The sequence below is a fragment of the Bacillus glycinifermentans genome, assembly GCF_001042475.2.
Lineage (GTDB): Bacteria > Bacillota > Bacilli > Bacillales > Bacillaceae > Bacillus > Bacillus glycinifermentans.
This window is the reverse complement of the sequence record NZ_LECW02000004.1, coordinates 1-114,212: the sequence shown is the minus strand read 5'-3', so window position 1 is coordinate 114,212 and position 114,212 is coordinate 1. Positions and strand designations below refer to the sequence as shown.

Genomic DNA, 114,212 nt, shown 5'->3' with positions numbered 1-114,212 from the left:
GAAGACGCGCTCAACGAATACACCCGGCTTGATGCCGATCAGTTTGAGCCATTGGACACATCTTATTTTCAACATGTGACATTCAGTGAGCAAACGGAAAGCCACTCGGTCACCCTGCAAGTGAATAAGGACATTTCCGGAATCTCCACGGACGATTTCGAGCTGATGAAAGAAGTGATCAATGAAACCTTTAAATGGGGTTCCTGCGACACTGTTCAGTTTGTCTCAAACGGCGAACCGGGCGTTACTATTGATTCATACGGACTTCTTATGGATCTGTCAATCGAGCAGAAGACCAAAAGGGGCTATTTCCTATATGAAGATTCTGACGGTGAGCAGTTTCTTGTGCCGTCACGCGAATCGTATCAAAGTATAAATGAAGCGATCAGCCAGATGCAGCACGGAGAAAGCGGCTCTCATATCAAATCCATTTTATCGGGCGACCGTGCGATTCAGGCTGTTGAAGAAAACGGAAAAGAGCTGATCATTCGTTTTGCACCGTCTGCGGACATTCAAAATCAATCCGATGATATTTTAATGCTGGAAGGCCTGCTCCTGACGGCAAAAGATTTCGGCTATACAAAAGTAAAATTTACGAATGCGAACACCGATAAGATCGGCAGCTATGATTTGACAAAACCGATTCCCGTTCCATACGCGCCGAACCCGATTACGATAAAAGGCTGAAAAAGAGACTCTGATGAGGAGTCTCTTTTTTGATGAATAAAATGTATAAAATACCGTCATTTGGAATTATACTAAGCTGTCGTAAAAGAAAGCTAAAACAGCCGGCACCATCAGAGGAGGATTCAGAACACTTGAAACCGTTCAGATACCTATTTTGCATATTACTGATCACATGGTCTTGCATCGCGGTTCCGTCTGCATCGGCAACTAAAAGCAGTTGGACCGAACCGATTAAAGGGGAAATAACGGATAAGTTCGGCACAAGGGGCGGCAAACACAAGGGACTCGACATCGCGGCTCCTGAGGGAGAAATGGTGGTAGCTGCCGCAGATGGAGCCGTAAGTAAATCGTATGTATCGAACTCATACGGCCAAGTCATTTTCATCAAACATGACAACGGGTATGAAACCGTCTATGCCCATTTGAACAAACGGCTAAAGAAAAAGGGTGACCGCGTGAAAAAAGGAGAGGAAATCGGAATCATCGGAAATACCGGAATATCGACGGGAACGCATCTTCACTTTGAAATCCATCAAGGCGCTTGGACTGAGAATAAGAAAAACGCGATGAACCCGCTGACCGTATACAGCGAGGAGGCGTTCCGTCCGAGTTCGGTTCATGTACACAAAGGAAGCGCTGAGACAAAAAGAGAGATCACCGTGCGAAAAGGGGACACGCTATGGAAGATCAGCCGGGAAAACGGGTTATCCGTCGGGAAAATGATTGAGATGAACGGCCTTGCAAACCCGAATATTTACGCCGGTCAGATGTTGCGTCTCGACGAAAGCCGGGAAAAGCAGCGCACTTATATTGTTCAAAAAGGTGATACGCTTTACCGCATTGCCGAAAAAATGGGCGTGACCGCCGGAGCAATTCAAGAGTGGAACGGACTGAAAGGGGAGACCATCTACCCGCAGCAGCCGCTCCTCATCAGGGTGGACCGTTCCTCGTAAAAAAACGGAACCCTGATTGCTTCAGGGCTCCGCCGGCTGCTACGGCAGGTCGATGACCTTAACCGATACGATATCGTCGATGTTTTTCAGTTCGTTTAAAATATCGTCTTCAAGATGGCGGTCGAATGAAAGCATCATGATCGCTTCGCCGCCTTTTTCTTTCCGTCCCACCTGCATTGTCGCAATATTGATGTTATGATCGCCGAGAATCCGGCCGACATGACCGATCATCCCCGGCTTATCCTGATGATGAATGTAGACAAGGTGACCGTTTGGATAGAAATCGATATCAAATCCGTTTAAAGCGACGATGCGTCCGCCAAAGTGCGGAATGTACGTTGCAGTTAAAGCAAACGTCGAACGATCGCCTGTTACTTTCACTGAAATGCAATTTTCATAACCGGATTCATTGGAAGAAATCTTTTCGCTGAAGCTGATCCCGCGCTCTTTCGCGACGGTTCCGGCGTTGACCTCATTGACCGTTGCAGCAACGCGCGGTTTCAGGAATCCGGCCAAAAGGCTTTTTGTAATAAATGATGTTTCTAGCTTTGCAATGGATCCTTCATAATGGATGGCCACATCTTTCACAGGCTCATTCATGCATTGGGATACAAGGTTTCCGATCGTATTGGCAAATTGATGGTACGGCTGGATCTTTTGGAAAGAGTCCTTTGTCATGGCCGGAAGGTTGATCGCTGACATTACAGGGTTTCCTTGCGCATACTGCAGAACTTCTTCCGATACTTGCGCCGCTACATTCAGCTGGGCTTCTTTTGTCGAAGCTCCCAGATGCGGAGTGGCAATCACGTTCGGGTGATCGATCAATTTGGAATCCACAGGAGGCTCGACTTCAAAAACGTCAAGCGCCGCCCCTCTGACATGGCCGCTTTCAAGCGCTTCAAGAAGGGCCGCTTCATCGATGATCCCGCCTCTTGCGCAGTTGACGAGACGGACGCCTTTTTTCGTTTTTGCGATCGTTTCCTTGTTTAAGAGGCCTTTTGTTTCTTTCGTCAGCGGTGTGTGAACTGTGATGATATCCGCGCAGGCGAGCACCTCTTCAAAGCTGTTGGCATTGACTCCGAGTTTGTCCGCTCTTTCCTGGGTCAGAAACGGATCATATACGCGGACCGTCATTCCGAACGCTTTGGCGCGGCTCGCAATTTCGCTTCCGATCCGTCCCATTCCGACGATGCCGAGCGTTTTTCCGTAAAGCTCTGACCCGACAAAAGCTGAACGGTTCCATTCGCGCGATTTGACGGAGATGTTCGCCTGCGGAATATGCCTCATTAGTGCAGAGAACATTGCAAATGTATGTTCCGCCGTTGAGATGGTGTTTCCGTTTGGCGCGTTCACCACAATTACGCCGTGCTTCGTCGCTTCGTCAATGTCAATGTTGTCAACGCCTACTCCCGCTCTCGCGACGATTTTCAATGAGGTCATCTTTTTAAACAGCTCTTCCGTTACCTTTGTTGCGCTTCTTACCAGAAGAGCATCAAAAGTATGCAGCTCGTCTTCCGCTTCCGCGACATTTTTTTGAACAATTTCAATAAAATCTGCTTCCATTAATGGTGCAAGTCCATCGCTTGACATTTTATCTGAGACCAATACTCGAAACATGTAAGATTTCCTCCTAAATAAACGTCATAAATATCTGATAATTTACCATATTACGAGAATGGTGTCAATGAGTTTCAAGCGTAAAAGACGAAAATTAAAAATGAAAAAAGTGTGAATGTGCGGATTTTAGACGGTGTGCTGGTAATGCACGCTGCTGATGAAAGAGACTTGAGCTTTCATCTGTACATTTTTTCACAACTACACTATAATAATATCGAAAATAAAATTTTATATGATCAATCTTCGGGGCAGGGTGAAATTCCCTACCGGCGGTGATGAGTTGTTTGCTCTAAGCCCGCGAGCCTTATTGAGGCAGGATTCGGTGAGATTCCGAAGCCGACAGTATAGTCTGGATGGGAGAAGATGGAGGTTCCTGCGTTTTGAAATACACATTTCGAAACGTTTATTTGACCTGTCTGTAAACGGCCCCGCTTTTGCAAAAAGCGGGTTTTTTGTTTGCGGACGGGGGCTAGAACCATTCCTCTTTTCGTGAGATGTGATCGAAAAGGAGAAAGAGACAAATGAAGCACAACAGAGTAAGACGTCTAGTGTCCATCAGTATGCTGAGCAGTATTGCATTCGTATTAATGATGCTGAGCTTTCCGATTTTGGGGGCGTATCCGTATTTAAAAATCGATTTCAGCGATATCCCGGCATTGCTTGCTGTCATATTATACGGCCCTGGCGCCGGAATTGCCGTTGAGGCGATTAAAAACGTGCTGAACTACTTCATTGCGGGAAGCGCATCAGGCGTACCGATCGATCAGACAGCGAACTTTGTCGCCGGAACGCTGTTTATACTGCCGGCCGCTTTTATGCTGAAAAAAACGAACTCTGCCAAAGGGTTTGCAGCTGCTCTTGTTCTGGGTACGATTTTAATGGCCGCCCTGATGAGCATCTTGAATTATGTTCTGTTTATCCCTGCATACACTTGGTTCTTACATGCTCCAGCATTATCAGGGGGCGCACTGAAAACGACGATTATAGCAGGCATTCTGCCGTTTAATCTCATTAAAGGCCTTGTCGTGACATTGGTGTCCACACCGATTTTCCTTCAGCTGAGACCTTGGCTGAAAGAAAATGTACAGGTGGCAAGACAGCATTAATTAATACAACAAAAGCCCGGCATTCGCCGGGCTTTTTCATGAACATATCCGGCCGGAGACACTCTCGCCGGATATTGCTTTTTCTATTCGTGCTTCAGCGGGTCGCCTTCAAACGGCTCATCCGCAACTTTAATCGAGTCAGTAGGACAGCCTTCAAATGCGTCCATCATGTCTTCTTCCAGGACATCAGGCACTTCTACGACGCCTTGGTTGTCATCGAGCGTGACATACGCGATTCCTTCATCATCATAGTCATAAATATCAGGAGCCGCTGCACCGCAAGCGCCGCATGCGATACACGTATCTTTGTCTACAATTGTATATTTTGGCATAAATAAAAAACCTCCCAGATGGTTCTTCGTTGGAACAAATGGTTTTAACCCTCTATCGGTCCGATATGAAACCTATTCCCATTCCTTATTGTAATGGTGTTAATCCTACATTTCAACTTAAAAATATTGAGAATGCTTATCACACAAGGGTTCTACTGCTAACATGCCCCTTTTAGATGACTTTAAACGTCGATTTCTCTGCAAAATCTGTTAAAATAATAAGAAGAAAAATATCGAATGTTGTCCTAAAAGAATGTAGGTGATGCTATGTCGGTTCATTTTTTTGACGCCGTTGTGCTGGACATTCTCACATCAATGCGGGGAGAACGGTCGCCGAGCGCCGTATATCATTTATTAAAAGGGAAAAGGTCATCACAGACGATTCAGGACGCCGGTTTATTTGCCGTCTCAAAGTATTTCGGCTTTTGTTCGTCCCTTTCCCGAGATCGGTTGAATGGCAGTTTTCAAAAATTGCTGCGGGAATCTTTCATTACCGAAAAACACGAGACGGGCGCTTTTGCCGTCACTGAAAGAGGAGAAAAGGAACTGGAACGCTGCTTCCGCATCCATCCCTGGCCCCGGCATTTTCACGGCGCCTATTATCAGGCGGCTGCAAATATCATGTGGCAAAGGATGTCCCTTTTGATTCAAGTGCTGTCAAACAGACGGTATCGGGAGCGGTTTTATTTGCCGATCACAAAAGATTACCAGATTCAAAATTGGGTCAGGCGGTACTTAAGAAACCGGAATGCCGATGAGTTGGCAGCGCATTTTCATACGGAATTGAAGGAAAAGCTGTCAGCGTTAGATGACGACCGGCAGGCCGCCGTCTTTGTACATTCCCTGACATCGGCTGCCAAGATCGGCTTTACGTGTAAACAGCTTGCGGAAAAGATGCGTGAGGATGAATGGTACATATATACTCTGTTTTGGGATGTTCTGCACTATTTTATTCAATCCGTTCAAAAGGGTGAAAGCCCGCTTTTTGAAACGCTGATCAAAGACATACCATTTAAAGACGGGCTCACGCAGTCGACAAGGAAAACGCTGTTTCTCATCAAAGAAGGAAAATCGATTGAGCGGATCGCGGAAATCCGAAAATTAAAAACGGCAACGATCGAGGATCACATCGTCGAAATCGCGATTCACGATCCGGCTTTTTCAATTGAAACATACGTGCCGGAAGAGGAACAAAGAATCATTGCAGATTATGCAAAACGCAATCAAACGAATAAAATCAGGCAAATTAAAGAAGGGCTCGGGGGCAGATACAGCTATTTTAAAATCCGTCTCGCCCTGTCGAAAACGGTGACGCGGCATGGATAAGCTTCATGAGGCTCTCCGCCGCCATTTCGGCTACACCTCTTTTAAAAAAGGACAGGAAGAAATCGTGAAAAGCGTGCTTGAAGGGCAGGATACGGTTGCGATGCTTCCGACCGGGGGAGGAAAATCGCTGTGCTACCAGCTTCCCGGGCTATTGACGGACGGAACGGTGTTGATCGTTTCCCCCCTCCTTTCTTTAATGGAAGATCAGGTGCAGCAATTGAAAATGCGGGGAGAGAAAAGGGCGGCTGCCTATAACAGCGCCTTAACCCATCAGGAAAAAGAATACATTTTAAAACAGCTTCACAGGCTTAAATTTCTTTATATATCGCCGGAAGCTCTCCAGTCTGAGCAGATGGTAAGGCGGCTGCAAACGATGAAAATCAGCCTTTTCGTCGTCGACGAAGCCCACTGTATCTCGCAGTGGGGGCATGATTTCAGGCCTGATTATTCGAAGCTCGGAGACATCAAAAAAAAGCTTGGCAGCCCCGTCACACTGGCGCTTACAGCGACGGCGACGGAAGAGACGTTAAAGGACATCTCGCGCATGCTCGGGCTGAACGAAGTCCGCTATCTCATTCATTCGGTCGATCGGCCGAACATCGCTCTTCATCTCGAGGAGGTCCAGGATACCGCCGGAAAAAACGAAAGGCTGATTGAACTTGTCCGCAAGCTTCAAGGCCCCGGCCTCGTCTATTGTCCGACAAGAAAATGGGCCGAAGAACTGGCCGGAAAGATCGCCGAAGAGACGAGGATGAGAACGGAGTTTTACCACGGCGGAATGGACGCTGGCGACAGAATGCTGATTCAGCAGCAGTTTATCCGCAATCAGCTTGACATCGTCTGCTGCACAAACGCGTTTGGCATGGGAGTTGATAAGCCTGATGTCAGATATGTGATCCATGTCAACCTTCCGCAAACGATCGAAGCATACATGCAGGAAATCGGGCGCGCGGGCCGGGATGGGAAACAGAGCGTCAGCATCCTGCTGAAGGCTCCGGGAGATAGGGGAATCCAGGAACAGCTCATTCAGACAGAAGCTCTCACCAGACAGACAATCGACTTTTTATACGAAAAACTTGCCGATGTCCGGGACGAACGCGGCGCAAGGGAAAGCCTTGAGCAATCCGGCTTAACGGAAACACAGGCCCGGCATTTCTCCCATTTGTTTTTCAAATTTCGCCATTTGGGGAATAAGGCGAGAGAGCTTATTTATCAGGAAATGGACTTTAGAAGACAGCAAAAACTAAACAAAATGGCAGGCTTCGCACAGATCACAGAAAGCAAAGGGTGCTTTCGGGAAGGGCTGCTTTCTTATTTTAATGAAACCTTAAGCGCCGGAAAAAGCGGTAACACGGCATGCTGCACGCACTGCGGATTAAATCTTGAAGATTATGAAACTAAAGGAGATCATCCATTTATGAACCAACTAACAGCATGGGAAGAGGAATTGGATACGATATTTGCTGCCAGCCGTGATCGGATATGCTGAAAAAGCAGACAGAAATCATCAGCCGGCTGTCAGACAGGGAAATGTTGAGACAGCTTTATTTTTCCCAGCTTCTGATGCTTTGTACGGCGGTCTTGACGGGCGTCTTTTTGTTCGATGATATCAATGATTTTTTCTCGCTGTGGAACGTACGCGACATCAGAATTCTCACTTTCGGCGTGCCGCTTGCTGTTTTCGTCATTGCCGTTGACCTTGCAGTGATGAAATGGGTTCCCGAGCATATGTATGACGATGAAGGGATAAATCAAAAGCTTTTTCGAAGCCGTTCATACTTTCATATTGTCGTGCTCACCCTTTTCATCGCGTTCACTGAAGAAATATTGTTCAGAGGGATCGTCCAGACTCATCTCGGCATTTGGGCGGCAAGCATCATTTTTGCGCTTTTGCATTTTCGTTATTTGCGAAAATGGCTGCTCTTTGTCATGGTTGTTCTGATCAGCTTTTTGCTCGGGATCAGCTTTTTAAAGACGGATAATTTATTCGTCCCTGTCACGGCGCATTTCCTGATCGATGCTGCAAGTGCGTTTCAGATTCGTTTTCAACACGTAAGGAGGAGATTACATGGCGGAGATGTCGAGGATAGAGAGAAAGAAGATGGAGCGGGAAAAGGCTCAGGCTGAACTTGCCCTAAAAGCGCAAGAAGAGCCGCAATTCCCCGAAGAAGAGCTCCCCTCCAGACAGTCTTATCGTGAAAAAAAGAAAAACGGGAAAAAAAAGAATAAACAAAGGAATCCTTTATTTACCTCGCTTGCAGTCATATTTTTATTCATTCCAATCATCGTCTTCCTGGTGTTCATGTACATGATGAATCAAAGCGATACGAATCCTGACCAATATGACGATGTATTTTATGAAAAATCGAAAGATACAAGCTTTCTAGATGACCAGGCGGCTGATCAACTGGCGGACTCAACAGATCAAGCCGCCGCTCTTCAGGAGGAAAAGGCTGATCAAACAGAGGGAAAAGCTGATGACCAGCCAAAAAAAGAAGCGGCTGAAGAGCGGCCAAAAGACGAGAAAAAAACTGAGGACAAGCCGTCAAAAGTAGAAAAAAAAGTTCATAAACCTGCTGCAGCAGAGAAAAAAGCCGGGGAGAAGACCGCAATAGAAAAGAAAAATGTCGTAAAAGCGCCGGTTCAAAAGGCGCCCGAACCGAAAAAGGTGATTCAGCATACCGTTGGAGAAAAGGAGACCCTTTACAGAATCTCCATGAAATATTATAAAGACCGGTCGGGCGAGGAAAAAATCCGCAGTTATAATCAGTTGTCCGGCAATAACGTGTATGCGGGACAGGTGCTGAAAATTCCTTTTTATTAAGGCCCCCTGCATGAATGCGCCGACCCGTTCATATATATTGTACAAACAAATCGGACAAGGTGTGAGGAATGTGGGAAGCGCGCTTGATCAGCTGGACCGTTTTACCGATGAACCTACAAAGCAAATGCTCCGCGGCTTAATCAAAAGAAAAGAAAAGTATGAAAACTATCGAAAGCAATCGCTTAAGTGGCTCGTGGCAGCCGCGGTTTGCGCCGTATCGTTCTGCCTGTTCGCAGTTGGAAAAGGGCTTGGCCGAAACGGCATCCTTGCCGAATTGCTGAACGATTCCATTTACCTGTTTTGGATATTGGCAGCCGCTTTCGCATACAGTACGGCACATTATTTTAAAAAGAAGGAAGAGAAAGCGGAAGGGGATTTTCATAAACTGAGGTGTGAGATTATTCAGAAAAGCACCGATTTATGGCCTCAGCCCGAGGAATGGAAATCGAGGGAAACGGTCTTTAAAGTGATGAAACAGCACTATGATATCAATTTGTATTTTGAAAGCAAATAAAAAAGGGCTGACGTTTTCTTTTGTGAAGAGAAACGTCTTTTTTTATCAGGCGTCTTATATAAGAAAGAAAACAAGAATGGGGTATTCATATGATCTTTTTCGTCAGTTTCATTTCCGTTGTTTTCGTCTGCTTATCCGCTTTGATCTGGAAAATGTCAGCCATCGCCAAAGAAGACCGTGTAATGCACGCAGGTTTTTCGCTCGGGCGCTTGCGCGGAAAAGATCCGCTTAACGTCTTTTTTATTTCTGACATCCACAGACGCACGGTCAGCAGGGAAATCATTCAAAAGGTGAAGGAGCACGGCGTGCATCTCGTCGTGATTGGAGGAGATCTGGCAGAGCGGGGCGTTCCGTTCGCGAGGATTGAAGAAAATATCAAAAGGCTGACAAGTTTGGGAAAAACGTTTTTTGTGTGGGGAAACAACGATTACGAGATCAATCAGGCAAGGCTTGTTCGCCTGTTCAAAACATACGGTGTGACCGCTTTGCGCAATGAATCGGCTGTTTTCAACCACCGCGGGCAGATCGTGAATGTTTGCGGCGTGGATGACCTCAGGATCGGATTTGCCGACTTGCCGGAGGCGGTGCGGAATATTCATCCCGGCGCTCCGACTCTTTTAGTGTCACACAATCCTGGAATACACCATCAAATACATGAGGAGGACCGGATTGACATCATACTCAGCGGCCATACGCACGGAGGCCAGATTCGCATCGGCCGATTCGGACTATATAAAGAAGGCGGGACGGGAACTATTCATAGGACCCGCTATCTGATCAGCAACGGCTATGGAACGACAAGGCTTCCTTTGAGGCTCGGAGCTAGGCCGGAAACACATCTTATCAAACTGGCTCCAGTGCAGACAGACGGTTGCGGATAGGCGCCTGATCGGCTTTTTTTCCGAAAAGACGGCATAGTGCTTGTCTTCCGCTGAAACACGGTGTAAACTGGTATCAAAATTAAGAACCTATAACTCATCATCTCCATATAATAAGATAAATGATGTGTGCAAGAAGAGGCAGGAGGGAACGTTATGCGGCTTGAGCGTCTAAATTATAATAAGATTAAAATCTTTCTGACACTTGACGATCTGACAGACCGGGGGCTGACTAAAGAAGACCTTTGGAAAGACTCATTTAAAGTTCAGCAGCTGTTTAAAGACATGATGAACGAAGCGAATACAGAGCTCGGGTTTGAAGCAAATGGCCCAATTGCTGTTGAAGTGTATTCTCTTCAAGCACAAGGAATGGTCATCATTGTCACGAAAAACCAGGAAGCGGATGAAGACGATAATGAGTATGATGAGGATTATATAGAAATGCAGGTCAAGCTTGGCGAAAGTGTTGACATTATATATGAATTTCAAACGTTTGAACATCTGATTGAGCTGTCCAAAAATCTCGACAGGATCGGAATCCAGGGCGGGACGGTCTATCATTATGAAGGCCGGTATTTTTTGAGCCTCGATGATTTCGATTCCCATTCCGTTGACGGCGTGATCTCGATTTTGGCCGAGTACGGTAATCCGACGACCTTAACGATCTACAGACTTCAGGAGTACGGGAAGAAAATCATGGACAACAACGCCGTTCAGACCATTCAGACGTACTTTAAATAATTGGATGTCAAAAGATGTGCTGCTGTGTTAAACAGCAGTTTTTTTTGTCGAAAATAAGAATGTACAAAAATGATTTTTCTCGAATATTTTTTATGAAAACGGGCTGTTTGTCCTTTGCATGATTAGTGCAAGGGTGTATACTATTCTCTGAAAGGACAACATGCCAGAAAGACTTTAGGAGGTTAACTTATCATGGTAGCCGATCAAAACACCGGTCATACTGAGGAAAATGCACACGATGTTTTAAAATCAACGCAAACGGTGATACATAAGGCGCTTGAAAAATTGGGGTATCCAGAAGAAGTGTATGAATTATTAAAAGAACCGATTCGTTTTTTAACGGTTAAAATTCCGGTTCGCATGGATGATGGATCAGTGAAAATTTTTACGGGGTACCGTGCGCAGCACAATGATGCAGTAGGACCGACAAAAGGAGGCATCCGCTTTCATCCGGGAGTCACTGAAAAAGAAGTTAAAGCGCTTTCTATTTGGATGAGTCTGAAATGCGGGATCATTGACCTTCCATATGGAGGCGGAAAGGGCGGGATCATCTGTGATCCGCGGGATATGTCCTTTCCTGAACTTGAACGTTTAAGCAGAGGCTACGTCAGGGCGATCAGCCAAATTGTCGGACCGACAAAAGACGTGCCGGCTCCCGATGTATTTACCAATTCTCAAATTATGGCATGGATGATGGACGAATATTCAAGAATCGACGAATTCAATTCTCCGGGTTTCATTACCGGAAAACCGCTCGTTTTAGGTGGTTCTCACGGCAGAGAATCTGCGACAGCAAAAGGGGTTACGATTTGTATTAAAGAAGCGGCGAAAAAGAAAAACATCGATATTAAGGGGGCTTCTGTCGTTGTGCAGGGGTTCGGAAATGCGGGAAGCTATCTTGCGAAATTCATGCATGACGCAGGTGCAAAAGTTGTCGGCATTTCTGATGCATACGGCGGCTTATATGACCCTGAGGGTCTTGACATCGATTATTTGTTGGACCGCCGCGACAGCTTCGGAACCGTCACAAAGCTCTTCAATGACACGATTACAAATCAGGAGCTGCTTGAACTTGATTGTGACATTTTGGTGCCGGCCGCGATCGAAAACCAGATTACAGAAGAAAACGCGCATAACATAAAAGCGAAAATCGTCGTGGAAGCCGCCAACGGCCCGACGACTCTTGAAGCGACGCAAATTCTTTCTGACCGCGGTATTCTCCTCGTTCCGGATGTGCTGGCAAGCGCCGGCGGTGTAACGGTATCCTACTTCGAATGGGTACAGAACAATCAGGGCTTCTACTGGACTGAGGAAGAAGTCGAAGAAAGACTGGAAAAAATGATGGTCAAATCGTTTAACAACATTTACGAAATGGCGCAAAACCGCAGAATCGACATGAGGCTTGCCGCCTACATGGTGGGCGTCCGCAAAATGGCGGAGGCATCCCGATTCAGAGGCTGGATCTAAGCCCAACCATTTGCAACAACGCAAAAAATCTCCTATCATAAAATAGGAGATTTTTTTGATTTGCCGGACATGACAGGAGTTGAACGGAACATGAAAGAAGAAAAAGTGATCATTATCGGCGGGGGCCCCTGCGGGCTTTCAGCGGCCATCGCGATGCAGCAAATCGGAATAGAGCCCCTCGTTATTGAAAAGGGAAATATTGTGGACAGCATTTACCGTTATCCTACGCATCAAACCTTTTTCAGCTCCAGCGAAAAGCTGGAGATCGGAGATGTTGCATTTATTACCGAAAACCGCAAACCGGTCAGAAATCAGGCCCTGTCCTATTACAGGGAAGTTGCCAAACGGAAAAATATAAGAGTCAATGCTTTCGAAAAAGTTCATTCCGTAACAAAAACGGAAGATAACCGGTTTTTAGTCGAGACGTCGAAGGATGCGTATTTGGCCTCGTTTTGCATCGTGGCGACGGGATACTACGATAACCCGAACTATATGAACGTGCCGGGTGAAGATCTGCCTAAGGTTTTTCATTATTTTAAAGAAGCTCATCCTTATTTTGATAAAGACGTTGCAGTCATCGGCGGAAAAAATTCAAGCGTTGACGCGGCAATGGAGCTGGTCAAAGCCGGTGCGCGCGTGACCGTTTTATACAGGGGAACGGAATACTCCTCAAGCATAAAGCCGTGGATTCTTCCCGAATTCGTATCCCTTGTCAATCACGGGAAAATACGGATGGAGTTTCGCGCGGCCGTCAAGGAAATTACAGAGGATCAGCTGACTTTTACCATTGATTCAAAAGAAGAAATCACCATTAAAAACGATTTTGTGTTTGCGATGACGGGCTATCATCCGGATCACAGTTTTCTAAAGAAAATGGGGATTCAGATTGATGCGGAATCAGGCCGTCCGTTTTTCAACGAAGAAACGATGGAAACGAATGAAAAAGGCATTTTCATCGCCGGCGTCATCGCTGCCGGAAACAATGCAAACGAAATTTTTATCGAAAACGGGCGCTTCCACGGCGGTCTGATCGCCGCAGAAATCGCCAAACGGATATAAAAAGGAAGAGAGCATATTCTATATTTAGATGTGCTCTCTCTTTTTTTGCAGCAGCACAGATTATGACGCAAAGGGGCATCCGAAGATGAAACATAAAGTCGCTCTTATTACGACAGGCGGAACGATCGCAAGCCGGAAAACCGAAAGCGGGAGGCTTGCGGCAGGCGCCATAAGCGGGACGGAGCTGGCCCGGATATGCAAGCTTCCGGAAGATGTACAAGTTGACGTATATCCGGCATTGCAGCTTCCGAGCATGCACATTACATTTCACGACCTGCTGAAGCTGAAAATCACGATAGAAAAGGCTTTCGAAGACGAAACGTATGACGGAGCCGTCGTCACGCACGGAACGGACTCGCTTGAAGAAACCGCCTACTTTCTCGATTTAACGATCAGCGATGACCGTCCGGTCGTCGTCACCGGCTCGCAGCGGCCGCCGGAAGAGCAGGGCAGCGACGCATATACGAATATCAGGCATGCTGTTTATACGGCATGCAGTCAGGATATAAAAGGAGCCGGAACGGTTGTCGTTTTCAATGAACGGATTTTCAATGCACGCTATGTCAAAAAGGTTCATGCGTCAAACCTTCAAGGCTTCGACGTATTCGGATTCGGATACTTTGGGATCATTGACAATGACAAAGTGTACGTCTATCAGAAACCGCTAAGGCGGGACGTCCATCGTCTAAAAAAAACTCTCCCTGTCGTCGACATCGTGAAAAGCTATCTTGACGCGGACGGGAAATTCATACGTGCTGCCGCTCAAGAAGGTGCTGCCGGAATCGTCCTTGAAGGCGTCGGAAGGGGACAGGTCACCCCGGAAATGGTGGCTGATATAGAGGCTGCTTTAAACAAGGGCATTCATATCGTGATCACGACGAGCGCGGAGGAAGGAGAAGTCTATACGACATACGACTATGTCGGCAGCAGCTATGATCTGGTGAAAAAAGGCGTTATTCTCGGAAAAGATTACGATAGCAAAAAAGCGAGAATAAAATTGGCGGTTCTTTTGGCCAGCTATGACAGCGGCATTAAAGACAAGTTTTGTTATTAACCGCTGAATCCTTATCGATTTCAAAACATTGTGAATCATGGTAGGATAGAATGAGAAGAAAAGGAAAGAGGTTTCTCATGTTCGGAATTATCTCCGCAGGCGTCGCTCCCGGAATCGCATTGCTGATGTATTTCTACTTAAAGGAAAAGTACGAAACAGAGCCTATTCATATGGTCATACGCCTTTTTATAGTAGGGGTTTTGCTCGTCTTTCCGACGATGTTTATCCAGTATGTTTTGGAAAAAGAAAACATTTCTGAGAGCAATTTTGTTATTTCATTTTTATCTTCCGGATTTTTGGAAGAATTTTTAAAATGGTTTTTGCTCATGTTCAGCGTCTACCAGCATGCCAATTTTGATGAACATTATGATGGAATCATGTACGGGACAAGCCTTTCGCTCGGGTTTGCCACATTGGAAAACATTCTGTACTTAATCGGAAACGGCGTCGAACACGCGTTCATGCGAGCGCTGCTTCCTGTATCAAGCCATGCCTTATTCGGCGTTATTATGGGGTTTTATATCGGCAAAGCCCGTTTTTCAAAAAGGAAGAAGCAGGCCGAGTGGCTTTGTCTGTCGCTTTTTATACCTGCCGCGCTTCACGGTCTCTATGACTACATCCTGCTGGCCCTCAGAAATTGGATTTATTTTATGCTTCCCTTTATGGCGTTTCTCTGGTGGTTCGGCCTCAGAAAAGCAAAAAAAGCACGTTCCGTCAATGTCGGAGAGCGTCCGCTCGATCTCTAAGCCGCCTGATAGAGGCGGCTTTTTTATTTTGCAAAACAAACAGTATCACCAGATTTTAATGGTGCTGAAACAGAAAGGAAAGCGTGTATAAAATCTGCCTCTCTACAAAAGATATGGATACAAAAATGCTGGAGGAGGCTTAAACATGAAGTCGAAAGGTTCTTTTTGTTTGAATGTCATTTTTTGTACGATGATGGCAGTAAGTCTTTCACTTCCATTCAGTCAAAAAAGCTCCGCCTTTACTGAACAGGTTATACAGCGGGGGGCGACAGGGGATGATGTGATCGAACTTCAGGCAAGGCTTCAATATAACGGCTATTATAATGGCAAAATCGACGGTGTGTACGGATGGGCGACTTACTGGGCTGTCCGGAATTTTCAGGACCGGTTTGGATTAAAGGAAACAGACGGTCTTGTCGGACCGAAAACAAAACAACATTTAGTCAATACGACAAAATACTACAGCGCTTATGTGCATGAACAGATTAGAAAAGGGAATAAGTTTACGCATTACGGTAGCATTCCGCTGAAATACCAGACGAAGCCTTCGAAAGAGGTGCAGCAGCAGGCGAGAAAAAGAGCGGAGGCCAGACAGCGCCAGCAGGCGGCGCCGAAGCAGTATGCGGCGCAAAAACAGCAGCAGAAGCAGGCGGCACCGGCGCCGAAGCAGGCAGCGCCAAAGCAGCAGAAAAAACAAGCGGCTCCGAAAAAATACGATGCCGCTGCGGCCAACATGCCGGGGGGTTTTTCAAGCAATGACATCAACCTGTTGGCAAAGGCGGTTTACGGCGAGGCCCGCGGTGAGCCGTACGACGGCCAGGTTGCGGTTGCGGCTGTTATTTTAAACAGGATCAACAGTCCGATTTTCCCGGATTCGGTTGCGGGCGTTATTTTCGAGCCGCTTGCCTTCACTTCCGTAGCCGACGGACAGATCTATATGACGCCGGATAAAACCGCGAAAAAAGCCGTGTTGGATGCCATCAATGGATGGGACCCTTCAGAAAATGCCTTATACTATTTCAACCCTGACACGGCCACAAGTCCGTGGATATGGGGAAGACCGCAAATTAAACGGATAGGCAAACACATTTTCTGTGAATAAAAGCGAGGTGTTATAAATGATCAGAGGAATTTTAATCGCCATTTTAGGAGTCGCCATCGTCGGAACGAGCTACTGGGGCTATAAAGAACACCAGGAGAAAGACGCTGTTCTGTTACATGCCGAAAACAATTATCAGCGGGCATTCCACGATTTAACGTATCAGGTGGACAAGCTCCACGATCAAATCGGCAGCACGCTTGCCATGAACAGCAAAAAAACCCTTTCCCCTGCATTGGCGGAAGTCTGGAGAACGACGTCTGAAGCGCACAACAACGTCAGCCAGCTTCCCCTTACATTAATGCCGTTTAACAAAACGGAAGATTTTTTGGCGAGCGTAGGGGATTTCAGCTATAAAACAGCGGTACGCGACCTTGATAAAGAGCCGCTGAATAAAAAAGAATACGCATCTTTAAACAAGCTTTATGAAAAATCGAAAGATATCCAGGACGAACTGCGCAGTGTCCAGCATAAGATCATGGGCAATAATTTGAGGTGGATGGACGTTGAGCTTGCGCTTGCATCAGGCCAAAAACAAAGCGACAACACGATTATTGACGGCTTCAAAACGGTGGAAAAAACCGCAAACGGGTTCTCAGAATCCGATTTTGGCCCGGCAACGATGACAAACGTGAAAAAAGAAGAACAAGGGTACAACCATTTAAAAGGGAATAAAATAACCCAAGCCGAGGCGAAAAAGATTGCGCAAAAGTTTGCACCGGATAAAAACTATAACATTAAAGTAGCGAAAAGCGGCAAGAGGACGAACAAGGACGTCTACACGGTCAGCATGCAGGATCCCGACCAAAAATCCGATATTTATATGGACATCACCGCAAAAGGCGGATATCCTGTTTACCTGATTCAAAACAAAAAAATCAAAGATCAAAAAATCAGTTTGAACGATGCATCAAACCGCGCGCTTCAATTTTTGAAAAAGAACGGCTATGAGACACGCGATCTCAAAATGGATGAAAGCTCGCAATACGACGGTGTCGGCGTTTTTTCATTCGTTCCCGTTCAAAACGGCGTGTGGCTCTATCCTGACAGCATCCGCATGAAGGTCGCACTCGACGACGGGGAAATCGTCGGTTTTTCCGCGAAGGATTTTCTGACTGCCCACAGAAAAAGGAATCTTCCGAAACCGAAATTAACGCCGGAAAAAGCGAAAGCGAAGCTGAATTCGAATGTAAAGGTTCAGGAAACGCGCCTTGCCCTGATTACAAATGAAGCTTCCCAGGAAGTCCTGTGCTACGAATTTCTCGGGACGATCGAAAACGACACATTCCGCATGTTCCTCAATGCGAATGACGGCACTGAAGAAAAAATCGAAAAGATGAAAAATGTAGAACCGATATATAAAAGTTTGTAAAAACGAAAGGAAAAGGCGGTCAGGTGCCTTTTCCTTTTTGGCATTCGGAATAATTAGCCCTGAACATTTCCATACTGAAGGTATGGAGGCCCGTTAACGGCCCTGCGATATTCGATGGAGGAATTCTATGAAAACATTTGAGCGTTTATTATTAAAACTGCTCATCGTTCAAGGCGTTGTTCTATTATCCGTACAGCTTCTTTTTCATTTTTCACAGGCTGAACCGTATTTGTCGAAGGTTGTGCAGTATGAAGGCGTAAATAAAACGAATATCGGCGAATGGATCGAGACATTTAAGCCGTAAATCGTATGAAAATCTCCCCTTTTTCGCTTAGAACATGATACAATCCTATAAGGAGTACCAGAGAGCAAGGAGAGGAATTATGGAAAAGAAATTATGTATCGCAATCGACGGTCCAGCCGCAGCCGGAAAAAGCACCGTGGCAAAAATCGTGGCCCGCAAAAAGTCTTATGTTTACATCGACACCGGCGCCATGTACCGGGCCATTACGTATTTGGCGCTGCAAAAAGGCGTGGATCTGAATGATGAGGCAGCCTTGACAGAGCTGCTCCAAAAATCGGCAATCGATCTTACGGTTTCCGAAGATGGGGCGCAGAAGGTATATATTGCGGGCGAGGATGTAACTGAAGCGATCCGGACGGACGAAGTCAGCAACCAGGTTTCCATTGTCGCCAAGCACAGAGGAATCCGCGAAGAGATGACGAAAAGGCAGCAGCAGCTTGCCGAAAAAGGCGGAGTCGTCATGGACGGCCGTGATATCGGAACCCACGTCCTCCCTGATGCAGAGGTGAAAATTTTCCTGCTGGCATCAGTCGAAGAACGGGCAAAACGCCGCTTTGAAGAAAACGTCAAAAAGGGGTACAATGTGAATTATGAAACGCTTGCAGAGGAGATCCGGCGGCGCGATAAACTCGATTCCGAGCGGGAGATTTCCCCGCTGAAAAAAGCGGATGACGCGCTCGAAATCGACACGACTTCATTGTCCATCGATGAAGTGGCCGGGAAAATCCTGCAAATTGTAGACAAAAAGGCTCAAAAATAAAAAAATCGGGCAAATTATTTTTTGTCCGCATGTTTTGACTTGACAAACACATGCTTTTATTAGAAGTTAGTAATAATAAATCATTTTATAGAACATTCAAAATATCCATTTTTGAATGGTTCTTTAATACATATTCGGCTGTCCGGATTGATGTGACATTCAGTTCGGTATAACCGTTTTACAAAAGCTGTGCAGGTTTGGACCAAGGAGGTTATTGAAATGACAGAGGAAATGAATCAAATTGATGTTCAAGTACCAGAGGTTGGAGATGTGGTGAAGGGAATTGTGACAAAAGTTGAGGACAAGCATGTTGACGTTGACATTCCCAACTGCAAACAAACCGGCATTATTCCAATCAGTGAATTATCAAGTCTTCATGTTGAAAAAGCATCAGATGTCGTCAAGGTAGACGATGAGCTTGAATTAAAGGTAACAAAAGTGGAAGACGACGCTTTGATTTTATCTAAACGTGCTGTTGATGCAGACCGCGCTTGGGAAGACCTAGAGAAAAAGTTTGAGTCAAAAGAAGTTTTTGAAGCCGAAGTAAAAGACGTCGTCAAAGGCGGTCTTGTCGTTGATATAGGCGTGCGCGGGTTTATTCCTGCATCACTTGTCGAAGCGCATTTTGTGGAAGACTTTACGGATTATAAAGGAAAGACCCTTTCGCTGATCGTCGTTGAGCTTGACAGAGATAAAAACCGCGTGATTTTGTCACACCGTGCGGTTGTTGAAAAAGAACAGTCAGAAAAGAAACAGGAATTCCTGCAAACGCTTGAAGCAGGGCAGGTTCTTGAAGGAAAGGTTCAGCGCCTGACAGACTTCGGTGCTTTCGTTGACATCGGCGGCATTGACGGACTTGTTCATATTTCCCAGCTTTCACATTCCCATGTTGAAAAGCCGTCAGACGTCGTTGAAGAAGGACAGGAAGTAAAAGTGAAAGTGCTCTCCGTCGACCGCGACAACGAACGGATTTCGCTGTCCATTAAAGAAACGCTTCCCGGACCATGGGCCAATATCGGTGAAAAAGTGAAGCCGGGAGACATTCTTGACGGAAAAGTTCAGCGCTTGGTAAGCTTCGGGGCATTCGTAGAAGTGCTTCCTGGCGTTGAAGGACTCGTTCATATTTCCCAAATTTCAAATAAACACATCGGAACGCCTCACGAAGTGCTTGAAGAGGGTCAAGACGTGAAAGTCAAAGTTCTTGACGTCAATGAAGCGGAAGAGCGGATTTCTTTAAGCATGAAAGAGCTCGAAGAAAACGACAAGGCAGAGCAGGAAGACTACCGCCAATACCAGGCGAAGGAAGAGTCTTCAGGCTTCCAGCTCGGAGAAATTTTCGGAGATAAGCTGAATAAACTAAAATAAATTGGTGATGATGGTGACGCGAGCAGAGAGAAAAAAAGCACACATTGAACACGCCCTGTCCACGGGACAAAAGCGCCTGACAGGGTTCGATGATATCACGTTTGTTCACGTCAGCCTTCCGGAAACGGCATTGTCACAAATTGATACTGCAACAAAAATAGGCGAACTGTTCTTAAGTTCGCCTATTTTTATCAATGCGATGACAGGCGGAGGAGGACAGACTACGCTTGAGATCAACAGAGCGCTGGCTAGAGCCGCTGCAGAAACGAACATACCGGTTGCTGTCGGATCGCAAATGTCCGCTTTGAAAGACCCCGGCGAACGGCCTTCTTATGAGGTTGTCAGAAAGGAAAACCAGAAGGGCCTCGTTTTCGCCAATTTAGGAAGCGAAGCGACGGTAGAACAGGCGCAAAGAGCAGTAGATATGATCGAAGCGGACATGCTTCAGATTCATCTCAATGTCATTCAGGAAATCGTGATGCCGGAAGGTGACCGCAGCTTTTCCGGACGACTGCGCCGAATTGAGGAGATTTGCAGCACTGTCGGCGTCCCCGTGTCTGTAAAGGAAGTCGGATTCGGGATGAGCAGGGAAACAGCCGCCAAGCTGTTTGAGGCGGGGGCTGCTGCGGTTGATGTCGGCGGCTACGGCGGAACGAATTTTTCTGAAATCGAAAATTTGCGCAGGGATAAAGCGGTTGATTTTTTTAACCAATGGGGCATATCAACGGCTGCCAGCATTGCAGAGGTGAGTTCCGCTTTTCAGAACCGGGCGGTGATCGCCTCAGGAGGAATTCAAAACGCCCTTGACCTTGCAAAATCGATCGCCTTAGGAGCTTCGGCGGCCGGAATGGCCGGATATTTCCTTAAAGTGCTGACATCGTCCGGCGAGGATGCTTTAGTTAAAGAAATCGCCGGCCTCATAAAGGATCTCAAAAGAATCATGACGGTATTGGGCTGCCGAACGATAGAAGAGCTAAAAAAATCCCCTCTCGTTTTAAAAGGGGATACGTATCATTGGCTGAAAGCAAGGGGAATCGACCCTTCAACCTACAGCATGCGTTAAGCCGTGTACCGTGAGACTTTGTAAAACTCCTCCATGCGCTGACAAGAGGCAAAGCAGCGTACGGAGGAGTTTTTTTGTTTATCGGAACCCCATAAGGAATCTGCCCGTCATCACGGGCGGATCAAACCTTTTTGCCCAGGCGGTTTATCTTTAGGACGTCGGCCGTTTATGGATTTCGCCTGCGTGCTTCTTCTGCGCTTTCAAGAGCGGCAGCCCCATTATGGCTGATGGACTGATCGCGGTCAGATTCGGTGCGCCTTTGTTTCTTCAATTTCTTTTCCTGCCTGTCTTTTCCCAACGTATGACCCTCCTTAACGATGTTTAAAATGTCTTTCATCCCCCCATACTAAACATGGAGGATGAAATGATGGAAGAATTCTATTATTATTGGTCGATGTGGTTTTTGTGGGTTTTGACCACTTTTATTCTTGAGAAAAACAAAACCCGTTTTTTTACCTCGGCATTTATTTTGCTCAACATCATTTTAAGTATGTATCATGTGCGGCTCGTCTTGTTTTTTAATGCCGCCTATTTGCTGTTTTACGCCGGTGCTTATATGCTCGGCGGGTATGCGGCGATCCATAAAAACATGAGGTGCTTGCTTTTGCATCTTTCAATGGTGTTTGCTTACGGATTTTTGTTTCTTTTTGCATTATATGATCCTGTTTGGTTTATCCTAAAGCCTGAGTGGTTGATCATCATCCTGTTTGTGATCATGACCGCGGCATTTGAAAAAAGCTTCGTGAACCGCCTGGCGCTGTTTGTGCTCGGAATGTGCCAGGGAGAGCTGCTGTATTCGCTCATCATCAGGAAGCTTTATGATGGCATGGTTGTCGGAGGATATTCGTGGCTTTCAATGTGTTCGGCGGGCATTGTTTTGCTTTACGGCGTCTCCCAGTACGAACGTCTCGTCCATCAGATTCACCAAAAATGGAAGCGATTGAACAAAGGAGCAACAAAAATGTCATGAGTCAATTTACCTATCCGATCATCCTCGGTATTATCGCCGGGATTGTCGTCAGAGTGTATATGCTGAGGACGGATTACCGCCAATATCCGACTTATCTTCACGGGAAAACGATACATATTGCCCAGGCGATGATCGCTGCTGCAATCGGAGCGGTCATCATTCCGTCCATTTTAAAATCGGATTATACAGCCATTACGTTTTTGACGCTGGCTGCGACCCAATTCCGGGATGTCCGCAATATGGAAAGGGAAACCTTGACACAGCTCGACGGCTATGAGCTTGTATCAAGAGGGAGCACGTACATAGAAGGGATTGCGATCGCTTTTGAAAGCAGGAATTACATCGTCATTTTTACATCGCTTCTGACGACTTTGGCATACATCCTTTTTAAATCCGTATGGGCCGGGCTTGGGACGGCGCTCATCTGTATTATCATCGGCCGAATCTTGATGTCAGGAAGTTTTATTAAGCATATTGCAGACATTGAACATAAACCGTTGCACTTTGACGGCCAGGGGCTTTATGTAGACGATATTTACATTATGAACATCGGGATTCCCGAAAAGCAAAAGCTCATTTTGGAGCACGGAATGGGCTTTGTCCTGAAACCGAAAAATTTTAATTCAGCCGTCACCCTCGCAAATCTCGGACAGCGGCAGGCTATCTTGTTTGATGTGTCAAATGTGCTCGGGGTGTACCGCGATTCAGGCGAGCCGTCCCTTACGCCTTTGGCAAAAAGGGATTTAAATGACGGACGGGTTGCGATTTTCGTTCTTCCTGCCATTAAGGATAAAAAGACGGCCATCAGGGTGATCGGGGACGTTCCGACGCTGGAAAACGCGATACGCCTCCCGATGGAGTTTATAAAAGAAAAGCATGGTAAGGTGATCCGATGAGCGATTCGATTTCACTTCAAAACTATATTTTGGCGGTCGTCACGACAAGGAAGGACCGCGTCATTGGCGGAACAGCCGTGTTTTATTGCGATGATGCCGAAGAAATGAACAAGTATGCCAAAAATCTCGAAGCCATTCTAGACGGAATCGCTCACGGGATAGGAGATGACCTCTTTTTGATTGTGAAACATTTTTAATTAGAGTTGTGATCTCTTTAGAAATTGATATAATATATGAGTTAAGCCCTTCTGTATAAGAAAAGAAGGGTTTCTTTCTTCACGATGAATATTGAAAAGAATGCTTTGAAGAGACTTGAAAGGAAGGGTACTATGGGAAAACCTGTCGTAGCCATAGTTGGAAGGCCCAATGTTGGGAAGTCCACAATCTTTAACAGGATTGCGGGTGAAAGAATTTCGATTGTGGAAGATACACCCGGTGTGACCCGGGATCGGATATACAGCTCGGCCGAATGGCTGAACCATGACTTTAATCTGATTGATACCGGCGGAATCGAAGTCGGAGATGAGCCGTTTTTGGCGCAGATTCGCCACCAGGCTGAAATCGCCATCGAGGAAGCCGATGTGATTATTTTTATGACAAACGGACGCGAGGGTGTCACGGCGGCCGATGAGGAGGTGGCCAAGATTTTATACCGGACAAAAAAACCGGTCGTTCTGGCGGTCAATAAAGTCGATAACCCGGAAATGAGAGCGAACATTTACGATTTTTACTCGCTCGGCTTTGGCGAGCCGTATCCGATTTCCGGTACGCACGGTCTCGGTCTCGGCGATTTGCTTGACGCTGTCAGCGAGCATTTTAAAAACTTGCCTGAGACGAAATACGATGATGAAGTGATTCAATTTTGCCTGATCGGACGGCCGAACGTCGGCAAATCGTCGCTTGTCAACGCCATGCTTGGGGAAGAGCGCGTCATCGTAAGCAATATTGCCGGAACGACGCGGGACGCCGTTGACACGAAATTTACGTACAATCAGCGCGAATTCGTCATCGTGGACACCGCCGGAATGAGGAAAAAAGGAAAGGTATATGAGTCAACAGAAAAATACAGCGTTCTCAGGGCGTTAAAGGCGATCGACCGTTCAGACGTCGTAGCTGTCGTCTTGGATGGCGAGGAAGGCATTATTGAGCAGGATAAGCGGATTGCCGGCTATGCCCACGAAGCCGGGAAAGCCGTCGTTATCGTTGTAAACAAATGGGACGCTGTTGAAAAAGACGAGCGTACGATGAAGGAATTTGAACAAAATGTAAGGGAACATTTTCAATTTTTAGACTATGCGCCTGTTTTGTTCATGTCCGCATTGACCAAAAAGCGGATCCATACATTGATGCCCGCCATCGTCACGGCAAGCGAAAACCACGCGATGAGGGTGCAAACCAACATCCTTAATGATATTATTATGGATGCGGTCGCCATGAATCCGACGCCGACCCACAACGGGCAGCGCCTAAAGATTTATTATGCGACCCAAGTGTCGGTCAAGCCTCCGACTTTTGTCGTTTTTGTCAATGATCCGGAGCTTATGCACTTTTCTTATGAACGGTTTTTGGAAAACCGGATACGGGACGCATTCGGTTTTGAAGGAACACCCATCAAGATTTTTGCAAGAGCAAGAAAATAAAGAGGTGTAATGAAATGACTAAAGTAGCAATGCTAGGGGCCGGAAGCTGGGGAACAGCATTGGCGCTCGTTTTGGCGGACAACCAGTACGATGTGTGCGTATGGGGGCATCGCGAAGAACTGATACGGCAAATCAATGAACAGCATGAAAACAAAGACTACCTGCCAGGCGTCAAACTGCCTGAAAAGGTTTGCGGAACGACGGACTTGCAAACAGCATTGACCGATGTGAAAACGATCATCGTCGCCGTTCCGACGAAAGCGATCCGCGAAGTTCTAAAAAAGGCGATTCCTTTTATCAAACAAAAGGCAATTTTCGTCCATGTATCAAAAGGAATCGAGCCTGATACGCTGCTGAGAATTTCGGAGATGATGGAAGAGGAAATCCCTGAGGACATGAGGGAGGATATCGTCGTCCTTTCCGGCCCGAGCCATGCCGAAGAAGTCGGATTGAGACACCCGACAACTGTAACCGTTTCGGCGAAGAAATGCCTTGAATCTGCCCAGGCGGTACAGGATATGTTTATGAATCAGAATTTTCGCGTTTATACAAATCCGGATATCATCGGCGTTGAGATCGGCGGCGCATTAAAAAACGTCATTGCCCTTGCCGCGGGAATCGCAGACGGCCTCGGGTACGGTGATAATGCGAAAGCCGCGTTGATTACGAGAGGACTGGCCGAAATTGCCCGTTTAGGCACGAAAATGGGCGGAAATCCGCTAACGTTTTCCGGACTTACGGGAATCGGAGACCTGATCGTCACCTGCACGAGTGTCCATTCACGAAATTGGCGCGCCGGTAATATGCTGGGTAAAGGCTTCAAACTTGAAGAAGTTCTGAATGAAATGGGGATGGTCGTTGAGGGGGTACGCACAACAAAGGCGGCATATCAGCTTGCAAAGAAGTATCATGTCAATATGCCGATTACAGAAGCCTTGCATAAGGTTTTGTTTGACGGCAAAAAAGTTGAGACTGCTGTCGAATCATTAATGGCAAGAGTCAAAACCCACGAGATGGAAGATCTTGTGAATACATTCGAAAACCAAATGAAATGACCGGCACACCATATTTTCCGCTCTCCTGCAGTTTGTTTTAAAAACTGAAACATTTTGGAGACCTGGGCAAGAGAGGATACATTTGTCCGAAGGCTTGCATAAAATAGAATCGAAGTCTGGAAGAGCTGTATCTTATCATTTGGGTTATATAGTCATCATTATCAAGCCTGAAGCAAAGTCCCCCTCTTTGCTTCAGGCTTTTTTTTTTGCGGTTTTTGTTGCGCTTCAAAAATTGGAAAAGCTGTTGAACTTCTGGTTTTTCTTATATAAAATGAAATATAACGCTTACATCGCAAGAGAATGATAGAGAAGGAGGCTATTCGCGTGAGTGTCGGCATGTTGAAAATGTGGTTTGCCCTGGGATCGATGGGCCTGATGTTCTTAGCGGTGATCGCCATTTACATCAGCAGGTATAAATTTAAAAACCGTTTTTTGAAAATCGCCGCTTCGTTCCTGGCGTATACCTGCATGCTCATATCCGGCGTCATCGTCTTTATCGTTGTCTTCAGCGGCCCTGTCAATGACTAATGCTTAAAAGGAAGATCCATATGAAAAAAATAAACGCATTGCTCGCATTTATATTCACAGCCATATTGTTAAGCGGATGTTTATACCCTGAAGAAAGAAAGGCGCAAAACAGCGTCCCCTATGAACAGCAGCTGAGCGAGGTGCAGGCGGCGGTTGATGAGTTCAGAAAGGCGACAGGAGGGCTTCTCCCGATTAAAACGAGAGATATGTCAGTTCCAATCTATCAAAAATACCCTATCGATTTTAACAGGCTGTCTCCGCGCTATTTGGCTGAACCGCCCGGCACTTCCTACGAAAATGGAGGGGAATATTTGTATGTTCTCGTAGACGTGGAACACAACCCGACAGTGAAGCTTATAGACGTCAAAATGTCCGAAGCAATCCGCGACCTGAAGCTCCGGGTCGACATGTACAAGGAACAGCACCGGTATCCTCCCTATCAAAAAGTCGTAGCTGAACATTTATTTATGCTTGATTATAAAAAACTGGGGCTGAAGGACGCGCCTTCGGTCACCAGTCCATTAACGGGCACCACCCTTCCTCTTCTCGTCGATCAAAACGGCGACATCCAAGTGGATTACCGCGTTGATTTAGCCAAACTGATCGAAAAGTCGGGAAAAACCGTCAAGCCGGGCGAGGAGATCCAGGACCTGCTCTGGAAAGAAACCCCCTTTGTACCGGCGTTTTCAGTGAAATATACTGTAAATGACAAGAATGAGCCGGTTTTTTTGCGAGTAGAATGAATTAGTCATGAACCTTTCTCCTTTGCATACAATAAGGAGAAAGGTTTTTTCATGCCTGCCGAAAAAATTTCCCTGAGCTGTCATATTGAAATAGGACAACGTCATACAATGTAGTGTCCTGTTTTTGAATGATGAAGAAGTGAAAAATTGAAAAGGATTGGAAGTCCGGGAGGGGATCACTTGGAAAAGGTCGATATTTTCAAGGATATCGCTGAACGAACAGGAGGCGATATATACTTAGGTGTCGTAGGAGCTGTCCGCACAGGAAAATCTACGTTTATTAAAAAATTTATGGAGCTAGTGGTGCTCCCGAATATCAACAATGAAGCAGACCGGGCGCGCGCGCAAGATGAGCTCCCCCAAAGCGCCGCTGGCAAAACCATCATGACGACAGAACCGAAGTTTGTTCCCAATCAGGCGATGTCAGTTCATGTCAGTGACGGACTCGATGTGAATATAAGACTTGTTGACTGTGTCGGCTACACGGTCCCTGGCGCAAAAGGATATGAAGACGAGAACGGACCGAGGATGATCAACACGCCCTGGTACGAGGAGCCGATTCCGTTCCACGAAGCGGCCGAAATCGGCACGAGAAAAGTAATTCAGGAGCATTCGACAATCGGTGTCGTCATTACGACCGACGGCACCATCGGAGAGATTCCGAGGCAGGATTACATCGAAGCTGAAGAAAGGGTGATCGAGGAGCTAAAAGAAGTCGGAAAACCGTTTATCATGGTTATCAATTCGGTCCGCCCGTATCATCCGGAAACGGAAACGCTCAGACGCGAACTGATGGAAAAGTATGACATCCCGGTCCTTGCGATGAGCGTGGAAAGCATGAGAGAAGCGGATGTTTTAAGCGTTCTGAGAGAAGCCCTTTACGAATTCCCGGTTCTCGAAGTCAATGTCAATCTGCCGAGCTGGGTTATGGTGCTGAAAGAAAATCACTGGCTGCGCGAAAACTATCAGGATTCCGTGAAAGAAACCGTCAAAGATATTAAAAGATTAAGAGACGTCGACCGCGTCGTCGGCCACTTCAGCGAATTCGATTTTATCGAGCGGGCGAGCCTCGCCGGCATCGAGATGGGGCAGGGGATCGCGGAGATTGATTTATACGCTCCGGACTATTTGTACGATGAAATTTTAAGGGAAGTCGTCGGCGTCGAAATCAGGGGGAAAGACCACCTTTTGCAGCTGATGCAGGATTTCGCCCATGCGAAGACGGAATATGACCAGGTGTCTGATGCTTTGAAAATGGTGAAGCAAACCGGCTATGGAATCGCTGCACCGGCATTGACCGACATGAGCCTTGACGAGCCGGAAATCATCAGGCAGGGATCGAGATTCGGAGTAAGGCTCAAAGCGGTAGCGCCGTCGATTCATATGATTAAAGTCGATGTCGAAAGCGAATTCGCGCCGATCATCGGAACGGAGAAGCAAAGCGAAGAGCTCGTCAGGTATTTAATGCAGGACTTTGAGGACGATCCGCTGTCGATCTGGAACTCTGATATTTTCGGAAGAAGCTTGAGCTCGATCGTTAGAGAAGGCATTCAGGCGAAGCTGTCCCTCATGCCGGAAAACGCAAGATACAAGCTGAAGGAGACGCTCGAACGAATCATCAATGAAGGCTCGGGCGGCTTGATCGCGATCATCTTATAAACAGGAAGACCTCTTATCATACGGGAGGTCTTTTTTTGGCTTGAAAAAGGGCAGAAAGGCAGCTGGAAATTTAGGCAAGAAAATGATGAAAAAAGGAAAAACAGGAATATTTGTTCGGGTGATTGTGCTTAAACCTTGACGAATAAGGGATCATAGCTTTAAAATGCTTGATATGGCTTATCATATGTGTTAATCTACATACAGAAAATCTTCACTTTATTGGACAATCGTTCCTCTGAACGTAAGATTTTCGCTGAAAGCCGTAAATCGCCTTTTCTATATTTATTTGAAATTTCTGTTCAAACAGGTATAGAAACAGGTTGAACTGTGAAGAAATGATGATAATCTATTGATTGATACCTTTTGGGAGGAGGTGAAAGGCATGAACAAGACAGAGCTAATCAATGCGGTTGCAGAAGCAAGCGAACTATCTAAAAAAGATGCTACTAAAGCAGTTGATTCTGTTTTTGATACAATTTTAGATGCACTTAAAAACGGTGAAAAAATTCAATTGATCGGTTTTGGTAACTTTGAGGTGCGTGAGCGCTCAGCTCGTAAAGGTCGCAACCCTCAAACTGGTGAAGAAATCGAAATCCCTGCAAGCAAAGTCCCTGCTTTCAAACCAGGTAAAGCACTTAAAGACGCTGTAGCAGGAAAATAATTGTATGTATAGGTCGTGTTTTACGCGTTATACATAATTTCTTCACAGAAAAGCCCCTTTTAGAAGGGGCTTTTCATATTTAAAAGCATATTTCAGGCGGTACTCTTTTCGGCGGTTAAAGCCTTTCATTTTGCTTTTCTAAGCTGATGTGTGCTAGAATCTGAATTAAATGTATGCGTTTCTGGAGGATATAAAACATGAGCGAAATCAACAAAGAAAAGATCGAACAAGCTGTTCGTCAGATATTGGAAGCCATCGGAGAAGATCCAAACCGCGAAGGTCTTCTGGACACCCCGAAACGGGTCGCAAAAATGTACGCGGAAGTGTTCGCAGGCCTGAATGAAGACCCGAAAGAGCATTTCAAAACGGTGTTTGGCGAAGACCATGAAGAGCTTGTTCTCGTCAAAGACATTCCTTTTTACTCAATGTGTGAGCATCACCTCGTTCCTTTTTACGGAAAAGCGCATGTCGCATATATTCCGAAGGGCGGCAAGGTGACGGGCCTCAGCAAGCTGGCGAGAGCCGTTGAAGCGGTTGCCAAGCGTCCGCAGCTGCAGGAACGGATTACGTCGACGATTGCGGACAGCATTGTCGAATCGCTGTCGCCGCACGGCGTGATGGTGGTCGTAGAAGCCGAGCATATGTGCATGACGATGCGCGGTGTTAAAAAGCCGGGTTCTAAAACGGTCACTTCAGCTGTAAGAGGAACGTTCAGGGAAGACGTAGCCGCCCGCTCCGAAGTGCTGGAGCTTATTAAGCATCATGATTAAAAATGAAAAGGTGTGCGATGAACATGATCAATAATCAAACGAATGATTTTGTCGTGATAAAAGCCGTCGAGGACGGCGTAAACGTGATCGGTCTGACAAGAGGAACGGATACGAGGTTTCATCATTCCGAGAAACTCGATAAAGGTGAAGTGATGATCTGCCAGTTTACCGAGCATACCTCAGCGATAAAAGTCCGCGGGGAAGCCGTTATTCAATCGGCTTACGGCGAAATGAAGAGCGAATCCAGAAAATAGTTCGGCCGTTATCCGCTCTTCCGATGGCATATGCCGTTCATTTTCATCATATTATGATATAATTAAACTTTCTCCGCTTAAAAAAGATACATAAGCAATCAAGAGAAAAACTGCGAATTTTGGGACAAGGGTGATATCTTTGCAAGACATCTACGGACGTTTATCTCATTTGAAAATCGAGCTGAATAAAAAGCTTTCACATCCTTACTTAGCCAAGCATTTAACCGCTCCGAAGGTTGATGAGGATAAGCTGCTTCTTTTTTATGCTCTGTTTGATGAAACAGATGTAAAAGAGGTTGACAAGGAAAATTACATTTTAACGGCGATGCTTGTTCAAACAGCCCTTGATACCCATGATGAAGTCACGACCGCAGCTTCGATAAAGCAGGACGATTATAAAAACCGGCAGCTGACGGTTTTGGCCGGGGATTATTTCAGCGGGATGTACTATTCCCTTCTCTCGGGTATGAAGGATATTTATATGATCCGGACGCTGGCAGCGGCCATCAAAGAAATCAACGAACACAAAATCAGGCTGTATGATCATTCCGCAAAAGATTTAGCCGGCCTGGAAAAAAGCGTCAGCATAGTGGAAGCTGCACTTTTTCATCATCTTGCCGACCACTTCTATTTGCCTCACTGGAAGACCGCAGCCAATGATTTTCTTGTATATAAGCGGCTTGCCGCTGAAGAAAAAGGAACAGATTCGCGTTTGCTGGAGACGATTTTAAAAGAGGAATTTCCGGAAGATCAGGCTTCATGCGAACAATTGACTGTCGCTGCTTATGAAAAGGCAAAGCTTCAAATCAGCCGGTGCCTCATCAAACGGCCCGACGTTCAAAAATGGCTCTTGGAGCGGCTTGAAGCCATTAAACCGGGAAAACCGGCCTATCATCAGAAAGTGGAAGAAGGGTAACATTCATGGAGCAGTCAAAAGAACAGCGCGTGCACGGCGTTTTTGAAAAAATCTACAAAAACTATGACCGGATGAATTCCGTGATCAGCTTTAGGCAGCATAAAAAATGGCGCGACAAAACGATGCAGATCATGAATGTCCAGGAAGGGGCAAAGGCGCTGGATGTGTGCTGCGGAACCGGGGACTGGACGATCGCCCTCGCGGAGGCCGCCGGAGAGTCGGGCGAGGTCAAAGGCCTTGACTTCAGCAAAAATATGCTGACGATTGCCGAGCAAAAGACAGAAGGCTACAGCCAGATCGAATTGATCCACGGCAATGCAATGGAGCTGCCTTTTGCCGATAATACGTTCGACTATGTCACCATCGGATTCGGGCTCCGCAATGTCCCTGACTATTTAACCGTATTAAAAGAGATGACGCGCGTGGTGAAACCCGGAGGCCAGGTTGTGTGCCTTGAAACATCCCAGCCGGAAATGATCGGTTTCAAGCAGCTTTACTATTTATATTTCCGGTTTATCATGCCTGCATTCGGAAAGCTCTTTGCCAAAAGTTTCAAAGAGTATTCCTGGCTGCAGGAATCCGCCAGGGAATTTCCGGGCATGAAGGAGCTTGCCGTTTTATTTGAAAAGGCTGGGTTAGAAAATGTTCAATATCATCCTTTCACAGGCGGTGTAGCAGCTACACATGTCGGTTGGAAGCGATGATGACTACAGGAATACTCGGGTGAATCGATATGAAATTGACAACGTTATATTCTTTTTTGAATGAGGATATTGATTTAATAGAAAAAGAGCTGGAAAAAACCGTACACTCCGACTACCCTTTGCTGAGTGAAGCGAGCCTGCATTTGCTGCAGGCCGGGGGGAAACGAATCAGGCCGGTTTTTGTCCTGCTGAGCGGCATGTTCGGGGAATACGATATCAACAAAATTAAAAATGTCGCAGTTTCATTGGAATTGATGCACATGGCTTCGCTCGTCCATGATGATGTCATCGACGATGCCGAACTGAGAAGGGGAAGGCCGACCATTAAGGCAAAATGGGACAATCGCATTGCGATGTATACAGGTGATTATTTATTTGCCCGTTCGCTTGAATCGATGACCAAAATAAACGAGCCGAAAGCGCACGAAATTTTGTCAAAGGCGCTTGTTGAAGTTTGTCTTGGAGAAATCGAACAAATTAAAGACAAATATAATATGGAGCAAAACCTGCGAACGTATTTAAGGCGGATTAAGCGGAAAACCGCGCTTTTGATCGCGTCGAGCTGCCAGCTTGGAGCCATCGCCGCCGGAGCAGGTGAGCACATTCATCAAACGCTTTATTGGTTTGGCTATTACGTCGGAATGTCGTACCAGATCATCGACGACATCCTCGATTTTACGTCAAGCGAAAAAGAGCTCGGCAAGCCGGTCGGAGGGGATCTGCTGCAGGGAAACGTGACGCTTCCCGTGCTGTATGCGCTGAAATCCCCCGAACTGAAAGCGCGCCTCATGCTGGTCAACAGCGAAACGACGCCTGAACAAATCAAGCCGCTGATCAAAGAGCTGAAAAAAACCGATGCCATTGAACAATCGTTCAAAGTCAGCGAAATGTATTTGAACAAAGCGTTCCGCCTGCTCGAAACGCTTCCGAAAAACCGCGCAAGGACGGCGCTCGGCCAAATTGCGAAATATATCGGAAAACGAAAATTCTAAACGCAGATCTGAAAAATAAGTAAAAAGTATGAATATTCTCCGCCCTTTATTGATTAATTTTTTGAAAAATGTTATATTTCCGTTGTAGTATTGAAAGCCTATACATAACAGTGGGGTGGAGAATCGATTATGGAAAAAACCTTTGTGATGGTTAAACCCGATGGCGTTCAGCGCCAGCTGATCGGCGACATTTTGTCCAGATTTGAACGAAAGGGCTTACAATTAATCGGAGCCAAGCTGATGAAAGTCTCACAAGAGACGGCCGGTGAGCATTATAAAGAGCATAAAGAAAAACCGTTTTTTGGCGAGCTTGTCGATTTTATTACGTCAGGCCCTGTCTTTGCAATGGTATGGAAAGGGGAAGACGCAATTGCGATCAGCAGGCAGCTGATCGGCAAAACGAACCCTAAAGAAGCGCTGCCCGGCACAATCCGCGGGGACTACGGCATGAGCGTCGGCAAAAACATCATTCACGGTTCAGATTCTCCTGAAAGTGCAGTACGTGAAATCGGTTTATTTTTTAAAGAGAATGAACTTATTGAAGAAGAAAAATTAATCAATCAATGGATCTATTAAAAAATCAGCTGAAAGGCTGATTTTTTTAAATGAAAAACGCCCTTTTCCCCTATGAGGCAGCGGGCGTTTTTTCGTTTAAACGATACAAATTGTCATGAAAACAAGCTATAATGTTACACATATCAGCATGAATCGATTAGGAGAGAAAAAAATGGACAACTACAACTTCTTCGTTGATAAATGGAGAAAAATAACCGGTGTGGATTTAGCTCTGTACAAAGAGGCGCAAATGAAAAGAAGGCTGACGTCTCTTTACGAAAAAAAGGGATTCGGCGATTTTCGCGAGTTCGCGAACGAGCTGGAAAAAAATGATGCACTTCTTCAAGAAACGTTAGACAGAATGACGATCAATGTTTCTGAATTTTACAGAAACTATCAAAGGTGGGACGTACTTGAGAAAACGATTCTTCCTTTGCTCAAGCCGGCCAAAACGCTGAAGGTCTGGAGCGCGGCCTGTTCAACCGGGGAAGAGCCCTATACGCTGTCAATGATCTTAAGCCGTCAAAAACATCTGACAAACTATGAAATTATCGCGACAGATATCGATGACAAAGTGTTAGCAAAAGCAAAGGAAGGCATTTATCAGGAAAGGTCGCTTCAGGAAGTGCCAAAAGCGATGAAAGATCAATATTTTATTCAAAACGGCACCCGCTACACCGTAAAAGACGAAATACGGAAAAACATCCGTTTTCAAAAACACAATCTACTCGCCGATTCGTATGAAAAAGATTTTGATATCATCGTATGCCGGAACGTACTGATCTATTTTACAGAAGAGGCGAAGGAAACGATCTACCGCAAATTCAGCGAAAGCTTAAAGAAGAAAGGAGTTTTGTTCGTTGGAAGCACAGAGCAGATCTTTAATCCTGAGAAATACGGCTTTCAATCGACAGACACGTTCTTCTATCAAAAAAGTTAGCTGACTTTTTACGAAAAGGTATGTTATAGTTTTACTTAAAAGCGTTAATGTGATGAAGGGAGAACGAAAGCATGAGGTATTTAACAGCCGGAGAATCTCACGGCCCGCAGCTTACGACGATTATTGAAGGGGTGCCCGCAGGGCTTTATATCACAAAAGAAGATATTAATAACGAACTCGGAAGACGGCAAAAAGGGCACGGCCGCGGACGCAGAATGCAAATCGAAAAAGACCAGGCCCGGATTACTAGCGGTGTAAGACACGGCCGTACGCTTGGATCTCCGATCGCCCTTGTCGTGGAAAACAAAGACTGGACCCACTGGACGAAAATCATGGGCTCAGAGCCGATTTCAGAGGAAGAAGAAAGCGAAATGAAGCGTCAGATTTCAAGGCCGAGACCGGGTCACGCCGATTTGAACGGCGCGATTAAATACGGTCACAGGGACATGCGCAATGTGCTTGAGCGTTCATCTGCCAGGGAAACGACCGTCCGGGTGGCGGCCGGAGCCGTCGCGAAAAAGATTTTGTCACAGCTCGGCATTCAAGTGGCAGGTCATGTTCTGGAAATTGGCGGAATAAGGGCTGAAAAGACCAATTACAAATCAATCGAAGATTTGAAAAAAGTGACGGAGGAGTCGCCTGTCAGATGCTATGACGACGAGGCAGGCAAAAAGATGATGGCCGCGATCGATGAAGCGAAAGCTAACGGAGATTCCATCGGCGGAATCGTCGAAGTCATCGTCGAAGGGGTTCCGGTCGGGGTCGGCAGCTATGTTCATTACGACCGCAAGCTTGACAGCAAGCTGGCAGCTGCCGTTTTGAGCATCAATGCCTTTAAAGGCGTCGAATTCGGCATCGGCTTTGAAGCTGCCAGAAAGAACGGAAGCGAAGTCCATGACGAAATCATTTGGGATGAAGAAAAAGGGTATACGCGCGCAACGAACCGTCTCGGCGGTCTTGAAGGCGGAATGACGACGGGGATGCCGATTGTCGTCAGAGGCGTCATGAAGCCGATCCCGACGTTATACAAGCCGCTGAAAAGCGTCGATATTGAAACGAAAGAGCCGTTCAGCGCCAGTATCGAACGTTCTGACTCATGCGCCGTTCCGGCTGCGAGCGTCGTGGCGGAAGCGGTCGTCGCCTGGGAAATCGCCAATGCAATCGTCGAACAATTTGGGGTCGACCAAATGGACCGCATCGCTGAAAACGTTGAAAAGATGAGAAAGCTTGCGAGGGAGTTTTAATGAAAACATTGCAAATCGAAACCGCTTCTCTGTCTTATCCGGTTTTTATCGGCGGAGGCATCAGGAAACACGCGGATGAGCTTCTGTCATCCTTAAACCTCCCGATGACAAAGCTTTTTCTGATCACCGACGAAGAGGTTGATAAACGCTATGGAGAAGAGCTGTACCGCCTTCTCCAAAGCAAATGGCCCGTCAAAAAGGTTGCCGTTCCGAGCGGAGAGCAAGCCAAGTCGATTGACATGTTCATGAAGCTGCAGACCGAAGCGATCGAGTTTCATCTTGACCGTTCTTCCTGCATTCTCGCCCTCGGCGGAGGCGTCGTCGGCGATCTTGCGGGTTTTGTGGCATCGACTTTTATGCGGGGCATCGACTATGTTCAGTTTCCGACAACTCTGCTTTCCCACGACAGCGCAGTCGGCGGAAAGGTCGCGATCAACCACCCGCTCGGCAAAAATTTAATCGGCGCTTTTCATCAGCCTAAAGCAGTCATTTACGATACGGAATGCCTCCGGACACTGCCTGAAAAGGAAATGAGATCAGGGCTCGCAGAAGTCATTAAACACGCCTTTATCCATGATGAAGCGTTTTTAAACGATCTTCTCAACATCAACTCGATAGAAGAGATCACAAATGAACAGCTGAATGACATGGTGTATAAAGGCATTTCGATTAAAGAGGCAATCGTCTCAAACGACGAACGGGAGCAGGGGATCAGGGCGTATTTAAACTTCGGGCACACGCTTGGCCATGCCGTTGAAGCCGAGTACGGCTATGGAGAGATCACCCATGGCGACGCTGTTGCGCTTGGGATGCAGTTTGCCTTGTTTGTCAGCGAAAACGTTCTGAATTGCCCTATTGACCGCAAGCAGACTGGAAGCTGGCTGAAAAAGCTCGGCTATCCCGGGCAAGTGAAGCGTGACATTTCAACAGAAGCGCTCATCAGCCGGATGATGAACGATAAAAAAACGCGCGGCGGAATCATCCAGTTCGTCCTGCTTGACCGGATAGGCAGCGTACGCCTGCACTCCTTTCGATCAGAAGAGATCGAACGATGGCTGAATATGTGGAGATGGAGATTGGAGGGAGACGAATGATGATTCGCGGTATTCGGGGAGCCACTACAGTGGAACAGGACACAGATAAGGATATTACAGCGAAGACGACACAGCTGATCGGGGAAATGATTACAGAAAACGATATCAAACCCGAACAGGTGGTCCAAATCCTCATATCCGCCACTTCAGATATTCATGCCGCTTTTCCTGCAAAAGTCGTCAGAACGTTTGACGGCTGGCAGCATGTGCCGGTCATGTGCATGCAGGAAATGGACGTTGAACACGGCCTTAAGAAATGCATCAGGGTCATGATGACCGTGCAGACCGAAAAGCGGCAAGATGAAGTCCGCCACATCTATTTGGAAAATGCAGTCTCATTGAGGCCTGATTTATCATTGACAAAAAAGACTGAATTGTAATACGATTGTAGAAACCTTAGAAATACACAGGAGTGTGTATATGGGTTTTATAATGAAAGCTTAGTTTGAGATTAGGGTAGTTGAGAATGAGTGTAGATGAGCCGAGACCATACGTTTTTAAATCCTACCCAAAAGACGTTTGTTCTTTTGGGTTTGTTTATTTTCCGCAACATACTTTTGCCTCTCTGTGCCTACCTCATTCTCCTCTTGAAAAGGAGTGAGAACTTTGAGTATTCAAAACGATTTTTCCACGTTCATGAAAGAAGCTGTGCGTTTTAAAACCATTCCTATTATCGAAAGTTTTTCCGTTGATACGCTGACGCCTATTCAAATGGTTGAAAAGCTGAAAGACGACATCGTCTATTTGCTCGAAAGCAAGGACGAATCATCCTCATGGTCCAGATATTCCTTCATCGGACTCGATCCGTTTTTGACCATCAAAGAGGAAAACGGTGAGTTCCACGCCGCGGATAGTGAAATGAAGAAGCTTTATACGGCATCAGAGCTGAAGAAAGTGCTCGTATGGATGTCGGATACATGCGTTATTAAGGCGCCGGAGCTTGATATTCCGTTTTCAGGGGGAGCCGTTGGATATTTAAGCTATGATGTCATGCCGCTTATTGAGCCGGCTATCGCCGGACATCAACGGGTAACAGACATGGAAAAATGCCAGCTGTTCGTCTGCCGGACGATGATCGCCTACGACCATGAGCTCAAAAAACTCCATTTTATTCATTATGTCACGCTGAATGGCGAAGAATCGGAGAACGAAAAAGCGGAAGCTTATCATGCCGCCAAAAAAGATTTGAAAGAGCTTATACGCAGGCTGAAGGACCGAAAATCGTCGAAGGAGCTTTTTCTCCCGCAGGAACGGCACGGCGCGCCAAGCTTTGAGCAAGTCCGGTCAACGTACAAAAAGGAGCAATTCATGCGCGATGTTGAACGTCTGAAAGAATACATTAAAGCGGGTGATATCTTTCAGGGAGTTCTTTCCCAAAGGTTTGATATACCTGTGAAAGTCGGTTCCTTTGAATTATACAGGGTGCTGAGGCTGATCAATCCATCGCCTTACATGTACTATATGAAGCTGCCTGACCGCGAGCTTGTTGGAAGCTCGCCGGAACGTCTGATCCATGTGCAGAACGGACACCTCGAAATACACCCGATTGCCGGGACGAGAAAAAGGGGACTTGACCAGGCTGAAGATGAGCGCCTCGAACAAGAGCTTCTGGCTGACGAAAAAGAAAAAGCGGAGCACTATATGCTTGTCGATTTGGCGAGAAACGACATCGGCAGGGTGGCCGAATACGGGTCTGTAAACGTGCCGGAGTTTACAAAGATCGTGTCGTTTTCACACGTGATGCATATTATTTCAGTCGTGACCGGCACTTTAAAATCAGGCGTTCACCCGGTCGATGCTTTGATGAGCGCCTTTCCGGCCGGCACTTTGACGGGGGCTCCCAAAATCAGGGCGATGCAGCTTTTGAATGAGATTGAACCTGAACCGCGGGAAACGTACGGGGGCTGCATCGCCTACATCGGGTTTGACGGGAATATCGATTCCTGCATCACGATCCGGACGATGAGCGTCAAGGCCGGCGTTGCATCGATCCAGGCCGGCGCCGGAATCGTGGCCGACTCCGTGCCTGAAATGGAATGGGAAGAGACGTGCAATAAAGCGGGGGCGCTGCTGAAAACGATCCAAATCGCTGAAGACGTGTTTTGTGAAAAGGAGGAGGACGGACATGAACGAACTGCTGAAATCGTGCGTTAATGGGGAGACGATGAGCGAAGCCGAGGCGAACGAAATCATGCATTTGATGATGACCGGCTCCATGAGCGCTGCTGAAATCGGCGGGATTCTCTCCGTTCTTGCTTACCGGGGAGAAACGGTTGATGAGGTGACCGGCTTTGTCAGAGCGATGCGGGAGAAGGCTTTGGCAATAGACGGCCTGGAAGATGTCGTTGATACGTGCGGTACGGGGGGAGACGGCGTTTCCACGTTCAACATTTCGACAGCGGCCGCCATCATCGCTTCATCGGCCGGTGCCAAAATCGCCAAGCACGGCAACCGCTCGGTATCCTCCAAAAGCGGAAGCGCAGACGTTCTCGAATATCTCGGGATATCGATCCAGACCACGCCTGAAGAGACAAAACGCAGCATCGAACGTCGGAATATGGGCTTTTTATACGCGCCAAGCTATCATTCTTCAATGAAACATGTGGCGGGCGTTAGAAAAGATCTCGCGTTTCGAACGGTGTTTAACCTGCTCGGTCCGCTCAGCAATCCGATGAAAGCCAAACGCCAGGTGATCGGCGTATACTCCATTGAAAAGGCGAGGCTGATGGCCGGTGCATTGGAAGCCTTTGAACCGGAGCATGTTTTATTTGTGTCAAGCCGCGACGGACTTGACGAGCTGTCGATCACATCGCCGACAGATGTCATCGAACTGAAAGGCGGAAAACGGTTTGAATATACTGTTGAGCCGGCTGACGCCGGCTTGCCGCTTGGCAGGCTCAGCGACATTCAGGTGAGTACCCCTGAGGAAAGCGGCCGCCTCATCTTAGACATTTTGCAAAACAACAGTTCTGAATCCGCGCTTCACATCGCCGCTTTGAATGCAGGCGCCGCATTGTTTGTCGCGGGTCAGGCCGGCGGGCTGAAAGAAGGCGTCTCCGCGGCACTGGAAACGATTAAAAGCGGCAAAGCGCTGAAACAGCTGGAACGATTAAAACAGAAAGAGGAAGAGATGTATGCTGAATCGAATTATTGAAAAAAAGCGGGAATACGTATCGAAGATGGTGCTGCCGGAGGATGTAAAGCTCGTGAAACGCTCATTTAAGAAGGCGCTTCTGTCGCCGAATCGCTTTGTGGCTTTGATTGCCGAGGTGAAAAAAGCTTCCCCGTCAAAAGGGGTGATAAAAGCCGATTTTCAGCCTGAAGAAATCGCAAAAGCGTACGAGCGGGCAAAAGCCGATTGTTTGTCCGTCTTGACAGATGAACCGTTTTTTCAAGGCAAAAATGAATATTTGTCATCGATCAAACGTGAAGTATCGCTTCCCGTGCTGCGAAAGGATTTCATCATCGACTCCGTACAGGTCGAAGAATCGAACCGCATCGGAGCGGATGCGATCCTTTTGATCGGCGAGGCGCTCGAGCCGGAAAAGCTTTACGAACTGTATACAGAAGCCGCCGAAAAAGGTATGGATACACTAGTTGAGGTTCATGAAGAAAAAACGCTGGAAGGGATATTGAACATTTTTACGCCGGAGATTATCGGCGTGAACAATAGAAATCTGAAAACCTTTGAAACTTCCGTCAGCCGGACGGAGCGGATTGCGCGAATGATTCCTGACGGCACGATTCTTGTCAGCGAGAGCGGGATCGGCATAAAAGAAGACTTATGTTTTGTGAAAAACTGCGGGGCACGGGCCGTCCTCGTCGGGGAATCGTTAATGAGGGAAGCGTCTCAGCAAAAAGCGGTTCATGCGCTGTTTGGAGAAACGGGTGATGAATAAACCAAGCTTGAAATATTGCGGGATTCATTCTTTCGAAGATTTGAAGACGACGGCCGGCTCAAAAGCGGACTACCTCGGATTTATTTTCGCCAAAAGCAAGCGGGCGGCAGACCCTTCTGATGTGAAAAGCTGGTGCAGGCAGATCGGACCTTTGGCGAAAAAGCTTGTCGGCGTTTTTGTCAACGAAGATACCGGCCGCATCATTGAGATTGCCGGAGCCGTACCTTTAGACGTAATCCAGCTTCACGGCGACGAATCGATAGAAGACATCATACGGCTGAAAACGACGACGCACTGTGAGGTTTGGAAGGCGCTTCACCACGGAAGCGGAACCGTTGAAAAATTGAAAGCCTTCATCCCGTATGCAGACGGGTTTGTGATCGACTCCTCTGTAAAAGGGATGAGGGGAGGAACAGGCATTTCGTTTTCATGGGAAAGCGTGCCGATGTACATTGAAGCGGCGGCCAAAGATGGAAAGCGGTTGTTTATCGCGGGAGGCGTCAATCCGGACAGCATAGGTGCGCTTTTGGATCAGAAGCCCCCGGGAATCGATCTGGCAAGCGGAATCGAAGAAAAAGGTCAAAAAAGCGAAAAGCTGATCAACCTTCTAGAAGAGAGGATGTTCAATCATGTATTCATATCCGAATGAACAAGGCAGATTTGGCGACTTTGGAGGGAAATTCGTCCCGGAAACATTGATGCAGCCGTTGGAGGAAATCGAAAAAGCGTTTCTGGGTCTAAAGGATGACCCTGTATTTCAAGAGGAATATAAAAAACTGTTAGTTGAATATTCCGGACGTCCGACCGCCCTCACCTTCGCCGATCAGCTGACAAAGCAGCTGGGCGGAGCAAAAATTTATTTAAAGCGTGAAGATTTAAACCATACAGGCGCACATAAAATCAACAACGCTCTCGGTCAGGCGCTGCTTGCCGCGAAAATGGGCAAAACAAAGCTCATCGCCGAAACAGGCGCAGGCCAGCACGGTGTCGCCGCGGCGACCGTCGCTGCAAAGTTCGGCATGTCATGCATTGTTTTTATGGGTGAGGAAGATGTCGCAAGACAGTCGTTGAACGTTTTTCGGATGAAGCTTTTAGGGGCCGAAGTCGTGCCGGTCTCCAGCGGAAACGGAACATTGAAAGACGCGACAAACGAGGCGATCCGATACTGGGTTCAGCACTGCCGGGATCATTTCTACATGATCGGGTCGGTTGTCGGACCGCATCCATACCCTTATATCGTCCGGGAGTTCCAGCGGATCATCGGCGATGAGGCGAAAGCGCAGTTTTACGAAGCCGAACAAAAGCTCCCGGATAAGGTCATTGCCTGTGTCGGAGGGGGCAGCAATGCGATCGGGATGTTCAGTTCATTCATCGAAGAACCCGTTGAGCTGATCGGCGTTGAAGCTGCGGGAAAAGGTACCGAAACCCCGCTTCACGCGGCAACTATCACAAAAGGAACGAAAGGCGTCATCCACGGCTCTTTGACGTATTTGCTGCAAGATGAGTACGGGCAGATCATCGAGCCGTATTCCATTTCCGCCGGTCTCGATTATCCCGGAGTCGGGCCTGAACACGCCCATCTCCACCAGATCGGCCGCGTCCGGTACGAATCGGTGACAGACGGTGAAGCCGTAGCGGCTTTAAAACGTCTGGCGGAGACAGAGGGGATTTTACCGGCGATTGAATCGGCCCATGCGTTGGCAAAAGCGTTTGACATTGCAAAACATATGAAACAAGAGGAAAGCATTCTGGTATGCCTTTCAGGCAGGGGAGACAAAGATGTCCATACCTTGATGAAGGTGATGGAAGAAGAGGTGAATGAAGATGTTCAATCTGAAAAAGTCCGATAAGCTGTTTGTCCCATTTATTACAGCGGGCGACCCGCTGCCGGAGGTAACGGTCGAACTGGCAAAATCCCTTCAGGCGGCGGGCGCCTCGGCTCTTGAACTCGGCGTACCGTACTCTGATCCGCTGGCTGACGGCCCCGTCATTCAGAGGGCCTCAAAACGGGCGCTTGACAATGGCATGAACATCGTTGAAGCGATCAGGCTTGGCGGAAAAATGAAAAAAAACGGCGTGGATATCCCGATAATTCTCTTTACGTATTACAATCCTGTGTTACAATTAGATACAGATCACTTTTTCGCTTTACTGCGACAAAATAAAATTGACGGACTTCTCGTTCCGGATCTTCCTTTTGAAGAAAGCGTGTATTTGCAGCAGCAATGCAAAAAGCAGGGAATCACGTATATTTCCCTTGTTGCACCGACAAGCGAAAGCCGCATCCAAAAAATCGCACAGCAGGCTGAAGGGTTTGTGTATTGCGTATCTTCGCTCGGCGTTACGGGTGTGCGCGATGGATTCGATGATTCTGTTTCTTCATTTGTCCGGTCTGTAAAAGGGATGAGTCCCGTCCCTGTTGCTGTCGGCTTCGGGATTTCCGGCTCCGAACAAGTGGAGCTGATGAATGAACTGGCGGACGGCGTTGTCGTAGGAAGCGCTCTTGTCAGAAAGATCGAGGAGCTGAAAGACGATCTCATCAGTCCGGAGACAAGAGAGCAAGCCTTGAAAACATTTGAGGAATACGCTAAAACATTCAGCGTATCGTACATGGTTAAATGAGGTGACAGAATTTTGCAAATCAAAGAACAGTTAAAACAGTTAAAACCTTATCAGCCAGGCAAGCCGATTGAAGAGGTCAAAAAGGAATTCAATCTCGATCAAGTCGTAAAGCTTGCTTCAAACGAAAATCCGTTCGGCTGTTCAGAAGCGGCCAAAGAAGCTCTCCAGACTGAGGTTCAGCAAATGGCTCTTTATCCCGACGGCTACAGTGCGGCCTTGCGGACAAAGCTTGCAGGGCACCTTGGCGTAAGCGAGACAAACATCATTTTAGGAAACGGCACGGATGAAGTCATTCAAATCCTTTCCCGTTCTTTGTTGGACGCCGGCACAAACACGGTGATGGCGAACCCGACGTTTTCCCAATACAAGCACAATGCCGTTATCGAAGGTGCCCAAGTGCGGGAGGTGGGTCTAGTTGAAGACGGCTGCCATGATCTCGATGCCATGCTTGAGGCGATCGATGATAAGACAAAAATCGTTTGGGTTTGCAGTCCGAATAACCCGACAGGAACTTACGAACCGGAGCAGAAACTGATCGGTTTTCTCGAGAAGGTTCCTGAGCACGTCCTCGTCGTTGTCGATGAAGCTTACTATGAATATGTAACCGCGGAAGACTATCCTGAAACGATCCCGCTTTTGAAGCGCTTCCCGAACCTGATGATCCTCAGAACGTTTTCAAAAGCGTACGGCCTGGCCGCCTTAAGGGTCGGCTACGGCATCGCTTCAGAAGAGCTGGTACGCTCCATCGAGCCGGCGAGACAGCCGTTTAACACGAACCGGCTCGGCCAGGCTGCCGCACTTGCAGCGCTTGGCGACCAGGCGTTTATCGAAGAATGCGTCAGAAAAAACAGAGAAGGGCTTAAGCAGTACTACGATTTCTGTAATGGGCACGGGCTCGATTATTATCCCTCCCAAACCAACTTTGTGCTGATCGATCTAAAACGGGATGCAGACGAACTGTTTCAGGCACTGCTCGAAAAGGGCTATATCACGAGATCGGGAAATGCGCTCGGTTTTCCGGGGCATTTAAGAGTCTCCGTCGGCACAAAAGAGCAGAACGAAGGGTTTTTGAAAACATTGGCCGGCATATTATTGTAAGGGGTGATGCTGCATCACCTCTTTAGTCTATTGAACCAGGTGATAAAGATGATTCAACCGAATGAAACGATATTATTGGCCGGATTAGGCTTGATCGGCGGTTCCATTGCGCTCGCCATCAAAAAAGAGCATCCCGGAAAACGAATCATCGGGTTTGACGTGTCCAGAGAGCAGGTGAATGCTGCACAGAAGCTCGGCGTAATTGACGAGCCTGCTGCCTCGTTTTCGGAAGGCATTCAAAGAGCGTCGACGGTCTTTTTGACGGCTCCTGTGGAGCAGACGCTTCATATGCTTGACGAGCTGGCCGCATCCGGCATGAAGAAAAAACTGTTAATAACCGACGTGGGCAGCACGAAACAAAAGGTTGTCGCCCACGCGGAAAACGTGCTGCCGAAAGAGTACGAATTTATCGGCGGACATCCGATGGCAGGCTCCCACAAATCAGGCGTGGCAGCCGCCAAAGAGCTATTATTCGAAAATGCATTTTATATTTTGACCCCGGCCCGTTCCGCTAAAAAAGAATCGGTCTGCTCTTTGAAAGAACTTCTGAAAGGGACGAATGCAAAGTTTGTGGAAATGTCTCCCGAAGAGCACGATGCCGTCACAAGCGTGATCAGCCATTTTCCCCACATCGTGGCAGCCAGCCTCGTACACCAGACGGTTAAATTTGAGGACCAGTATCCGCTCGTCAAGCGATTTGCCGCCGGCGGGTTCCGCGATATAACGAGGATTGCTTCAAGCAGTCCGGCGATGTGGCGGGATATTCTTTTGCACAATAAAGATAAGATTTTAGAACGGTTTGACGAATGGAAACTTGAGCTGGACAGGATCCGGATTTTTGTTGAAAATGAAGATGCAGACGGGCTGTTTGAATTTTTTCGGCAGGCAAAGGAATACCGCGATGGCCTTCCTTTACGGCAGAAAGGCGCGATTCCTTCTTTTTACGATCTTTATGTTGATGTCCCTGACCATCCGGGGGTCATCTCTGAAATTACGGCGATTCTCGCCGACGAACAAATCAGCATCACGAACATCCGGATTATCGAAACGCGGGAAGAGATAAACGGTGTTCTCAGAATCAGTTTTCAATCTGACCAAGATCGCAAACGCGCTGAAAAATGCATTCAAACCCGCGCGAAATATGAGACATTTTACGCTGATTGAGGTGGAAGCATGAAAAGAGGAAAAGTCAGTTCATTAAAAGGAGAGCTCCATATTCCGGGCGATAAATCGATCTCCCACAGATCGGTCATGTTCGGCGCCATTGCGGAAGGAAAAACGGTTATCAAAAACTTTCTGCCAGGGGCAGACTGCTTAAGCACGATCGACTGCTTCAAAAAAATGGGCGTTGAAATCGAACGGGACAACAGCGATGTTACGGTATACGGCAAAGGCTTGGATCAGCTGGCTGAGCCGGGCGAACTCCTCGATGTCGGAAATTCCGGTACGACGATCAGGCTGATGCTCGGCATTTTGGCGGGACGCCCGTTCCACAGCACAGTAGCGGGGGACGACAGCATTGCCAAACGGCCGATGAAGCGCGTAACCGATCCGCTTCGGCAAATGGGGGCGAAAATTGACGGCCGCGCCGGAGGAGAGTATACGCCGCTGGCTGTCCGCGGCGGGAACCTTGCCGCGATCGATTTTCAATCGCCCGTTGCCAGCGCGCAAATCAAGTCGGCCGTCCTCCTTGCCGGTCTTCAGGCCGACGGGACAACGACCGTGACAGAGCCTCATAAATCGAGGGACCACACGGAACGGATGCTCTCTATGTTTGGCGTGAGGCTTGAGGAAAGTGATACATCCGTTTCGATTACCGGGGGACAGACGTTAAAAGGGACGGATGTGTTTGTCCCCGGGGATATTTCTTCAGCTGCATTTTTCCTTGCAGCCGGCTCCCTTGTACCGGAAAGCGAAATCGTTCTGAAAAATGTCGGTTTAAATCCGACCAGGACAGGAATCATCGATGTTCTTGAAAAAATGGGCGCAGATCTTGAAATCGAAGCAAAGGACACCGGAAGCGGGGAGCTGTACGGCGACTTGAAAATCAAGGCCGCATCCTTGAAGGCGACTGAAATTTCGGGCGATCTGATTCCGCGCCTCATCGATGAGATTCCGATCATCGCCCTTCTCGCGACACAGGCTGAAGGCATGACGGTGATAAAAGATGCCGCAGAACTCAAAGTGAAGGAAACGAACCGCATCGATACCGTGGCATCAGAACTAAAGAAACTCGGCGCGCGTATCGAGCCGACGGAAGACGGGATGAAGATTTACGGAAAAACGCCTTTGACCGGTGGTGCGCAAGTGTCAAGCCACGGCGACCACCGTATCGGCATGATGCTCGGGATTGCCGCGTGCATCTGCGAAAATCCGATCGATATTGCCCGTCCGGAAGCCGTAAGCGTCTCATATCCGACGTTTTTTGAACATATTGAAAAGCTGGCCAAAAAAGCTTGAAGCCTTCTGTGCTTCAGGCTTTTTCGCCTTTCAAAAAAGGCCGGGAATATAAAACGAAGGCTTGCTGCATAGCTTGTCTTAAAGAATATTTCCGGGAAAGGGATAAAGAAGAGCAACATATTTGCCGAAGCCGCCCGGGTGAATTATGATAATAACTAACTCAATCAGTTTTACCGGAGCAAAACGCCGGTGAAGATTTGACGAAAGAAAGGGACGTTTAGATTTGAATACTTCGATCCAAGAAGCCATAAAATTAGTTGAAGCAGGCCAAACGGAAAGCGGATTGAAAAAACTTGCCGAAATCACACCTGCCCTTCACGATGAAGATAAAGCGACTATTGCCCAGCTGTATTACGAATGGGGAATCGTCGACAGGGCCATTGCCATCGTCAGCGATTTGCACGAGCTGTACCCGGAAGAATCGGAGCTGACCTGTTTTTATGCCGAGCTCCTCATCGAAACCGATCAGGAAGAGGAAGCGCTCCGTGTACTGGAGACGATTCCTGAAACGGATCAGGCATACGCGGAAAGCCTGCTTTTGATGGCTGACCTGTATCAGATGCAGGGGCTGTTTGAAGTCAGCGAACAGAAGCTGTTGAAAGCGAAATCCATCCTGCCTGATGAGCCGGTGATCGATTTTGCTTTGGGAGAGCTGTATTTCGCTCAGGGAGCCTACAAAAAAGCGGTTGCGCAATACAAAAAAGCGGCCGGTGAAAAGGCGGTCGTCGGAGGCGTGAGCGTTTACCAGAGGCTCGCCGAGTCACTAAGTTCGTCAGGGGAATTTGAAGAAGCGCTTGAATGGTATGAAAAAGCCGTCCGGGAGAACCCGGAACCGAATACATTGTTTGGTTACGGTTTTACCGCTTTAAAAGCGGGGTACCCTAAAACTGCGATTAAACAATTGACAGAGCTTCAAGAGCTCGATCCGGCCTATTCCTCGCTCTACAAGCCTTTGGCCAACAGCTATGAAGAAGAAGGGCTGTATGAAGAGGCGTTTGAAACAGCGAAAGAAGGAATCCGCGTAGATGAGTTCAACAAAGAGCTGTATCTTTCTGCAGCAAAAGCAGCGTTAAAAACGAAAAGGCCGGCTGATGCGAAAGACCTGCTCCAGGAAGCGCTCGCCCTTGACCCTGGATATATCGAAGCCGTTCACACCCTTCTTGCCCTTTATCTTGAAGAAGAAGACTTTGAGAGTATCATTGATCTTGTAGAAGATGTTCGCAAATATGGAGAAGATGACCCAAAATTCACCTGGTTTCTTGCATCGGCGTACGCCGGGATCGAAGAATACGAAAAGGCGGGCCGGGAATTCGAAGCCGCATTTTCGAATTATCGGGAAGATGGAGATTTTCTGTATGAGTACGCGATCTTTTTGCTTGAAGAAGGAAAGCGTAAGGAAGCTTTGCCGCTTTTGAAAAAAATCGTTGCACTCGATCCCGCAAATGAGGAAGTCCATGAGATGATTTTCAGAATCGAAGATGAAAATTCCTTTGAATAAGCAGGATATGACCGGTTTGTGTGGAATTAATAAAGTAGTACACAAGATGCGATAGAGGAGGGAATAACATGCAGACCCCTGTTTCTGTCAATGAAAAAAAAGATTTTATCCGCTGGTTTTTAAACCACTATCAGCTCAAACGAAGAGAATGTGTATGGATTCTGAATTATTTAATGAGCCATGACTCGTTGATGGAGAAAGTACATTTTGTCGAGCAGGCCGAATTTTGCCCGAGAGGCATTATCATGTCCACCCACTGCGTCGAAGAAGTGCCTTTTCGTTTTTATAAAGAAAACGTCATGACAACAGATGCAGAGAAATCGTTTCACGATATCAGGCTGAATAAGCAGCAGGATTTGTTCATCCAGCTGAATTTCCGCTCAGCCTATAATTCGCCGGAATACGCGGCCGTACTGGAGGCCAACCCTCATATTCCGAAAGACCTATACGAAAATGAAAAAGATAAAATAGTCGTCGAGCAGATTTTGGAGCACTCCATTTCGACTTTTCAGAGACAAAAACTGCTGCGGGAAATAGACGAAGCGCTTGACCGCCAAGATAAAGAGAGCTTCGAAAGATTAGCGAAACAACTGAGCCAGCTGCAATAACCCTGCCGCTAACAAGCCTTGCCAACCGCAAGGCTTGTTCAGCGAGGGAAGCGCTGTCATAAAAGGAGGATATCCCGAGTGAAATGGAATGCGCATGATGCAGATGTTTATCTGAACGCCAAGGAGTATATCGATACCGCCGTGATTCCGCTGATTTCGGTCGATCTGGGAGAACAGTTTAAATCAGCCGTCTCAAAAGGGGAATTTACATCGATGCTCGCTGAGGAGCTTGAGAGGCAGCTGAAAGGCCGCATCTATCTGTTTCCACCTTATACATATTTGCAGGCTGATGAAAAATCGGCACGGGATCTTTTCGATCTGAAAGAAATGGCCGAAAAGCACTTTCGGCACACCATTTTTCTGACGGCCGACGAGCGCTGGAAGCATGCGCTCAGCGATGAGCAAAGGCTGCTCTGGATTCCGGCTGTGCCCCTTGAGCATATGAAAGACTCGCTGAAACAAAAGGTTCTCGATGACCAAATCGAGCAAATATTGAACATTTTGTTACAATATTGGAACTCTTAATAAAAACACTTACATTTCCTTAGATTAGTGATTTTGGGAATGTTGACCTTCCTAAAAGATTGATATATTATGAGGGTGTCCTAGTTTCATTGAATATTTTTCTATTTCAGTTATATTGTAGCTGGGGACTTGAGGGGGGATATGAAGATGAGCGAAAACAGACATCGGGTATCCAGACGTCAATTTTTAAACTACACGCTGACCGGGGTCGGCGGTTTTATGGCGGCGGGAATGCTCATGCCTATGGTTCGCTTCGCGCTCGATCCGGTTTTAAGACCGACTGAGGATCAGGACATGGTTCAGGTTGTAAGCGTTGACGAGCTGACAAACGAACCGCAGCGCTTCGACTTCAAGATCAAACAAGTGGATGCCTGGTACGAATCTGAAGAATCGCGGTCGGCGTGGGTTTTCAAACATGGGGGAGAAATCATAGCTTTATCACCGGTTTGTAAGCATTTGGGGTGCACGGTCAACTGGAACAGCGATCCAAAAAATCCGAACAAGTTTTTTTGTCCGTGCCATTACGGACTTTATGAAAAGGATGGTACCAATGTACCCGGAACTCCGCCGCTTGCTCCTTTAGACCGATACGAGCAAGAGGTTAAAAACGGCTATCTTTACTTAGGGAAAGCCAAGCCGAGGAAGGATGGGTGATCATGCTAAACAAAATTTATGACTGGGTGGATGAAAGGCTTGATATCACACCGCTCTGGAGAGATATTGCCGATCACGAAGTTCCTGAACACGTCAATCCGGCGCACCACTTTTCAGCATTCGTCTACTGCTTTGGGGGTTTGACGTTTTTTGTAACGGTCATTCAGGTGCTTTCCGGCATGTTTTTAACGATGTATTATGTCCCGGACATCAAAAATGCCTGGGAATCGGTTTACTATTTGCAAAATGAAGTAGCTTTCGGACAGATTGTACGGGGAATGCACCACTGGGGGGCAAGTCTGGTCATCGTCATGATGTTTCTTCATACGCTGAGGGTTTTCTTCCAGGGGGCGTATAAAAAGCCGAGGGAGCTGAACTGGATCGTCGGCGTGCTCATTTTCTTTGTCATGCTCGGCTTAGGTTTTACAGGCTACCTGCTGCCATGGGATATGAAGGCTCTGTTTGCGACAAAAGTAGGTCTGCAGATCGCGGAGGCGACGCCGCTGATCGGGCCGGAAATCAAAACGCTGCTCGCCGGTCATCCGGATATCGTCGGCGCCCAGACGTTGACGCGATTTTTTGCCATACACGTCTTTTTCCTGCCAGCCGCTCTCTTCGCGCTTATGGCTGCACACTTTATCATGATTCGCAAGCAAGGAATTTCCGGGCCGCTGTAAACGAGTGATGAAAAGAAAGAAGGAGGGGATGGCATGAAAAGGGGAAAAGGAATGAAGTTTGTCGGAGATTCGAGAATACCGGCCGAAAGAAAACCGAATATTCCAAAAGATTATTCGGAATTTCCGGGGAAAACAGAAGCGTTCTGGCCGAACTTTTTGCTTAAAGAGTGGCTTGTAGGAGCGGTTTTTCTGATCGGTTTTCTCGTATTGACCGTCGTTCATGAGCCTCCTCTTGAACGGATGGCCGATCCGACGGATACCGGTTACATACCTTTACCGGACTGGTATTTTCTATTTTTGTACCAATTGCTTAAATACGAATATGCCGCCGGGCCGTATACGGTGGTCGGAGCGATCGTCATACCGGCGATTGCGTTCGGGGCGCTTCTGCTGGCACCGTTTCTTGACAGGGGGCCTGACAGAAGGCCGTTTAAGCGCCCCGTTGCTGTCGGGCTGATGCTTTTGGCGCTGTCAGCCACGGTTTTCTTGACATGGCAGTCCGTCGTCACACACGATTGGGCCGCTGCCGAAGAACAGGGGAAAATCAAAGAAGAGGCTGATATTGACAAGAGCGCTGCAGGCTACAAGGTCTACCAGGAACAAGGCTGTATTTCTTGCCACGGCGATAACATGCAGGGTGGGGCAGCCGGACCGTCTCTCGTTGACAACGGCTTATCTCCTGAAGAGATTGCGAAAATCGCCAAGGAAGGCAAGGGGCAAATGCCGGCGGACGTGTTTAAAGGGAATGATAAGCAGCTGAAAGAGCTGTCGAAATTCATATCCGAGACGACTGCAAAGTAAATGTTGTCAAGATCCAAAAGGAAAGATATACTCATGATAGAGCTGAAGCTGACGTTAGGTCAGCGTTCGAGGCTGTCGACAAATTCGGCAGCCTCTTCAAATTGCAGCGGGTCTATACTCACTGAACACGCCCATGTGTTCCGGGCTGGATGACCCAAGCGGCAGCCCTTTTTTATTTTAAAAGACTGTGAGTTGATAGAAGTGAAATGGATTCTTTACATACTCGGGCAAAGATCGGTACTCGTCCTGCTTTTGGCCGTCAACTTTCTCGGCACCGTCTACGGATATTATTGGTACCTTCCCCAGCTGATGGACACTCCGGCAAAGTTTCTGATCTTTGTTCCCGACAGCCCGACGGCGACCTTGTTTTTTTTATTTGTCCTTTTGGGCTTTCTATTAAAAAGGAATGCTTCCCTGTTTGAAGCGCTTGCTCTCGTTACGCTCGTTAAATACGGGCTGTGGGCGGTCGTCATGAATATACTCGTGCTTGTGACGACGGGAAGCCTTCATTGGACGGGGTATATGCTGATCGCATCGCATTTTGCCATGGCTGTGCAAGGCGTTTTGTATGCGCCGTATTACCGGTTTAAAGCTTGGCACTTGGCGGCGGCTGCGGTTTGGACGCTCCATAATGATGTGATCGATTACTTGTTTAAGATGATGCCGAATTATTCAATGCTTGATCAATACATGCCGCAAATCGGCTATTTTACGTTTTGGCTGAGCATCGCTTCGATCGGACTGGCGTATTATCTTGTCCTGTCTAAGAAAGCTTTCAAGCTGTAGGCTTTGGATCACAATCTTGGTCTAACCTTGTCCCTCCCTTCATACGCTGTAATAGAAGGAGTGGGAGGGACCGTAAATGATACGAAAGGTGATCCTTTGCATGTTGATTGCGCTCATTTTTCCTGCCTGCGGTTTGAAAGCGGGCGGTGATCCGGCAGCATTGCAGGAATTGAACGAACTGTCCGATACCGTATTCCAATTAACAAGGCAGACGCAATATCATGAGGCTGTCCAGATTCTCCAGTATTTTGAAGACAGGCTGAAGGCCGCGGAGAAAAGCGAAGCGGAAGACGTGATGACCGCAACAGAGATCCGCCAGGTCACGCTGGCATATCACGATGTGCTGAAAAGCCTCGAAGACAAAGAGACGGAGCAAACAGACAAGCTTAAGGCAGCGGCCCAGTTCAGAATGCTGATGGATGCGCTGGAATCCGACCATGACCCGCTTTGGAGTTCGCTGAAAAAGCCGATCATGGATTCGTTTCAGGCGCTGAAAGCCGGCATTCAAAAGGAAGACGGCATGACGTTTCAGGAAAAATGGAATCATTTCTTATCATTGTATGATACGATTTATCCAAGCTTAACGATTGATGTCCCGCCAAAACAACTCAAAAGCGTCTCAAGCCATATCGATGTCGTCGAGCACGGCGATTTTCAGCAAATGACGGAAAGCAGCAAGCTCGAAAGGCTGACTGCGCTGGAAAAAGATTTGGAAGACGTATTTAATCAAGTAGAGGAAGATGACGCAGATCCCTCCTTGTTGTGGGTCATCCTGACAACTGGAAGTATCATCCTTTCTACGCTGACATACGTCGGGTTCAGGAAGTATAAAGCCGAAGGGGACAGGCGCAAAAAAAGGGAAAAAGATTGGCCGAAATAGAAGCTCTGCAGCCCGCAGGCTTCTTTTTGTTTGATGGTTCAGCGGGAAATGGGATTTTTATTTTCGTCAAGCGTAAATCCTTCTCCCAATACATCGTGAACATCGCTTACCGCAACAAATGCATGGGGATCGACGGATGTGATCACATTTTTTAAAAGGACCACTTCATTTTTCGGGACGACGCAATATAACACATCGCGCTCCGCTTTCGTATAGGACCCTTGCCCTTTTAAAACGGTGACTCCGCGTTCCATTTCTTCGATTATTTTCCGCTGGATCTGCTCGTTCTTTTCGGAAATGATGGTCGCTCCTTTTGCGGCGTACCCGCCTTCCTGCATGAAGTCAATCACTTTTGAGGCGACAAATACGGCGACGAGCGTGTACATCGCTTCTTTATAGGAAAGGTAAAAAATAAGCGAAAGCGTAATGACGCAGGCGTCAAATACAAACATGACTTTGCCCATGGGGGTATGGAAATATTTATTGACGAGTCGGACGATGATATCAACGCCGCCTGTCGTACCTCCGTATCTAAAGATGATTCCGAGCCCGGTGCCGATAAAAACGCCGGCAAACAGCGCTGCAAGCGCAAGATCGTGCTTCAGCGGCATATGGATCTGGTAGCGCTGGAAAATCCATAAAAACACGGACAGACTGACGGTTCCGATGATCGAATACGCAAAAACCGTTCTTCCGAGCAGCCTCCAGCCGATGATAAAGACCGGAATGTTTAATACCAGGTTGGAAATGGAAGGGTCGATCTTAAACAGGAAATACAGGAGCAGGGTGATTCCGGTAAAACCGCCTTCCGACAAATTGTTTTGCATATTAAAATGAACAAGTCCAAACGAAAAGACAGCGGCGCCTGCCAAGATAAACAAAACATTTTTCATTCTGATCTCTCCGAACATAAAAATCCCCTTTCCTTCCATAAGCTGGCGTTAATATTATAGTGTATCCCATTTAAAACAGCAAACCCGTCTCAAACATTTGTCAAACTTGTTTGAATTCGCTAACATGTAAGAGATGACAGGAGGTTTTGCCAAATGACTCAGGAAAAAACGGTGAAAGATATACAGCGAGAGGTTGATGAATATATCGGCCAATTTAAAGAAGGCTATTTCAGCCCGCTTGCGATGATGGCCAGGCTGACGGAGGAACTCGGCGAACTGGCGCGGGAAATCAATCATCATTACGGGGAAAAGCCGAAGAAAAAAACCGAAGCCGAAAAAAAGATCGAAGAGGAAATCGGCGACGTTTTATTTGTTTTAGTTTGTTTAGCCAATTCACTTCATATATCATTAGATGAAGCGCATGATATGGTCATGGAGAAATTCAACACCCGTGACAAAGACCGCTGGACAAGAAAAGAAGAAGGAAAGTAGAGGAGATTCACATGCCAAAACAAACGATCAAAATTGCCATAGCCGGCCCCCGCGGAAGAATGGGGACGGAAGCGGTCAAGCTTGTCGAGGATACCGCTCACTTCGAACTCGTCGGGGCGATTGACCGTACATATAACGGGAAGAAACTGTCTGAAGTTTTGCCGTGCGGCTCAAATGCGGTGATTTATACGGACATACACGAATGCTTTTCAGAAACGGCTCCGGACGTTCTGATTGATTTGACAACGCCTGAAATCGGTAAATTACATACGAAAATCGCCTTGGAGCACGGAGTCCGTCCGGTTGTCGGGACAACAGGATTTTCAGAAAGCGATCTCGATGAACTGATGCAGCTCACAGACGAAAAAGGAATCGGCGCAATCATTGCGCCAAACTTTGCGCTGGGAGCCGTCCTGATGATGAAATTTTCGCAGATGGCGGCCAACTATTTTACCGATGTGGAAATCATTGAACAGCATCACGATCAAAAGCTTGACGCCCCGAGCGGCACAGCGTTGAAAACGGCGGAAATGATCTCGGCAGTCCGGGAAGCAAAACAGCAGGGACACCCTGATGAAAAAGAGATTTTGCCGGGAGCAAGAGGAGCAGAACAAAACGGAATCCGTCTGCACAGCGTCCGCTTGCCGGGATTGATTGCCCATCAGGAAGTGCTGTTCGGCGGAGACGGACAAACGCTGAAAATCCGGCATGATTCATATAACCGTGCATCTTTCATGTCAGGTGTGAAACTGGCTGTTGAACAAGTGATGAAAATCGATCAGCTTGTCTACGGCCTTGAAAATATCATCGATTAATGACAAAAGGGGGAAATCGCTTTGAAAATCGCTTTAATCGCCCATGACCGTAAAAAACAGGATATGATTCAGCTTGTGACCGCGTATCAAAACATTTTAAAAAAGCACGAACTGTTTGCGACGGGGACGACCGGATTAAAAATCACGGAAGCAACCGGCCTGTCCATCGTCCGATTTCAATCGGGGCCGCTCGGCGGAGATCAGCAGATCGGCGCGCTGATTGCGAAAAACGAAATCGACCTTGTCATCTTTTTAAGAGATCCGCTGACGGCTCAGCCGCATGAACCTGACGTTTCCGCATTAATCCGTCTGTCTGATGTCTACTCAATCCCGCTTGCGACCAATATGGGGACTGCTGAGATTTTGATCCGCTCGCTTGAAAAAGGAGCCTTTGAATTTAGAAATCTCGTTCACGGCGGGGATCGTGATGCTTGATATACTTGCTTTTGGCGCTCATAGCGATGATGTGGAAATCGGCATGGGAGGAACCATTGCGAAATACGCGGAAAAAGGGTTCCGGATCGGCATTTGCGATTTAACAAGGGCTGAACTGTCATCGAACGGAACGGTCGAAACGAGAAAAAGCGAAGCGGCGCTGGCAGCGGACATTTTAGGCGTCAGCCCGCGCATCTCCCTCGCGCTCCCGGACCGCGGCCTGTTTTTGAACGAGGAGGCGATCCGGGAAGCTGTAACCGTCATTCGGGCGTATAAGCCGAAGCTCGTGTTTGTACCTTATCAAAAAGATCGGCACCCGGATCACGGACACGCGGCGGAAATCGTCGAAGAGGCGGTTTTTTCCGCCGGAATACATAAATATCAAGATGGAAACAATCAGCCGGCTCATAAAGTGAAAAATATGTATTACTATATGATAAACGGCTTTCATAAACCTGAATTTGTAATCGATATTTCCGATACAATGGAAAAGAAAATAGCGAGTCTCAGAGCATACAGGAGCCAGTTTACCCGGTCTGGGCAATCGGTGGAAACGCCGCTGACGAACGGGTATATTGAGACTGTTGAAGCGCGGGAAAAACTTCTCGGGAAAGAAGCAGGCGTCGCATATGCGGAAGGGTTTTTTTCGAAGCGGACGCTTGTGTTAAACAATGATTTATTTGGGGGCGGATGATGAAAAAACTAAAAATCGGAATCACGTGTTATCCGAGTGTCGGCGGATCGGGAATCATCGCGACCGAACTCGGCAAGCTGCTCGCGGAAAGAGGGCATGAAATTCATTTTATAACATCAAGTGTCCCGTACAGACTGAATAAAGTATATTCCAACATTTATTTTCACGAGGTGCAAGTCAATCAATATGCCGTCTTTAAGTACCCGCCTTACGATTTGGCATTGGCCAGCAAAATGGCGGAAGTGGCAAAGCGGGAGCAGCTCGATATTTTGCATGCCCATTACGCTGTCCCGCATGCGGTTTCGGCTTTTTTAGCCAAGCAGATGCTGGGCGGAAACATCAAAACGGTCACGACGCTTCATGGCACCGATATTACGGTGCTCGGGTATGACCCGTCTTTACAGGACCTGATCAAATTCGCCATTGAATCGTCGGACCGCGTGACGGCTGTATCATCCGCACTCGCGTCTCAGACGTATGATTTAATTAAACCGGACAAAAAAATAGAAACGATCTACAATTTTGTTGATGAGCGGGTTTACGTAAAGCACGATCATCATGTATTAAAAGAGCAGTACGGCATTTCGCCTGATGAAAAAGTGATCATCCATGTGTCGAATTTCAGACAAGTCAAACGCGTGGAGGATGTCATTCATGTATTCAGCCGAATCGTCAAGCGGATGAAAGCAAAGCTCCTTCTCGTAGGCGACGGTCCGGAAATGACCGTCATCTGTCAGCTTGTCAGACAGCTTGGCTTAGGGGACAACGTTCTCTTCTTAGGCAAGCAGGACAACGTGGAGGAGCTATACGCGATCAGCGATTTGAAGCTTCTTTTATCGCAAAAGGAAAGCTTCGGCCTTGTTCTTCTTGAAGCGATGGCCTGCGGCGTTCCTTGCATCGGAACGAACATCGGAGGCATCCCGGAAGTGATAGAAGACGGAGTTTCCGGCTTTTTGGTCAATATAGGCGACGTCGATGCTGCAGCCGAAAAAGCGCTCCGTTTATTAACGGATGACGCTTTGCATTCGAGCTTTGCGGAAGCGGCGCTGAGAAACATCAGGGACCGGTTTTCTTCCTGCAGTATCATCGGCCAGTATGAGGATATTTACAATCAATTAATAGAACTGGAAGTGTGAGCAATGGAGGATCTCTTTGTAAAGGCTCTCCCCCTCCTTCATAAGCTGAAAAAACACGGCTGGCAGGCTTATTTCGTCGGCGGGGCCGTCAGGGATACACACATGAATCGTCCGGTCGGGGACGTCGATATCGCAACGGATGCGCCGCCGGAGGAAATCGAGAGCATTTTTCCGAAAACGATCGATGTCGGAAAAGAGCACGGAACGATCATCGTTTTGCTGAGTGGCGAGTCTTATGAAGTGACGACGTTTCGTTCCGAACTCGAATACGAGGATTACAGAAGGCCGAGCGGTGTTCAATTTATCAAATCTCTCAAGGAAGATCTCAAACGCCGCGACTTAACGATCAACGCTATGGCGATGGATGAAAGCGGCAGGCTGATCGATTATTTCGGCGGTCTTTCTGATATAAAAGAAAAGGTCATTCAGACGGTCGGCGATCCTGCGGAGCGCTTTCACGAAGACGCGCTCCGCATGCTGCGGGCGCTCCGGTTTATGAGCCAGCTAGAATTTACGCTTTCGGAAAAGACAAAAGCGGCGATTTGTGAAAACAGTCATCTGCTGGCGCATATTTCAACAGAGCGAAAAACGGCAGAATTTGAAAAGCTATTAAAAGGAAAAGCGGCTGGCCCGGCGCTTGCCGCGGCGGCCGACACAGGCCTGTATAAGGAACTGCCCGGATTGGACGGCAAACAGGACGGCGTCCGGTCTGCCGGTGTTTTTCCTTTTTATAAGCTGGAAAAAAGAGCGGACATCTGGGCGGCTTTTCTCTCCATGATGTCGATTGACGACGCCCGATCCCACGCTTTTTTGAAAGCGTGGAAGCTGCCGGGCAAAGTCATCAAGCAGGCAGTGGAAGTCGGGAGCCGCATCAATCAAAAATGGGACAGGCTCTCCATGTACGAGGCCGGCGAAGAAACGCTTCTTTCGGCGTGCGCGATTCACATGCTGAAGAAGGCGGGGCAAATCGATGAAAGGCGTTTGGCCGAAATACGGCAGGCATATTCTGAGCTTCCGATCAAAAGCTTGAAAGACCTTGCCGTTACGGGCGGGGACCTTCTCCAAATGAGAAACAAGCCGCCGGGCAAATGGGTTTCCGAAGATTTAAAACGGATTGAACACGCCGTTTTAATGGGGGAGCTCGCCAATCAAAAAAAAGCCATAGAGGAGTGGCTGAACGAATGCAATCAAACTTAAGAAAAAAACTCATTCAATTGTTTACAGAAGCTGACGGAGAATTCATCTCAGGCCAGAAAATCAGCGAAGAGCTCGGATGTTCCAGAACGGCGGTCTGGAAGCATATTGAGGAGCTGAGAAAATCGGGTTATGAGCTTGAAGCCGTCAGAAAGCTCGGCTATAAAATGAAAAAAAAGCCGGATAAGATCACTGAAAATGAAATCAGGCTCGGCTTAAAAACGGAAAAAATGGGTCAAACGATTTATTTTCAGGATGTCGTGTCATCGACGCAAAAAATCGCCCATGAACTGGCGAATAACGGTGCGCCGGAAGGGACGATCGTCGTAGCCGATAAGCAGACGGAAGGAAGAGGGAGAATGTCGAGAGCGTGGCACTCTCCTGAAGGAAACGGAATCTGGATGAGCCTCATTTTGCGGCCGGAGATTCCCGTCCAAAAAACGCCGCAATTGACCCTTTTGACCGCCGTGGCGATCGTCCAGGCGATCGAGGAACAAACAGGGATCGCCGCGGAAATTAAATGGCCGAACGACATTTTAATCAACGGCAAAAAAACGGTCGGGATCTTAACCGAATTGCAGGCGGAAGCCGATCAGGTCCATTCCGTCATCGTCGGAACGGGCATTAACGTCAATCAGCTAGCTGACGATTTTCCAAACGAGCTAAAGGAGACGGCCACAAGCCTTCGCTTGGCGAGCGGCGAAAAAATCGACAGGGCGGCTCTCATTCAGACGATCCTGTTAACCTTTGAAAAAAGGTACCGCGATTACATCACGCACGGTTTCCGGCCGATCAAGCTTTTATGGGAAAGCTATGCGCTGACTCTCTATCGCGAATTGACCGCGCGGACGCTTTCCGGAACGTTCCGGGGCAAAGCGCTCGGAATCGATGACGAAGGCGTGCTGCTCCTGGAAACGAGCGACGGAATCAAAAAAATCTATTCCGCAGATATCGAAATTAGTCCGTCATAGTTGGAACGGACACGGCGTTTTTGGTATACTTCGATTGGGCAGTATCCGCTGGAACTGCACCTGAAAACGATGTTTTGTAAATAAACAGTCTGCCTTGATCCAAAAAGGACTGGGACAGAGGGATGATTCTTGCCGATGACGGACGATGCAAAATCTTCTTCGCGGAAGATTTTTTTACTGTCCGAAAAAAAGGCAGCTCATCTCCTCTGAAAAAGAGGAGGAGAAACACATGAAGACAAAGCTTGATTTTTTGAAAATGAAACAGGACGGAGAGCCGATCGTCATGCTGACGGCCTATGACTATCCGGCAGCAAAGCTGGCCGAGCAAGCCGGAGTGGACATGATCCTTGTCGGCGATTCTCTCGGAATGGTCGTCCTCGGCCTTGACTCGACCGTATCGGTTACCGTCGCAGACATGATCCACCACACAAAGGCCGTAAAACGGGGTGCGAAACATACATTTGTCGTCACAGACATGCCGTTTATGTCCTATCACTGCTCACAGGAAGACGCGCTCAAAAACGCGATGAAAATCGTTCAGGAAAGCGGTGCGGACGCGTTGAAGCTCGAAGGCGGAGACGGTGTGTTTGAAACGATTACAGCCTTAACAAGGGGCGGAATACCTGTGGTCAGTCATTTAGGCTTGACTCCGCAGTCTGTCGGTGTCCTTGGGGGCTATAAAGTACAGGGAAAAGACGAAGAAAGCGCGAAAAAACTGATCGAAGACAGCAGGCGCTGTGAAGAAGCAGGTGCGATTGCCCTCGTGCTTGAATGCGTTCCAGCCAAACTCGCGGAACGGATTTCAAAAGAACTGACGATTCCGGTCATCGGCATCGGAGCCGGCGTCTACACAGACGGACAGGTTCTCGTCTACCATGATGTCGTCGGGCACGGAGTCAGCCGGACGCCGAAATTTGTTAAACAATACGCGCAAATCGACCCGCCGATCGAAGCGGCGCTTACCGGATATGTGCAAGATGTGAGAAACCGCGCCTTTCCGGAAGATGCTCATTCCTTCCATATTGATCAAGAAGTGCTGGAAGGGCTATACGGAGGAAAATAATCATGATTGAGATCCATACAGCAAAAGAAATTCAAACGATAACAAACACATATCAAAAAGAAGGAAAATCGATCGGATTCGTGCCGACGATGGGATTTCTTCACGAAGGGCATATGTCGCTTGTGAAAAAGGCGCGAAAAGACAATGATATCGTCGTGATGAGCATTTTTGTCAATCCCCTTCAATTCGGTCCGGGGGAAGACTATGAAGCATATCCCAGAGATATCGAAAGAGACCGGAAGCTGGCGGAGGAGGGAGGAGTGGATGTTTTGTTCACTCCCGCTCCCGAAGAAATGTACAAAGCTGAGTCGACGGTTATCGCCAGTGTCAAAAAAAGGACCGACGTTCTGTGCGGCCGTTCAAGACAAGGACATTTTGACGGTGTCGCAACCGTCCTGACGAAGCTGTTCAATCTCGCGTCTCCGACGAGGGTTTATTTTGGAATGAAAGATGCGCAGCAGGTCGCTGTTGTCGACGGCTTGATCGATGATTTCTTCATGGACATTGAGCTTGTTCCCGTTGATACGGTGCGGGAAGAAGACGGAATTGCGAAAAGCTCGCGGAATGTTTATCTGACACAGAGCGAGCGGAAAGAAGCGACAGCTTTATACAAGGCGCTCCGGCATGGCGCCCGGCGCGTTTCAGAGGGCGAGCGCAATCCGGAGGTCGTGAAAAAGGAAATTCGCGGGATATTGGAAAAAACGAGCGGTGTCATCGATTATGCGGAGATTTACTCATATCCGGAACTGAAGAGCCTAAAGACGCTGAGCGGGAAATTCATTATAGCGGTAGCCGTAAAATTCTCTAAAGCCCGCTTAATTGATAATATCATCATCGAAATCCCGGACGATCAAAAGGAGGATGAATGATGTACCGGACGTTAATGAGCGCCAAGCTTCACAGAGCGAGGGTGACGGAAGCCAACTTGAACTACGTCGGCAGCGTCACGATAGATGAAGATTTATTGGATGCCGTCGGAATGATGGCAAATGAAAAAGTACAAATTGTAAATAATAATAACGGCGCCCGGCTGGAAACCTACATCATTCCCGGTGAAAGGGGGAGCGGCGTCATTTGCCTGAATGGCGCAGCCGCCCGGCTCGTTCAAAAAGGAGATGTCGTCATCATTGTGTCCTACGCGATGATGACGGAAGAAGAGGCGAAGCACCACAAGCCGAAAGTGGCCGTTTTGAACGAGAAGAACGAAATTGAGCAAATGCTTGGGTTTGAGCCGGCCCGTACCATTCTGTAAAGCCCCCAGCGCTGGGGGCTTTCATGCCGTTTTAGGAAGAAGGTTTTTAAAGGAGGCGTGTTTTTTTCAGCCGCTGTCTTCATGTACTTTCTAAAAACGTGTTACACTTTTGTTGAACGTATCAAAATTGAGGTGTCCATTGAATGAACAATCAACGATATGTAGTCATTGATGTGGAAACGACAGGGAATTCGCCGAAAAAAGGCGACAAAATTATTCAAATTGCAGCGGTTGTGATTGAAAATGGACAAATTACCGAACGTTTCTCCAAATATGTGAATCCAAACCAGCTCATTCCAGCTTTTATCGAACAGCTGACGGGAATCACAAATGAGATGGTGGAAAATGAAGAGCCGTTTTCGGCGATCGCCGGAGATATATTTGAACTTCTTAATGAGAGCTGTTTTATAGCCCATAACATTCACTTCGACCTCGGATTTGTCAAACACGAATTGAAACAGGCCGGTTACGGCGGGCTCGAATGCAATGTGCTTGATACGGTGGAGCTGGCGAGAATCGCATATCCCCGCTTCGACGGATACAAGCTGACAGAACTGAGCGAAGAGCTGAAGCTCGAGCATGAAAATCCGCACAGAGCAGACAGTGATGCAGAAGTAACCGCCATGATTTTCTTACATATGATGGACAGATTCAAGCGGCTGCCGCTCCCTGTCCTGAAAGGGATCAGGCGTCTATCGTGGCACCTGATCAGCGATGCTCAGGAGCTGTTTGACGGTTTGATCGTCGAAAAGGACGGCCGCGCAGAGCTTGAAGAAGGGTATATAAAAGTCGGTTCATTTGTTATAAAAGCGCCTGAGACTGCGCCTGAAGAGCCTGAAAAAGAGACTTTCCCACCTCGTGAAACACATATTTGGGAGGATGGCTCAGGCCTCTCTTCTTTGCCGCGATTTGAAAAAAGAGAAGGGCAAACAAAAATGATGAAAGAGGTCTGGACGGCGTTTACGAATCACGAACATGCCCTGATCGAAGCGGCGACAGGGATCGGGAAGACGCTTGGATACCTCGTGCCTGCCGCCGTTTATGCCAAACAAACCGAAAAGCCGGTTGTTATCAGCACGTATACGACATTGCTCCAGCAGCAGATTTTGCAACATGATATCCCGCTTATGCAGCAGGCCGTGCCGTTTTCGGTCAAAGCCGCTGTGCTGAAAGGGCGGTCCCATTATTTATGTATCCATAAATTCGAGCAGATTTTGCAGGAAGATGACGATAATTATGATGCCGTCCTGGCAAAGGCGCAAATTCTCGTCTGGCTGACGGATACACAGACCGGCGACTTATCCGAAATCAACCTGCCGTCCGGCGGGAAGCTGCTATGGGAACGAATCGCCCTTGATGACCGTTCCTATGAGAAAACCCGCCCGTTTAAAGAGCTCTGTTTTTATGAGCGGGCAAAAAGAGAAGCGGACAATGCCGACCTGATCATCACCAACCATGCGCTTCTTTTGACAGATGAAATCAACCGGCGAATCCATACAGCTCATGCGGATACGTTTGTGATCGATGAAGCCCATCACTTTGAACGGGCCGCCGGCGAACAGTTTGGAGCAAGGGCCGATTACGTTTCGCTGCATAAACAATTGATGCGGCTCGGCACTTTAAAGCAGAGAGGCCTTCTGAAAAAAGCAGAACGCCTGTTCCGCTCATTCGACATCTCTTCGGAAACGTTTTTCCAAATCGATGAATGGCTCGGCCGGCTCATTGAGGAAAGCGATATGTTCTTCACATCTGTCCATGCTTTTGTCAAACGGAGGAAACCAAAGAAGGATGTCAACCGTCTGCTTTATAAGGTTGGATCAGGCGGTGAAAACCGGGCTTGGAGCCGTCTCGAAGAAGGCGCCAGAAGGCTGTGCGCCATGCTTTATGATATGCATCAGCTGTTTTTGGATCAAAAGGAACAGTTAAGCGGCAAACGCGCATCTTTCACAAGCCGCCAGGCATTTCTTCTTGAAGAATATCAATCGTGCATGGCCTATCTTGAAGAGTACGGCAATAAGCTCAGGCGCTTGCTTTTTGAACACGCCGACGATGAAGTCGTCTGGATTGAAATTGATGCAAAAGGGGCGAAAAATGCGGCCGCTTTTTATGCCCAGCCGCCGGATGCGGGCGAATTGCTGGCTGACCGGTTTTTCACCCGGAAAAGGAGCGTCGTTCTCACTTCTGCGACGCTTGTCGTGGAAAACTCTTTCAGCTATATGATCAAAAAGCTCGGGTTAAGCGATTTTTATCCGAGAACCTTGCAAATCGAATCGCCTTTCTCTTATGATAAGCGTATGAAAATCATGATTCCGACGGATATCAGCCCGATTACAAACGATCATCCTGAGGACTATACCGCAGATGTGGCCCGATATATCACGGCGCTTTCACAGCAGCCGAATGCCAAGGTGCTCGTGCTGTTTACATCCCATGACATGCTGCGCGATGTGTATCAGCTGCTGAAAGACGATGATGACCTTCAGTGCCAGCTTTTGGCTCAGGGTATATCCGGAGGAAGCCCCGTCAAGATTATGAAGTCGTTTAAGTCTTGTCAGCAAGCGGTCCTGCTCGGGACGAACCATTTTTGGGAAGGCGTCGACTTTCCGGGGGACGAACTGACAACGCTGGTCATTGCAAGACTCCCTTTCAAGCCGCCAGATCATCCTGTTGAATCAGCCAAGTGCGAAAGAGCGAAACAAAAAGGGGAAAGCCCGTTTCAGGCCGTCTCGCTTCCTGAAGCCGTTTTAACCTTCAGACAGGGAATCGGCAGGCTTTTGCGTTCGCGAGAGGACAGCGGCATGGTCGTGATTCTCGATCGCCGGATTCGCACTTCATCCTACGGAAGGGTGTTTATGAAGGCTTTGCCCCCTGCTTCTGTTGAAGAGCCGGATTTATCGGGATTAAAAGCTTATATTTCAAGGCTTTAATGCATAAAAAGCCGCATCAAGCGGCTCTTCACATGGTGTGGATTAAGGTTTTATTTTTGGCTGTTTATATAAACGGTTTATCCGTTGTAACAACTATTATGGCTTATGGCAGACAGAGTATGAATTACAATTATTGTTTCGTGCGGAGGTATTTGATAATGGATAGCAAAATCGAAATTCTTTCTACCGTGACTGTTGAACATTCGGAAGATCTTTATAAAATCGTCGATTTGTTAAACCGGACGCTTAAGCGCAACGATTTAATGTTCGGTCTTGCCCTTGATGAAGAAGATCAGAAACAGGCAGTTTTCACTATTTATCGAACGTAGGGGATAAAAATGGGCAAAAAAACTTTAATTTTCATTCTGATATTTGGTATTATTTTTTTAACAGCGATTCTTGCAGGGGCGAACGTATACCGGACAGCAATGAGCCAGAAAGAGAGCGGTCATCCGGAAGCGGCAGCCCTCGCAAAAGAGAAGGCCGATTTAAAGGAAGTTGATTCCGTCGAAACGTTTGTCGGCAAAGAGAAGCAGTACATTGTGGAAGGAAAAAACCAAAAGGGCGAAAAAATGTACGTGTGGGTGCCTGCCGACAAAAAGCAGAAGACGATCTTCAAAAAAGCGTCGGATGGCATTTCAAGCCGCCAGGCCGCCAAAGCGGTTGAAAATGGAGGTCTTGTGTCCGACCTGAAGCAGGTTCATCTGGCAAGGGAAGGAAATGTTCTGTTGTGGGAAGTTTCATACTTAAATAAAGATGGGCAATACAGTTTAAGTTATGTGGACTTTATAAATGGAAAAATTCACAAAACGATAACGCCATAAGTCGATACAGGGGGAAACCAAGTTGAATCTAGCGAAAAGAGTATCAGCATTAACACCGTCAGCAACATTGGCAATCACAGCAAAAGCAAAAGAATTAAAAGCGGCAGGGCACGATGTGATCGGCCTTGGTGCCGGAGAGCCGGATTTCAACACGCCGGAGCACATCATCGAAGCGGCCGTCCGCTCCATGAATGAAGGCCACACGAAATATACGCCTTCAGGAGGGCTTGCTGCGCTGAAAGAAAGCATCGCCGAAAAATTCAAACGCGATCAGGGCATTGAGTACAGCCAATCAGAAATTATTGTATGTACAGGTGCGAAGCACGCTCTTTACACCCTGTTTCAAGTATTGCTTGATGAGGGAGATGAAGTGATCATTCCGACTCCATACTGGGTCAGCTACCCTGAGCAGGTCAAGCTTGCCGGAGGCCGCCCCGTGTTTGTCGAAGGATTGGAGGAAAACAGCTTCAAGATTTCTCCTGAACAGCTTGAACAAGCGCTGACAGATAAAACGAAAGCCGTCATCATCAATTCTCCAAGCAATCCGACCGGCATGATGTATTCGGAAGAAGAGCTTAAAGCGCTTGGCGACGTTTGTCTCCGCAACGATATTTTAATCGTGTCAGATGAAATTTATGAAAAGCTGATTTACGGCGGAGGAAAACACGTGTCGATCGCACAGCTTTCCCCTGAGCTAAAAAAACAGACGGTCATTATCAACGGGGTTTCAAAATCGCACAGCATGACCGGCTGGAGGATCGGCTATGCAGCAGGACATGAAACGATCATTAAAGCGATGACCAACCTTGCCAGCCACAGCACATCAAACCCGACTTCTGTCGCTCAATACGGTGCCATCGCCGCTTACAACGGGTCTCAGGAGCCTGTTGAAGAGATGAAAAAGGCATTTGAAGAGCGCCTGAACAAAGTATATGAGCTGCTGCTGGAAATTCCGGGGCTGACCTGCCTGAAGCCGGAAGGCGCTTTTTATCTGTTCCCGAACGCAAAAAAAGCGGCTGAAGCATGCGGCTATAAAACCGTTGACGAATTTGCGGAAGCTCTTCTTGAAGAGGAAAAGGTCGCGATTGTCCCGGGTTCCGGATTCGGTGCGCCGGACAATATCCGCCTGTCATATGCAACATCTCTTCCGCTGTTGGAAGAAGCAGTGAAACGCATTCACCGCTTTGTGGTAAACCGCAGCAAATAACATAAAAAGCGTCCTCCCGCGGGGCGCTTTTTATGATGCCATTGACCTTATCCGTTGGAAAAAGGTATAATATAAGTTATGGATGTCAGAGAGAAAACGGGCATGACCCTTTTCTTGGTTTTGGAGGGAAACGATAGTGAAAACAACAATAAACCAAGTGTTCAAACATGTTGGTGAAGAAGTGACAATCGGAGCCTGGATTGCCAATAAACGTTCAAGCGGTAAAATCGCATTTTTGCAGCTTCGCGACGGGACGGGCTTTATTCAGGGTGTTGTCGTTAAAGCGGAAGTGGATGAAGAGATTTTCCAAATTGCGAAAACGGTCACACAGGAAACGTCTTTGTATGTAACAGGCATCGTGAAAGAGGACGAACGCTCTCCTCTCGGGTACGAGCTTGCCGTGACATCGCTTAAAGTCATCCACGAAGCAAAGGACTATCCGATCACGCCGAAAGAACACGGAACAGAGTTTTTAATGGATCACAGGCATCTGTGGCTTCGTTCCAAACGGCAGCATGCCACAATGAAAATCCGAAACGAAATCATTCGGGCTACATACGAATTTTTCAATAAAGAAGGCTTTGTAAAAGTCGATCCGCCGATTTTGACGGGAAGCGCTCCAGAAGGAACGACAGAGCTGTTTGCGACGAAGTACTTTGATGAAGACGCTTATTTGTCGCAAAGCGGCCAGCTGTACATGGAAGCCGCTGCAATGGCTTTAGGAAAAGTCTTTTCCTTCGGGCCGACCTTCAGGGCGGAAAAATCAAAAACGAAGCGCCATCTGATTGAGTTTTGGATGATCGAGCCTGAAATGGCGTTTGTTGAATTCAATGAAAACCTCGAAGTGCAGGAAAATTACGTGTCTTTTGTCGTACAAAGCGTTCTTGAAAACTGCAAAATCGAGCTTAAAACGCTCGGAAGGGACACGTCGAAGCTTGAGCAGATCAAAGCGCCATTCCCGCGGATCACGTATGATGAAGCGATCCAGTTCTTAAAAGACAAAGGCTTTGATGACATCGAATGGGGCGACGATTTTGGGGCGCCTCATGAAACGGCGATTGCCGAAAGCTATGACAAACCCGTGTTCATTACGCATTATCCGACATCTTTAAAGCCGTTTTACATGCAGCCTGCGCCTGACAGGGAAGAAGTCGTCCTTTGTGCAGACTTGATCGCACCTGAAGGCTACGGCGAAATCATCGGCGGCTCAGAAAGGATCCATGATCTTGAGCTTCTTGAAGCGCGCCTGAAAGAGCACGGCTTAGAATCTGATGCATATAAATGGTATGCTGAGCTGAGAAAATACGGTTCTGTTCCGCATTCAGGCTTCGGACTCGGTTTGGAGCGGACGGTTGCCTGGATCTGCGGATCGCCTCACGTACGTGAAACGATTCCGTTCCCAAGACTGCTAAATCGTTTATATCCTTAAAAAAAGTCTCCTGCTATGACAGGAGACTTTTTCACAGTCATCCTGATATACTGGAAGGTAAGAGGTGTATCAAATGAAAAAACAGCAATTTATTAAGATGCAGGAAATGGGATCTGTCAGCATTCCGAATCTGCTCTTTTTGAATTACAGAGGGCTTGGCCTTGACGAAACAGAGTTCATGCTGCTGTTAAACATCAAAATGCATCTGGAAAAAGGCTCTTTTTTCCCGACGCCTGAAGAATTGAGCAAAACGATGTCGATAGCGACTGAACAATGTATGAACATGCTGAGGATGTTTATCCAAAAAGGCTTTCTCTATATAGAAGAATGCGAAGACCAGGACGGCATCAAATTTGAAAAATATTCGCTCGAGCCTTTGTGGAGCAAACTGTTTGATTATCTCGAAATGGCGGAGAAGAAAAAACAGGATGAAGAGCAAGAAGGCGAACAAAAAAGTCTGTATACGATTTTCGAAGAAGAGTTTGCCCGGCCTTTATCTCCGCTGGAATGCGAGACGCTCTCCATCTGGATTGATCAAGATCACCACGATGTGCAGATGATCAAGCAGGCGTTAAAAGAAGCCGTCATGTCGGGAAAATTAAACTTCCGCTACATTGACCGCATTCTTTTTGAATGGAAGAAAAACGGAATCACAACAATCGAACAAGCCGTCAGCTACAGCCAAAAATTCCGGCGGAAGACGCCCCGGCAAAGCGAGCAAAAGGAGTATAAAAGACAGGTTCCTTTTTACAATTGGCTTGAACATTAAGGTGAAAAGGTGAAGACATGTTAACGAAAAAACAGATCGAGTTTTGTTTAGAAACGATTGGCGAAATGTTTCCTGATGCAGAATGCGAACTGGTTCACGACAATCCGTTTGAACTCGTCATCGCTGTCGCATTATCCGCCCAATGCACGGATGCTTTGGTCAACAAAGTGACAAAAACGCTGTTTCAAAAATATAAAAAGCCGGAAGATTACCTTGCGGTGCCGCTGGAAGAGCTTCAGCAGGACATCAGATCGATCGGCTTATACCGAAATAAAGCGAAAAACATTCAAAAGCTCTGCAAAATGCTGATTGAAGAATACGGCGGTGAAGTGCCGAAGGACAGGGATGAGTTGGTCAAGCTTCCCGGCGTGGGGAGAAAAACGGCCAATGTCGTCGTCTCGGTGGCATTCGGCGTACCGGCCATCGCCGTCGACACCCATGTGGAAAGGGTTTCGAAAAGGCTTGGCTTCTGCCGCTGGAAGGATTCAGTCACAGAAGTAGAAAAAGCGCTGATGAAAAAAGTGCCGGAATCCGAATGGTCTGTGACACACCACAGACTGATCTTTTTCGGCCGCTACCACTGCAAGGCGCAACGGCCGAAATGTGAAGTATGTCCGCTGTTTTCTTTGTGCCGCGAAGGTCAAAAACGCTACAAAAAAGGACTGGTGAAGCTGCCGTGACAAGCGTTTCGCTTTTATCTGAATATGAACGACCGCTGAGGAATACGAAGCCGGAAAGCGGTGACAGGCTTGCCGTGCTAAAGGAGAATCCGCTCTATTTCGATTTTTTTACGGAAGAGGGGACGCCTAAACCGTGGGACGAGAAATCGGAATGGGTTCCGCTTCTTTTTCAAATGTGGGAGCAAACGAAGGAAAGGCTTCTTCCCGTTTTTCAAACGAGAAAATCGAGATGCAGCCAGGACGAGATGCTGAAAGGGGTCTGCTATTTGATTGCAGCCTTCCATTGGACGATGGGAGAGCCCGTCGAGACGCTCAAATGGGAGACGCTCATTCGAAAAAACTTCCCCGTAAAGCCGATCAACTGGACGGAACGGGTCGAATTTATTTTGCAGAAGCCAACACAGTACCATTGTTTTATCCAGCTTGATGAACTATTTACCGAAATGAAAAAGCAATATTATAAATATGCTGCAATGAAAAAATAAACCCACTCACGATGTGTGAGTGGGTTTTATTATTAGGTCCCGTCGTTATTTGTTTCGTTTCCCGAATTTGATTGATTCTTATCGTTGTTCTTGTTATTAGAAGAATCATCGGTATTTTTATCTTTATTACTGTTGTCTTTATCTGTATCGCCTGAATTTTGGTTATCCTTGTTCGTATCGCCAGGTGTTTGCTTTTGATCATCCGACTGATCTTCGTCACCGGTATCTTGCTGATCCTTATTTTTGTCTTCATCTGTAGTCTGTTCATCATCTTTGTTTTGCTGATCATCCTGATTTTGCTGGTCATCGTCGGCTTTCGTTTCATCATCACCGGCCGCGTTGACCTTCAGGGTGACAGAAGCCGGGTCACTTTCATCGTCATCGGTCACCGCCGTTACTTGGAACCTGTAGACGGATCCTTCTTTTGCATTCGGTATGACCGCTTCTTTGGCGCTGCTGTTTTGGATCTCGGTGTACCCTCCGCCGTCGACAGACTGTTTCACTTTAAATGAGGCCTCATCATCGCCTGAGTATGACCACGACAGTTTGATGCTTTTTGAAGCTTCATCATACTCCGCGCTCAAGCCGGATGGTTTTGTTACATCTTCTTTTTCCTCATATTGTGTTGAAACGGTCGTCGGCTGGGTCCCTTTTACGAAATACTCGGTCGTCTTTTTGTCGCTAGGCGTACTGCTGCTCGCCAGCGCCGCCGGATTGGAGCCTTTCACAACGGTCGCTTCCACGACGCTGTCCGGTTTTTTGAACGAGCCGCTGCCGTCGTCAACTTTGGCAATGACCTTTTTAAACAAGAGTTTGGCGATTTGCTGTTCGCTCACATTAAGCGAGTTCATACCATCCTTACCGGTCCAGACTGCTGCCGTATATTGCGGCGTATAGCCGACAAACCACGAATCTCTCGCACCTTTCGGATTGAGGCCGTATTTTTTTACATCAGATTCTTCAAAGTTTGTGGTCCCCGTTTTTCCCGCAACAGTGACGCCAGGGACCTGTGCAGCAGTTCCCGTTCCTGTCTGAACGGCTGTCTTCAGCATATCCGTGATCATAAATGCGGTATAATCACTCATCGCAGCCTTCGATTCAGGCGTCAAGTCAAGTTTCGTACCGTCATTAAATTCAACTGATGAAACGAAATGTGCCTCATTGTAATAGCCATTGTTTCCAAATGCGCTGTACGCTCCGGCCATTTGCAATGTTGATACGCCTTTTCCGAAACCACCAATCGCATACGATTCTAACAGATCATCTTTATCGATCGAAAGGCCAAGGCCATTTGCGAAATTTGCCACGTTTTCTTTGCCGGCAGCCTGGAACGCTTTTACAGCCGGGATGTTCCGCGAATCGGCAAGCGCTTCCCGCATCGATATCCAATTTTTATATCTAAGGTCATAGTTATGAATTTCTTGTCCAGTAGAATACGTGTACGGTTCATCTTTAATCTGCTCATACGTCGACCATTTTTTATTTTCGATGACAGGGCCGTAGTCAAGGATTGGTTTGATCGTTGAACCCGGCTGGCGTTTAGTAGCAGTCGCATAATTCCAACCGCCGGGAGACATATTGCCGCCAACTGCACGAACTTCGCCGGTTTTCGTATCAAGCAGGGTTAATCCGGCTTTCATTTTATCGGTAAGCAGACCAGAATTTTTGTCCATGAGCTCATTTAAATAATCTTGAGCGTCTGTATCTAGCGTCGTGTAAATTTTTAATCCGTCTGTGTTAGGATTAACGTTTGCTTTTGATTCAACTTCTTCTACGGCATCTTCGATAAATGCAGTGTATTTATTTGAATTTGATTTAGCATACTGCTTAGCAGACACAAGTCCTTTTTTAACAGATACTTTTTTCGCTTTGCTATAATCTGCGTCTGACAGGAAGCCGTGCTTGTTCATCAGGCTTAAGACGATATTCCGCCTTTTTTCAGCCTGTTCCGGATGTTTGATCGGGTTGTAGTTGTTCGGGCTTTGCGGCATTCCGGCAAGCGTTGCAGCCTGCTCAACCGTCAAGTCGTTTAAGTTGGTAACCCCGTAGAACTGTTCCGCCGCTTTGCCGATACCGTAGGCTTGCGGTGAGAAGTAAATCCGGTTCAAATACATCTCAAGAATTTCGTCTTTTGAATATTTTCGTTCCAGCTGAAGGGAAAGCCATACTTCCTGCACTTTACGCTTCAGCGTTTTTTCATGCGAGAGAAGGGAGTTTTTGACGACCTGCTGTGTGATCGTACTTCCGCCTTCTGAACCGAATCCGCCTTCAAAGTTAGCGAGAAGCGCTCCTCCTATGCGGATCGGGTCAACCCCGTGGTGATCGTAAAAACGGGCGTCTTCTGTGGCGAGGAACGCGTTTTTGACTTTATCGGGTATATCTTTAATCGACACGTACTTCCGTTTTTCCGAACCGAGCTCCGCGATTTTCTTCCCGTTTTTATCATAAATGGTGGATGAATACGGCGTTTTCAGTTTCGCTTCATCAAGGGACGGAGCGTCTGACACCATGACTGCAAAAGTGACGCCTCCGACGATTAAGCCGATTACGCCAATGATCAGAATGGATAAAAGAATCTTTTTAAATAGTCCGGGTTTCTTCTTTTTCTTGGGTTTAGAATGAGTATTAGACCTGCTATTGCCCTGCTGGGCTCTTCGCCGTTCCTGGCGGCTTTTAAATTGATCTGACATAACATCTCAACCTTTCGTAGTTAAACCTTTCCGCTCACATGACTTTAAAATCATAAATTATGATGGCGAAAAATACAACTGGTCAATAACTTTAATATAATCAATTCTTGGCGAGTATCCAAGTGAAATGGGGTGTCCGGCTTCTTCAAGTTCGTCTTTTCGGATCGACTTTCTGCCGTTTTGGTTTTTTCTCTCCCAGAAATAAAATAATTTTTCCGCTTCCAAAAAATAAATCTCGCCGAATGCGGATATAATAACAAAGCATATCCCGCCCTGTGCCACGACCTGCTTCATATGCTCGATCTGGTGATCGTGGAAATTCTGCAAGGGGAAAGACGTCCTGCTTTTGGTTTCTTTCGCTTCAAAATCGATGTAGCGCCCTTTATAAACCCCGTTATAATCAGTAGTCGACGACTGCTTGAAATATGCTTCTTTAATGACCGCTGCGCTTCGCTTCGGATAATCGACATGAACGATCTGCACAGGTGTCGGTTTTTTATGAATGACCGCGATTGAATGATTCAGATAATATATATTCGTTTCATTCAAATCGTCTTCGAGGGTCATCCCGCGATTGCTGTACGACGGCTTCTTTTTTAAGGATGAGGCAGCTTGTTTCGGCTGATAGGTTTTGCCGTTCGGATAACGAATCACTTTCTTCATCCTCCTTTTTGAAAAATCTAGGAACAAACGGAAGTGACCTGCCTTGACTAACGCGATCTCCGGGATAAAGCTCGCGCGCTATATTCAAGAGCTGACCGGAAAACTGAACAAAGATAACATTTCGCGGACAAACGCATATAAAAAATACTTCGACCGTCATCCGGAAATCAAATGGTCGCTTTTGGCCTCGTTTGTTTCCCGGAATGCAGGCTGGTCGATGACGGATTTAAAAGGACGCCTGTTTGAGCTCGGGCTTTCGGACGTCCAGCAAAACTGGCTGTTTCTGACGTATGAAAGGGCAAACTGGCTCATTTTTTCCGATGCCTACCCGCAGCTCCTTTTATATGAGTGGTCTAAAGAGCTTGGACAGCCTCTTTTTCATTTGCTCCCCGCTTTAGGCGTTTCATCGTTTATGAAAGCAGAATGGGAGCGCTTTTGGCGTGAACGGGACGAAAAGCGGCTCATGTACGCTCTCATTATAAATGAACAAAATACTATCCAAACTCCTATTATACAAAATCCTTTGTTTAAAAAGAATGTTTTTCACACGATTCCTTTTCAGGTATGTGAATGGTTTCACTTCAACACCGTGATATTTCCGACGGTTGAAGGTGTCTTTTACGGCGTGTCGGTCAAGCGCTTTACAAGCTTACACGAAAGAATCAAGCTCGGCAAACAATTGAGCCGGTTGCTTTTCAGGCCTGAGCTGTTTCCTTCTTTCTTCCATTTTACCACTTGCGTTCCGCATACCGGATCGCGTTTTGATATGGAACGCTGGGCTGGGATTAGAAACAGATCTTCGCCATTTCTAAGAACATGCTTTCCCGTTATTGCCCATTCATTAGACGGAGCAAAAGCTGATTGGTTTCACGGGGAAAATATGGAGAAGCTGTTTCAGGACGAGAAGCTGCCGGAAAAGATCGAATTAACGGAGTGGTATTTTCAAAAAAGACGGCAGCTGCATGCCGTTTTCTCGCTGGAAAACTGGCTGACCGGGAGGCGGTAAACGAAAAAAAAGCAAGGAGACCTTGCTTTTTAAGTAGACGGGCGGTTTGGTCCGCCTAATTTTTTATCCAATGCATCCGTTTGTTTTGAAGCGGGTTTTGTTTTCTGAGGGGATTTCTTTTTGCCGTTTTCCATAAGAGACACCTCCTTACCCGTTTAGATTTTGCATAAAAAGCCGTCTTCATACAAATTTTCACGATCGGCGCTGTCGAAACGGGACAGGTCAGCGGGAAATTGATTTTCTTTGCCGGTTTCGTACTAGTTTTGTCAGCTGTGAAGGAGAGCCTGGCAGGAAGGGAGAAAGCATAGAAGGCGATCAAAAAGGAGGTAGACAAATGAGCGGATTTGTTAAAAAAAACCATGTCCTTCAAATGCTTGTTGAAACGGAAACAGAGCTGTCAGCTGCAGAAACAAAGCTCACTGAGGCGATCACAAGGGCGGTATCTGAAAAAGGCGCCGTCTTGGCGGAACGGCTTGACCAAATTGAAGGGGAGCTCACAGAGCTTTCATCCTGCTTAAACAGCACGCTGATGGGGACGCGGCATCACGGGGAATCCGCTTAGCATCCGCAATTTGAATTCGTTGTATTCAAACGGTCCGTCTGGTACGATAAACCCGAGGTGAACATGTTGGATGCACAATCTCTTCTTGAACAGACGCGGGAGCTCATCCGCTTGGCAAAAGAAGCTCACGAACGATATAAAAAAGGCAAGGAGGAAGGTGCAGAGCACGATTTCTTCAAGGTCGTCAAACCGTCTGCCGACCGCTGCGAAAAAGCTTTGCAGAGCTGGCTGAACGGCAGTCTGGCATATGTAAAGGAATACCGTCCAAAGTATATTCATGAAGAGCAGCTCCGTTCGGTCGAAGAAAACTTGAACGAAATTGTCCTGCAATCTTATTTCTGCAAAATTCATAAAAAGCGTTTTAAAGACTTAACCGAATCTGTGCTTTATACGCTGAAAAACATTGAAGACGATATACAAAAAGGAGACCGGGGATAACCCTGGTCTCCTTTTTGTTCAGTTGGCTTCCGTTTTTAAGTCGTAGGCAGGATGCTGCGCTCCATTCGCTTCGAGAACTTTCATACTTGTGCGAAATTCGTTTAATGTCAGATGTCCCTGGATGTATAAAAACCTTGCGAAGTCCATCAGCTTATCCATACAATCTGTCTCGTACTGCTTCATCTCGGCAAAACAATTTCTTAAGTATGATACGTTCATACGGTGCATCCCCTCTCATTCTATAGTAATAATATAGTACCATAACAATTCGACTTTTTTTTGTTTTTCCAAAATTAAAATTTTCGACAGAATGTGACAAATGTGTGACATTTCATTTGGCACGGGATAGGCAATCATTTCATACAAATATAGAAAAAAGGGCTCTAGAAGGAGAGATGACAGATGGAAGAAAGGAGCGCTGCCGGTTATCCTTTTTCAAACCAGCATCCATATTATCCGGCTTACCCGCATTCCCACATGAATCCGCCTTATCAGCCTGTTCCGAGTTACTACAGCCAAGAACCGGCCCAGTATACGCAGCCTGCGGGCCACGGATATCAGCCTTCACCGGCATATCATCAGCCGGTGGGGCAACATATCGATCCGTTTCCAGCCTATCAGCAGCCAGTCCATTATCATATGCAGCAAGTTCACGCCTTTCCTTACCCGAATCCATATCCGCTGCCGAGGCCAAACCTCCATCAGCCTTCCCAATTTCAGAGCTTTATGTCGCAGTTTAAGAAAAAGAACGGGCAGTTTGACTTTAGCAAGATGATGGATACGGCCGGTCAAATGGTGAGTACCGTCAACCAGGTGGGAGCGCTCGCTAAAGGTTTTATCGGTTTCTTTAAGTAAAAAAAGCATGGATGATGATCATTCATGCTTTTTCCTGCACGGGAAATGAGACGGTCAGCACATTTTTGTTCCACGACGTTTTCATCGTTTCTTCGCGTACGGGATACGGCAGCAGTACGGTTCTTGACAGACTGGTAAACGATGACGAATCTCCGGCGCTGTTTTCTTCTTTTAGGGCGAAATGCAAATACCTTGACTTGGCTTCGATCATAATGTCACCGTTTTGAAATGACTCGGGAACGGTAATATCGACGTGCAGCCCTTCGCTGTCGTCCCTGATATGCATGGAAATGCTTGACGCCTCGAGCTGATCAGATATGATTTTTTGAAACGAATTTAATATTTCGTGGAAAGGGGAAGCATAGAATAATTGTTCGATCGCTTCCTGAAATTCGTCTTTTTTGCTGAGAGAGTGATTGTCATTTTCTTTATGATTCATCCGTTGTCACCTCGATTTTTTTACTTTCAGCTTATGCAGGGGCATTTGATATGGTTAAACGATTGATGGGATTTTGAAAGTGTGGTTAAATAGTGGGGAATCCAGAGATAATGTTGAAAGCCGCCATAAAAGAGGCATATTGAAAGGAGCCCAATTGCATTGCTGAAAAAATTATTCGGTTTAGGCCAAAAACAGGATGAAGTAAAAGAAGAAACCGTTTTTTCGCCGGCTGACGGACGAGTGCTGGATCTTTCAAAAGTGCCGGATCCCGTTTTTTCTCAAAAAATGATGGGAGACGGAATGGCCGTCGAGCCTTCCGCAGGTGACATCGTATCGCCTGTTGACGGTGAAGTCATACAGCTGTTTCACACGAAGCATGCGATCGGTATCCGCTCACTGTCCGGAGTGGAGCTGTTGATCCACATCGGGCTGGAAACCGTGAATATGGAAGGTGAAGGCTTTACCGCCCATGTAAAAGAGGGGGATAAGGTAAAAGCCGGAGACCCTTTGATTACATGCGATCTGGAACTGATCAAAGAAAAAGCGAGCAGTACGATTACTCCGATCGTCATTATGAACGGCGATGCGGTTGAGCGCGTCACCAAGCATGAAGAGGGAGCGGCGAAAAAAAGCGAGACGAAGCTGATGGAGCTGAAAGTCAAGTGATGAAAAAAGGCAGAGAACCATTCTCTGCTTTTTTTTATGGAATCGCCTCTTTCAGAACGAACGGACATTCGCTAAAATAGAAAGAGGAGAGGTGACAGTATTGTTTCAAAAACGAACTTTGACAGACATGATTCAGTTTCTGAAAGAGGACGAGGCTTTCAGCAAACAGATTGTTCATTGGCATACAATTGAAGAAAAAGAAGCGGAATACCGCGATTTTCCGGAGCGTTTGGATGAGAATATCGTCCGCGCGTTAAATAAAAGAGGGATCGGGAAGCTGTATTCCCATCAGGCTGAAGCGTTTCAAGGCAGCACCAGCGGGCAAAACGTCACCCTTGTGACGCCGACCGCGTCCGGAAAAACGCTTTGCTATAACCTGCCCGTCTTGCAGCGCATCACCGAAGATCCCGATGCGCGGGCATTATACCTTTTTCCGACAAAGGCGCTGTCACAGGATCAAAAAAGCGAGCTGAATGAATTGATAGATGAGATCGGTGCATCCATCAATTGCTATACATATGACGGCGATACATCGCCGGCGATCAGGCAGAAAGTCAGAAAAGCCGGCCATATCGTGATCACAAATCCAGATATGCTTCATTCGGCGATCTTGCCCCATCATACAAAATGGGTGTCCCTTTTCGAAAATCTGAAATATATCGTGATCGACGAGCTGCACGTGTACAGGGGCGTTTTCGGAAGCCATGTTGCTAACGTCATTAGACGGCTCATGCGCATCTGCGCGTTTTACGGAAGCAGGCCGCAGTTCATCTGCACATCGGCGACGATTGCCAATCCTTTGGAGCTTGCCGAGACGCTGACGGGTCAGCCGATGCACTTAATTGCTGACAACGGGGCGCCGTCCGGCAGAAAGCACTTTTTATTTTACAATCCGCCGATCGTCAACCGGTCGCTTAATATCAGAAAAAGCGCGACACTAGAAGTCAGGAAGCTCGCTTCCGAATTTTTGAAAAACCAGATCCAAACGATTGTCTTTGCGAGAAGCAGGGTCAGGGTCGAAATTATTTTAACGTACCTGCAGGACGTGATGAAGCCGATTGTCGGCGCCCATTCGATTCAAGGCTACAGAGGCGGCTATCTGCCGAACGAACGGCGGATGATCGAAAAAGGGCTCCGCAGCGGGGAAATCAAAGGCGTCGTCAGCACAAACGCGCTTGAACTCGGCGTTGATATCGGCCAGCTGCAAACATGCATTATGACCGGATATCCGGGTACGATCTCAAGCGCGTGGCAGCAGGCGGGACGCGCCGGAAGAAGGCACAACGAAGCGCTGATCGTCATGGTCGCAAGCTCTGCGCCGCTCGATCAGTATATCGTGCAGAATCCTGACTATTTCTTTAAGCAAAATCCGGAAACAGCGGTGATCAATCCGGATAATCTCGTCATTCTCGTCGATCATATAAAATGCGCCGCTTTTGAATTGCCTTTTAAGCGGACCGATACGTTCGGCGATACAGAGATTGAGGACATTCTCGAATATTTGGCGGAAGAAAGGGTTCTCCACCTGAGCGGAGACACGTACCACTGGATGAATGACGCTTTTCCGGCCCACGGCATCAGCCTCAGGTCCGCTTCACAGGAAAACGTCGTCATCATCGACCAGTCGAGCCGCGAAAAAGCAAAAGTGATCGGCGAAATGGACAGGTTCAGTGCGATGACGCTCCTTCATGATGAAGCGATTTATTTGCATCAAGGAATTCAGTACCAGGTTGAAAAGCTCGACTGGGAGGAGAAAAAAGCGTTCGTGCGCGAGGTGAAAGTCGATTACTATACTGATGCAAACCTGGCCGTATTGCTGAAAGTGCTCGAAATCGACAAAACAAAGGAAACAGATGTAGCGGCATTCGGGTTCGGCGATGTGACGGTACAGGCAAAAGCGACAATTTTCAAAAAAATTAAATTTGAAACACATGAAAATATCGGCTCAGGCCCGATTCATCTGCCGGAGGAAGAGCTGCATACGAATGCGGCCTGGATTCAGGTAAGCGATGCTGAACGGGAGAATTGGAATGACATCAAATTGGAAGAAGCTTTATTGGGGGCAGCAAATGTTCTCGGCTATGTCGCCGCGCTGAAAGTGATGTGCGATCCGTCCGATTTGCACGTCTTTCCGCAAATCAAAGCCGTTCATAATGAAAAGCCGACGATCTTTTTGTATGACCGCTATCCGGGAGGCGTCGGACTGTCTCAAAAGGTTTACGAGCAGATGTCCGACATCATCGGCGAAGCGTATCAGCTTATTGCCAATTGTCCGTGCCGTTCCGGATGTCCGTCTTGCATCGGGGTTCACGGCGAAGCGAGCCGAACGAAGGACAATGCACTGCGCCTGTTAAAAGGCTGGAAAGGTTGAGGACAGAATGTCTTTAAAACGAAAGCTGAATCGCTACAAACATCACCTGGGAAATAAGGGAAAGAAGGATGACCATGCAGCCGGCGCTTCCCCAAAAACATCCTTTAACCTGTCATTTGAAAAGGAATGGGCTTCACTCGGCGTCAGGCCGTACATATTTGAAGAGTGCTGCTGCCTGATCCGGGAAGTCGTTTATCCGCTGACGCATCTTCACGGCCATTACTCGTTTGCCGAGCTTCACGATACGGTCAGCGAGTGGAATAAAAGCGGCGTTTCCCATGCTCTTTCAAGCAAAGGGTATCTCCCGAGCCAGCTTTTTTTCTTTGACACGGAAACGACAGGGCTCGGAGGAGGAGCCGGCAATACGATATTTTTGCTCGGCCATGCAAGGGTTTATGATGACAAGGTGGTCGTCAAACAGCATCTCTTGCCAAAACCGGGAAACGAAGCGGCTCTTTATCACAGTTTTTTAAACGAAGTCGATATTAAATCGCTTGTTACCTACAACGGAAAAGCGTTCGACTGGCCGCAGGTCAAAACGAGGCACACGCTGATCCGTGACAGGCTTCCCGAGCTTCCCGATTTTGGCCATTTTGATCTGCTGCACGGTGCAAGAAGGCTCTGGAAACATAAATTCGAGCGCGTTTCCTTAAGCACGGTTGAAAAAGAGGAGCTGGGCTTCGAGAGAACCGAGGATACGCCGGGGTATCTCGCGCCTATGATTTATTTTCAGTTTTTAAAAGAAGAGCGGCCCGGGATCATAGAAGGCGTCCTCCGCCACAATGAGCTTGACGTGCTCTCTTTGATCTCCCTTTACATCCATATATCGAAAAAGATCCTATCACCGCAAAAAACCGAGGAAGCAAATGAAAAATACGCGCTGGCGAAATGGCTCATCGCCAATCAAGAAACAGAACGGGCGACAGAGCAATTGAAGGAGCTTGCGTCCAAATCGTTTGAACAGTCAGAGCGGGCATCTTACGATTTATCGCTTCAATATAAAAAACAGGGAATGCTTGAAAAGGCGGCTGAGCTGTGGGAAAAGCTGCGGCATGCGGAAGATGAAAAAACCGCCTGGCGGGCGGGCATTGAGCTTGCCAAATATTACGAGCATCAAAAGCGGGACGTTTCGGCCGCTTTATCCGTAACACGGGATCTTCTCGGCCGCTGCGCCTCGAAACAGCTCGTCCCGACGGAAAGGGAAGCGGCTGAGCTGGACGGCCGCCACGAGAGGCTAAAGAGGAAATACAGGAAGAGTATTCCCCGGGCAAGCGCAGGAGTCGACAGCATCCGCCGCCAGCGGCACACGAAAAACATGTTTTGAATTGTAGAAACGGCAAAATTCTTGTAAAATAACGCTAGACTATTTTGAAGGGAGCGTCGATATGTATAAGGGCTTGTTTTACTTGTTTTTTGTCGTTGTACTGTTCATCATTTTCATTTTGACGAATTTCAAGGAAAGCTTTTTGGCTTACTTTTAAAATAGGTCTTTATATCAGTACATGTTCACCCCCTGCTTCATAGTTTAATAGTGTATTTAGAAGCTCTTAGGAAAGGGGATTTGATCATGCACTGCAGACCAAACGTAATAGGGCCGATTGTTCATCCTACACAATGCTGTTACACCCACACGCACGGCAATACGATCGTACCGCACATTCATCCGCAGCATACAACAAATATCCACAATCAACATTTCGATCACGTTCATTACTTCCCGCAAACTCAATCAAACGTGAGTCAGGCGACACATCAGCATTTTGTCAGCACAGGAACTGCGCCATTTGCAGGACCTGGATTTGGCGGATACTAAAAGGCGGAGTGCGAAAGTTTTGTGAGGATCAAGAAAGCCGGTTCTGGGGGAACAGAATATTTTTAAAAAATGGGGCAAATTATGCCCCATTTTTTTAGCAGGTGATAAATGTGAAAGTATTGGCTGTAACAGGGTATAAACCATTTGAAATCGGCATATTTAAGCACGATGACCCGGCGCTGTTTTACATAAAAAAAGCGATTGAAAGCAGGATTCTCGCTTTGCTTGATGAAGGACTGGAATGGATCCTTATTTCCGGGCAGCTTGGTGCGGAAATTTGGGCGGCAGAAGTGGCTTTTTCCCTTCAGGAAGAATACCCTGAGCTGAAAGTGGCCGTCATCACCCCGTTTTTTGATCAGGAAAAGAACTGGAATGAGAAAAATAAAGAGCTGTATGAAGCTGTGTTAGCCCAAAGCGATTACACGGAAAGCTTGACGCACAGACCTTATGAAAGTCCGGCGCAGTTTAAGCAGAAAAACCGGTTCTTCATCGAAAAAGCAGATGGCCTGCTGATTCTTTATGATGAAGAAGTCGCTGGTTCGCCTGTTTACATGCTGAATGAAGCAAAAAAAGCTCAGGAAAAGCGCGGTTTTCCGATCTATATGATCACAATGGACGATCTTAGATCAACCGTCGAGGATTACACCTTTTACGAAGAATAACATGAGGAAGATAAATTTGACATTGTACACGTTTTCTGAAAAAATATAAGATGATGATTCACGATATGAGGTGAAAAAGATGCTTGCTGATAAAGTGAAGCTTTCTGCTAAAGAAATTTTAGAAAAAGAGTTCAAAACAGCGGTCAGAGGCTACAAACAGGAAGATGTTGACAAGTTTCTCGACTTGGTGATTAAAGACTATGAAGCCTTCCATCAGGAAATTGAGGAATTGCAGCAGGAAAACCTGAACTTGAAAAAGCAGCTGGAGGAAGCCAGCAAAAGGCAGCCTGCTCAATCAAATACGACCAACTTTGATATTTTGAAAAGATTATCTAATTTGGAAAAACACGTATTCGGAAGCAAATTATACGATTGATGAAAAAGCCTTGCCCTTAAAAAGAAAGTAGGATATAATAGTGAATGTCTTAACGTTCGGGTAATCGCTGCAGATGTTTGCATCTGTAGAGGAAAGTCCATGCTCGCACGGTGCTGAGATGCCCGTAGTGTTCGTGCCTAGCGAAGTCATAAGCTAGGGCAGCCTTGTGTAAGGCTGACGGCAGGAAAAAAGCCTACGTCCTTTGTGGATATGGCTGAGTATCCTTGAAAGTGCCACAGTGACGAAGTCTCACTAGAAATGGTGAGAGTGGAACGAGGTAAACCCCTCGAGCGAGAAACCCAAATTTTGGTAGGGGAACCTTCTGGACGGAAATGAACGGAAGGAAGGACAGAGATTGCTCTGTAGATAGATGATTACCGCCTGAGTACGAGGCCAAAAGCCGACTGCAGTACGAGGGAACAAAACATGGCTTACAGAACGTTACAAACACTAATGATGATGACAATGCATAAGCTCTCCGCACATAGGAGAGCTTTTATCATGTGAAAAACATACATACAAACAGGTGATACGATGAAAACCTTTAAATTAATTGCAACAGCCCCGATGGGAATCGAAGCGATCGTCGCCAAAGAGGTGCGCGGATTAGGCTATGACTGCACGGTCGACAACGGAAAAGTGACGTTTGAAGGAGATGCTCTCGCCATCTGCAGGGCAAATCTTTGGCTGAGGACGGCGGACAGGGTAAAGATCCAGGCCGCTGAATTCACCGCGAAAACGTTTGACGAACTATTTGAAAAAACGAAAGCGATTGACTGGAGCTCCTTTATTCCGGAAAACGCGAAGTTTCCCGTTACGGGAAAATCGGTGAAATCGACTCTCGCAAGCGTACCTGACTGCCAGCGCATTGTGAAAAAAGCCATCGCCGATAAGCTGAAAACGCAATACCGAAAAGATAGCGAGTGGCTTGAGGAGACGGGTCCGGAATATAAGATTGAAATTTCGCTTTTGAAAGACAAAGCTGTCATCACGCTCGATACTTCAGGAATCGGCTTGCATAAAAGGGGATACCGCGCAGGCCAGGGGGAAGCTCCATTAAAAGAAACGCTTGCAGCCGCCCTGATCCTGCTGACAAACTGGACGCCGGAAAGGCCGTTTGTTGACCCGTTTTGCGGTTCGGGTACGATTCCGATTGAAGCGGCGCTGATCGGACAAAACATCGCTCCCGGATTTAACAGGGAGTTTGCGTCTGAACAATGGGAATGGATCGGCAAAGATGTATGGGACAAAGCAAGGCTTGAAGTTGAAGAAAAGGCCAATTATGATCAGCCTTTGTCCATTCACGGCTTTGACCTTGATCACCGCATGATCGATATCGCAAAGGCGAATGCCGAAGAAGCAGGATTGGGCGATTTAATCGAATTTAAACAAATGCAGGTCAAAGATTTCACGACAAAAGAAGAATACGGCGTCATCGTCGGAAATCCGCCGTACGGCGAACGGCTCGGAGAAAAAGAAGAAGTCGAAAAGATGTACAGCGACATGGGCAAAACGTTTGCCGCCCTTGATACATGGTCCGTCTACATGCTGACATCAAACGAACGGTTTGAAGAATGCTACGGGAAAAAAGCGACAAAAAAACGAAAGCTGTTTAACGGCTTTATCAAAACGGATTATTATCAATATTGGGGAAAAAGACCTCCAAAACCTAAAAATGAATAGCTTATCACAAAGGCCGAATGGAAACCCCGCTTTATAGAAGCGGGGTTTTTTAGATGGGGAAAACCGAGATGTCCGCTCTCTGCATGATTTGAGCGCACATCAAAACATCGATTCATCACACAATCCAAGAATCGTTTTTCTTTTTGTAAGAGCTTTCATCGTATATTTTAGACGGTTCATCGTAGCTGTACTCTTTTTTAGGCTGCTCATAATATTTTTTGTAAGGCTCACAATAGTAGTAGTATTTCTTTTTATGATCGTAGTGCTTCTCATAAGGATCGTCATAATAATGCTCTTTCTTATGGTCATAAGACTCGTAGTCGTAATATTCTTTTTCATACTCGCGTTTCTTTTTGCACGGCTCGTAACAATAGTCCTCTTTCTTATGGTCATGATGCTTCTCATAAGGCCCGTAGCCGTAATACTCTTTTTCGTACTCGCGTTTCTTTTTGCACGGCTCGTAACAATAGTGCTCTTTCTTATGGTCATAATGCTTCTCATAAGGTTCGTAACCGTAATACTCTTTTTTGTGCTCGCGTTTCTTTTTGCAAGGTTCGTAACAGTAGTGTTCTTTCTTATGGTCGTGATGCTTCTCATAAGGCTCGTAATCGTAATACTCTTTTTTGCGGTCGCCATGTTTCTTGCACGGCTCGTAGTAGTGGTAGTAGTACTCCTTCTTACAATGGTCATGATGCTTTTTGTAAGGCTCATCATGGTATACCTTCACATAAGGAACATAATGCTTCCGGTAAGGATCATAATCATGATCATACTTAGTGTAATCCCAATCATGCTTTTTTCCGGTTGTGTAATAATACATTAACTTTCCACCTCAGTCTATAAATTTTAAATTCTATACAACATATGATGAAATAATGGAATAGATTGGGTATATACGTTGGATCAAACGCACATTGTCAAAAGACACAGACGAGCCGCAGAGGAAGAAACCGAAAGAAAATAAACGCAGTTTGTATAAAACATGAGCAACCTGCATATACTCGGGATTATTCCGTTTTGAAAGAGGTGATTTCATGTTAAGCAGCGAGCATTTCGACATGATTCAAAAAGCGCTTGAGACGTCATCCAGCGAACTGGAAAACGATGGCGGAGAGCAACTTACATATGCAAAGGAAGATCTTAAAAATGCGATCAGCCATATGGAATCGACGGACCATCCGTTTTTGACACATTCGATCCGCCGGAAATAACGAATCGCCATCCCGTTCCCCATTTCGTTTTTCACAAATCTTTCTTGTTGAATTTCCAGTCCCATAGTGGTAGCATAGAAGTTCTGAAAAACTCGATAGTTGGGGGTTGGAGCAGGGTGACAGCATCTCGTTTGCCTTTTTCTTTAACAAAAACAAAAAATTTCTATGAAGAGCTTAACAATTGGATCGGTGATGTGTTTTACGATATTCTTCCTGAAAAGGGCTTTGATTTGCGGGATGAGCAAATTTTCATGGCCTTTCAATTAGAACGGGCATTTAAAGAAAAGAAGGTCATGTTTGCCGAAGCAGGCGTAGGAACAGGGAAAACGCTTGTCTACCTCCTGTTTGCGCTCAGCTATGCCAGGTATACGGGGAAACCGGCGGTCATCGCCTGTGCGGATGAGACGCTGATTGAACAGCTGGTGAAAAAAGAAGGGGACATTCATAAAATAAGCGAGCATCTCGGCTTGACTGTTGATGCGAGGCTCAGCAAATCGCATGACCAATACGTCTGCCTGAAAAAGCTTGAGAAAACGATGCAGCGCTCTGATGATGAAAAATGGCTCGATCTTTATGAGGCGCTGCCCGGATTCGTCCACGAATCACAAGGCATGCAGACATTTTATCCATACGGTGACAGAAAGGAATATCCGTCACTGTCCAATGACGAATGGGCCGAGATTGCGTACGACTCGTTCCAGGACTGCCTTACCTGTGATATGAGGCACCGCTGCGGACTGACGCTGTCAAGGGACCATTACCGGAAATCGACGGACTTCATCATTTGTTCCCACGATTTTTACATGGAACATGTCTGGACGGAAGAAGCCAGGAAACGGGAAGGACAGCTGCCGCTCTTACCGGAGCACAGCGCAGTTGTATTTGATGAGGGGCATCTGCTCGAATTCGCCGCGCAAAAAGCGCTGACATACAGGGTGAAACAATCGACTTTGGAGATGTTTCTTGAACGCCTGATCGGCAATGATATCAGAGAGGAGTTTGCCGAACTCGTCGAAGAGGCGCTCTCCGTCAACGATAAATTCTTCCAATTGCTTTCCGAAAACGCCGAAAAAGCTGAAGGTTCAGAGCGTTTGCGCATCAAAGAACATACAGAAGTGAAAAAAGCAGCCGGCGAACTTTACGATCTGCTCGAAAAAATCGGCGAGGCGCTCGTTTTTGAAGGCGAGCTGTATACGATCGACCAGTACGCTTTAACAGTCGTGGAAGAATATCTCGAACAAATGGCATATTCCCTTTCGCTCTACACGAAAAATGCGATCAGCTGGCTTGAGCAAAAAGAGCTTGAATCGACATTTGTGGTGATGCCGCGGACGGTATCTGAAGTCCTTGGAGAAAAGGTATTTTCCAAACAGATTCCGTTCATCTTCTCTTCAGCGACATTATCGGAAAACGGCTCTTTTGATTATTTGGCGAAAAGCCTCGGCATCCGCGATTACTTATCGCTCACAGTTGATTCGCCTTACGATTATGACGAACAAATGAAAGTGTGTATCCACCGGATGTCTGAAGCGAAGGAGAAGGGAAAAGCGGCGATTAACAGCATGAAACAGGAAGGCGGAAGAACCCTCGTTCTGTTCCCGTCCTTTGAAGAGCTTGAGGCGTTTAAGCAGCAGGTCAGAGGCGTAGACTTGCCGTTTCCCGTATATTTCGAAGGAGACGAAGAAATCAGTACGATCGTGGAAAAATTCCAAAGCATTGAAGAGTCTGTTCTTTGCTCCGTCCATCTGTGGGAAGGGCTCGATATTCCAGGCGCTGCGCTTCAAAACGTCATCGTTTGGTCGCTTCCTTATCCCCCGCATGATCCGGTCTTTGAAGCGAAGCGGAGCGGTGTGAAAGACGCCTTCCGTGAGGTCGAGCTGCCATATATGCTGCTCAGGCTCCGCCAGGGTATAGGCCGCCTGATCCGCTCCAACGAAGACAAGGGAACGATCCATATTTATGCTGCCTCTTCTAAAGAATGGAATGTGATAGTAGAGGTCGAGGCGGTGCTTCCCGTGAAGCCGGCCTATGTTTAAAAGAAAAGCGGTTGTTTCGCTTTTCTTTTTTTATTTGCAGAAGGGCATAAAAGTTGACTTTCGTAAATATTTCCATTAGTCTGATTACAATTCGCACCATTTACAGAAGAGGGGGATCGTTTTGAGCGTAACTGCATATGAAAAAGAATTGTTAGACATGTTAAAGAAAATCAGCCATTATGAGCAAGCGGTCAATGTCATGTATTGGGATATGAGAACGGGCGCTCCGAAAAAAGGGGAGGAATACCGTTCTGAAGCGATCGGACAATTATCGGCTGACGTTTTTCAAATGAGAACGTCAAAGCGGATGAAAGAGCTGCTGGACGCTTTGTCCGCTCAAAAAGAAACATTGCCGCCTGATACGCAAAAGGCGGTCGAAGAAGCAAAAAAAGATTATGAATTAAACAGTAAAATTCCAGAAGATGAATTCAAAGAATATACGACGCTGACATCAAAGGCGGAATCGGTCTGGGAAAAAGCAAAAAAGGCTTCCGATTTTTCTCTGTTCGCCCCTTATTTGGAGAAAATCATCGAGTTCAAAAAGCGGTTTATTACATACTGGGGATATGAGGGCCACCCTTATAATGCACTTTTAGATTTTTACGAGCCGGGCATGACGGTGGAAACGCTTGATGCGCTTTTTTCCGAATTGCGGGAATCGATCGTTCCGCTCGTCCAAAAGATTGCAGACAGCCGGAAAAAACCGGATACGCACTTTGTACAAGAGCATTTTCCGAAAGAAAAGCAGCGCGAACTGTGCCATTTCTTCTTAAAAGAGCTTGGCTACGACTTTGAGGCAGGCCGTCTTGATGAGACCGTGCATCCGTTTCAGATCACCATCAGTCCGGGAGATGCGCGGGTAACCACCGCATATAATGAATCCGATTTCCGTTCCGCACTGTTTGGAACGATTCATGAATGCGGGCATGCCATTTACGAACAAAATATTGATGAAGCGTTAAGCGGAACGAATTTATCAGAGGGCGCTTCAATGGGGATTCATGAATCCCAGTCGCTGTTTTACGAAAACTTCATCGGCAGGCACCAAAGCTTCTGGAAGCGGTATTTTCTTAAGTTGAAAGAGGCAAACCCGGAACAATTCAAAGGCATTTCGGCGGAAGCGTTCTACAGAGCCGTCAATGAATCGAAGCCGTCTTTCATCCGGATTGATGCGGATGAATTGACATATCCGCTGCATATTATGATCCGCTACGAAATCGAAAAAGCGATTTTCAGCGGTGATGTATCGGTTGAAGACCTTCCGAAGATGTGGAATGAAAAATACGAAGCATACCTCGGGATTACGCCTCCGGACGATGCAAAAGGAATTTTGCAGGACGTTCATTGGTCAGGCGGCGATTTCGGCTATTTTCCTTCATATGCGCTCGGATATATGTATGCAGCCCAGCTGAAATCGAAAATGCTTGAGGACCTTCCGGAATTTGACCGGCTCATTGAAAGCGGAGATTTCCAGCCGATCAGAAAATGGCTGACGGAACGGGTCCATGTCCACGGCAAACGAAAAAAGCCGCTTGAGATCATGAAAGCCGCGACAGGCGAAGAGCTGAACGTCGGCTATTTAATCCGCTATTTGGAAGAAAAGTATACGAAGCTGTATTTGTAAGAGAAACCCCTTCCCGACTTTATGGGAAGGGGTTTTCAGTCTGAATTTTCAGTTAAAAACGAACGATCTCTCAAAAATATGTGCTTTGAGTTCGTAATTTTTGCTTTTAGTCTTTCCATTCTGCCGGAAAGTTGCTATAATTTGATACATTATATCACTCATATAATCGCGTGGATATGGCACGCAAGTTTCTACCGGGCACCGTAAATGTCCGACTATGGGTGGGCGCTAACAAAACGAACGTCTGTCGCAAGGCAGATGGCTGTCGTCTTTTTCAGCATTGCCCGCTCTATCGGGCAATGCTTTTTTTATTGAATAACGGAGGGGTATGCATGGAACTGCTTAAACGAAAAATTGAAAAAGAAGGTACCGTTTTATCCGATGAAGTGTTGAAGGTCGATGCTTTTTTAAATCATCAAATCGATCCGGAGTTGATGCTTGCTGTCGGGGAAGCGTTCGCCTCCCTTTTTGGCAGCGAAGGGATTACAAAGATCGTGACGATCGAGTCTTCCGGAATCGCGCCTGCCGTCATGGCAGGCTTGAAACTCGGCGTTCCGGTCGTTTTCGCGAGAAAGCGCCAATCTCTTACGCTGACGGACAATTTGCTGACGGCATCTGTCTATTCATTTACGAAAAAAACGGAAAGTACGATCGCTATCTCTGCCAGCCACCTTTCAAAGAATGACAACGTACTTGTCATCGATGATTTTTTGGCGAACGGACAAGCCGCCAAAGGTCTTATCTCGATCATTGAACAGGCCGGCGCAAAGGCCGCAGGAATCGGAATCGTCATCGAAAAATCGTTTCAAAACGGCAGAAAAGAGCTTGACGGTCTCGGAATCAGGGTCGAATCCCTGGCGAGAATCGCCTCTCTTGAAGGCGGAAAAGTCACGTTTTTACAGGAGGTTCGTTCATGAAGCTGACAGCCGGAAAAACCGTTTCATTAAGCATTCAGCACGTTTTGGCCATGTATGCGGGAGCCGTGATGGTTCCCCTGATCGTAGGGGACGCGCTCGGTCTGACCCCTGAGCAGCTAACCTACCTCGTCTCAGCCGATATTCTGATGTGCGGGATTGCGACATTGCTGCAAGTTTGGAAAAACCGCTTTTTCGGTATCGGATTGCCCGTCGTATTGGGATGTACGTTCACAGCCGTTTCCCCGATGATCGCGATCGCATCGGAATACGGAATACCGGCGATTTACGGAAGCATTATCGCAGGCGGCCTGATCGTCATACTGCTTTCATTTTTCTTCGGAAAGCTCGTCCGGTTTTTCCCTCCGGTCGTGACCGGTTCCGTCGTGACGGTTATCGGGATTACGCTGATTCCCACCGCGATGAATAACATGGCGGGCGGTGAAGGGAGCAAGGATTTCGGGGCGCTGTCAAACCTCGCTTTGTCGTTTGCGGTTCTTCTCGTGATCGTCCTTTTGAACCGCTTTACAAAAGGATTTGTGAAATCAGTTTCGATTTTGATCGGCCTTATTGCCGGAACGGCCGCCGCCGGTCTGATGGGAAAAGTCGATTTTACAGAAGTGTCGCATGCCGGCTGGGTGCAGATGATCCATCCTTTCTATTTTGGAACTCCTGTATTTGAAGTCACTCCGGTCATCACGATGACCCTCGTCTTGATCGTCAGTCTTGTGGAGTCGACAGGCGTTTACTTTGCATTGGGCGATTTAACAGACAAAAAGCTGACGGAGAAGGATTTATCCAAAGGGTACAGAGCGGAAGGGTTTGCCGTGTTATTAGGCGGAATTTTCAACGCTTTTCCGTACACGGCTTATTCGCAGAACGTCGGTCTTGTTCAATTAACAGGCGTAAAGAAAAACAGCGTCATTCTAGCTGCGGGAGCTTTTCTTGTCCTGTTGGGGCTCTTTCCAAAAGCGGCCGCGCTGACAACGATCATTCCCAAACCGGTATTGGGCGGAGCAATGGTGGCGATGTTTGGCATGGTTATCGCTTACGGCATTAAAATGCTGAGCCGGGTTGACTTCGGAAAACAGGAAAACCTGTTAATCGTCGCATGCTCGGTCGGGATCGGCCTCGGTGTGACTGTCGTCCCGCAGATGTTTCAGCATCTTCCGGACAGCATCAAGCTGCTGACCGAAAACGGGATTGTCGCGGGAAGCTTTACCGCGATTATCTTGAACGCGATCTTCCATATCAATCCGTTTGCAAAGCCGATAGACCGCACGGAAGCCGTACCCGGCGAAAAATCAGCCGTCTAAACCTCACGATCCCGTGGGGTTTTTCTTTTGATCAGATGTGTTTTCTTCTTAAGCATAACACATACTAGGAGTGAGAAGAGGAGGCTTTTCTGATGAAAAGAGAGCATGAGCTTGTTGAAAACTTCCGCACAAAAGACGGCGGACAGGCCGTGATACGCCCCGTCGGGCCGACGGATGCCCCTGATATTATCGAAGCGGTGCGCGTTGTGATTGACAGCGGCGTCTATATACAAAAAGAAAGGCCGCGCACGCTTCTTGAGGAGCGCGCCTTTATCAAGGATATGTATGAAAAGGATAATATGTACGCAGCCGTCGAAATCGACGGCAAGGTGTACGGAATCGCAAGGGTGATCCGCGGCGAGCTACAGATGAAACGGCATACCGGACTTTTTAGAACATGGCTGCATCCGAAGGCGCAGGGACTCGGTATCGGCAAAAAAATCATGTCCTACACATTGAAATGGTGCAGGCTGCATCAGCTCCATAAACTGTGCCTGACCGTATTTGCTTCAAATGAAGCGGCCTTTTCCCTATATAAGAAAAACGGATTTGTCGTCGAAGGCATTCAAAAAGAACAGATACATGCGGATGGAGCGTTTGATGACGAAGTGCTGATGGCTTTCTTTTTTCGGGACGCCACGTGAGGATACGCTTCATGGTAGAAGAGGTGGTAACATGGCTTATCTGTTATCGGCGGGAACGAGCATACCCCGCTGTCATGTCAATCAAGAACAAGCTGCCGGATTTGCGCGCGAGATGTTTAAAGATTCCTTTAAAGACATTGACCGCCTGTTAGCTTCGTTCAAAAACGGGGAGATCGAATCAAGGCAGTTTGTCATGCCTTTGGAATGGTATAAAGACGCGAAAAGCTTTGAAGAAAAAAATCAGGCTTACATAGAGATGGCGGTCAAACACAGTGCAGAAGCCGTGACCAATTGCCTTTCCGATCGGCGTTTTTTGAAAAGCGAGGTTCCTTTTGAAACAATTGAAGCGATTTTTTTCGTGTCTTCCACCGGCATCTCGACACCGAGCATTGAGGCGAGGCTGATGAACATTCTCCCTTTCTCACGGCAGACAAAGCGCATTCCGCTTTGGGGCCTCGGCTGTGCGGGAGGGGCTTCGGGAATCGCGCGGGCGTTTGAATACTGCACAGCTTTTCCAAAGGCGCATGTTCTGGTAGTAGCGGCAGAGCTGTGCAGTTTAACCTTTCAAAAGGACGATAAATCGAAAAGCAATTTGATCGGAACGTCTTTATTCGGAGACGGGATTGCGGCCGTTTTAATGTGCGGCAAGGAAGCGGACACAAGCTGCTCGCACTTTCCCGTCCTTCCCGAGGTACTGGGCTCACAGTCGTCCACTTTAAAAGATTCGGAAGATGTCATGGGCTGGGAAATCAATAACAGCGGTTTTCAAGTCGTATTTTCCCGGGATATTCCGTCGCTGATCAGGACGCGCTTAAAAAAAGACGTTGAAGCGTTTCTCGACGGGCAAAACGCCGGACTGGCCGACATTCAAGTGTTTCTTGCTCATCCGGGCGGCAAGAAAGTTCTTGATGCATACATCGACAGCCTCGGATTTTCCGAAGAGCACCTTGCATGTTCAAGGCGGATATTGGCAAGGCACGGCAATATGTCTTCGGCGACCATTATGTACGTGATCAAAGATTGTTTCGTAAACGTCACCCCCGAACCCGGGAAGCACGGGCTTTTAGGAGCGCTGGGTCCGGGTTTTTCATCAGAGCTTCTTTTCATGAAATGGACGGAAAAAGAGAGTGAATGATATGTTTTGGACGATGATGTTTATTTTTATCTTTCAGCGGCTGATTGAATTGACCGTCGCGAAGCGGAATGAAAAAAACGCCAAAAAACGCGGAGCGGTCGAATACGGCAAGCGCCACTATCCGTTTATCGTGGCGATGCACGCTTTGTTTTTCGTTTCGCTCATTTCGGAAGTGGCCGTTTTTCATCGGGACATTCAGCCGCTCCCGGCTTTGATCCTGATGACCGCAGCGCTGGTGTTTACCCAAGGGCTGCGCTACTGGTCGCTCTTTTCGCTCGGGAAATACTGGAATACAAAAATTTTGGTGATTCCGGAGACGAACCTCATCCGGAAAGGGCCTTACCAATGGATCAAACATCCAAACTACCTGGCTGTCGTGCTTGAATTGATCCTTCTTCCTCTGCTTTTTCAGGCATATGTGACTGCGGTCGTCTTCACTGTATGCAACGCGGTATTGCTTCTGATCCGCATTCGTGAAGAAGAGCGGGCGCTGAAGGAATTATGCCATTGAAAATGATTATCATTTCATTTATAATGGATGTGAAAAACATTCTCATTATAGGATGGTGGAAGACGGATGACGATGTTTTTTTTGCTCGGAGCTGTATGTACATACAGTCTCATGATCGGATTTGTTTTAAAAGGAATCTCAAAGCGCTCTGCATAAATCGATATACAGGTATCGAAAGCTGCCGTTTTTGGCGGCTTTTTTCATTTTTCTTTACGTTGTGAAGAAAAATACAGAATTGTCGTGTAAAATGGGAAAAGGGGCTACAGTTAAACAACATGCAAAAAGGGGTAGGAATGATGGCACAACTTAATACGAAAGACGACCTGATGAGAAAGGCAGGCGCTGTTTTCAAAGAGCTGAAGAAAAACGGGGATGAGAAACGGGCAGCACAGCTTGCGTCCGTCATTCAAAAATGGGCCCGCAGGGAAGTGTATATCGCTTTATGCGGCCATTATTCAGCAGGGAAATCGTCTTTGCTCAACGCGCTGCTTCAAGAAGACGTTTTACCAACAAGCCCGATTCCGACAAGCGCCAACCTCGTCCTTGTCAGGAGGGGAAAGGCGAAAACGGCGCTTCATACGACAGATGGAAGATACGCGGCGTTCAAGGGCGCTTATGATAAACAAAAAGTGCAGGCGTATTGCAAGGACGGCAGCCAAATTGAAATGGTAGAAATTGAAGGGGATTTTCCGGGAATTACTCCTCATGCCGTTTTAATCGATACACCTGGAATCGATTCTACGGACGATGCCCACTTCCTTTCGGCATCATCGATTCTGCATCAGGCTGACGCACTGTTTTATGTCGTGCATTACAACCATGTCCATTCTGAAGAAAACGTGAACTTTCTCCGCTCCATTCGGGGAAAAATAGCGAATCTTTATTTCATCGTCAATCAAATCGACAGGCATGATGAATCGGAAACGCCTTTTCTGACGTATAAAAACCAGGTTCTTGACATGCTTCTGAAAGAAGGGATCAAGGAAGATCACCTCTTTTTTACGTCCGTTACGGAGACCGGACATCCGCTCAATGAGTTCAAACAGCTTCGCGATAAGCTGTACGGGCTCCAGCACCGAACTGAACAGCAATTGCGGACATATACGGAACAAAAAGTCATCAGCCTGATCAACGAGCACACAGAGATGCTGATCAGCGATACAGACTCGTCCCTCCCGGATGAAGCGGCTGCTCTGGAAGAAAAAGTCCGTGATCTTGAGAAAGGGCTTTCTGAAGCCGAAGCTCTCCGGAAGCGAGCGGAAGAAGAGGTCAAAAAGGAAATCGAAACGATCATTCAAAATGCAAATCTCACACCGTTTGACATGAGGGAACTTGCCAAACTGTACCTCGAATCCAACGAAAAAAGCTTTAAAAAAGGTTTTCTCTTCACGAAAGCAAAAACGCTTGAGGAAAAAGAAAGGAGAAAAGAAGCTTTTCTGGCGGACGTCAGAAAAAGGGTTCAGGCAGAGATTGACTGGCATATGATTGAAGCGTTCAAAACATTCTCAAATCGATTCGACCTTAACAGCGACGACTTTCTCTCCCGCGTTCTCGAATTCGCTGCAGAGGTCGATGAGACCCTTTTGGTCAAAACGCTGAAAAAAGGGGCGGCGCTTTCCCCGGAATATGTGCTGAACTATACAAAAGAACTCGCCGAAAACATCAGGAGAGAAGCGAAGGCGGCCGCCCGGGCTCTCACGGAAGAATTGACAGCGCTCCTGGCTGAGAAGGAAGAGAGCCGGCTGACGGTGATGAAACGCGAATATGAAGAGAAAAAAACGAAGCTTTCGGAATTGTATCAACGGCTGAGCGCCCAGCAGAATGCCTGTGAAAAAGCGAACCGCCTCTTGGATCTTTGGGAAACCGGAGGTGAGGGCGAAGAACCGGAGGCGGACTGGTATGTACAGGAAAAGAAAGAATGGCAAAAACCGATCGAAATGAAGCGGTCTGATAACAAGCCGGCGCCTCGGCAAGAAACGGCCCAAGGGCCTTCAAGTACAGCCGAAAAAAGCGTTTCTGAATATATGGATCACTTTTTGCGGCTTGTCCGTCATTTAGAGGATATTCCGAGCTTGGAAAAGCAAAGAGAGGCTTTTGCCGCCAAAACGAAACGGCTCCAATCCAGACGGTTCACATTGGCCCTGTTTGGCGCGTTCAGCGCCGGAAAGTCCTCGTTTGCAAACGCGCTCTGCGGCAGGAAGGTGCTTCCGTCTTCCCCTACACCGACGACGGCGACGATCAACAAGATCACCGAACCGACGGGCGCAAAACAAGACGGGACGGCGGAAGTAGCCTTTAAAACAGAAACGGAGATCGCCGCTGAACTAGACCTGCTTTTAGACGGGAAGATGTCTGATGCAAAAGGACGAACTTTTTCAGAAAAGCTTGAACATCTCTTGAAAAAAGGAAATCTTCAGCAGGATGAGCGCATCATCGTTGAACATTTTCTGAAGGCATACAGGCGTTTTCAGCACTATATCATCGACCAAGGTGAATTCATGATTTCCGCCGATGAGGTAAAACCGTATGTCGCCGATGAGGAAACGGCTTGCGTCGTCCGCGAAGTCACCGTTTATTTGAATACGCCTGTCACGAACAAGGGGATTACGATTGTTGACACACCTGGTGCGAGCAGCATGAATAAACGGCATACCGAACTCGCTTTTCAATATATGAAAGACGCGGATGCGCTCCTTTACTTAACATATTACCAGCATTCGTTTTCAAAAGCGGACCGGTCGTTCTTGCGGAAACTCGGGCTGATCAAAGACTCGTTTGGCATGGATAAAATGTTTTTTGTTCTAAACGCGGCAGATCTGGCGGGAAGCGCTGAAGAATTGGAAACGGTCGAATCCTATGTAAAGGGAGAGCTGTTAAAGGAAGGGATTCAAAATCCGCACCTTTACCATGTCTCAAGCAAACAGGAGCTCGATGGAACACCCGCCGGGTTCAACGATTTCAGCCGCTTACGAAAAGACCTCGGCGACTTTATTGAAAACGGATTGGCCAAATCCGCCGTCGATCAGCTGGCATCTGAAGGCGAAGCGCTTTGCGAAGCGGTTTTTCAGCTCCGCCGCTCGCTGCACCGATCTGCAAAAGAGGCGGAGGCGGAGAAAGAGGAAATCGCAGGAGCGCACGAGGCAGCTTGCACGGCGATCGAAGAGACAAGAGACGGGTCATTTATGCTTCAAATGACGGAAAAGGATATAAAAGAGCAGTTTTATTATATCGGACAGCGCCTTTCTTTTTATGCGTACGATCTCTTGAAATCGGCCATTCATCCGGGGCTGCAAAACGGAAATTGGCAGGCCAACCTGCAAAAAGCCTTGAAAACGGCCCTGAAAGAGTACGCATTCGAATATTTGCAGGAATTAAAAGCGCTTGACATCAGGATCGCAGGCATGATGGTCAAATATGCGGATGAAGAGTGGGGCGGCGGGCTTCAGCAGAAACTTGGCGGCAATCGCTATTTTTCGGTCCATATCAAAGCGGAGCCGCCTGAATCTGACTGCCATGACCCCCGGGAGGCAGAGGCTGATGAAGGCGCATTTAAGGAAGAGCTGAAAGCATTCAAGTCGCCGAAAGCATTTTTTCAGCAAAACGGAAAGGCGAGGCTGATTGAGGCCCTTATGTCAAAGCTTTCTGCCATAACGGAAGGCTGGATTGAGCATGATAAACAAACATTTTTAAGCCGCAGCCGAAAACAAGCAGATCTCATCGGGGAACGTTTGTTCAAAGCGGCTATGGGCCAAATTTCCGGTCAAAAGGAAACGTATTTCCACGATCCTTTCACTAAAGCAGATGAAGAAAGAATCGAAACCGCATATGCTCTAGCGACTGAATGGCTTCAGGAGATCCGGTTATAGCCTAATTGCGTCAGGCATGGTAGACTGAATAAAAAAAGAAGGGATGCACACGATGACAAACGTACACGAAGCGATTACAGCACATTCCAAAAAACAGCATCAGATCGTGAAGGAGTTCGTCCTTCTTGAAGACGAAAGAGAACGGGCGATCGAAGAGGCTGTCGCAAAATGCGAGCGGCACGAACCGTTTTCTACCGACCGCATCAATCAGGTGACAGCGAAAATGAACGAGCTGGCCAAAAAAGGCATCGTTCCGCAAAGACGGCTCGTCACAAAGGAAATGGTCGAAGAATACGTCAGCCGAAAAAACGCGCGCGACTAGAGATGGTTGATCCTTCCGGGAGTCGATTCTGTCCTTCATGCAAAACATAAGGTCTATAGATGTCCGCTGGAGGTGAAACACGATGGGAAGAACAAAACTCGGCAACAAAAATGCCCAGCAGAACAATAACGCCAAAAAGAAAAACGGTTTTAATACCGAATTTTCTACTGAATCTTACGCGCAAATGGAAGCAGCAAAATTGATTTCAAGCAAAAAAAAGCATGAAAAATAAAACAGCGTCTTTGGCGCTGTTTTCATCATTTTTGCTCATGTGGTACAATAGGTACATTGTATGTATGAAAGGGAGTTTCTAAAGGATGAAAAAGAAGTTGCTGCTTGTTGACGGAATGGCTTTATTATTCCGGTCTTTTTTTGCGACGGCGGTGCACCGCAATTTTATGATGAATGACAAAGGCGTTCCGACAAACGGGGTTCACGGGTTTTTAAAGCATCTGCTGACAGCCGTGACGGCTTTCGAACCAAGCCATGTCGTCTGCTGCTGGGATATGGGCAGCAAAACGTACCGCAATGATTTATTTAAGGATTATAAAGCAAACCGCGGGGAGCCGCCGCTCGAATTAATTCCGCAATTCGATCTCGCGAAGGAAGCTGCACGGGAGCTGGGCGTTTTGAATATCGGCCTTGCCGGATATGAAGCGGATGACTGCATCGGCACGCTGGCGGCATTGTTCCGGCACGAAGCGGACGTTACAATCGTAACGGGAGACAAGGATCTGCTTCAGGTGCTGGAGGATTCCGTCCAAGTCGCTTTGATGCAAAAATGCATCGGCAATTATAAAGTGTATACGAAAGAATCATTCATCGAAGAAACCGGAATCGAGCCGCAGGCCCTGATCGATATTAAAGCTTTGATGGGTGACTCAAGCGATAATTATCCGGGCGTGAAAGGAATCGGCGAAAAAACGGCGTACAAGCTGATCAGGGAATATTCGACGGTTGACAGGCTGCTTGAAAACATCGATCGGCTGACAAAAGGCCAGCAGACGAAAATAAACGAAAGCCTTGAAGATCTGAAGCTTTCGAGAGTGCTCGCGGAAATCAAGTGCGATGTCCCGCTTTCCTGCTCATTGGAAGACGCTGATTTTACGCTCTTGCACGAAAGGGCGAGGGAGATGCTGAAACTTCATCAGATCAGGGGAATTGAACCGCTGCTGATGAAAATGGAAAAAAGAGAGATCGGTTAATCATCGATCTCTCTAATGCTTTGTATTGCTTTTTTTCGCCCGATTTTCAAGCTCGGTTTTCGGGTCGGTGTGCCGATTCATTTCAATATCGCCCTGCGGCGTCACACCGCCGGTCAGGCGGCCTTTTCCGGCCGGTTTTTGCTTATCCACATGAACCACCTCAGGAGCTTATTATGCGCAAGCAGTCCGGTTTTTAATCTGCGGGGTTCAGTAAAATTGCTTTTTTCGCAAGCTTGTCTGCCGTTTGGTTTTCCTTTGAGGGGATCCACTTAATGAAGAATAGTTCAAAGGATGCTTTTAAGCGGACAATCTCGTTAAGATAAGGCTTGAACGCCTCGTTTTTCACATATTCTGAATCTGCGGCGCGCTCGACGATCTGGGAATCCGTGCGGAACGAAACGATCGAATAGCCTCTTTCGGCACTGAGCTTCATGCCTTCAATGAGCGCCGTAAATTCGGCTTCATGGTTGCTTAAGCGCCCCGCAGGGATGGAAAAGGACTCCGATTCCCTTCCGTTTTTAATAAAAATGCCGAGCCCGGAAGGTCCGGGATCACCGGCGCTTGCCCCGTCGATATATATTTCAACCGGCATCCTTTTCGCCTCCTTCATCCATCGGGGAGATCCTTTTGGCAGCATAGGCGTAAGGAGCCGCGAAAAGGGCGACGACGAATTTTAAGACATATGTGGTGATAAAAATCTGCACCCATACGTCAAAGGGATATTTGCCGATAAACGCGACGCTTGTAAAAATGAACGTGTCGAGGAGCTGGCTGACGGCCGTGCTGCCGCTGTTGCGAAGCCATAATGCGCGGTCGGAAGGAAATAACCTTCTGATCCACGAATATACATAAACATCAAGCGTTTGGCTGATGATATAGGCGAGCAGGCTCCCAAGCGCAACGCGCGGCAGAAAGCCAAAAATCGTCTCTAGCGCCGGCTGCGCGATATCCTCAGGGTGCGGCTTAAAAAGCAGGGCGCCCTGCATAACGGCGGTCAGGCTCACGAGAACGGCAAAGCCGAGCGATACGGCTTTTTTCGCTTCATCCTTGCCGTATCTTTCATTGATGACGTCCGTCGCAAAAAAAACGCTGCCGTACATGATATTGCCGAGCGTCGAGGTCAGGCCGAAAAGCTCGACTGTTTTGGCGACCTCGATATTGGCGGCGACTGTGGCAAATCCGATCCAGACAAACAAGCCGGTTTTGCCAAACCGTTTGTAAAAGAAAAGAACAATGATAAAACTAATGATCGCAAAACCGATCCACAACATCTCGTTAAACAAGAACAGGTACTTCCTTTCTAAATAAGCTGTAATAAGACCGTTTTGATTATAGCATAACAAGACATCATTTGAATAAAGGTGATTTTGTGAAACTAAGAGCAAGCATGGACATTAAACTGAACGGGTCTTTTTCCGTCCCGTTTACCGCCGATGACTGGATTGAAGTCAAAGATGCGGTGGCAATCGGCCGCCGGCTCGCGCAGAATCCGTATGTAGGCAGTCTTGAATTTGAGGATGAAAAGGGAGCTTTTTGGACGCTGAAGGAGCTTGAAAAATTAAAGGAAGAACTGGCGCATGAACCGGATGAAATCACGGTGTTTTTTGACGGAAGCTATGACAAGGACAGCCAGCTGGCAGGCCTCGGAATCGTGATTTATTATTCCCTTGGAGGGGAAAGATACCGGGTGAGAAAAAACAAAAGCTTCCGGCTGACGACGAATAATGAAGCGGAATATGCCGCTCTCTATGAAGCCGTAAACGAGCTCAGGGATCTCGGGGCAAGCCGGAATTCCGTCGTCATTAAAGGGGACTCGCTTGTCGTGCTAAACCAGCTTGAAGGAGACTGGCCGTGCTATGATCCGGTCCATTCGAAATGGCTCGATAAAATTGAAAAGCAGCTCAAAAAATTAAAGCTCTCGCCGACCTACGTTCAAATCAGCCGCAAAGACAATAAAGAAGCGGATCAGCTTGCGAAAAAAATGCTTGAGCATACCATTGTGGAAAGCCGCACGAAACTAGACAAATAACGGAGATGAAAGCCTTGGATAAGAAGGAGATCTTGAAAGAACTGACAGATCTGCAGGACACCTACTGCGAAGGATGTTTTATCAAAAAACATTTCAGAAAGGAATACGGAAAAACGTATGCCCATGCATTTTGCATTACAAAATGCACGGTCGGGGAAAAGCTCCGCACCTATGGAGAAGTGCTCACAAACAAAAACTGATGCCCGCGCCGCCCGGGTGTGGGGCATCACTGAAAAAACCGCTTGATGCGGTTTTTTTGTTAGCGCTGTGCCTCATCAAGCTGATGTTCGCATTCGTTCAAGATGTCGAGCTGCTGACTTAAAAATTCTCCGTCCAAAGCGGATAATTCTTCGGTTTGCGACAGCTGTCTCGCATCTTCGATCGACCGGTACGCCGATTTCATTAATGTTGAGCTTTTTTGCCTCGTGGCCATCCCTGTCGTTTTTTGAGCGGTTTCCACGGCTAATTCAAGCTGCTTCCGCTGATTGTACCCCGTTAAGATCGCATCATGATGCTCCTGATTCATGATCAACACCTCCATGAATTATTTTTTCCTTAAAACAATAATATTTATGTGCAAAAAAAGAAAAAATATAATAAAATTAATCCGATATAACTATTGAACCTAAAAAATATAAGTCTATATTACTAATTTGGGTATCTTATAGAAAAGGGGCCTATGACAGTGGAAAGCAATGAATTGCAAACCGTTCTGCACAAGACATTTGTCGAGGTATATAAAGATTTGGAACAGCTGGTGGATATCGCAAAAAAGGGACGCCCGTCCCTGGAGAAAAATATTGAGGAAATCGAACAAAGGCTGAAACAAAACATTCTAGCCATCGAAATTCAGCTGAAAATTAAATAGGAGAGGCAAATATGCCTCTCCTCTATTTGAAGTTTCATTTGTTCTTCATTCTGTTAAAGTTACAGCTTCACAACGTTAGATGCTTGAGGTCCACGATTACCTTCAACGATTTCGAAAGAAACTTCTTGTCCTTCTTCTAGAGACTTGTAGCCTTCACCTTCGATTGCAGTGAAATGAACGAATACATCGTCTCCGCCTTCAACTTCGATGAAGCCGAAGCCTTTTTCATTGTTAAACCATTTTACTTTACCGTTTTGCATATTGCTTAATCCTCCTAGTACTGTAGCACAGTGTGCTAAAAAAAATTTTCATCATCTAACGATGTTCTGCTAAATGATGGTTTCACTATACACTATCTGTAGAGGCTTCGTCAAGCTGTCAAGAGAAAAAAATGAACTTTTATGCTTTTTTAAGGAATTTTACTGCAATCGCTTTCAAATTATGGTTTTATGTTTTGAACGGAGCAAAGAAAATGAAACGTTTCACCGGGGGGCACCGTATAAATGGAAACCATACATAGATGAGGAGTGTTCCTAAGATGAATCGTTATTCGATTGATGAATTTGTGAAAAAAACGCAGCAGGAAGACAAAGGGGAGGGGATGTTTGAGCTTGAGACCACGCGTCTCCTTGAAGTAAATCTGGACGGGAAAGTATGGGCCAAGGCAGGCTCGATGATTTCTTACAGAGGACAAATCAAGTTTGAGCGGGAAGGCGTGTTTGAACACGGGCTCGGGCGGATGATGAAAAAGGTATTGAGCGGTGAAGGCACTTCGCTCATGAAAGCCGAAGGAAAGGGAAAGCTGTATCTTGCCGATCAGGGGAAAAAGATATCGATTTTAAATTTAGATGATGATTCTATTTTTGTAAACGGAAATGACCTGCTGGCGTTTGAGTCCGGCATGAAGTGGGACATTAAGCTCATGAAAAGAATTTCGGGGATGCTTGCAGGCGGGCTGTTCAACGTAAAGCTCGAAGGAACCGGAATGGCGGCGATCACGAGTCACTATGAACCGCTCACCCTGCTCGTTTCTCCGGAAAGCCCCGTTTACACCGATCCGAATGCGACCGTAGCCTGGTCAGGGGATCTTGAGCCTGAATTTGTCACAGACGTCTCCTTTAAAACGTTCATCGGCAGGGGAAGCGGGGAATCCATTCAAATGAAATTTGCCGGACACGGGTTTGTCGTCGTTCAGCCGTTTGAAGAAGCGTACTATACCGAATCATAGGGAAAAAGAAAAACACTTGTTTTCACAAGTGTTTTTTATTAGGGCTGCCTGTGTCCTGCTATGACAGGGCTCTGACAGCGTGCTGTTTATTCATGATGATATCTGACTGCTTCACGATGTCGGTCAGAATGACTTCTGAAGAATTGGATAAGTGCAGAGCTTTGATGTTGCGTTTCATTTCGTTTAATTTTTGTTCATCCGCCAAAAGGGAAGACACGGATTCGAGAATTTCCTCATGCCGGTTTACGACGATGGCAGCGCCTTTGTCCTCGAAGAACAGAGCATTCTCTTTTTCCTGTCCCGGCACCGGTTTGTAAAGGATAACCGGAACGCCGATGGCGGTGGCTTCCGTGAGGGTAATTCCGCCCGGTTTCGTGATCATGCAGTCAGCCACGCGGAACAGCTCGTCAATTCTTTCGATATAGCCGAACGTTTTCAGCTTATCCGGATACAGTTCTTCAATTTCTTCCAGCGAGCTTTTCAATAACGTGTTTTTTCCGCAAACGACGACAACTTGGACGTCTTCTTTCACCATCAGGGATTCGCACAGCTCTTTCACGTTTTTGAGAACCCCGTGGGCGCCGGCCATGATCAGCAGAATCTTTTTATCGGGAGACAGCTGATACTTGGCGTAAATTTGATCTTTGTCCATTTCTTCCTCAAATTGACGGCGGATCGGAATGCCTGTAATTTTGACATTGTTTGGATGAGTGCCGATTTCGAGCAGCTTTTCCTTCACATAATCGGTCGCTACATAATATTTATCAATGTGTTCGTGAACCCAGATTTTGTGAAGGCAGAAATCCGTCATCACGTTAAATGTCGGAATCACTTTTCCCATTCTCCGTCTGTATTCAGGCACGACGATCATCGGGAACGTATTGATGATAATATCCGGCTCATGCTTTTTAACAAGCTGATCAAGCCGTTTGTTTCCCATCTTAAAATAGATATTAAACTTTCTTTTATTGTAAATTTTATCGACTCCATAGTAAAAAAGGCGATAAAACTGTTTGCCGATTGAAAAGCTTTTCAGATAAAGATATTGCGTGATTTCAGATACAATCGGATTCGATTCTTGATACAAATTCGAAACAGTTACATTCTTAAAGCCTAGTCTTTCGCATTCTTGATGAAGCGTTTTGGCTACTTGAACATGGCCATTTCCATAATTTGCAGTCAAAATTAATATATTTTTGTTGGTATTCAAACATATTCACCTCAATTAATTCAAACAACAAGAGCTAAAATGATAATAAAAACAGGAGTTAATGTCCACACATACCATACCATAAAATATTAGTTTAATTATAAATGAAGAACAAAAATTAAGGTATTTTTAAAGTTTGGATTCGCAGGAAAGCGCTGGTTTCCTGCGCTTTCCTGACAGCTGAAAACGCCGGATCAAACTTCTTTTCTTATGGAAGACAAACCCAACTGTATTTTATCATATTTTGCGCGTCTTGCATCAGACCAGAGCATGAGAATTTCATTTCCATTCATATGGCGTTTCCTGGTAAACGTAATAATTCAGCCAATTCATAAACAATAGAGTGGCATGGGCTTTCCAGCGGTTTACAGGAACAGAGCCGTCCGGTCCATCTTTAAAATAGTTCACCGGGGGATCGATTTCCATATTTTTGGCCAAATCTCTTTCATACTCCTCTTTAAGAGTATCGGTATCATACTCAGGATGTCCAGTTAAAAAAACCTGTTTTTCATCTTTTGAAGCAATTAAACAGACGCCTGCTTCATCCGATACGCTGAGAATCTTTAAATCTGGGACCGATTTTAGATCGTCCATGTTTATATCTGTATGCCTGGAATGCGGGACATAGTAGAATTCTTCAAATCCCCTGACCAATCTTTCGTTTTTCTCTAATATTCTGTGTTCAAACACGCCGAACGTCTTTTTCGGCAGCATCATTTTGCGTATGCCGTAATGGTGATACAGCCCCGCTTGAGCCCCCCAGCAGATGTGGAGCGTTGACGTGACGTTCGTTCTGCTCCAGTCGAATATCTCCCGGAGCTCGTTCCAATACGAGACATCTTCATATGCCAGATGTTCGATCGGCGCCCCCGTAATGATCATGCCGTCAAATTTTCTGTCCCTGATCGAAGAAAAGTTTGTATAAAATTGTTCTAAATGCTGCCTTGCTGTATTTTTTGGTGTATGGGTAGACGGTATTAAAAAAGTGAAATATACCTGTAAAGGAGAATTTCCGAGCATCCTCAACAGCTGTGTCTCCGTTTTGATTTTCTGCGGCATCAAATTGAGAATCACAATGTTTAAAGGCCGGATATCCTGATGGAACGCCCGCTTTTCATCCATGACGAAAATATTTTCACTTTCAAGAATCTGCTTTGCAGGTAGATCAATAGGAATGTTGATAGGCAACACGCCACCTCCGGTTTTCTCCGCTGATTTTTCTTCATTATAGGAACTTTTTGGCGATATTTCAATGCGTGAATTGTGTTACAATGAAAGAAGTGTGTGAAAAATATGGAAACCATCATCTAATGAACCAGAAGGAGGCTCCTCTCGCTTATGAAAACCCATTTATCAGACATTGAAATCGCTCAAAGCACCAAATTAAAACCGATAACGGAAATTGCACGGAAACTCAGTATAGATGACGAAGAAATAGAGTGCTTTGGTTTCACTAAAGCGAAAATTTCTTTAGATATTTTTGATCGATTAGCGGATAAACCCGACGGAAAGCTGATTTTGGTGACTTCCATCAATCCGACGCCGGCCGGCGAAGGCAAGTCAACGGTCACCGTCGGCTTAAGCCAGGCGCTCTGGCAGGATGGGAAACGTTCGATCGTTGCGCTCAGAGAGCCGTCTCTCGGACCGACAATGGGCTTAAAAGGCGGCGCCGCAGGAGGCGGTTACTCACAGGTTCTCCCGATGGAAGACATCAATCTGCATTTTACCGGGGATATGCATGCGATAACAAGTGCAAATAATGCATTGGCCGCCTTTATTGACAATCATATTCATCATGGAAATGAATTAAACATTGATATCAGAAGAGTCGTTTGGAAACGGGCGCTCGATCTCAACGACAGAGCCTTGAGGGAAACCGTGATCGGTCTGGGAGGCAAAGCGAACGGTTTTCCGCGGGAAGACGGCTTTGACATTACGGTCGCATCTGAAATCATGGCCGTTTTATGCCTTGCAACAGATTTGCAAGATTTGAAGAGAAGGCTTGCATCAATGATCGTCGCCTACACCGCTGACCAAAAACCGGTGACAGTCAAAATGCTCGGAGTGGAAGGGGCGCTCACCCTTCTCCTGAAGGACGCATTGAAACCGAACCTCGTACAAACCGTCGAGGGAACGCCTGCGCTTGTCCATGGGGGGCCGTTCGCCAACATCGCCCATGGCTCAAACAGTTTGATTGCGACTAAGATGGCAATGAAGCTTGCTGATTACGTCGTGACAGAAGCAGGATTCGGCGCTGATTTAGGGGCCGAAAAGTTTCTGCATATTAAAACGAGAGCGGGCCGGTTTACTCCGGGTGCAGTCGTGATCGTCGCCACGGTAAGGGCGCTGAAGATGCACGGAGGCGTCGCGCTTCAAGATTTGAAGACCAGCGATCCAGGAGCCGTAAAAAGGGGAATTGCAAACCTTGCCAAACACATTGAAACGATCAGGGCTTTCGGCCTTCCATATGTCGTTAGCGTGAACCGGTTTGTTCAGGATTCGGAAGCCGAGCTTGAAACGGTGCTTGACTGGTGCCGGGAAGAGGGCCATCCCGCAGCGGCGTGCAATGTGTGGGAAGAGGGAGGCAAAGGCGGTATTGAGCTTGCCCGTAAGGTCGTCAGCGTGCTGCATGAAAAAGAAAACCGATTTTCTTATCTGTACGAATTATCCGATTCGATTGAGGAAAAGCTGTCAAAAGTCTCGCGGGTCGTCTACGGAGCAAAAGGCGTAAAATTCACGGATAAGGCGAAAAAACAGCTTGCCGAATTGGAAGGGAACGGTTTAGGTCATTTGCCCGTTTGTGTAGCGAAAACCCAGTATTCCCTTTCAGACGATCCGGAGAAGAGCGGAAGGCCGGAAGGATTTTTCATTACAGTCCGCGAACTTAAGCCGTCAGCAGGCGCCGGCTTCATCGTCGCCCTGACCGGCAGCATTTTAACGATGCCGGGTTTGCCGAAGCGCCCTGCCGCGCTTTCCATGGACGTTGATGAGAACGGCCGGGCAAAAGGGTTATTTTAAGAAGGAGCGATGGACATGTCCATTTATGATATCAGCGTGAAAACGATTAAGGGCGAGGAAACGACGTTGAAGCCGTATGAAGGAAAGGTGCTTCTCATCGTCAATACGGCCAGCAAATGCGGATTTACCCCGCAGTATAAACAGCTTCAGGAGCTTTATGATGCATATAAAGACAAGGGGTTTGTCGTTCTTGGGTTTCCGTGCAATCAGTTCATGAATCAGGAACCGGGCGATGAAAAAAGCATCGGGGAATTCTGCAGTCTGAATTACGGGGTGACGTTCCCGATGTTTGCCAAAGTAGACGTGAAGGGTGAGCATATCCATCCGCTGTATATGCACCTGACGAGTCTGGCAAAAGGGATGCTCGGTACAAAAGCGGTCAAGTGGAATTTCACAAAATTTCTCGTCGATCAGACAGGTGAAACCGTCCAGCGGTTTTCGCCGCAGACAAACCCGAAAGAAATAGAAGAGACGATACAAAAATGGCTCGGATGAACCGGCGAAAAAAGGAGCAGCTCGAAATGATTGCCGATTGGGTGAAAGAAAAGCTCGAAGATGAAGGGACAGGCCATGACTGGCTGCACATCACAAGGGTGCGGCGCCTGAGCCTTTTGATCGCGGAAGCAGAAGGCGCTGACCTGTTTATCACAGAAGCGGCCGCCCTTGTACACGACCTGATCGATGAAAAATTATCCCCGCAGTACAAAATACCGCTTCGGGAACTGCGCCGCCGATTTTCAGGCTGGGGAATCGACAATAAAACAGCAGAAGAAATCATCAGTATTATTACGAAAATGTCTTTCAGAGACAGGGAAACATATAAAGGTGAAAAGCTTTCGGCAGAAGGGATGGCCGTACAGGATGCCGACCGTCTTGATGCCATAGGCGCCGTCGGAATCGCCCGAACCTTCATGTATGCGGGTGCAAAGGGGCAGGCGATGTACCGGGAAGACGCCGGGGACAAAGGCGTTCCGTCAGCCGTCGGACATTTTTATGAAAAGCTTCTTCTTCTAAAGGATCTGATGAACACCGAAACAGGAAGAAGGCTGGCCGAGCATCGGCATCAGGTGATGGCCGGCTTCCTTCATGAACTGAAAAACGAGTGCGGCTGCGGCGAAGAAACCGCCTTGATAGATCAGGAATCACGGTTATGATAGAATAAGACCCGGATCTTGATACAGAGGGGGACAACCATGAAGATTAAATCGATAGAACCGACACCGAGTCCGAATACAATGAAGGTTATATTAACCGAAGAGCTGCCGGGCGGGAAAAGCAACAATTATAAAAAAGGGCAGGCAGAAGGCGCTCCGCCCGTCATTCAGAAGGTTTTAAACATAGACGGAGTAAAGGGAGTCTACCATGTGGCAGACTTTTTAGCGGTTGAACGGAATGCCAGGTTTGACTGGAAAGATATTCTCCCGGCTGTCCGTTCGGCATTTGGAATGGATGAGATGGAAGAAAACGGCGGAGCTTCAGAGGAAAAAGAGTCGTTTGGCGAGGTCAAAGTATTCGTGCAAATGTTCAGCGGAATCCCGATGCAGGTCAAACTGACGGACGGTGAACGCGAAGAACGGTTTGGCCTTCCTGAACGGTTCCAGGAAGCGATCTTGAAGCTGAAAACCGCGTCTTCCAATGTCGTCCTTGAGCGGTCATGGAAGGAGCAGGGCGTCAGGTTCGGAGATTTTTCAGAAATCGGTCGTGACGTGACAGAAGAGCTTCAAGCGGCTTATGACGAAGAGCGTCTCCGGAAATTAACGGAAGCGGCCGCATCACACAATAAAGGAACCGAAAAGCAAGCCGTGCAAAGAAAAACGTACAAGGTGACGCTTGACATGCTGGATGATGAAGATTGGCAAAAGCGCTATGCGCATCTGGAGCAGATGGATCCGAAGGAAGAGGACATCCCGGTGCTTGAGAAAGCGCTCAATGACCCGAAAACGTCGATCAGAAGGCTTGCCGTCGTGTATTTAGGCATGATCGAAACGCCGGACGTTCTCCCGCTGTTATATCAAGCGCTTGAGGATAAAACGATCACGGTGAGAAGAACTGCCGGCGACTGTCTCTCAGATATCGGAAACCCGGATGCCATTCCGGCGATGGTAAAGGCGCTGAAAGACCAGAGCAAGCTCGTTCGCTGGAGGGCAGCGATGTTTTTGTACGAGGTCGGCGACGAAAGCGCGCTTGCTGCGCTCAAAGAGGCTGAAAACGATCCGGAATTCGAAGTCAGCCTGCAAATTAAAATGGCGATCGAACGGATTGAACACGGAGAAGAGGCAAAAGGTTCCGTCTGGAAGCAAATGACGGAAAGCCGCAAAAAAGAAAACCGGTAAAAAGACGCTCAGAGCAGCGTCTTTTTTTTTGACCGAAAAGGGGTGTTTGCTCCGGCCGGTGCTAAAACAATGATAAAAAACACTCATCCTGTTAGAAAATATCACTTTTTCTATAAAAATATTTCGAATATTGTTGAAAAAAAGCCTGAAAATATATATAGTAGGTAGCAATCATATCCGAATGTTTGAGGTTCTGATAAATGGGGAGCGGTTATCAGATTGAAAAACAAAATCAGCCATCAGCTTGAAGACAGACTGATAAAACTGAATATTCGGAATATACAAAGAAAGTTTAGGAGGATCATCATGACAGGTTTACGCAGTGACATGATTAAAAAAGGGATCGACAGAGCGCCGCACCGCAGTCTGCTGAGAGCGGCCGGAGTAAAGGAAGAGGACTTCGGCAAACCGTTTATCGCCGTTTGTAACTCATATATTGACATCGTGCCCGGTCATGTCCATTTGCAGGAGTTTGGAAAAATCGTCAAAGAGGCGATCAGGGAAGCGGGCGGTGTCCCGTTTGAATTTAATACGATCGGCGTCGATGACGGCATCGCGATGGGGCATATCGGAATGAGGTATTCCCTTCCTAGCCGTGAAATCATCGCTGACTCCGTCGAAACGGTCGTCTCGGCCCACTGGTTCGACGGGATGATTTGTATTCCGAACTGTGACAAAATTACGCCGGGCATGCTTATGGCGGCGATGCGGATCAATATTCCGACCGTTTTTGTCAGCGGAGGGCCGATGGCTGCCGGAAGAACGAGCGACGGACGGAAAATCTCGCTCTCTTCTGTATTTGAAGGCGTAGGGGCTTATCAATCCGGCAAAATAGACGAAAAGGGCTTGCAGGAGCTCGAACAGTTCGGCTGTCCGACTTGCGGATCGTGTTCAGGCATGTTTACGGCCAACTCAATGAACTGCCTGTCAGAAGCCCTTGGTCTCGCGCTGCCAGGCAACGGAACTATTTTGGCAACGGCACCTGAAAGGAAAGAATTTGCGAAGCAATCAGCACGCCAGCTGATGGAACTTATCAAAAAAGATCTAAAACCGCGCGACATCGTCACCGAAAAAGCGATCGACAATGCGTTTGCCTTAGACATGGCGCTCGGCGGGTCGACCAATACGATCCTTCATACCCTGGCGATCGCAAACGAAGCAGGCATTGAATATTCGCTTGAACGGATTAATGAGGTTGCTGCAAGAGTTCCTCATTTATCAAAGCTTGCTCCTGCATCTGATGTGTTCATTGAAGATTTGCATGAAGCAGGAGGCGTCTCAGCGGTCTTAAACGAGCTGTCCAAAAAAGAAGGCGCTCTTCACCTGGATACGATGACTGTAACGGGAGAAACGCTCGGCGATAATATTGAAGGGTGCGAAGTCAAGGATTACGAAATCATTCATCCGATCGATCAGCCGTTTTCAGAAAAAGGCGGGCTTGCCGTGCTGTTCGGCAACCTGGCGCCCGACGGGGCAATTATCAAAACCGGGGGCGTTCAGAACGGCATTACCCGCCACGAAGGCCCGGCGGTCGTGTTTGATTCGCAGGAAGAAGCGCTCGACGGCATCATAAACAGGAAAGTAAAAGCGGGAGACGTCGTCATTATCCGCTATGAAGGTCCTAAAGGCGGACCGGGAATGCCTGAAATGCTTGCACCGACTTCCCAGATCGTCGGAATGGGTCTCGGTCCGAAGGTCGCGCTGATCACAGACGGCCGTTTTTCCGGAGCGTCGCGCGGGCTTTCAATCGGCCATGTGTCACCGGAAGCTGCTGAAGGCGGACCGCTTGCATTTGTTGAAAACGGCGACCATATTGTCGTTGACATCGAAAAACGGATATTGAACATCGAGATTTCCGATGAAGAATGGGAAAGAAGAAAAGCGAATTGCCCGGGCTTTGAGCCGAAAGTCAAAACAGGCTACCTGGCCCGTTATTCGAAGCTTGTGACGTCTGCAAATACGGGCGGCATCATGAAGATCTAGCGATTTTTCGTTCGGAAGTTTGAAATTCATCCCCCTCTGTAGTATCCTTTACATCAGTAGTGTAAGGTAAATAGAGGGGGCTTTTATATGTCAACAGCATACGAAGAATACATGCGCCAGCTCGTTGCTCCGATGCGTCAGGAATTGGTGCAGGCCGGCTTTAAAGAGTTAACGAACGAAGAGGAAGTCGAGAATTTCATGGAAGCTGCCGAGGGCACAACGTTTGTCGTCGTCAATTCGGTATGCGGATGCGCCGCCGGACTGGCAAGACCTGCAGCCGTTCAAGCCGTCTCCGGAAGCGACCGCGGCCCCGATCAGACCGTAACCGTGTTTGCCGGTCAGGATCGTGAAGCAACTGCAAAAATGAGGGAGTATTTTAAAGGGTTTGAGCCTTCTTCCCCTTCCATGGCGCTTTTAAAAGGAAAAGAGGTCGTTCACTTTATTCCGCGTGAAGAAATCGAAGGCCGCGAGATGACAGAGATTATGAAAAACATTGCAGATGCTTTTGAAAAACATTGCTAGAATGCCCTTTTTTCAAGGGCATTTTTTACGGAGAAAAAGATGATTGTTACGACAAGCTACAGACCGGCAGAAGACACGATATTAACGGCAAAAAAAATCAGCGGAACGCTCACTGCCCGATTTTCCGAGCGGAGAAAACGGCCGATCTATCAAATCAGGGAAACGGAGCAGGATGACGTCCTTGTGGTTGGAAAAGAGCGCTTTGAGCTTTATCACTCTGACGGTGAAAAGTTTTTCTTCCATCCAAACTCGGCCATGTTTCGCGCCAAGCGCCTTTTGAAAGGGGAGACGGATCCGTTTGTCGAAGCCGCTCAACTTACGCCCGGTGACAAGGTGATCGATTGCACGCTCGGCCTTGCTTCAGACGCGATCATCGCAAGCTTGGCCGTCGGGAAAGAAGGTACGGTTTGCGGAGTGGAAAAAAGCCCGCTTCTTGCATTTCTTGTAGAGACCGGACTTCAGGCATGGGAGACTGACCTTTCCGCTTTGAATCAGGCGATGAAAAGAATCCGCGTTACATCGGGCGACAACTTGGAATACCTTCGCCGGCTCGAAGATGATTCAGCGGACGTCGTCTACTTTGACCCCATGTTCGATGAAGGTATAGCGGCATCTGACGGCATTGCTCCTTTAAGGAAGCTGGCACACGCCGATTTTAATCTCTCCGGATGTGTAGAGGAGGCTCTTCGCGTTGCCAGAAAAAGAGTTGTCCTAAAAGACCATTGGAAGAGCCCGCGCTTTGAGGCTTGCGGCTTTGACGTAAAAAGGCGAAAAACCGCGCTTTTTCATTACGGCGTTTTGGAACTTGAACAAACCCAAGGGTGAAAGCCCTTGGGTTTGTTAGTCCGCGATTTCCATGACGATAAAATAAGCGAGGGTAATAAGCGAAGCTGTAATGAAAAGTCCTTCAACCATTAAGGATCACTCCCAATTTTGGAATGTTCTTCTTTGATTGTAAACGTTTTATTGATAAAAGAAAAGGTGCTTTTTCTGTTGTTAAACGACAGAATTGATAAAAGATTCTGACTTTAATATTGACAACGCGGATGTGCTGACTTATGATTGCATATAAATCAATCACAACAAGCGAAGATTGGAAATAGTAGAAGGACAATAAGCTTTCAGAGAGCTGATGGTTGGTGAGAGTCAGCACTTATTTCCTTTGAACTCATCCAAGAGCTGCACCCTGAACACCGGTATGGGCTAAGTAGGGGGAGCCGGAATTCTGCCGTTATACAGATAGGCGGTGATAGCCGCCGAAACAGAGTGGATTAATGACGGATTGATTAATCAATTAGAGTGGTACCGCGAGCAAAGCCTCGTCTCTATACTGGAGAGACCCAAATAAATG

The 114,212-nt window shown here is 47.2% G+C and carries 125 protein-coding genes, 1 other RNA gene, 1 pseudogene, 2 riboswitches and 1 other annotated feature (1 of these 130 running past the window's edge); of the genes and pseudogenes, 110 read left to right on the top strand and 17 right to left on the bottom strand.

Annotation, left to right across the window (positions count from 1 at the left end; genetic code table 11):
- Positions 1-687 carry the 3' portion of a hypothetical protein gene (locus AB447_RS03310; RefSeq protein WP_048352908.1) on the top strand. It extends 438 nt beyond the left edge of the window, so only the last 687 of its 1,125 coding nucleotides appear in the window; its start codon lies beyond the left edge, outside the window; its stop codon occupies positions 685-687.
- Positions 688-818: 131 nt separating this feature from the next.
- Positions 819-1,640 carry a M23 family metallopeptidase gene (locus AB447_RS03305; RefSeq protein WP_048352909.1) on the top strand — a complete coding sequence of 274 codons (822 nt, stop codon included), beginning with the start codon at positions 819-821 and terminating at the stop codon, positions 1,638-1,640.
- A gap of 39 nt (positions 1,641-1,679) precedes the next feature.
- On the opposite strand, the gene serA is transcribed toward AB447_RS03305, so the two are convergent.
- Positions 1,680-3,257 carry a phosphoglycerate dehydrogenase gene (gene serA / locus AB447_RS03300; protein ID WP_048352910.1) on the bottom strand — a complete coding sequence of 526 codons (1,578 nt, stop codon included), beginning with the start codon at positions 3,255-3,257 and terminating at the stop codon, positions 1,680-1,682.
- A gap of 235 nt (positions 3,258-3,492) precedes the next feature.
- Positions 3,493-3,626: riboswitch (FMN riboswitch) on the top strand.
- Between the two features lie 152 nt (positions 3,627-3,778).
- Between serA and AB447_RS03295 the strand changes: the two genes are divergently transcribed.
- Positions 3,779-4,363 carry an ECF transporter S component gene (locus AB447_RS03295; protein ID WP_048352911.1) on the top strand — a complete coding sequence of 195 codons (585 nt, stop codon included), beginning with the start codon at positions 3,779-3,781 and terminating at the stop codon, positions 4,361-4,363.
- An 83-nt stretch (positions 4,364-4,446) separates the two neighbouring features.
- On the opposite strand, the gene AB447_RS03290 is transcribed toward AB447_RS03295, so the two are convergent.
- A complete protein-coding gene (locus tag AB447_RS03290; RefSeq protein WP_046129848.1) occupies positions 4,447-4,695 on the bottom strand; it encodes a ferredoxin in 249 nt (82 codons plus the stop codon).
- A gap of 267 nt (positions 4,696-4,962) precedes the next feature.
- Here AB447_RS03290 and AB447_RS03285 point away from each other — a divergent pair, with 267 nt between their 5' ends.
- From AB447_RS03285 to fni, 17 genes are all read left to right on the top strand, one after another.
- Complete coding sequence (locus AB447_RS03285) at positions 4,963-6,021, top strand: YpbB family protein (RefSeq protein ID WP_048352912.1); 1,059 nt, start codon at positions 4,963-4,965, stop codon at positions 6,019-6,021.
- On the top strand, positions 6,014-7,510 hold the full coding sequence (locus AB447_RS03280) for a RecQ family ATP-dependent DNA helicase (protein ID WP_048352913.1): 1,497 nt from the start codon (positions 6,014-6,016) through the stop codon (positions 7,508-7,510). Before AB447_RS03285 ends, AB447_RS03280 begins: the two co-directional genes overlap by 8 nt.
- Positions 7,504-8,148, top strand: coding sequence for a CPBP family intramembrane glutamic endopeptidase (locus AB447_RS03275; RefSeq protein ID WP_046129851.1), 645 nt, complete (start codon positions 7,504-7,506; stop codon positions 8,146-8,148). Before AB447_RS03280 ends, AB447_RS03275 begins: the two co-directional genes overlap by 7 nt.
- Positions 8,090-8,845: a LysM peptidoglycan-binding domain-containing protein gene (locus AB447_RS03270; RefSeq protein ID WP_046129852.1), complete on the top strand. Its 756-nt coding sequence runs from the start codon at positions 8,090-8,092 to the stop codon at positions 8,843-8,845. The genes AB447_RS03275 and AB447_RS03270 overlap by 59 nt, the downstream gene beginning before the upstream one ends.
- 124 nt (positions 8,846-8,969) lie before the next feature.
- A complete protein-coding gene (locus tag AB447_RS03265; protein WP_046129919.1) occupies positions 8,970-9,359 on the top strand; it encodes a YpbF family protein in 390 nt (129 codons plus the stop codon).
- Positions 9,360-9,448: 89 nt separating this feature from the next.
- Positions 9,449-10,240 (top strand): metallophosphoesterase, encoded by a 792-nt coding sequence (locus tag AB447_RS03260; protein ID WP_046129853.1) that lies wholly within the window; start codon positions 9,449-9,451, stop codon positions 10,238-10,240.
- A 153-nt stretch (positions 10,241-10,393) separates the two neighbouring features.
- The gene (locus AB447_RS03255; RefSeq protein WP_046129854.1) at positions 10,394-10,978 is read left to right on the top strand and encodes a genetic competence negative regulator; all 585 of its coding nucleotides are present in this window, start codon (positions 10,394-10,396) and stop codon (positions 10,976-10,978) included.
- A 192-nt stretch (positions 10,979-11,170) separates the two neighbouring features.
- Positions 11,171-12,445 carry an NAD-specific glutamate dehydrogenase gene (gene gudB, locus AB447_RS03250; protein WP_046129855.1) on the top strand — a complete coding sequence of 425 codons (1,275 nt, stop codon included), beginning with the start codon at positions 11,171-11,173 and terminating at the stop codon, positions 12,443-12,445.
- Positions 12,446-12,535: 90 nt separating this feature from the next.
- Positions 12,536-13,504: a YpdA family putative bacillithiol disulfide reductase gene (locus AB447_RS03245; protein ID WP_048352952.1), complete on the top strand. Its 969-nt coding sequence runs from the start codon at positions 12,536-12,538 to the stop codon at positions 13,502-13,504.
- Positions 13,505-13,589: 85 nt separating this feature from the next.
- A complete protein-coding gene (locus AB447_RS03240) occupies positions 13,590-14,558 on the top strand; it encodes an asparaginase (RefSeq protein ID WP_048352914.1) in 969 nt (322 codons plus the stop codon).
- Between the two features lie 77 nt (positions 14,559-14,635).
- The gene (gene prsW / locus AB447_RS03235; RefSeq protein ID WP_057957435.1) at positions 14,636-15,304 is read left to right on the top strand and encodes a glutamic-type intramembrane protease PrsW; all 669 of its coding nucleotides are present in this window, start codon (positions 14,636-14,638) and stop codon (positions 15,302-15,304) included.
- A gap of 145 nt (positions 15,305-15,449) precedes the next feature.
- Positions 15,450-16,406 (top strand): spore cortex-lytic enzyme, encoded by a 957-nt coding sequence (gene sleB / locus AB447_RS03230; RefSeq protein WP_048352915.1) that lies wholly within the window; start codon positions 15,450-15,452, stop codon positions 16,404-16,406.
- 16 nt (positions 16,407-16,422) lie between these two features.
- Positions 16,423-17,775 carry a germination protein YpeB gene (ypeB, locus tag AB447_RS03225; protein WP_046129859.1) on the top strand — a complete coding sequence of 451 codons (1,353 nt, stop codon included), beginning with the start codon at positions 16,423-16,425 and terminating at the stop codon, positions 17,773-17,775.
- 127 nt (positions 17,776-17,902) lie between these two features.
- Positions 17,903-18,079: a YpfB family protein gene (locus AB447_RS26120; RefSeq protein WP_096891849.1), complete on the top strand. Its 177-nt coding sequence runs from the start codon at positions 17,903-17,905 to the stop codon at positions 18,077-18,079.
- Positions 18,080-18,158: 79 nt separating this feature from the next.
- Entirely contained in the window at positions 18,159-18,839 is a 681-nt protein-coding gene (gene cmk / locus AB447_RS03220) for a (d)CMP kinase (protein WP_046129860.1), read from the top strand.
- A gap of 219 nt (positions 18,840-19,058) precedes the next feature.
- The gene (rpsA, locus tag AB447_RS03215) at positions 19,059-20,204 is read left to right on the top strand and encodes a 30S ribosomal protein S1 (RefSeq protein WP_048352916.1); all 1,146 of its coding nucleotides are present in this window, start codon (positions 19,059-19,061) and stop codon (positions 20,202-20,204) included.
- Between the two features lie 13 nt (positions 20,205-20,217).
- Positions 20,218-21,267, top strand: coding sequence for a type 2 isopentenyl-diphosphate Delta-isomerase (fni, locus tag AB447_RS03210; protein ID WP_164918189.1), 1,050 nt, complete (start codon positions 20,218-20,220; stop codon positions 21,265-21,267).
- Between the two features lie 166 nt (positions 21,268-21,433).
- Here the strand turns inward: fni and AB447_RS24950 are convergent, their stop codons facing one another.
- A complete protein-coding gene (locus AB447_RS24950; RefSeq protein WP_082634615.1) occupies positions 21,434-21,565 on the bottom strand; it encodes a YpzI family protein in 132 nt (43 codons plus the stop codon).
- A 69-nt stretch (positions 21,566-21,634) separates the two neighbouring features.
- Between AB447_RS24950 and AB447_RS03205 the strand changes: the two genes are divergently transcribed.
- The 36 genes from AB447_RS03205 (at position 21,635) to ypjB (ending at position 53,396) form a co-directional block, all read left to right on the top strand.
- Positions 21,635-22,237: a YphA family membrane protein gene (locus AB447_RS03205; RefSeq protein ID WP_048352917.1), complete on the top strand. Its 603-nt coding sequence runs from the start codon at positions 21,635-21,637 to the stop codon at positions 22,235-22,237.
- The gene (locus tag AB447_RS03200) at positions 22,234-23,133 is read left to right on the top strand and encodes a YIEGIA family protein (protein WP_046129863.1); all 900 of its coding nucleotides are present in this window, start codon (positions 22,234-22,236) and stop codon (positions 23,131-23,133) included. The genes AB447_RS03205 and AB447_RS03200 overlap by 4 nt, the downstream gene beginning before the upstream one ends.
- Positions 23,130-23,330: a capping complex subunit for YIEGIA gene (locus AB447_RS03195; protein WP_046129864.1), complete on the top strand. Its 201-nt coding sequence runs from the start codon at positions 23,130-23,132 to the stop codon at positions 23,328-23,330. The genes AB447_RS03200 and AB447_RS03195 overlap by 4 nt, the downstream gene beginning before the upstream one ends.
- Positions 23,331-23,462: 132 nt before the next feature.
- Positions 23,463-24,773: a ribosome biogenesis GTPase Der gene (gene der, locus AB447_RS03190; protein ID WP_046129865.1), complete on the top strand. Its 1,311-nt coding sequence runs from the start codon at positions 23,463-23,465 to the stop codon at positions 24,771-24,773.
- Positions 24,774-24,787: 14 nt separating this feature from the next.
- The gene (locus tag AB447_RS03185) at positions 24,788-25,828 is read left to right on the top strand and encodes an NAD(P)H-dependent glycerol-3-phosphate dehydrogenase (protein WP_046129866.1); all 1,041 of its coding nucleotides are present in this window, start codon (positions 24,788-24,790) and stop codon (positions 25,826-25,828) included.
- Positions 25,829-26,164: 336 nt separating this feature from the next.
- On the top strand, positions 26,165-26,356 hold the full coding sequence (locus AB447_RS03175; protein WP_202049443.1) for a DUF2768 domain-containing protein: 192 nt from the start codon (positions 26,165-26,167) through the stop codon (positions 26,354-26,356).
- A gap of 20 nt (positions 26,357-26,376) precedes the next feature.
- Complete coding sequence (locus AB447_RS03170; RefSeq protein WP_048352918.1) at positions 26,377-27,099, top strand: hypothetical protein; 723 nt, start codon at positions 26,377-26,379, stop codon at positions 27,097-27,099.
- 180 nt (positions 27,100-27,279) lie between these two features.
- Complete coding sequence (spoIVA, locus tag AB447_RS03165) at positions 27,280-28,758, top strand: stage IV sporulation protein A (RefSeq protein WP_048352919.1); 1,479 nt, start codon at positions 27,280-27,282, stop codon at positions 28,756-28,758.
- 382 nt (positions 28,759-29,140) lie between these two features.
- On the top strand, positions 29,141-29,419 hold the full coding sequence (gene hbs / locus AB447_RS03160) for a non-specific DNA-binding protein Hbs (RefSeq protein WP_003183006.1): 279 nt from the start codon (positions 29,141-29,143) through the stop codon (positions 29,417-29,419).
- 197 nt (positions 29,420-29,616) lie between these two features.
- Positions 29,617-30,189: a GTP cyclohydrolase I FolE gene (gene folE / locus AB447_RS03155; RefSeq protein ID WP_046129870.1), complete on the top strand. Its 573-nt coding sequence runs from the start codon at positions 29,617-29,619 to the stop codon at positions 30,187-30,189.
- A 23-nt stretch (positions 30,190-30,212) separates the two neighbouring features.
- The gene (gene mtrB, locus AB447_RS03150; protein WP_046129871.1) at positions 30,213-30,443 is read left to right on the top strand and encodes a trp RNA-binding attenuation protein MtrB; all 231 of its coding nucleotides are present in this window, start codon (positions 30,213-30,215) and stop codon (positions 30,441-30,443) included.
- Between the two features lie 139 nt (positions 30,444-30,582).
- Positions 30,583-31,359: a heptaprenyl diphosphate synthase component 1 gene (locus AB447_RS03145; RefSeq protein WP_048352920.1), complete on the top strand. Its 777-nt coding sequence runs from the start codon at positions 30,583-30,585 to the stop codon at positions 31,357-31,359.
- Positions 31,360-31,364: 5 nt separating this feature from the next.
- Positions 31,365-32,063: a demethylmenaquinone methyltransferase gene (locus AB447_RS03140; protein WP_048352921.1), complete on the top strand. Its 699-nt coding sequence runs from the start codon at positions 31,365-31,367 to the stop codon at positions 32,061-32,063.
- Between the two features lie 29 nt (positions 32,064-32,092).
- The gene (gene hepT, locus AB447_RS03135) at positions 32,093-33,055 is read left to right on the top strand and encodes a heptaprenyl diphosphate synthase component II (protein WP_048352922.1); all 963 of its coding nucleotides are present in this window, start codon (positions 32,093-32,095) and stop codon (positions 33,053-33,055) included.
- A gap of 126 nt (positions 33,056-33,181) precedes the next feature.
- On the top strand, positions 33,182-33,631 hold the full coding sequence (ndk, locus tag AB447_RS03130; protein ID WP_172796318.1) for a nucleoside-diphosphate kinase: 450 nt from the start codon (positions 33,182-33,184) through the stop codon (positions 33,629-33,631).
- A gap of 151 nt (positions 33,632-33,782) precedes the next feature.
- Positions 33,783-34,550: a CheR family methyltransferase gene (locus AB447_RS03125; RefSeq protein ID WP_048352924.1), complete on the top strand. Its 768-nt coding sequence runs from the start codon at positions 33,783-33,785 to the stop codon at positions 34,548-34,550.
- A gap of 71 nt (positions 34,551-34,621) precedes the next feature.
- Positions 34,622-35,794, top strand: a complete 1,173-nt coding sequence (gene aroC, locus AB447_RS03120) for a chorismate synthase (RefSeq protein WP_057957433.1) — start codon at positions 34,622-34,624, stop codon at positions 35,792-35,794.
- On the top strand, positions 35,794-36,888 hold the full coding sequence (gene aroB, locus AB447_RS03115) for a 3-dehydroquinate synthase (protein ID WP_048352925.1): 1,095 nt from the start codon (positions 35,794-35,796) through the stop codon (positions 36,886-36,888). Before aroC ends, aroB begins: the two co-directional genes overlap by 1 nt.
- Complete coding sequence (aroH, locus tag AB447_RS03110) at positions 36,885-37,268, top strand: chorismate mutase (RefSeq protein ID WP_048352926.1); 384 nt, start codon at positions 36,885-36,887, stop codon at positions 37,266-37,268. The genes aroB and aroH overlap by 4 nt, the downstream gene beginning before the upstream one ends.
- A 226-nt stretch (positions 37,269-37,494) precedes the next feature.
- The gene (trpE, locus tag AB447_RS03105) at positions 37,495-39,042 is read left to right on the top strand and encodes an anthranilate synthase component I (RefSeq protein ID WP_048352927.1); all 1,548 of its coding nucleotides are present in this window, start codon (positions 37,495-37,497) and stop codon (positions 39,040-39,042) included.
- On the top strand, positions 39,014-40,042 hold the full coding sequence (gene trpD, locus AB447_RS03100; protein WP_057957432.1) for an anthranilate phosphoribosyltransferase: 1,029 nt from the start codon (positions 39,014-39,016) through the stop codon (positions 40,040-40,042). Before trpE ends, trpD begins: the two co-directional genes overlap by 29 nt.
- A complete protein-coding gene (gene trpC / locus AB447_RS03095; RefSeq protein ID WP_048352928.1) occupies positions 40,023-40,787 on the top strand; it encodes an indole-3-glycerol phosphate synthase TrpC in 765 nt (254 codons plus the stop codon). Before trpD ends, trpC begins: the two co-directional genes overlap by 20 nt.
- On the top strand, positions 40,780-41,436 hold the full coding sequence (locus AB447_RS03090) for a phosphoribosylanthranilate isomerase (RefSeq protein ID WP_048352929.1): 657 nt from the start codon (positions 40,780-40,782) through the stop codon (positions 41,434-41,436). Before trpC ends, AB447_RS03090 begins: the two co-directional genes overlap by 8 nt.
- Complete coding sequence (gene trpB, locus AB447_RS03085; RefSeq protein ID WP_048406184.1) at positions 41,417-42,637, top strand: tryptophan synthase subunit beta; 1,221 nt, start codon at positions 41,417-41,419, stop codon at positions 42,635-42,637. The genes AB447_RS03090 and trpB overlap by 20 nt, the downstream gene beginning before the upstream one ends.
- Positions 42,612-43,409 (top strand): tryptophan synthase subunit alpha, encoded by a 798-nt coding sequence (trpA, locus tag AB447_RS03080; protein ID WP_082142439.1) that lies wholly within the window; start codon positions 42,612-42,614, stop codon positions 43,407-43,409. Before trpB ends, trpA begins: the two co-directional genes overlap by 26 nt.
- Positions 43,410-43,421: 12 nt before the next feature.
- A complete protein-coding gene (gene hisC, locus AB447_RS03075) occupies positions 43,422-44,507 on the top strand; it encodes a histidinol-phosphate transaminase (RefSeq protein ID WP_048352931.1) in 1,086 nt (361 codons plus the stop codon).
- Positions 44,508-44,555: 48 nt separating this feature from the next.
- Positions 44,556-45,671, top strand: a complete 1,116-nt coding sequence (locus AB447_RS03070) for a prephenate dehydrogenase (RefSeq protein ID WP_048352932.1) — start codon at positions 44,556-44,558, stop codon at positions 45,669-45,671.
- A 9-nt stretch (positions 45,672-45,680) separates the two neighbouring features.
- Positions 45,681-46,967 (top strand): 3-phosphoshikimate 1-carboxyvinyltransferase, encoded by a 1,287-nt coding sequence (gene aroA, locus AB447_RS03065; RefSeq protein WP_048352933.1) that lies wholly within the window; start codon positions 45,681-45,683, stop codon positions 46,965-46,967.
- A gap of 223 nt (positions 46,968-47,190) precedes the next feature.
- Complete coding sequence (locus AB447_RS03060; protein ID WP_048406185.1) at positions 47,191-48,465, top strand: tetratricopeptide repeat protein; 1,275 nt, start codon at positions 47,191-47,193, stop codon at positions 48,463-48,465.
- Positions 48,466-48,533: 68 nt separating this feature from the next.
- Positions 48,534-49,073, top strand: coding sequence for a ReoY family proteolytic degradation factor (locus AB447_RS03055; protein WP_048352934.1), 540 nt, complete (start codon positions 48,534-48,536; stop codon positions 49,071-49,073).
- Between the two features lie 78 nt (positions 49,074-49,151).
- The gene (locus tag AB447_RS03050; RefSeq protein WP_048352935.1) at positions 49,152-49,598 is read left to right on the top strand and encodes a YpiF family protein; all 447 of its coding nucleotides are present in this window, start codon (positions 49,152-49,154) and stop codon (positions 49,596-49,598) included.
- Positions 49,599-49,745: 147 nt separating this feature from the next.
- Positions 49,746-50,252, top strand: coding sequence for a QcrA and Rieske domain-containing protein (locus tag AB447_RS03045; RefSeq protein ID WP_046129892.1), 507 nt, complete (start codon positions 49,746-49,748; stop codon positions 50,250-50,252).
- A gap of 2 nt (positions 50,253-50,254) precedes the next feature.
- Positions 50,255-50,929: a menaquinol-cytochrome c reductase cytochrome b subunit gene (gene qcrB / locus AB447_RS03040; protein ID WP_046129893.1), complete on the top strand. Its 675-nt coding sequence runs from the start codon at positions 50,255-50,257 to the stop codon at positions 50,927-50,929.
- Between the two features lie 33 nt (positions 50,930-50,962).
- On the top strand, positions 50,963-51,730 hold the full coding sequence (locus AB447_RS03035; protein WP_048352937.1) for a menaquinol-cytochrome c reductase cytochrome b/c subunit: 768 nt from the start codon (positions 50,963-50,965) through the stop codon (positions 51,728-51,730).
- Positions 51,731-51,931: 201 nt separating this feature from the next.
- The gene (gene lhaT / locus AB447_RS03030; RefSeq protein WP_048352953.1) at positions 51,932-52,516 is read left to right on the top strand and encodes a lipoprotein heptaprenylglyceryl N-acetyltransferase LhaT; all 585 of its coding nucleotides are present in this window, start codon (positions 51,932-51,934) and stop codon (positions 52,514-52,516) included.
- A 76-nt stretch (positions 52,517-52,592) separates the two neighbouring features.
- Positions 52,593-53,396, top strand: coding sequence for a sporulation protein YpjB (gene ypjB / locus AB447_RS03025; RefSeq protein WP_048352938.1), 804 nt, complete (start codon positions 52,593-52,595; stop codon positions 53,394-53,396).
- Positions 53,397-53,434: 38 nt separating this feature from the next.
- On the opposite strand, the gene AB447_RS03020 is transcribed toward ypjB, so the two are convergent.
- The gene (locus AB447_RS03020; protein ID WP_048352939.1) at positions 53,435-54,307 is read right to left on the bottom strand and encodes a YitT family protein; all 873 of its coding nucleotides are present in this window, start codon (positions 54,305-54,307) and stop codon (positions 53,435-53,437) included.
- A gap of 135 nt (positions 54,308-54,442) precedes the next feature.
- On the opposite strand from AB447_RS03020, the gene AB447_RS03015 reads away from it, so the two are divergent.
- The 18 genes from AB447_RS03015 to AB447_RS02935 all read left to right on the top strand — a co-directional run bounded on the left by AB447_RS03015 (position 54,443) and on the right by AB447_RS02935 (position 70,662).
- A complete protein-coding gene (locus AB447_RS03015) occupies positions 54,443-54,781 on the top strand; it encodes a nucleotide pyrophosphohydrolase (protein WP_048352940.1) in 339 nt (112 codons plus the stop codon).
- Positions 54,782-54,792: 11 nt separating this feature from the next.
- Positions 54,793-55,596, top strand: coding sequence for a 4-hydroxy-tetrahydrodipicolinate reductase (gene dapB / locus AB447_RS03010; RefSeq protein WP_048352941.1), 804 nt, complete (start codon positions 54,793-54,795; stop codon positions 55,594-55,596).
- Between the two features lie 21 nt (positions 55,597-55,617).
- The gene (gene mgsA, locus AB447_RS03005; protein ID WP_048352942.1) at positions 55,618-56,031 is read left to right on the top strand and encodes a methylglyoxal synthase; all 414 of its coding nucleotides are present in this window, start codon (positions 55,618-55,620) and stop codon (positions 56,029-56,031) included.
- Positions 56,018-56,725 (top strand): bacillithiol biosynthesis deacetylase BshB1, encoded by a 708-nt coding sequence (gene bshB1, locus AB447_RS03000; protein ID WP_232517718.1) that lies wholly within the window; start codon positions 56,018-56,020, stop codon positions 56,723-56,725. Before mgsA ends, bshB1 begins: the two co-directional genes overlap by 14 nt.
- Positions 56,725-57,861 carry an N-acetyl-alpha-D-glucosaminyl L-malate synthase BshA gene (gene bshA, locus AB447_RS02995; protein ID WP_057957431.1) on the top strand — a complete coding sequence of 379 codons (1,137 nt, stop codon included), beginning with the start codon at positions 56,725-56,727 and terminating at the stop codon, positions 57,859-57,861. Before bshB1 ends, bshA begins: the two co-directional genes overlap by 1 nt.
- Before the next feature lie 3 nt (positions 57,862-57,864).
- Positions 57,865-59,058, top strand: coding sequence for a CCA tRNA nucleotidyltransferase (locus AB447_RS02990; protein ID WP_048356442.1), 1,194 nt, complete (start codon positions 57,865-57,867; stop codon positions 59,056-59,058).
- Positions 59,043-60,026, top strand: a complete 984-nt coding sequence (locus tag AB447_RS02985; protein WP_048356443.1) for a biotin--[acetyl-CoA-carboxylase] ligase — start codon at positions 59,043-59,045, stop codon at positions 60,024-60,026. Before AB447_RS02990 ends, AB447_RS02985 begins: the two co-directional genes overlap by 16 nt.
- A 229-nt stretch (positions 60,027-60,255) precedes the next feature.
- A complete protein-coding gene (panB, locus tag AB447_RS02980) occupies positions 60,256-61,089 on the top strand; it encodes a 3-methyl-2-oxobutanoate hydroxymethyltransferase (RefSeq protein WP_048356458.1) in 834 nt (277 codons plus the stop codon).
- A gap of 2 nt (positions 61,090-61,091) precedes the next feature.
- Positions 61,092-61,958: a pantoate--beta-alanine ligase gene (panC, locus tag AB447_RS02975; protein ID WP_048356444.1), complete on the top strand. Its 867-nt coding sequence runs from the start codon at positions 61,092-61,094 to the stop codon at positions 61,956-61,958.
- Positions 61,958-62,341: an aspartate 1-decarboxylase gene (gene panD, locus AB447_RS02970; RefSeq protein WP_006636376.1), complete on the top strand. Its 384-nt coding sequence runs from the start codon at positions 61,958-61,960 to the stop codon at positions 62,339-62,341. Before panC ends, panD begins: the two co-directional genes overlap by 1 nt.
- A gap of 143 nt (positions 62,342-62,484) precedes the next feature.
- Positions 62,485-65,268 carry an ATP-dependent DNA helicase DinG gene (gene dinG, locus AB447_RS02965; RefSeq protein ID WP_057957430.1) on the top strand — a complete coding sequence of 928 codons (2,784 nt, stop codon included), beginning with the start codon at positions 62,485-62,487 and terminating at the stop codon, positions 65,266-65,268.
- A gap of 158 nt (positions 65,269-65,426) precedes the next feature.
- On the top strand, positions 65,427-65,597 hold the full coding sequence (locus AB447_RS24940; RefSeq protein WP_082142440.1) for a YpmA family protein: 171 nt from the start codon (positions 65,427-65,429) through the stop codon (positions 65,595-65,597).
- Between the two features lie 9 nt (positions 65,598-65,606).
- Entirely contained in the window at positions 65,607-66,092 is a 486-nt protein-coding gene (gene tseB / locus AB447_RS02960; RefSeq protein ID WP_048356445.1) for a cell wall elongation/penicillin-binding protein regulator TseB, read from the top strand.
- A 22-nt stretch (positions 66,093-66,114) separates the two neighbouring features.
- A complete protein-coding gene (locus AB447_RS02955; protein WP_057957429.1) occupies positions 66,115-67,299 on the top strand; it encodes a pyridoxal phosphate-dependent aminotransferase in 1,185 nt (394 codons plus the stop codon).
- Between the two features lie 136 nt (positions 67,300-67,435).
- Positions 67,436-68,728: an asparagine--tRNA ligase gene (gene asnS, locus AB447_RS02950; RefSeq protein ID WP_048356446.1), complete on the top strand. Its 1,293-nt coding sequence runs from the start codon at positions 67,436-67,438 to the stop codon at positions 68,726-68,728.
- 73 nt (positions 68,729-68,801) lie between these two features.
- Positions 68,802-69,497, top strand: a complete 696-nt coding sequence (locus tag AB447_RS02945; protein ID WP_048356447.1) for a DnaD domain-containing protein — start codon at positions 68,802-68,804, stop codon at positions 69,495-69,497.
- A gap of 17 nt (positions 69,498-69,514) precedes the next feature.
- A complete protein-coding gene (nth, locus tag AB447_RS02940) occupies positions 69,515-70,177 on the top strand; it encodes an endonuclease III (protein ID WP_048356448.1) in 663 nt (220 codons plus the stop codon).
- Complete coding sequence (locus AB447_RS02935; protein ID WP_048356449.1) at positions 70,174-70,662, top strand: YpoC family protein; 489 nt, start codon at positions 70,174-70,176, stop codon at positions 70,660-70,662. Before nth ends, AB447_RS02935 begins: the two co-directional genes overlap by 4 nt.
- Before the next feature lie 32 nt (positions 70,663-70,694).
- On the opposite strand, the gene AB447_RS02930 is transcribed toward AB447_RS02935, so the two are convergent.
- The gene (locus AB447_RS02930) at positions 70,695-73,352 is read right to left on the bottom strand and encodes a PBP1A family penicillin-binding protein (protein ID WP_057957428.1); all 2,658 of its coding nucleotides are present in this window, start codon (positions 73,350-73,352) and stop codon (positions 70,695-70,697) included.
- A 57-nt stretch (positions 73,353-73,409) separates the two neighbouring features.
- Positions 73,410-74,006, bottom strand: coding sequence for a Holliday junction resolvase RecU (gene recU / locus AB447_RS02925; protein ID WP_048356450.1), 597 nt, complete (start codon positions 74,004-74,006; stop codon positions 73,410-73,412).
- Between the two features lie 52 nt (positions 74,007-74,058).
- On the opposite strand from recU, the gene AB447_RS02920 reads away from it, so the two are divergent.
- The gene (locus AB447_RS02920) at positions 74,059-75,021 is read left to right on the top strand and encodes a DUF2515 domain-containing protein (protein WP_082634614.1); all 963 of its coding nucleotides are present in this window, start codon (positions 74,059-74,061) and stop codon (positions 75,019-75,021) included.
- Between the two features lie 29 nt (positions 75,022-75,050).
- On the opposite strand, the gene sspM is transcribed toward AB447_RS02920, so the two are convergent.
- Positions 75,051-75,155, bottom strand: coding sequence for an acid-soluble spore protein SspM (sspM, locus tag AB447_RS02915; RefSeq protein ID WP_046130808.1), 105 nt, complete (start codon positions 75,153-75,155; stop codon positions 75,051-75,053).
- Positions 75,156-75,355: 200 nt separating this feature from the next.
- Between sspM and AB447_RS02910 the strand changes: the two genes are divergently transcribed.
- Together AB447_RS02910 and AB447_RS02905 are read left to right on the top strand one after the other, a co-directional pair.
- Positions 75,356-75,583 carry a DUF5446 family protein gene (locus tag AB447_RS02910; protein WP_048356451.1) on the top strand — a complete coding sequence of 76 codons (228 nt, stop codon included), beginning with the start codon at positions 75,356-75,358 and terminating at the stop codon, positions 75,581-75,583.
- Positions 75,584-75,646: 63 nt separating this feature from the next.
- Positions 75,647-76,021: a YppE family protein gene (locus tag AB447_RS02905; RefSeq protein ID WP_232517691.1), complete on the top strand. Its 375-nt coding sequence runs from the start codon at positions 75,647-75,649 to the stop codon at positions 76,019-76,021.
- A gap of 18 nt (positions 76,022-76,039) precedes the next feature.
- Here the strand turns inward: AB447_RS02905 and AB447_RS02900 are convergent, their stop codons facing one another.
- Positions 76,040-76,240, bottom strand: a complete 201-nt coding sequence (locus AB447_RS02900; RefSeq protein WP_046130805.1) for a YppF family protein — start codon at positions 76,238-76,240, stop codon at positions 76,040-76,042.
- A gap of 183 nt (positions 76,241-76,423) precedes the next feature.
- Here AB447_RS02900 and AB447_RS02895 point away from each other — a divergent pair, with 183 nt between their 5' ends.
- Entirely contained in the window at positions 76,424-76,876 is a 453-nt protein-coding gene (locus AB447_RS02895) for a YppG family protein (protein WP_048356452.1), read from the top strand.
- A 22-nt stretch (positions 76,877-76,898) separates the two neighbouring features.
- Here the strand turns inward: AB447_RS02895 and AB447_RS02890 are convergent, their stop codons facing one another.
- A complete protein-coding gene (locus AB447_RS02890; protein WP_048356453.1) occupies positions 76,899-77,315 on the bottom strand; it encodes an Hsp20/alpha crystallin family protein in 417 nt (138 codons plus the stop codon).
- 159 nt (positions 77,316-77,474) lie between these two features.
- Here AB447_RS02890 and AB447_RS02885 point away from each other — a divergent pair, with 159 nt between their 5' ends.
- The 8 genes from AB447_RS02885 (at position 77,475) to AB447_RS02860 (ending at position 84,886) form a co-directional block, all read left to right on the top strand.
- Positions 77,475-77,981, top strand: a complete 507-nt coding sequence (locus AB447_RS02885) for a PTS sugar transporter subunit IIA (RefSeq protein ID WP_048356454.1) — start codon at positions 77,475-77,477, stop codon at positions 77,979-77,981.
- A gap of 127 nt (positions 77,982-78,108) precedes the next feature.
- Positions 78,109-80,352, top strand: coding sequence for a DEAD/DEAH box helicase (locus tag AB447_RS02880; RefSeq protein ID WP_048356460.1), 2,244 nt, complete (start codon positions 78,109-78,111; stop codon positions 80,350-80,352).
- A 7-nt stretch (positions 80,353-80,359) separates the two neighbouring features.
- The gene (locus AB447_RS02875) at positions 80,360-81,676 is read left to right on the top strand and encodes a ribonuclease H-like domain-containing protein (RefSeq protein ID WP_048356455.1); all 1,317 of its coding nucleotides are present in this window, start codon (positions 80,360-80,362) and stop codon (positions 81,674-81,676) included.
- Positions 81,677-81,919: 243 nt separating this feature from the next.
- Complete coding sequence (locus AB447_RS24935; RefSeq protein WP_082142443.1) at positions 81,920-82,165, top strand: CotD family spore coat protein; 246 nt, start codon at positions 81,920-81,922, stop codon at positions 82,163-82,165.
- Between the two features lie 110 nt (positions 82,166-82,275).
- Positions 82,276-82,827, top strand: coding sequence for an SLOG family protein (locus AB447_RS02870; RefSeq protein ID WP_057957426.1), 552 nt, complete (start codon positions 82,276-82,278; stop codon positions 82,825-82,827).
- 79 nt (positions 82,828-82,906) lie between these two features.
- Complete coding sequence (gene gpsB, locus AB447_RS02865; RefSeq protein WP_046130785.1) at positions 82,907-83,203, top strand: cell division regulator GpsB; 297 nt, start codon at positions 82,907-82,909, stop codon at positions 83,201-83,203.
- 52 nt (positions 83,204-83,255) lie between these two features.
- Positions 83,256-83,642, top strand: an RNA gene (rnpB, locus tag AB447_RS24930) — RNase P RNA component class B.
- 95 nt (positions 83,643-83,737) lie between these two features.
- Positions 83,738-84,886: a THUMP domain-containing class I SAM-dependent RNA methyltransferase gene (locus AB447_RS02860; protein ID WP_048356456.1), complete on the top strand. Its 1,149-nt coding sequence runs from the start codon at positions 83,738-83,740 to the stop codon at positions 84,884-84,886.
- A gap of 115 nt (positions 84,887-85,001) precedes the next feature.
- Here AB447_RS02860 and AB447_RS26645 read toward each other — a convergent pair whose 3' ends face one another.
- Positions 85,002-85,706: a hypothetical protein gene (locus tag AB447_RS26645; RefSeq protein ID WP_053071220.1), complete on the bottom strand. Its 705-nt coding sequence runs from the start codon at positions 85,704-85,706 to the stop codon at positions 85,002-85,004.
- A gap of 214 nt (positions 85,707-85,920) precedes the next feature.
- On the opposite strand from AB447_RS26645, the gene AB447_RS26115 reads away from it, so the two are divergent.
- The 13 genes from AB447_RS26115 to AB447_RS02800 all read left to right on the top strand — a co-directional run bounded on the left by AB447_RS26115 (position 85,921) and on the right by AB447_RS02800 (position 99,670).
- A complete protein-coding gene (locus AB447_RS26115) occupies positions 85,921-86,097 on the top strand; it encodes a hypothetical protein (protein ID WP_096891846.1) in 177 nt (58 codons plus the stop codon).
- 116 nt (positions 86,098-86,213) lie between these two features.
- Positions 86,214-88,133, top strand: a complete 1,920-nt coding sequence (locus tag AB447_RS02850; RefSeq protein ID WP_057957425.1) for an ATP-dependent DNA helicase — start codon at positions 86,214-86,216, stop codon at positions 88,131-88,133.
- A 157-nt stretch (positions 88,134-88,290) separates the two neighbouring features.
- Positions 88,291-89,757 carry a carboxypeptidase M32 gene (locus AB447_RS02845; RefSeq protein ID WP_411801416.1) on the top strand — a complete coding sequence of 489 codons (1,467 nt, stop codon included), beginning with the start codon at positions 88,291-88,293 and terminating at the stop codon, positions 89,755-89,757.
- Between the two features lie 138 nt (positions 89,758-89,895).
- Positions 89,896-89,995: riboswitch (purine riboswitch) on the top strand.
- A 94-nt stretch (positions 89,996-90,089) separates the two neighbouring features.
- Positions 90,090-90,674, top strand: coding sequence for a xanthine phosphoribosyltransferase (xpt, locus tag AB447_RS02840; protein ID WP_048356337.1), 585 nt, complete (start codon positions 90,090-90,092; stop codon positions 90,672-90,674).
- Positions 90,671-91,987 (top strand): xanthine permease PbuX, encoded by a 1,317-nt coding sequence (gene pbuX, locus AB447_RS02835; protein ID WP_048356336.1) that lies wholly within the window; start codon positions 90,671-90,673, stop codon positions 91,985-91,987. Before xpt ends, pbuX begins: the two co-directional genes overlap by 4 nt.
- A 92-nt stretch (positions 91,988-92,079) precedes the next feature.
- Complete coding sequence (locus AB447_RS02830) at positions 92,080-92,631, top strand: GNAT family N-acetyltransferase (protein ID WP_048354901.1); 552 nt, start codon at positions 92,080-92,082, stop codon at positions 92,629-92,631.
- Between the two features lie 31 nt (positions 92,632-92,662).
- Complete coding sequence (locus AB447_RS02825) at positions 92,663-93,766, top strand: type III polyketide synthase (protein WP_057957424.1); 1,104 nt, start codon at positions 92,663-92,665, stop codon at positions 93,764-93,766.
- A gap of 1 nt (position 93,767) precedes the next feature.
- The gene (locus tag AB447_RS02820; protein WP_048354900.1) at positions 93,768-94,277 is read left to right on the top strand and encodes an isoprenylcysteine carboxyl methyltransferase family protein; all 510 of its coding nucleotides are present in this window, start codon (positions 93,768-93,770) and stop codon (positions 94,275-94,277) included.
- A 66-nt stretch (positions 94,278-94,343) separates the two neighbouring features.
- Positions 94,344-94,433 carry a Fur-regulated basic protein FbpC gene (gene fbpC, locus AB447_RS02815; protein WP_046130776.1) on the top strand — a complete coding sequence of 30 codons (90 nt, stop codon included), beginning with the start codon at positions 94,344-94,346 and terminating at the stop codon, positions 94,431-94,433.
- Positions 94,434-94,573: 140 nt separating this feature from the next.
- Entirely contained in the window at positions 94,574-98,143 is a 3,570-nt protein-coding gene (gene dynA, locus AB447_RS02810; RefSeq protein ID WP_048354899.1) for a dynamin GTPase, read from the top strand.
- Positions 98,144-98,195: 52 nt separating this feature from the next.
- A complete protein-coding gene (locus AB447_RS02805) occupies positions 98,196-98,465 on the top strand; it encodes a YpbS family protein (RefSeq protein WP_048354898.1) in 270 nt (89 codons plus the stop codon).
- 82 nt (positions 98,466-98,547) lie between these two features.
- A complete protein-coding gene (locus tag AB447_RS26110) occupies positions 98,548-98,697 on the top strand; it encodes a hypothetical protein (protein ID WP_096891845.1) in 150 nt (49 codons plus the stop codon).
- Positions 98,698-98,782: 85 nt separating this feature from the next.
- On the top strand, positions 98,783-99,670 hold the full coding sequence (locus AB447_RS02800; protein WP_048354897.1) for a 5'-3' exonuclease: 888 nt from the start codon (positions 98,783-98,785) through the stop codon (positions 99,668-99,670).
- Positions 99,671-99,682: 12 nt separating this feature from the next.
- Here AB447_RS02800 and sspL read toward each other — a convergent pair whose 3' ends face one another.
- Genes sspL through AB447_RS02785 form a run of 3 tightly spaced genes read right to left on the bottom strand, consistent with a single transcriptional unit; the run spans position 99,683 to position 100,953 of the window.
- The gene (sspL, locus tag AB447_RS02795) at positions 99,683-99,820 is read right to left on the bottom strand and encodes a small, acid-soluble spore protein L (RefSeq protein WP_046129629.1); all 138 of its coding nucleotides are present in this window, start codon (positions 99,818-99,820) and stop codon (positions 99,683-99,685) included.
- A gap of 43 nt (positions 99,821-99,863) precedes the next feature.
- A complete protein-coding gene (locus tag AB447_RS02790; RefSeq protein ID WP_048354896.1) occupies positions 99,864-100,262 on the bottom strand; it encodes a reverse transcriptase-like protein in 399 nt (132 codons plus the stop codon).
- Positions 100,252-100,953: a queuosine precursor transporter gene (locus AB447_RS02785; protein ID WP_048354895.1), complete on the bottom strand. Its 702-nt coding sequence runs from the start codon at positions 100,951-100,953 to the stop codon at positions 100,252-100,254. Before AB447_RS02785 ends, AB447_RS02790 begins: the two co-directional genes overlap by 11 nt.
- An 86-nt stretch (positions 100,954-101,039) precedes the next feature.
- Between AB447_RS02785 and AB447_RS02780 the strand changes: the two are divergent.
- Together AB447_RS02780 and AB447_RS02775 are read left to right on the top strand one after the other, a co-directional pair.
- Positions 101,040-101,721 (top strand): annotated as a pseudogene (locus AB447_RS02780) (reverse transcriptase-like protein).
- On the top strand, positions 101,714-101,899 hold the full coding sequence (locus AB447_RS02775) for a zinc-finger domain-containing protein (RefSeq protein WP_048354894.1): 186 nt from the start codon (positions 101,714-101,716) through the stop codon (positions 101,897-101,899). Before AB447_RS02780 ends, AB447_RS02775 begins: the two are co-directional and overlap by 8 nt.
- A 59-nt stretch (positions 101,900-101,958) precedes the next feature.
- On the opposite strand, the gene AB447_RS02770 is transcribed toward AB447_RS02775, so the two are convergent.
- Complete coding sequence (locus AB447_RS02770) at positions 101,959-102,225, bottom strand: DUF2564 family protein (protein ID WP_048354893.1); 267 nt, start codon at positions 102,223-102,225, stop codon at positions 101,959-101,961.
- Positions 102,226-102,378: 153 nt separating this feature from the next.
- Between AB447_RS02770 and AB447_RS02765 the strand changes: the two genes are divergently transcribed.
- Positions 102,379-102,567 (top strand): hypothetical protein, encoded by a 189-nt coding sequence (locus tag AB447_RS02765; protein WP_411801413.1) that lies wholly within the window; start codon positions 102,379-102,381, stop codon positions 102,565-102,567.
- A 59-nt stretch (positions 102,568-102,626) separates the two neighbouring features.
- Here AB447_RS02765 and cspD read toward each other — a convergent pair whose 3' ends face one another.
- Positions 102,627-102,827: a cold-shock protein CspD gene (cspD, locus tag AB447_RS02760; protein ID WP_003153604.1), complete on the bottom strand. Its 201-nt coding sequence runs from the start codon at positions 102,825-102,827 to the stop codon at positions 102,627-102,629.
- A 278-nt stretch (positions 102,828-103,105) separates the two neighbouring features.
- On the opposite strand from cspD, the gene AB447_RS02755 reads away from it, so the two are divergent.
- On the top strand, positions 103,106-103,795 hold the full coding sequence (locus AB447_RS02755) for an AIM24 family protein (protein ID WP_048354892.1): 690 nt from the start codon (positions 103,106-103,108) through the stop codon (positions 103,793-103,795).
- 58 nt (positions 103,796-103,853) lie between these two features.
- Here the strand turns inward: AB447_RS02755 and AB447_RS02750 are convergent, their stop codons facing one another.
- Together AB447_RS02750 and metA are read right to left on the bottom strand one after the other, a co-directional pair.
- Entirely contained in the window at positions 103,854-105,005 is a 1,152-nt protein-coding gene (locus AB447_RS02750; RefSeq protein WP_048354891.1) for a diglucosyl diacylglycerol synthase, read from the bottom strand.
- 279 nt (positions 105,006-105,284) lie between these two features.
- Entirely contained in the window at positions 105,285-106,193 is a 909-nt protein-coding gene (metA, locus tag AB447_RS02745) for a homoserine O-acetyltransferase MetA (protein WP_048354890.1), read from the bottom strand.
- Positions 106,194-106,343: 150 nt separating this feature from the next.
- On the opposite strand from metA, the gene AB447_RS02740 reads away from it, so the two are divergent.
- From AB447_RS02740 to AB447_RS02710, 7 genes are all read left to right on the top strand, one after another.
- Complete coding sequence (locus AB447_RS02740) at positions 106,344-108,023, top strand: formate--tetrahydrofolate ligase (RefSeq protein ID WP_048354889.1); 1,680 nt, start codon at positions 106,344-106,346, stop codon at positions 108,021-108,023.
- A gap of 15 nt (positions 108,024-108,038) precedes the next feature.
- Positions 108,039-108,518, top strand: coding sequence for a glutathione peroxidase (locus tag AB447_RS02735; protein ID WP_048354888.1), 480 nt, complete (start codon positions 108,039-108,041; stop codon positions 108,516-108,518).
- Positions 108,506-109,177: an HD domain-containing protein gene (locus tag AB447_RS02730; protein WP_096891844.1), complete on the top strand. Its 672-nt coding sequence runs from the start codon at positions 108,506-108,508 to the stop codon at positions 109,175-109,177. The genes AB447_RS02735 and AB447_RS02730 overlap by 13 nt, the downstream gene beginning before the upstream one ends.
- 39 nt (positions 109,178-109,216) lie before the next feature.
- Positions 109,217-110,356, top strand: coding sequence for a conserved virulence factor C family protein (locus AB447_RS02725; RefSeq protein ID WP_048354887.1), 1,140 nt, complete (start codon positions 109,217-109,219; stop codon positions 110,354-110,356).
- 306 nt (positions 110,357-110,662) lie between these two features.
- A complete protein-coding gene (ilvD, locus tag AB447_RS02720; RefSeq protein ID WP_048354902.1) occupies positions 110,663-112,339 on the top strand; it encodes a dihydroxy-acid dehydratase in 1,677 nt (558 codons plus the stop codon).
- 87 nt (positions 112,340-112,426) lie between these two features.
- The gene (locus tag AB447_RS02715; protein WP_048354886.1) at positions 112,427-112,861 is read left to right on the top strand and encodes a BrxA/BrxB family bacilliredoxin; all 435 of its coding nucleotides are present in this window, start codon (positions 112,427-112,429) and stop codon (positions 112,859-112,861) included.
- Positions 112,862-112,903: 42 nt separating this feature from the next.
- Positions 112,904-113,686, top strand: coding sequence for a class I SAM-dependent methyltransferase (locus tag AB447_RS02710; RefSeq protein WP_231592120.1), 783 nt, complete (start codon positions 112,904-112,906; stop codon positions 113,684-113,686).
- Between the two features lie 255 nt (positions 113,687-113,941).
- Positions 113,942-114,191 (top strand) — a binding site (T-box leader).
- Positions 114,192-114,212: the final 21 nt, after the last annotated feature.

Bases quoted from the DNA above. Each gene is read 5' to 3' on its own strand.
- AB447_RS26110 (WP_096891845.1), top strand. From the start codon at position 98,548: ATGGGAAGAACAAAACTCGGCAACAAAAATGCCCAGCAGAACAATAAC.
- aroH (WP_048352926.1), top strand. From the start codon at position 36,885: ATGATGATTCGCGGTATTCGGGGAGCCACTACAGTGGAACAGGACACA.
- AB447_RS03200 (WP_046129863.1), top strand. From the start codon at position 22,234: ATGAGTCAATTTACCTATCCGATCATCCTCGGTATTATCGCCGGGATT.
- AB447_RS02740 (WP_048354889.1), top strand. From the start codon at position 106,344: ATGAAAACCCATTTATCAGACATTGAAATCGCTCAAAGCACCAAATTA.
- AB447_RS03125 (WP_048352924.1), top strand. From the start codon at position 33,783: ATGGACAACTACAACTTCTTCGTTGATAAATGGAGAAAAATAACCGGT.
- AB447_RS03020 (WP_048352939.1), bottom strand. From the start codon at position 54,307: ATGTTCGGAGAGATCAGAATGAAAAATGTTTTGTTTATCTTGGCAGGC.
- cmk (WP_046129860.1), top strand. From the start codon at position 18,159: ATGGAAAAGAAATTATGTATCGCAATCGACGGTCCAGCCGCAGCCGGA.
- AB447_RS26120 (WP_096891849.1), top strand. From the start codon at position 17,903: ATGAAAACATTTGAGCGTTTATTATTAAAACTGCTCATCGTTCAAGGC.
- fbpC (WP_046130776.1), top strand. From the start codon at position 94,344: ATGACGATGTTTTTTTTGCTCGGAGCTGTATGTACATACAGTCTCATG.
- panC (WP_048356444.1), top strand. From the start codon at position 61,092: ATGATTGAGATCCATACAGCAAAAGAAATTCAAACGATAACAAACACA.
- AB447_RS03035 (WP_048352937.1), top strand. From the start codon at position 50,963: ATGAAAAGGGGAAAAGGAATGAAGTTTGTCGGAGATTCGAGAATACCG.
- AB447_RS03240 (WP_048352914.1), top strand. From the start codon at position 13,590: ATGAAACATAAAGTCGCTCTTATTACGACAGGCGGAACGATCGCAAGC.
- ypeB (WP_046129859.1), top strand. From the start codon at position 16,423: ATGATCAGAGGAATTTTAATCGCCATTTTAGGAGTCGCCATCGTCGGA.
- aroB (WP_048352925.1), top strand. From the start codon at position 35,794: ATGAAAACATTGCAAATCGAAACCGCTTCTCTGTCTTATCCGGTTTTT.
- ypjB (WP_048352938.1), top strand. From the start codon at position 52,593: ATGATACGAAAGGTGATCCTTTGCATGTTGATTGCGCTCATTTTTCCT.
- AB447_RS02880 (WP_048356460.1), top strand. From the start codon at position 78,109: ATGATTCAGTTTCTGAAAGAGGACGAGGCTTTCAGCAAACAGATTGTT.
- AB447_RS03195 (WP_046129864.1), top strand. From the start codon at position 23,130: ATGAGCGATTCGATTTCACTTCAAAACTATATTTTGGCGGTCGTCACG.
- AB447_RS02890 (WP_048356453.1), bottom strand. From the start codon at position 77,315: ATGAATCATAAAGAAAATGACAATCACTCTCTCAGCAAAAAAGACGAA.
- cspD (WP_003153604.1), bottom strand. From the start codon at position 102,827: ATGCAAAACGGTAAAGTAAAATGGTTTAACAATGAAAAAGGCTTCGGC.
- AB447_RS02860 (WP_048356456.1), top strand. From the start codon at position 83,738: ATGAAAACCTTTAAATTAATTGCAACAGCCCCGATGGGAATCGAAGCG.
- serA (WP_048352910.1), bottom strand. From the start codon at position 3,257: ATGTTTCGAGTATTGGTCTCAGATAAAATGTCAAGCGATGGACTTGCA.
- AB447_RS02735 (WP_048354888.1), top strand. From the start codon at position 108,039: ATGTCCATTTATGATATCAGCGTGAAAACGATTAAGGGCGAGGAAACG.
- der (WP_046129865.1), top strand. From the start codon at position 23,463: ATGGGAAAACCTGTCGTAGCCATAGTTGGAAGGCCCAATGTTGGGAAG.
- AB447_RS02830 (WP_048354901.1), top strand. From the start codon at position 92,080: ATGAAAAGAGAGCATGAGCTTGTTGAAAACTTCCGCACAAAAGACGGC.
- AB447_RS02990 (WP_048356442.1), top strand. From the start codon at position 57,865: ATGGAGGATCTCTTTGTAAAGGCTCTCCCCCTCCTTCATAAGCTGAAA.
- AB447_RS26115 (WP_096891846.1), top strand. From the start codon at position 85,921: ATGTTAAGCAGCGAGCATTTCGACATGATTCAAAAAGCGCTTGAGACG.
- AB447_RS03255 (WP_046129854.1), top strand. From the start codon at position 10,394: ATGCGGCTTGAGCGTCTAAATTATAATAAGATTAAAATCTTTCTGACA.
- AB447_RS03245 (WP_048352952.1), top strand. From the start codon at position 12,536: ATGAAAGAAGAAAAAGTGATCATTATCGGCGGGGGCCCCTGCGGGCTT.
- AB447_RS03015 (WP_048352940.1), top strand. From the start codon at position 54,443: ATGACTCAGGAAAAAACGGTGAAAGATATACAGCGAGAGGTTGATGAA.
- AB447_RS03270 (WP_046129852.1), top strand. From the start codon at position 8,090: ATGGCGGAGATGTCGAGGATAGAGAGAAAGAAGATGGAGCGGGAAAAG.
- AB447_RS02765 (WP_411801413.1), top strand. From the start codon at position 102,379: ATGACAGTGGAAAGCAATGAATTGCAAACCGTTCTGCACAAGACATTT.
- AB447_RS02930 (WP_057957428.1), bottom strand. From the start codon at position 73,352: ATGTCAGATCAATTTAAAAGCCGCCAGGAACGGCGAAGAGCCCAGCAG.
- trpD (WP_057957432.1), top strand. From the start codon at position 39,014: ATGAACGAACTGCTGAAATCGTGCGTTAATGGGGAGACGATGAGCGAA.
- prsW (WP_057957435.1), top strand. From the start codon at position 14,636: ATGTTCGGAATTATCTCCGCAGGCGTCGCTCCCGGAATCGCATTGCTG.
- AB447_RS02800 (WP_048354897.1), top strand. From the start codon at position 98,783: ATGAAAAAGAAGTTGCTGCTTGTTGACGGAATGGCTTTATTATTCCGG.
- trpB (WP_048406184.1), top strand. From the start codon at position 41,417: ATGTATTCATATCCGAATGAACAAGGCAGATTTGGCGACTTTGGAGGG.
- panB (WP_048356458.1), top strand. From the start codon at position 60,256: ATGAAGACAAAGCTTGATTTTTTGAAAATGAAACAGGACGGAGAGCCG.
- AB447_RS03045 (WP_046129892.1), top strand. From the start codon at position 49,746: ATGAGCGAAAACAGACATCGGGTATCCAGACGTCAATTTTTAAACTAC.
- AB447_RS02825 (WP_057957424.1), top strand. From the start codon at position 92,663: ATGGCTTATCTGTTATCGGCGGGAACGAGCATACCCCGCTGTCATGTC.
- AB447_RS02900 (WP_046130805.1), bottom strand. From the start codon at position 76,240: ATGAACGTATCATACTTAAGAAATTGTTTTGCCGAGATGAAGCAGTAC.
- AB447_RS02895 (WP_048356452.1), top strand. From the start codon at position 76,424: ATGGAAGAAAGGAGCGCTGCCGGTTATCCTTTTTCAAACCAGCATCCA.
- AB447_RS02845 (WP_411801416.1), top strand. From the start codon at position 88,291: ATGTTAAAGAAAATCAGCCATTATGAGCAAGCGGTCAATGTCATGTAT.
- ilvD (WP_048354902.1), top strand. From the start codon at position 110,663: ATGACAGGTTTACGCAGTGACATGATTAAAAAAGGGATCGACAGAGCG.
- mtrB (WP_046129871.1), top strand. From the start codon at position 30,213: ATGATCAATAATCAAACGAATGATTTTGTCGTGATAAAAGCCGTCGAG.
- AB447_RS03260 (WP_046129853.1), top strand. From the start codon at position 9,449: ATGATCTTTTTCGTCAGTTTCATTTCCGTTGTTTTCGTCTGCTTATCC.
- AB447_RS02820 (WP_048354900.1), top strand. From the start codon at position 93,768: ATGTTTTGGACGATGATGTTTATTTTTATCTTTCAGCGGCTGATTGAA.
- AB447_RS02730 (WP_096891844.1), top strand. From the start codon at position 108,506: ATGGCTCGGATGAACCGGCGAAAAAAGGAGCAGCTCGAAATGATTGCC.
- AB447_RS03070 (WP_048352932.1), top strand. From the start codon at position 44,556: ATGATTCAACCGAATGAAACGATATTATTGGCCGGATTAGGCTTGATC.
- AB447_RS03055 (WP_048352934.1), top strand. From the start codon at position 48,534: ATGCAGACCCCTGTTTCTGTCAATGAAAAAAAAGATTTTATCCGCTGG.
- AB447_RS02945 (WP_048356447.1), top strand. From the start codon at position 68,802: ATGAAAAAACAGCAATTTATTAAGATGCAGGAAATGGGATCTGTCAGC.
- nth (WP_048356448.1), top strand. From the start codon at position 69,515: ATGTTAACGAAAAAACAGATCGAGTTTTGTTTAGAAACGATTGGCGAA.
- dapB (WP_048352941.1), top strand. From the start codon at position 54,793: ATGCCAAAACAAACGATCAAAATTGCCATAGCCGGCCCCCGCGGAAGA.
- hepT (WP_048352922.1), top strand. From the start codon at position 32,093: ATGAAATTGACAACGTTATATTCTTTTTTGAATGAGGATATTGATTTA.
- trpC (WP_048352928.1), top strand. From the start codon at position 40,023: ATGCTGAATCGAATTATTGAAAAAAAGCGGGAATACGTATCGAAGATG.
- gpsB (WP_046130785.1), top strand. From the start codon at position 82,907: ATGCTTGCTGATAAAGTGAAGCTTTCTGCTAAAGAAATTTTAGAAAAA.
- AB447_RS02790 (WP_048354896.1), bottom strand. From the start codon at position 100,262: ATGCCGGTTGAAATATATATCGACGGGGCAAGCGCCGGTGATCCCGGA.
- trpA (WP_082142439.1), top strand. From the start codon at position 42,612: ATGTTCAATCTGAAAAAGTCCGATAAGCTGTTTGTCCCATTTATTACA.
- qcrB (WP_046129893.1), top strand. From the start codon at position 50,255: ATGCTAAACAAAATTTATGACTGGGTGGATGAAAGGCTTGATATCACA.
- AB447_RS03265 (WP_046129919.1), top strand. From the start codon at position 8,970: ATGCTCCGCGGCTTAATCAAAAGAAAAGAAAAGTATGAAAACTATCGA.
- sspM (WP_046130808.1), bottom strand. From the start codon at position 75,155: ATGGAAAACGGCAAAAAGAAATCCCCTCAGAAAACAAAACCCGCTTCA.
- AB447_RS03290 (WP_046129848.1), bottom strand. From the start codon at position 4,695: ATGCCAAAATATACAATTGTAGACAAAGATACGTGTATCGCATGCGGC.
- AB447_RS02905 (WP_232517691.1), top strand. From the start codon at position 75,647: ATGTTGGATGCACAATCTCTTCTTGAACAGACGCGGGAGCTCATCCGC.
- AB447_RS24935 (WP_082142443.1), top strand. From the start codon at position 81,920: ATGCACTGCAGACCAAACGTAATAGGGCCGATTGTTCATCCTACACAA.
- AB447_RS03285 (WP_048352912.1), top strand. From the start codon at position 4,963: ATGTCGGTTCATTTTTTTGACGCCGTTGTGCTGGACATTCTCACATCA.
- folE (WP_046129870.1), top strand. From the start codon at position 29,617: ATGAGCGAAATCAACAAAGAAAAGATCGAACAAGCTGTTCGTCAGATA.
- AB447_RS02910 (WP_048356451.1), top strand. From the start codon at position 75,356: ATGAGCGGATTTGTTAAAAAAAACCATGTCCTTCAAATGCTTGTTGAA.
- AB447_RS03090 (WP_048352929.1), top strand. From the start codon at position 40,780: ATGAATAAACCAAGCTTGAAATATTGCGGGATTCATTCTTTCGAAGAT.
- AB447_RS02755 (WP_048354892.1), top strand. From the start codon at position 103,106: ATGAATCGTTATTCGATTGATGAATTTGTGAAAAAAACGCAGCAGGAA.
- AB447_RS03185 (WP_046129866.1), top strand. From the start codon at position 24,788: ATGACTAAAGTAGCAATGCTAGGGGCCGGAAGCTGGGGAACAGCATTG.
- pbuX (WP_048356336.1), top strand. From the start codon at position 90,671: ATGAAGCTGACAGCCGGAAAAACCGTTTCATTAAGCATTCAGCACGTT.
- AB447_RS03295 (WP_048352911.1), top strand. From the start codon at position 3,779: ATGAAGCACAACAGAGTAAGACGTCTAGTGTCCATCAGTATGCTGAGC.
- sleB (WP_048352915.1), top strand. From the start codon at position 15,450: ATGAAGTCGAAAGGTTCTTTTTGTTTGAATGTCATTTTTTGTACGATG.
- AB447_RS02805 (WP_048354898.1), top strand. From the start codon at position 98,196: ATGACAAACGTACACGAAGCGATTACAGCACATTCCAAAAAACAGCAT.
- AB447_RS02875 (WP_048356455.1), top strand. From the start codon at position 80,360: ATGTCTTTAAAACGAAAGCTGAATCGCTACAAACATCACCTGGGAAAT.
- AB447_RS26645 (WP_053071220.1), bottom strand. From the start codon at position 85,706: ATGTATTATTACACAACCGGAAAAAAGCATGATTGGGATTACACTAAG.
- hbs (WP_003183006.1), top strand. From the start codon at position 29,141: ATGAACAAGACAGAGCTAATCAATGCGGTTGCAGAAGCAAGCGAACTA.
- aroA (WP_048352933.1), top strand. From the start codon at position 45,681: ATGAAAAGAGGAAAAGTCAGTTCATTAAAAGGAGAGCTCCATATTCCG.
- AB447_RS02715 (WP_048354886.1), top strand. From the start codon at position 112,427: ATGTCAACAGCATACGAAGAATACATGCGCCAGCTCGTTGCTCCGATG.
- panD (WP_006636376.1), top strand. From the start codon at position 61,958: ATGTACCGGACGTTAATGAGCGCCAAGCTTCACAGAGCGAGGGTGACG.
- AB447_RS03140 (WP_048352921.1), top strand. From the start codon at position 31,365: ATGGAGCAGTCAAAAGAACAGCGCGTGCACGGCGTTTTTGAAAAAATC.
- AB447_RS03280 (WP_048352913.1), top strand. From the start codon at position 6,014: ATGGATAAGCTTCATGAGGCTCTCCGCCGCCATTTCGGCTACACCTCT.
- gudB (WP_046129855.1), top strand. From the start codon at position 11,171: ATGGTAGCCGATCAAAACACCGGTCATACTGAGGAAAATGCACACGAT.
- tseB (WP_048356445.1), top strand. From the start codon at position 65,607: ATGGGCAAAAAAACTTTAATTTTCATTCTGATATTTGGTATTATTTTT.
- xpt (WP_048356337.1), top strand. From the start codon at position 90,090: ATGGAACTGCTTAAACGAAAAATTGAAAAAGAAGGTACCGTTTTATCC.
- aroC (WP_057957433.1), top strand. From the start codon at position 34,622: ATGAGGTATTTAACAGCCGGAGAATCTCACGGCCCGCAGCTTACGACG.
- AB447_RS24940 (WP_082142440.1), top strand. From the start codon at position 65,427: ATGGATAGCAAAATCGAAATTCTTTCTACCGTGACTGTTGAACATTCG.
- AB447_RS03275 (WP_046129851.1), top strand. From the start codon at position 7,504: ATGCTGAAAAAGCAGACAGAAATCATCAGCCGGCTGTCAGACAGGGAA.
- AB447_RS02985 (WP_048356443.1), top strand. From the start codon at position 59,043: ATGCAATCAAACTTAAGAAAAAAACTCATTCAATTGTTTACAGAAGCT.
- AB447_RS02725 (WP_048354887.1), top strand. From the start codon at position 109,217: ATGAAGATTAAATCGATAGAACCGACACCGAGTCCGAATACAATGAAG.
- rpsA (WP_048352916.1), top strand. From the start codon at position 19,059: ATGACAGAGGAAATGAATCAAATTGATGTTCAAGTACCAGAGGTTGGA.
- AB447_RS03170 (WP_048352918.1), top strand. From the start codon at position 26,377: ATGAAAAAAATAAACGCATTGCTCGCATTTATATTCACAGCCATATTG.
- AB447_RS02770 (WP_048354893.1), bottom strand. From the start codon at position 102,225: ATGAATCAGGAGCATCATGATGCGATCTTAACGGGGTACAATCAGCGG.
- AB447_RS03205 (WP_048352917.1), top strand. From the start codon at position 21,635: ATGGAAGAATTCTATTATTATTGGTCGATGTGGTTTTTGTGGGTTTTG.
- bshA (WP_057957431.1), top strand. From the start codon at position 56,725: ATGAAAAAACTAAAAATCGGAATCACGTGTTATCCGAGTGTCGGCGGA.
- dynA (WP_048354899.1), top strand. From the start codon at position 94,574: ATGGCACAACTTAATACGAAAGACGACCTGATGAGAAAGGCAGGCGCT.
- dinG (WP_057957430.1), top strand. From the start codon at position 62,485: ATGAACAATCAACGATATGTAGTCATTGATGTGGAAACGACAGGGAAT.
- AB447_RS03175 (WP_202049443.1), top strand. From the start codon at position 26,165: ATGTTGAAAATGTGGTTTGCCCTGGGATCGATGGGCCTGATGTTCTTA.